The organism is Chitinophaga sp. SVR4-12A (genome assembly GCF_056754765.1).
The window spans coordinates 3,322,501-3,437,843 of sequence record NZ_JBPGWP010000001.1; the positions used below are offsets into that span (position 1 = coordinate 3,322,501).

At 49.1% G+C, this 115,343-nt stretch carries 97 protein-coding genes, 3 tRNA genes and 1 pseudogene (2 of these 101 only partly in view); 42 read left to right on the forward strand and 59 right to left on the reverse strand.

Translation table 11 applies throughout. The annotated features are described in order from the left end of the window. The 3 genes in view from truA to ACR9Y8_RS13510 are tightly spaced (at most 45 nt apart) and all read right to left on the reverse strand, a layout consistent with a single transcriptional unit that may run on beyond the window. Positions 1–735: the 5' portion of a tRNA pseudouridine(38-40) synthase TruA gene (gene truA, locus ACR9Y8_RS13500; RefSeq protein WP_481213768.1), read on the reverse strand. Its footprint begins 24 nt before the window's first position; the window shows 735 of its 759 coding nt (coding positions 1–735); its start codon is at positions 733–735; the stop codon falls past the left edge of the window. After that, positions 735–2,411 carry a DUF4476 domain-containing protein gene (locus ACR9Y8_RS13505; protein WP_481213769.1) on the reverse strand — a complete coding sequence of 559 codons (1,677 nt, stop codon included), beginning with the start codon at positions 2,409–2,411 and terminating at the stop codon, positions 735–737. The genes truA and ACR9Y8_RS13505 overlap by 1 nt, the downstream gene beginning before the upstream one ends. A 45-nt stretch (positions 2,412–2,456) precedes the next feature. Beyond that, a complete protein-coding gene (locus tag ACR9Y8_RS13510) occupies positions 2,457–2,954 on the reverse strand; it encodes an acyl-CoA carboxylase biotin carboxyl carrier protein subunit (protein WP_481213770.1) in 498 nt (165 codons plus the stop codon). Positions 2,955–3,076: 122 nt separating this feature from the next. On the opposite strand from ACR9Y8_RS13510, the gene ACR9Y8_RS13515 reads away from it, so the two are divergent. Continuing rightward, positions 3,077–5,632: a M1 family aminopeptidase gene (locus tag ACR9Y8_RS13515; RefSeq protein ID WP_481213771.1), complete on the forward strand. Its 2,556-nt coding sequence runs from the start codon at positions 3,077–3,079 to the stop codon at positions 5,630–5,632. Positions 5,633–5,748: 116 nt separating this feature from the next. Here the strand turns inward: ACR9Y8_RS13515 and ACR9Y8_RS13520 are convergent, their stop codons facing one another. From ACR9Y8_RS13520 to ACR9Y8_RS13540, 5 genes are read right to left on the reverse strand one after another with little or no spacing between them, the layout of a single operon-like run. Next, on the reverse strand, positions 5,749–7,161 hold the full coding sequence (locus tag ACR9Y8_RS13520; protein WP_481213772.1) for an MBL fold metallo-hydrolase RNA specificity domain-containing protein: 1,413 nt from the start codon (positions 7,159–7,161) through the stop codon (positions 5,749–5,751). Positions 7,162–7,176: 15 nt separating this feature from the next. Beyond that, positions 7,177–7,647 carry a DUF4442 domain-containing protein gene (locus ACR9Y8_RS13525; protein ID WP_481213773.1) on the reverse strand — a complete coding sequence of 157 codons (471 nt, stop codon included), beginning with the start codon at positions 7,645–7,647 and terminating at the stop codon, positions 7,177–7,179. Positions 7,648–7,654: 7 nt separating this feature from the next. Continuing rightward, entirely contained in the window at positions 7,655–8,167 is a 513-nt protein-coding gene (locus ACR9Y8_RS13530) for a thioredoxin family protein (protein WP_481213774.1), read from the reverse strand. 51 nt (positions 8,168–8,218) lie between these two features. After that, positions 8,219–10,288, reverse strand: a complete 2,070-nt coding sequence (gene ppk1 / locus ACR9Y8_RS13535; protein ID WP_481213775.1) for a polyphosphate kinase 1 — start codon at positions 10,286–10,288, stop codon at positions 8,219–8,221. Positions 10,289–10,294: 6 nt separating this feature from the next. Next, on the reverse strand, positions 10,295–11,581 hold the full coding sequence (locus tag ACR9Y8_RS13540; RefSeq protein ID WP_481213776.1) for a Pycsar system effector family protein: 1,287 nt from the start codon (positions 11,579–11,581) through the stop codon (positions 10,295–10,297). Between the two features lie 81 nt (positions 11,582–11,662). Here ACR9Y8_RS13540 and ACR9Y8_RS13545 point away from each other — a divergent pair, with 81 nt between their 5' ends. Beyond that, positions 11,663–12,505, forward strand: a complete 843-nt coding sequence (locus ACR9Y8_RS13545) for a hypothetical protein (protein WP_481213777.1) — start codon at positions 11,663–11,665, stop codon at positions 12,503–12,505. 100 nt (positions 12,506–12,605) lie between these two features. Next, on the forward strand, positions 12,606–16,241 hold the full coding sequence (locus ACR9Y8_RS13550; RefSeq protein WP_481213778.1) for a BamA/TamA family outer membrane protein: 3,636 nt from the start codon (positions 12,606–12,608) through the stop codon (positions 16,239–16,241). A gap of 96 nt (positions 16,242–16,337) precedes the next feature. Here ACR9Y8_RS13550 and ACR9Y8_RS13555 read toward each other — a convergent pair whose 3' ends face one another. From ACR9Y8_RS13555 to ACR9Y8_RS13575, 5 genes are all read right to left on the reverse strand, one after another. Further along, a complete protein-coding gene (locus tag ACR9Y8_RS13555; protein WP_481213779.1) occupies positions 16,338–18,677 on the reverse strand; it encodes a hypothetical protein in 2,340 nt (779 codons plus the stop codon). A gap of 388 nt (positions 18,678–19,065) precedes the next feature. After that, positions 19,066–20,295 carry a diaminopimelate decarboxylase gene (lysA, locus tag ACR9Y8_RS13560; protein WP_481213780.1) on the reverse strand — a complete coding sequence of 410 codons (1,230 nt, stop codon included), beginning with the start codon at positions 20,293–20,295 and terminating at the stop codon, positions 19,066–19,068. Positions 20,296–20,464: 169 nt separating this feature from the next. Further along, on the reverse strand, positions 20,465–20,854 hold the full coding sequence (locus tag ACR9Y8_RS13565; protein ID WP_481213781.1) for an RNA-binding S4 domain-containing protein: 390 nt from the start codon (positions 20,852–20,854) through the stop codon (positions 20,465–20,467). A 7-nt stretch (positions 20,855–20,861) separates the two neighbouring features. Next, entirely contained in the window at positions 20,862–22,235 is a 1,374-nt protein-coding gene (locus ACR9Y8_RS13570; RefSeq protein WP_481213782.1) for a dipeptidase, read from the reverse strand. Positions 22,236–22,419: 184 nt separating this feature from the next. Next, a complete protein-coding gene (locus tag ACR9Y8_RS13575) occupies positions 22,420–22,647 on the reverse strand; it encodes a hypothetical protein (RefSeq protein ID WP_481213783.1) in 228 nt (75 codons plus the stop codon). A gap of 341 nt (positions 22,648–22,988) precedes the next feature. On the opposite strand from ACR9Y8_RS13575, the gene ACR9Y8_RS13580 reads away from it, so the two are divergent. Further along, positions 22,989–23,414, forward strand: coding sequence for a sigma-70 family RNA polymerase sigma factor (locus tag ACR9Y8_RS13580; RefSeq protein ID WP_481213784.1), 426 nt, complete (start codon positions 22,989–22,991; stop codon positions 23,412–23,414). Between the two features lie 30 nt (positions 23,415–23,444). Next, complete coding sequence (locus tag ACR9Y8_RS13585; RefSeq protein ID WP_481213785.1) at positions 23,445–24,644, forward strand: FecR family protein; 1,200 nt, start codon at positions 23,445–23,447, stop codon at positions 24,642–24,644. A 29-nt stretch (positions 24,645–24,673) separates the two neighbouring features. Here ACR9Y8_RS13585 and ACR9Y8_RS13590 read toward each other — a convergent pair whose 3' ends face one another. Further along, positions 24,674–25,138, reverse strand: coding sequence for a response regulator (locus tag ACR9Y8_RS13590; RefSeq protein ID WP_481213786.1), 465 nt, complete (start codon positions 25,136–25,138; stop codon positions 24,674–24,676). Positions 25,139–25,454: 316 nt separating this feature from the next. Between ACR9Y8_RS13590 and ACR9Y8_RS13595 the strand changes: the two genes are divergently transcribed. The 4 genes from ACR9Y8_RS13595 to ACR9Y8_RS13610 all read left to right on the forward strand — a co-directional run bounded on the left by ACR9Y8_RS13595 (position 25,455) and on the right by ACR9Y8_RS13610 (position 28,400). Then, a complete protein-coding gene (locus ACR9Y8_RS13595; RefSeq protein ID WP_481213787.1) occupies positions 25,455–26,033 on the forward strand; it encodes a LemA family protein in 579 nt (192 codons plus the stop codon). A 131-nt stretch (positions 26,034–26,164) separates the two neighbouring features. Next, a complete protein-coding gene (locus tag ACR9Y8_RS13600) occupies positions 26,165–26,623 on the forward strand; it encodes a TPM domain-containing protein (protein ID WP_481213788.1) in 459 nt (152 codons plus the stop codon). Positions 26,624–26,650: 27 nt separating this feature from the next. Beyond that, the gene (locus ACR9Y8_RS13605; protein WP_481213789.1) at positions 26,651–27,415 is read left to right on the forward strand and encodes a TPM domain-containing protein; all 765 of its coding nucleotides are present in this window, start codon (positions 26,651–26,653) and stop codon (positions 27,413–27,415) included. Between the two features lie 40 nt (positions 27,416–27,455). Continuing rightward, on the forward strand, positions 27,456–28,400 hold the full coding sequence (locus ACR9Y8_RS13610) for a DUF1835 domain-containing protein (RefSeq protein WP_481213790.1): 945 nt from the start codon (positions 27,456–27,458) through the stop codon (positions 28,398–28,400). On the opposite strand, the gene ACR9Y8_RS13615 is transcribed toward ACR9Y8_RS13610, so the two are convergent. The 5 genes from ACR9Y8_RS13615 to gap all read right to left on the reverse strand — a co-directional run bounded on the left by ACR9Y8_RS13615 (position 28,397) and on the right by gap (position 36,129). Next, on the reverse strand, positions 28,397–31,567 hold the full coding sequence (locus tag ACR9Y8_RS13615; protein ID WP_481213791.1) for a histidine kinase: 3,171 nt from the start codon (positions 31,565–31,567) through the stop codon (positions 28,397–28,399). The genes ACR9Y8_RS13610 and ACR9Y8_RS13615 overlap by 4 nt on opposite strands. Positions 31,568–31,601: 34 nt before the next feature. After that, a complete protein-coding gene (locus ACR9Y8_RS13620; RefSeq protein WP_481213792.1) occupies positions 31,602–32,444 on the reverse strand; it encodes an SMP-30/gluconolactonase/LRE family protein in 843 nt (280 codons plus the stop codon). A gap of 30 nt (positions 32,445–32,474) precedes the next feature. Beyond that, the gene (dctA, locus tag ACR9Y8_RS13625; protein ID WP_481213793.1) at positions 32,475–33,725 is read right to left on the reverse strand and encodes a C4-dicarboxylate transporter DctA; all 1,251 of its coding nucleotides are present in this window, start codon (positions 33,723–33,725) and stop codon (positions 32,475–32,477) included. A 79-nt stretch (positions 33,726–33,804) separates the two neighbouring features. Then, the gene (locus ACR9Y8_RS13630) at positions 33,805–35,001 is read right to left on the reverse strand and encodes a phosphoglycerate kinase (protein ID WP_481213794.1); all 1,197 of its coding nucleotides are present in this window, start codon (positions 34,999–35,001) and stop codon (positions 33,805–33,807) included. Between the two features lie 111 nt (positions 35,002–35,112). Then, entirely contained in the window at positions 35,113–36,129 is a 1,017-nt protein-coding gene (gene gap, locus ACR9Y8_RS13635) for a type I glyceraldehyde-3-phosphate dehydrogenase (protein WP_481213795.1), read from the reverse strand. A gap of 140 nt (positions 36,130–36,269) precedes the next feature. Between gap and ACR9Y8_RS13640 the strand changes: the two genes are divergently transcribed. After that, positions 36,270–36,341, forward strand: a tRNA-Glu gene (locus tag ACR9Y8_RS13640). A gap of 85 nt (positions 36,342–36,426) precedes the next feature. On the opposite strand, the gene ACR9Y8_RS13645 is transcribed toward ACR9Y8_RS13640, so the two are convergent. Together ACR9Y8_RS13645 and ACR9Y8_RS13650 are read right to left on the reverse strand one after the other, a co-directional pair. Then, a complete protein-coding gene (locus ACR9Y8_RS13645; protein ID WP_481213796.1) occupies positions 36,427–36,978 on the reverse strand; it encodes a dihydrofolate reductase family protein in 552 nt (183 codons plus the stop codon). Positions 36,979–37,080: 102 nt separating this feature from the next. After that, complete coding sequence (locus ACR9Y8_RS13650) at positions 37,081–37,665, reverse strand: Crp/Fnr family transcriptional regulator (RefSeq protein WP_481213797.1); 585 nt, start codon at positions 37,663–37,665, stop codon at positions 37,081–37,083. Positions 37,666–37,746: 81 nt separating this feature from the next. On the opposite strand from ACR9Y8_RS13650, the gene ACR9Y8_RS13655 reads away from it, so the two are divergent. From ACR9Y8_RS13655 to ACR9Y8_RS13670, 4 genes are all read left to right on the forward strand, one after another. Further along, entirely contained in the window at positions 37,747–38,568 is an 822-nt protein-coding gene (locus tag ACR9Y8_RS13655) for an alpha/beta hydrolase (protein WP_481213798.1), read from the forward strand. A 43-nt stretch (positions 38,569–38,611) separates the two neighbouring features. After that, on the forward strand, positions 38,612–39,469 hold the full coding sequence (locus ACR9Y8_RS13660; protein ID WP_481213799.1) for a helix-turn-helix domain-containing protein: 858 nt from the start codon (positions 38,612–38,614) through the stop codon (positions 39,467–39,469). 67 nt (positions 39,470–39,536) lie between these two features. Continuing rightward, positions 39,537–40,109: a DUF417 family protein gene (locus tag ACR9Y8_RS13665; RefSeq protein ID WP_481213800.1), complete on the forward strand. Its 573-nt coding sequence runs from the start codon at positions 39,537–39,539 to the stop codon at positions 40,107–40,109. Between the two features lie 30 nt (positions 40,110–40,139). Continuing rightward, positions 40,140–41,009: an MBL fold metallo-hydrolase gene (locus ACR9Y8_RS13670; protein WP_481213801.1), complete on the forward strand. Its 870-nt coding sequence runs from the start codon at positions 40,140–40,142 to the stop codon at positions 41,007–41,009. A gap of 117 nt (positions 41,010–41,126) precedes the next feature. On the opposite strand, the gene ACR9Y8_RS13675 is transcribed toward ACR9Y8_RS13670, so the two are convergent. Together ACR9Y8_RS13675 and ACR9Y8_RS13680 are read right to left on the reverse strand one after the other, a co-directional pair. Next, a complete protein-coding gene (locus ACR9Y8_RS13675) occupies positions 41,127–42,017 on the reverse strand; it encodes a ChbG/HpnK family deacetylase (protein WP_481213802.1) in 891 nt (296 codons plus the stop codon). 121 nt (positions 42,018–42,138) lie between these two features. Beyond that, positions 42,139–43,641, reverse strand: coding sequence for a GDSL-type esterase/lipase family protein (locus tag ACR9Y8_RS13680; RefSeq protein ID WP_481213803.1), 1,503 nt, complete (start codon positions 43,639–43,641; stop codon positions 42,139–42,141). Positions 43,642–43,770: 129 nt separating this feature from the next. Between ACR9Y8_RS13680 and ACR9Y8_RS13685 the strand changes: the two genes are divergently transcribed. From ACR9Y8_RS13685 to ACR9Y8_RS13705, 5 genes are all read left to right on the forward strand, one after another. Next, positions 43,771–43,842: transfer RNA gene (locus ACR9Y8_RS13685), tRNA-Glu, on the forward strand. A 128-nt stretch (positions 43,843–43,970) separates the two neighbouring features. Continuing rightward, positions 43,971–44,348: a nuclear transport factor 2 family protein gene (locus ACR9Y8_RS13690; RefSeq protein WP_481213804.1), complete on the forward strand. Its 378-nt coding sequence runs from the start codon at positions 43,971–43,973 to the stop codon at positions 44,346–44,348. Between the two features lie 64 nt (positions 44,349–44,412). Beyond that, a complete protein-coding gene (locus ACR9Y8_RS13695; protein WP_481213805.1) occupies positions 44,413–45,363 on the forward strand; it encodes a helix-turn-helix domain-containing protein in 951 nt (316 codons plus the stop codon). A gap of 62 nt (positions 45,364–45,425) precedes the next feature. Further along, positions 45,426–46,076 (forward strand): hypothetical protein, encoded by a 651-nt coding sequence (locus ACR9Y8_RS13700; protein WP_481213806.1) that lies wholly within the window; start codon positions 45,426–45,428, stop codon positions 46,074–46,076. Positions 46,077–46,101: 25 nt separating this feature from the next. Continuing rightward, complete coding sequence (locus tag ACR9Y8_RS13705) at positions 46,102–47,022, forward strand: mechanosensitive ion channel family protein (protein WP_481213807.1); 921 nt, start codon at positions 46,102–46,104, stop codon at positions 47,020–47,022. Here ACR9Y8_RS13705 and ACR9Y8_RS13710 read toward each other — a convergent pair whose 3' ends face one another. From ACR9Y8_RS13710 to ACR9Y8_RS13730, 5 genes are all read right to left on the reverse strand, one after another. Continuing rightward, entirely contained in the window at positions 47,023–47,469 is a 447-nt protein-coding gene (locus tag ACR9Y8_RS13710; RefSeq protein ID WP_481213808.1) for a GNAT family N-acetyltransferase, read from the reverse strand. An 11-nt stretch (positions 47,470–47,480) separates the two neighbouring features. Further along, entirely contained in the window at positions 47,481–48,242 is a 762-nt protein-coding gene (locus ACR9Y8_RS13715; RefSeq protein ID WP_481213809.1) for a LytR/AlgR family response regulator transcription factor, read from the reverse strand. After that, positions 48,223–49,242, reverse strand: a complete 1,020-nt coding sequence (locus ACR9Y8_RS13720; protein WP_481213810.1) for a sensor histidine kinase — start codon at positions 49,240–49,242, stop codon at positions 48,223–48,225. Before ACR9Y8_RS13720 ends, ACR9Y8_RS13715 begins: the two co-directional genes overlap by 20 nt. Before the next feature lie 61 nt (positions 49,243–49,303). After that, on the reverse strand, positions 49,304–49,738 hold the full coding sequence (locus ACR9Y8_RS13725) for an organic hydroperoxide resistance protein (protein ID WP_481213811.1): 435 nt from the start codon (positions 49,736–49,738) through the stop codon (positions 49,304–49,306). A 119-nt stretch (positions 49,739–49,857) separates the two neighbouring features. After that, positions 49,858–50,640: a DUF1223 domain-containing protein gene (locus tag ACR9Y8_RS13730; protein ID WP_481213812.1), complete on the reverse strand. Its 783-nt coding sequence runs from the start codon at positions 50,638–50,640 to the stop codon at positions 49,858–49,860. Positions 50,641–51,159: 519 nt separating this feature from the next. Between ACR9Y8_RS13730 and ACR9Y8_RS13735 the strand changes: the two genes are divergently transcribed. From ACR9Y8_RS13735 to ACR9Y8_RS13765, 7 genes are all read left to right on the forward strand, one after another. Further along, positions 51,160–52,719 (forward strand): autotransporter outer membrane beta-barrel domain-containing protein, encoded by a 1,560-nt coding sequence (locus ACR9Y8_RS13735; protein WP_481213813.1) that lies wholly within the window; start codon positions 51,160–51,162, stop codon positions 52,717–52,719. A 17-nt stretch (positions 52,720–52,736) separates the two neighbouring features. Continuing rightward, positions 52,737–54,020: a hypothetical protein gene (locus ACR9Y8_RS13740; RefSeq protein WP_481213814.1), complete on the forward strand. Its 1,284-nt coding sequence runs from the start codon at positions 52,737–52,739 to the stop codon at positions 54,018–54,020. Then, positions 54,020–55,627, forward strand: a complete 1,608-nt coding sequence (locus ACR9Y8_RS13745; RefSeq protein WP_481213815.1) for a T9SS type A sorting domain-containing protein — start codon at positions 54,020–54,022, stop codon at positions 55,625–55,627. The genes ACR9Y8_RS13740 and ACR9Y8_RS13745 overlap by 1 nt, the downstream gene beginning before the upstream one ends. A 79-nt stretch (positions 55,628–55,706) precedes the next feature. Further along, positions 55,707–56,903 (forward strand): helix-turn-helix domain-containing protein, encoded by a 1,197-nt coding sequence (locus ACR9Y8_RS13750; RefSeq protein ID WP_481213816.1) that lies wholly within the window; start codon positions 55,707–55,709, stop codon positions 56,901–56,903. A gap of 237 nt (positions 56,904–57,140) precedes the next feature. Next, a complete protein-coding gene (locus ACR9Y8_RS13755) occupies positions 57,141–58,514 on the forward strand; it encodes a TolC family protein (RefSeq protein ID WP_481213817.1) in 1,374 nt (457 codons plus the stop codon). A gap of 30 nt (positions 58,515–58,544) precedes the next feature. Next, positions 58,545–59,597, forward strand: coding sequence for an efflux RND transporter periplasmic adaptor subunit (locus tag ACR9Y8_RS13760; RefSeq protein ID WP_481213818.1), 1,053 nt, complete (start codon positions 58,545–58,547; stop codon positions 59,595–59,597). An 11-nt stretch (positions 59,598–59,608) separates the two neighbouring features. Beyond that, positions 59,609–62,728 (forward strand): efflux RND transporter permease subunit, encoded by a 3,120-nt coding sequence (locus ACR9Y8_RS13765; protein ID WP_481213819.1) that lies wholly within the window; start codon positions 59,609–59,611, stop codon positions 62,726–62,728. Between the two features lie 175 nt (positions 62,729–62,903). Here ACR9Y8_RS13765 and ACR9Y8_RS13770 read toward each other — a convergent pair whose 3' ends face one another. From ACR9Y8_RS13770 to map, 15 genes are all read right to left on the reverse strand, one after another. Continuing rightward, on the reverse strand, positions 62,904–65,306 hold the full coding sequence (locus tag ACR9Y8_RS13770; protein ID WP_481213820.1) for a TonB-dependent receptor domain-containing protein: 2,403 nt from the start codon (positions 65,304–65,306) through the stop codon (positions 62,904–62,906). Further along, a complete protein-coding gene (locus ACR9Y8_RS13775; RefSeq protein WP_481213821.1) occupies positions 65,299–66,633 on the reverse strand; it encodes an HTTM domain-containing protein in 1,335 nt (444 codons plus the stop codon). The genes ACR9Y8_RS13770 and ACR9Y8_RS13775 overlap by 8 nt, the downstream gene beginning before the upstream one ends. Continuing rightward, a complete protein-coding gene (locus ACR9Y8_RS13780) occupies positions 66,623–67,705 on the reverse strand; it encodes an imelysin family protein (protein ID WP_481213822.1) in 1,083 nt (360 codons plus the stop codon). Before ACR9Y8_RS13780 ends, ACR9Y8_RS13775 begins: the two co-directional genes overlap by 11 nt. 115 nt (positions 67,706–67,820) lie before the next feature. Continuing rightward, positions 67,821–68,915 carry a DUF4856 domain-containing protein gene (locus ACR9Y8_RS13785; protein ID WP_481213823.1) on the reverse strand — a complete coding sequence of 365 codons (1,095 nt, stop codon included), beginning with the start codon at positions 68,913–68,915 and terminating at the stop codon, positions 67,821–67,823. Between the two features lie 163 nt (positions 68,916–69,078). Further along, positions 69,079–72,423 (reverse strand): VCBS repeat-containing protein, encoded by a 3,345-nt coding sequence (locus ACR9Y8_RS13790; protein WP_481213824.1) that lies wholly within the window; start codon positions 72,421–72,423, stop codon positions 69,079–69,081. Positions 72,424–72,426: 3 nt separating this feature from the next. After that, positions 72,427–74,085, reverse strand: coding sequence for a RagB/SusD family nutrient uptake outer membrane protein (locus ACR9Y8_RS13795; RefSeq protein WP_481213825.1), 1,659 nt, complete (start codon positions 74,083–74,085; stop codon positions 72,427–72,429). An 11-nt stretch (positions 74,086–74,096) separates the two neighbouring features. Beyond that, the gene (locus ACR9Y8_RS13800) at positions 74,097–77,465 is read right to left on the reverse strand and encodes a TonB-dependent receptor (RefSeq protein WP_481213826.1); all 3,369 of its coding nucleotides are present in this window, start codon (positions 77,463–77,465) and stop codon (positions 74,097–74,099) included. 239 nt (positions 77,466–77,704) lie between these two features. Continuing rightward, positions 77,705–78,730: a FecR family protein gene (locus ACR9Y8_RS13805; protein WP_481213827.1), complete on the reverse strand. Its 1,026-nt coding sequence runs from the start codon at positions 78,728–78,730 to the stop codon at positions 77,705–77,707. Between the two features lie 30 nt (positions 78,731–78,760). Continuing rightward, a complete protein-coding gene (locus ACR9Y8_RS13810; protein ID WP_481213828.1) occupies positions 78,761–79,363 on the reverse strand; it encodes an RNA polymerase sigma factor in 603 nt (200 codons plus the stop codon). Between the two features lie 56 nt (positions 79,364–79,419). Next, complete coding sequence (locus ACR9Y8_RS13815; RefSeq protein WP_481213829.1) at positions 79,420–80,781, reverse strand: M28 family metallopeptidase; 1,362 nt, start codon at positions 80,779–80,781, stop codon at positions 79,420–79,422. Between the two features lie 89 nt (positions 80,782–80,870). Next, positions 80,871–81,266, reverse strand: a complete 396-nt coding sequence (locus tag ACR9Y8_RS13820; RefSeq protein ID WP_481213830.1) for a nuclear transport factor 2-like protein — start codon at positions 81,264–81,266, stop codon at positions 80,871–80,873. Then, positions 81,263–81,622 (reverse strand): hypothetical protein, encoded by a 360-nt coding sequence (locus ACR9Y8_RS13825; RefSeq protein WP_481213831.1) that lies wholly within the window; start codon positions 81,620–81,622, stop codon positions 81,263–81,265. The genes ACR9Y8_RS13820 and ACR9Y8_RS13825 overlap by 4 nt, the downstream gene beginning before the upstream one ends. A 41-nt stretch (positions 81,623–81,663) precedes the next feature. Further along, entirely contained in the window at positions 81,664–82,416 is a 753-nt protein-coding gene (locus ACR9Y8_RS13830) for an SDR family oxidoreductase (RefSeq protein WP_481213832.1), read from the reverse strand. Positions 82,417–82,451: 35 nt separating this feature from the next. Next, the gene (locus ACR9Y8_RS13835; protein WP_481213833.1) at positions 82,452–83,192 is read right to left on the reverse strand and encodes an SDR family oxidoreductase; all 741 of its coding nucleotides are present in this window, start codon (positions 83,190–83,192) and stop codon (positions 82,452–82,454) included. A 150-nt stretch (positions 83,193–83,342) separates the two neighbouring features. Next, entirely contained in the window at positions 83,343–84,098 is a 756-nt protein-coding gene (gene map / locus ACR9Y8_RS13840) for a type I methionyl aminopeptidase (protein ID WP_481213834.1), read from the reverse strand. Positions 84,099–84,193: 95 nt separating this feature from the next. Here map and ACR9Y8_RS13845 point away from each other — a divergent pair, with 95 nt between their 5' ends. The 3 genes from ACR9Y8_RS13845 (at position 84,194) to ACR9Y8_RS13855 (ending at position 85,473) form a co-directional block, all read left to right on the forward strand. Next, on the forward strand, positions 84,194–84,481 hold the full coding sequence (locus ACR9Y8_RS13845) for a hypothetical protein (protein WP_481213835.1): 288 nt from the start codon (positions 84,194–84,196) through the stop codon (positions 84,479–84,481). A gap of 166 nt (positions 84,482–84,647) precedes the next feature. After that, a complete protein-coding gene (locus ACR9Y8_RS13850; protein WP_481213836.1) occupies positions 84,648–85,049 on the forward strand; it encodes a VOC family protein in 402 nt (133 codons plus the stop codon). Between the two features lie 157 nt (positions 85,050–85,206). Continuing rightward, entirely contained in the window at positions 85,207–85,473 is a 267-nt protein-coding gene (locus ACR9Y8_RS13855) for a hypothetical protein (RefSeq protein WP_481213837.1), read from the forward strand. Positions 85,474–85,476: 3 nt separating this feature from the next. Here ACR9Y8_RS13855 and ACR9Y8_RS13860 read toward each other — a convergent pair whose 3' ends face one another. From ACR9Y8_RS13860 to ACR9Y8_RS13870, 3 genes are read right to left on the reverse strand one after another with little or no spacing between them, the layout of a single operon-like run. Beyond that, positions 85,477–86,244 carry a LytR/AlgR family response regulator transcription factor gene (locus ACR9Y8_RS13860; RefSeq protein ID WP_481213838.1) on the reverse strand — a complete coding sequence of 256 codons (768 nt, stop codon included), beginning with the start codon at positions 86,242–86,244 and terminating at the stop codon, positions 85,477–85,479. Continuing rightward, entirely contained in the window at positions 86,241–87,287 is a 1,047-nt protein-coding gene (locus tag ACR9Y8_RS13865; RefSeq protein WP_481213839.1) for a sensor histidine kinase, read from the reverse strand. The genes ACR9Y8_RS13860 and ACR9Y8_RS13865 overlap by 4 nt, the downstream gene beginning before the upstream one ends. Positions 87,288–87,296: 9 nt before the next feature. After that, positions 87,297–89,477 carry an outer membrane beta-barrel protein gene (locus tag ACR9Y8_RS13870; RefSeq protein WP_481213840.1) on the reverse strand — a complete coding sequence of 727 codons (2,181 nt, stop codon included), beginning with the start codon at positions 89,475–89,477 and terminating at the stop codon, positions 87,297–87,299. A gap of 143 nt (positions 89,478–89,620) precedes the next feature. Between ACR9Y8_RS13870 and ACR9Y8_RS13875 the strand changes: the two genes are divergently transcribed. After that, on the forward strand, positions 89,621–91,051 hold the full coding sequence (locus ACR9Y8_RS13875; protein WP_481213841.1) for a cation:proton antiporter domain-containing protein: 1,431 nt from the start codon (positions 89,621–89,623) through the stop codon (positions 91,049–91,051). Between the two features lie 83 nt (positions 91,052–91,134). On the opposite strand, the gene ACR9Y8_RS13880 is transcribed toward ACR9Y8_RS13875, so the two are convergent. The 10 genes from ACR9Y8_RS13880 to ACR9Y8_RS13925 all read right to left on the reverse strand — a co-directional run bounded on the left by ACR9Y8_RS13880 (position 91,135) and on the right by ACR9Y8_RS13925 (position 99,465). After that, positions 91,135–92,472, reverse strand: a complete 1,338-nt coding sequence (locus ACR9Y8_RS13880; RefSeq protein ID WP_481213842.1) for a lytic transglycosylase domain-containing protein — start codon at positions 92,470–92,472, stop codon at positions 91,135–91,137. A 59-nt stretch (positions 92,473–92,531) separates the two neighbouring features. Further along, a complete protein-coding gene (gene gatA / locus ACR9Y8_RS13885) occupies positions 92,532–93,986 on the reverse strand; it encodes an Asp-tRNA(Asn)/Glu-tRNA(Gln) amidotransferase subunit GatA (protein ID WP_481213843.1) in 1,455 nt (484 codons plus the stop codon). A gap of 125 nt (positions 93,987–94,111) precedes the next feature. Beyond that, a complete protein-coding gene (locus ACR9Y8_RS13890; RefSeq protein ID WP_481213844.1) occupies positions 94,112–94,345 on the reverse strand; it encodes a Sec-independent protein translocase subunit TatA/TatB in 234 nt (77 codons plus the stop codon). 168 nt (positions 94,346–94,513) lie between these two features. Continuing rightward, entirely contained in the window at positions 94,514–94,861 is a 348-nt protein-coding gene (rplS, locus tag ACR9Y8_RS13895; RefSeq protein ID WP_298740679.1) for a 50S ribosomal protein L19, read from the reverse strand. Positions 94,862–95,061: 200 nt separating this feature from the next. Next, on the reverse strand, positions 95,062–95,736 hold the full coding sequence (gene trmD, locus ACR9Y8_RS13900; protein WP_481213845.1) for a tRNA (guanosine(37)-N1)-methyltransferase TrmD: 675 nt from the start codon (positions 95,734–95,736) through the stop codon (positions 95,062–95,064). Between the two features lie 151 nt (positions 95,737–95,887). Continuing rightward, positions 95,888–96,406, reverse strand: coding sequence for a ribosome maturation factor RimM (gene rimM / locus ACR9Y8_RS13905; protein WP_481213846.1), 519 nt, complete (start codon positions 96,404–96,406; stop codon positions 95,888–95,890). Between the two features lie 97 nt (positions 96,407–96,503). Beyond that, complete coding sequence (gene rpsP, locus ACR9Y8_RS13910) at positions 96,504–96,944, reverse strand: 30S ribosomal protein S16 (RefSeq protein ID WP_481213847.1); 441 nt, start codon at positions 96,942–96,944, stop codon at positions 96,504–96,506. Positions 96,945–97,110: 166 nt separating this feature from the next. Continuing rightward, the gene (locus ACR9Y8_RS13915; protein WP_481216226.1) at positions 97,111–97,656 is read right to left on the reverse strand and encodes a hypothetical protein; all 546 of its coding nucleotides are present in this window, start codon (positions 97,654–97,656) and stop codon (positions 97,111–97,113) included. Then, on the reverse strand, positions 97,544–98,437 hold the full coding sequence (locus tag ACR9Y8_RS13920) for a signal recognition particle protein (RefSeq protein ID WP_481213848.1): 894 nt from the start codon (positions 98,435–98,437) through the stop codon (positions 97,544–97,546). Before ACR9Y8_RS13920 ends, ACR9Y8_RS13915 begins: the two co-directional genes overlap by 113 nt. 152 nt (positions 98,438–98,589) lie before the next feature. Beyond that, the gene (locus tag ACR9Y8_RS13925) at positions 98,590–99,465 is read right to left on the reverse strand and encodes a sigma-70 family RNA polymerase sigma factor (protein ID WP_213086907.1); all 876 of its coding nucleotides are present in this window, start codon (positions 99,463–99,465) and stop codon (positions 98,590–98,592) included. A 364-nt stretch (positions 99,466–99,829) separates the two neighbouring features. On the opposite strand from ACR9Y8_RS13925, the gene ACR9Y8_RS13930 reads away from it, so the two are divergent. After that, complete coding sequence (locus ACR9Y8_RS13930; protein WP_481213849.1) at positions 99,830–100,210, forward strand: START-like domain-containing protein; 381 nt, start codon at positions 99,830–99,832, stop codon at positions 100,208–100,210. A gap of 404 nt (positions 100,211–100,614) precedes the next feature. Here ACR9Y8_RS13930 and ACR9Y8_RS13935 read toward each other — a convergent pair whose 3' ends face one another. After that, a complete protein-coding gene (locus tag ACR9Y8_RS13935) occupies positions 100,615–101,220 on the reverse strand; it encodes a hypothetical protein (RefSeq protein ID WP_481213850.1) in 606 nt (201 codons plus the stop codon). 103 nt (positions 101,221–101,323) lie between these two features. Here ACR9Y8_RS13935 and ACR9Y8_RS13940 point away from each other — a divergent pair, with 103 nt between their 5' ends. The 3 genes from ACR9Y8_RS13940 (at position 101,324) to ACR9Y8_RS13950 (ending at position 104,906) form a co-directional block, all read left to right on the forward strand. After that, entirely contained in the window at positions 101,324–102,772 is a 1,449-nt protein-coding gene (locus ACR9Y8_RS13940) for an LptF/LptG family permease (RefSeq protein ID WP_481213851.1), read from the forward strand. An 8-nt stretch (positions 102,773–102,780) separates the two neighbouring features. Beyond that, positions 102,781–103,458, forward strand: coding sequence for a phosphatase PAP2 family protein (locus ACR9Y8_RS13945; RefSeq protein WP_481213852.1), 678 nt, complete (start codon positions 102,781–102,783; stop codon positions 103,456–103,458). A gap of 80 nt (positions 103,459–103,538) precedes the next feature. Further along, positions 103,539–104,906 (forward strand): ArnT family glycosyltransferase, encoded by a 1,368-nt coding sequence (locus ACR9Y8_RS13950; protein WP_481213853.1) that lies wholly within the window; start codon positions 103,539–103,541, stop codon positions 104,904–104,906. Between the two features lie 44 nt (positions 104,907–104,950). On the opposite strand, the gene ACR9Y8_RS13955 is transcribed toward ACR9Y8_RS13950, so the two are convergent. Next, complete coding sequence (locus tag ACR9Y8_RS13955) at positions 104,951–105,685, reverse strand: superoxide dismutase (RefSeq protein WP_481213854.1); 735 nt, start codon at positions 105,683–105,685, stop codon at positions 104,951–104,953. 537 nt (positions 105,686–106,222) lie between these two features. Here ACR9Y8_RS13955 and ACR9Y8_RS13960 point away from each other — a divergent pair. The 8 genes and pseudogenes from ACR9Y8_RS13960 to ACR9Y8_RS13995 all read left to right on the forward strand — a co-directional run bounded on the left by ACR9Y8_RS13960 (position 106,223) and on the right by ACR9Y8_RS13995 (position 115,052). Then, positions 106,223–106,948 carry a hypothetical protein gene (locus tag ACR9Y8_RS13960; protein WP_481213855.1) on the forward strand — a complete coding sequence of 242 codons (726 nt, stop codon included), beginning with the start codon at positions 106,223–106,225 and terminating at the stop codon, positions 106,946–106,948. Positions 106,949–107,264: 316 nt separating this feature from the next. Further along, positions 107,265–107,606: pseudogene (locus ACR9Y8_RS13965) on the forward strand (methyltransferase family protein); the annotation flags it as partial. A gap of 83 nt (positions 107,607–107,689) precedes the next feature. After that, positions 107,690–109,819, forward strand: a complete 2,130-nt coding sequence (locus ACR9Y8_RS13970; RefSeq protein ID WP_481213856.1) for a sensor histidine kinase — start codon at positions 107,690–107,692, stop codon at positions 109,817–109,819. A gap of 12 nt (positions 109,820–109,831) precedes the next feature. Beyond that, complete coding sequence (locus ACR9Y8_RS13975; RefSeq protein WP_481213857.1) at positions 109,832–110,929, forward strand: ATP-binding response regulator; 1,098 nt, start codon at positions 109,832–109,834, stop codon at positions 110,927–110,929. Continuing rightward, entirely contained in the window at positions 110,913–111,329 is a 417-nt protein-coding gene (locus ACR9Y8_RS13980) for a response regulator (protein WP_481213858.1), read from the forward strand. The genes ACR9Y8_RS13975 and ACR9Y8_RS13980 overlap by 17 nt, the downstream gene beginning before the upstream one ends. Before the next feature lie 81 nt (positions 111,330–111,410). Then, positions 111,411–111,483 (forward strand) — tRNA-Ala (locus ACR9Y8_RS13985). A gap of 311 nt (positions 111,484–111,794) precedes the next feature. Next, entirely contained in the window at positions 111,795–113,210 is a 1,416-nt protein-coding gene (locus tag ACR9Y8_RS13990) for a right-handed parallel beta-helix repeat-containing protein (RefSeq protein WP_481213859.1), read from the forward strand. 525 nt (positions 113,211–113,735) lie between these two features. Continuing rightward, the gene (locus ACR9Y8_RS13995; RefSeq protein ID WP_481213860.1) at positions 113,736–115,052 is read left to right on the forward strand and encodes a right-handed parallel beta-helix repeat-containing protein; all 1,317 of its coding nucleotides are present in this window, start codon (positions 113,736–113,738) and stop codon (positions 115,050–115,052) included. A gap of 91 nt (positions 115,053–115,143) precedes the next feature. Here ACR9Y8_RS13995 and ACR9Y8_RS14000 read toward each other — a convergent pair whose 3' ends face one another. Further along, positions 115,144–115,343 carry the final stretch of an SIP domain-containing protein gene (locus ACR9Y8_RS14000; RefSeq protein WP_481213861.1) on the reverse strand. 514 nt of this gene lie beyond the right edge of the window, so the window shows 200 of its 714 coding nt (coding positions 515–714); the start codon falls outside the window, past its right edge; it ends in the stop codon at positions 115,144–115,146.

Genomic DNA, 115,343 nt, shown 5'->3' on the forward strand with positions numbered 1-115,343 from the left:
GGATACTTTTACCAGGAACAACCCCTGGGGAGGCACCGCAAAATCAGCCCTGGTACAATCCCGGCTTTCTATTGCCTCCCGGAACTCCCGGATGGACAGCTTACCCCGGCCCACCCGCAGCATGGTGCCTACCAGGCCACGCACCATGCCCCGCAGAAAACGGTTGGCAGAGACGTTGTACACCATCTGTGCATCATTGATCGTCCAGTAAGATTCGCGGATACTGCAAAGGTAGGTCTTTACCTGGGTGTTGCGCTTGGAAAAAGTGGTAAAATCCTGGTATTCCCTGAGGATACCAGCCGCCTCCTGCAAGAGGCCCGTGTCCACCTTGTAGGGGAAATAATAGCCCCTGTCTTTCATGAAGGGGTCTTTATGCGTATACAGGTAGTACTCGTAAGACCGGCCGGTAGCAGTAAAGCGGGAATGCGCATCAGGCGCCACCTCGTAGATAGCCTTTAGCACGATATCTTCCGGCAGGATGGCATTGACCTTATAGAGGAACTGCGGATGCAACGGCAGCTCCGTATCAAAATGCAGGAAGTTCTGCAGGGCATGCACCCCCGCATCTGTACGGCTGGAGCCCGTAGTAGCGATAGGCGCACGGAACAGCAGGCTCAAAGCCCTGTCCAGCTCTGCCTGCACGGTATGGGCATTTTCCTGAACCTGGAAACCGGCGTATTTCGCGCCTTTATAGGATACTTCTATGAAATAACGGCGTAGTGCAGACCCGGTCATTATTTGTGCAGCATTGCTTTAAAACGGCCCTGGTAATAGCTGTCCGCCAGGAGGTCGGCCAGGCTGGCATACTTTTCAGAGTCATACGCCTTAGGATAGGCCATGTCCAACAGCTGATAACGGTATTCATCCGTGTTCACCAGCTGGGCCAGCCTTTTGATCTGGGCCGTTTCCAGGCAATAACCACGGGTGTTGCGACGGAAGGTTTCCACCATGCCTGCATCGTCTTTGGCGGCTACGAATTTGCGCAGCAGTTTGCGGAAGCCATCGTCATCCAGCTGTTTTTCACAGTCGGAATTCACCATTTTCAGCCCGGAATTGTCTGCTTCCTGCTTATCCTTACGGCGCGGCGCATCGTAGTCAACGCTGTCTTTTACAATATTGTTGGGATTTTCGGTGATCTCTATTGCCTCAGCCAATTTGCGCTTTTTGCGTTTCTCGCGCTTGGATTCATTAGCGGTAGTGTCGGTTACAGCCGCCATGTCAGGATTTTCAACAGCCGGCGCAGCGGTAGCTTGCTCTGCGGCCACCCTTTGCTGTTGCTGGGTGCTGTCGTCCATAAACTCTATGAACTGCGGGTCTGTATCTTTCTTCTTCTTTGACTTTTTAGGTTTTTTGTCTGTTGCTTCCTCCGTGGCAGGCAGTACGGCAGGCGCAGTTGCATCTGCAGCTACGGTAGGAGCCGGATCTGTTGCCGGCTGGTCTGCAGGAGGCGCTACCGGCTGTTCTTTGGGCGCCTCTTCCTTAGGCTTTGCTGCCGTGTCAGTGCTTACTGCGGCCGTGCTATCCAGCGCTTCACCTTTACGCTCTTCGGCCAGTACTTCAGTGGCCAGCGCCTGTTCGTCTTCTGTAAGCGGTTCCCGCTCCTTATTACGTTTTTTACGGTTCCTTCTGCCTTCGCCGCTGGTCAGGGTCACCGCGCTCAGGTCAACCGCTACAGGAGCAGCTGCAGGAGCCGCAGCGGGCGCTTTCGGCTCTTCCAGGGGAATATCTTCCGGGCGGTCGTCATTTACCACCTTATCGAGGGTTTCGGCAAATTTGCTGCTCTTTTTTGCTGGCTTTGCAGCCGCCGTAGTATTGGCTGCCGCGGTGGTGACAGACACTTCGGCCTTACCTGCCATGGCAGAGTCCAGGTCTTTTTTCAGCGCAGCCATCATAGCCTGGCCATTGGTATCCGCTGCCGGAGGGGCGGGCGTTGCCGTTTCCGCAGCTGTTTCAGGGGCGGCCTGCGGAGTACTCTCCGGCTGAGCCGCGGCTTCGGTGGGGGCAGCGGTACCCTGATCCACGGCCTGCATACGGCCGTTCTCTCCCCCTTCACTGCCTGCCATGGTCACTGCAAAGGTCTGCAGGTTATAGAGGGCATAGGTCTTTTCATCGGTACGTTTCAGCAGAAAGCCCTGATCGTCTTTACCCAGCTTTATTTTAAACTGCTGCTCGGGCGCTTCGCTCTTCGGGAAGCCGATGGCAATAGGCAGCGTGCCGGCCGGCAGTTCAGACAATATAATGTATCCCCGGTCTGAAGAACTGAGGATCTTACCTTTATATTTTACGTAGAAAGGTTGCTGTTTCTCATGCTGGATGTATATGAAATACTGCGGGTCCTGGGCTATCAGCCTTCCCGCGGCCAACAGGCAAAACAGCAGGGTATATATACCCTTTTTAAAATATCGGATCATATCAGGATTGCTAAAACGCGTTAATGCGTGTTGATTATGCAAATATTATTCCAGCACTATTAAAACCTCCCCCTTTTCCACCGCAGTGCCGGGGCTTACTTTGATGGCCTTTACAATTGCGTCGGCTGCTGATTTAAATACATTCTCCATTTTCATGGCTTCCAGTACCAATACCGGATCGCCTTTACGGATGGTTTGTCCCGGCTCCACCAGTACCTTCAATACGAGGCCTGGCATGGGCGCCTTAATATCATTCACTTTATGCGCCAGGGCGTCTTTGATCCCCATGGCAGCCAACAGCTGATCGATCGGCTCCTCGATAGCCACCTCATACAGCTGATGGTCTATTTCCAGGGTCACCATCTTGGCTTCCCGGTCTATTTTCAGCAGCTGTGCGGTATAGCTGCGCCCATCCATCAGAATGCTGTAATTGCCTGCGGGCAGCCTTTCTGCCGACCAGTCTACAGTGGTTTCATTACAGTTGACCTTTGCGCCGGTCTGGATGGATAAGGGGCTTCCCCCGTTTACAGTTGCCTTTATCATTATCATGCTGTCTTGGGGCAAAAATAGGAATTTTAACCACTTGCCTTGTATTTAGGCCATTTGTTTAAATTTGGGCTTTATCGATTTAAAGACCTGCTACTTTTGTTTAAAACCGACATTACATGAATCTATTGACGAAAACATTGCTGAGCCTTTTGTTAGGAGCCACCGCCGGACTAGCCTGGAATGCCCCTGCCAGCGCTCAATCCGGAGCCGATGACAACCAGGATGATCCCCGCCTGAAGATCTACCGGGCCTCTCCTACCAAGGTGAATGACCTGGTGCACACAAAGCTGGACGTTCGTTTTGACTACGCTAAAAAATATCTGTACGGTAAGGCGTGGATCACGCTGAAACCACACTTCTACCCTACTGATTCCCTTACCCTGGACGCCAAAGGAATGGACATCAAGCAGGTGGCAGTAGTAAAAGGCGGTAAGAACAGCCCCCTGAAATATGACTACGACGGATGGGAACTGAAAATACAGCTGGATAAAAGCTACCGGAACAGCGAATCCTATATTGTATATATCGATTATACCGCTAAACCGGATGAGCTGAAAGTACAGGGCAGCGCCGCCATCAACGACGCCAAAGGCCTGTATTTCATCAACCCGGACGGAAAAGACCCGAACAAGCCTATCCAGATCTGGACACAGGGCGAAACTGAGGCTTCTTCTGCCTGGTTCCCTACTATCGACAAGAACAACCAGAAAACCACGGACGAGATCAGCATGACCGTAGAGAAGAAATATGTGACCCTCTCCAACGGTAAGCTGGTAAGCCAGAAGAACAATGCCGACGGCACCCGCACCGATACCTGGAAAATGGACCTGCCGCATGCGCCCTACCTGTTCATGATGGCAGTGGGCGATTTTGCCATCGTAAAGGATACCTGGAAAGGCAAAGAGGTGAACTACTACGTAGAACATGCCTATGCGCCCTATGCGAAAGCGATCTTCGGCAATACGCCTGAAATGCTGAGCTTCTATTCCAAAGTATTGGGATATGAGTACGCCTGGCCTAAATACTCCCAGATCGTTGTAAGGGATTATGTTTCCGGCGCGATGGAAAATACCTCGGCTACCCTGCATGGCGACTTCCTGCAGAAAACCAGCCGCGAGCTGCTGGACGATAACAAATCCGGTGAGTCAGTGATCGCGCACGAACTGTTCCACCAATGGTTTGGCGACCTGGCCACCTGCGAATCCTGGAGCAATCTTACACTGAACGAATCTTTTGCCGACTACAGCGAATACCTCTGGTTTGAGCACAAGTACGGTAAAGACATGGCGGATGATCACAGCTACAAATCCATGAACAGCTACATGCAGTTCACCCAATACGCCGGCGATCGTGACCTGGTACGTTTTCACTACCGCGATAAAGAAGATATGTTTGATGCCGTGAGCTACCAGAAAGGCGGCCGTATTCTGAACATGCTGCGCAACTATGTTGGCGACTCTGCTTTCTTCAAATCACTGAACCTGTACCTGAAAACGAACGCCTTTAAGGCAACAGAATCCCATCACCTGCGCCTGGCCTTCGAAGAAGTGACAGGTAAAGACCTGAACTGGTTCTGGAACCAATGGTATTTCGGACAGGGATATCCACAGCTGGACATCAGCTACAACTATGACGACGCCGGAAAAAAAGTGAGCGTGATCCTGCAGCAAACCCAGAAGACCGGTAAGATCTTCCAGCTGCCCATGGCGATCGATATTTACAGCGGCGGCAAAAAAGAGCGTCACCAGGTAACGATGAACGATGCGGTAGATACTTTTACCTTCTCTTATACTACCAAACCTGAGTTCGTGAACGTGGACGGCGATAAAGTGCTGCTGGCGAAGAAAACCGACCACCGCGATATCAGCACCTACGTGTACCAGTTCTATCACGCGCCTTTATACCTGGACCGCCGCGAAGCGATCGAGGCTTGTCTGAAACAACAGACCAGCAACGAAGATGCGCGTAAAGTAGTGGCCGCCGCCCTGAAAGATAAATTTCACGGCCTGCGCATACTGGACATCCGCGGGTTGAAACTGGACGATGCTGCCGTGAAAGAAGCTACTGCCGCTACACTGGCTACCCTGGCCAAGAGCGATGAGAACGCACTGGTGCGTGCTGCCGCCCTGGATCAACTGGGTAACCTGAAAGATGCAAAATATAATGCCCTGTTTGAAGCTGGTATCAAAGACAGCTCTTATACTGCTGCAGGCGCCGCGCTGACAGGCCTGTATGAACTGAACCCTGAAAAGGCTTACAGCCTGGCCAAACAGCTGGAGCCCACTGCCAAAGGCGGGCTTTCTGCCGCTATCGGAGAAGTATATGCCAAGAAAGGTAACAGCGGCGATGTGGCTTTCTTTGCGAAGAACTTTGAGGAAGCCGGCGGCGGACAAGCGAAGTTTGATGCAGCGATACAGTACCTGAATGTGCTGGCGAATGTAGACAATACAGATGCCGTGATCAAAGGTATTGGCCAGATCAAGGAGATGGCGGACCAGTTTAAGAATAATATGGTGAATAATTACCTGATTAACCTGATGCAGCCGATGGTGCAGAAGAAGCAGGCGAAAGCTGCAGGTGGTAATGGAGCGGATAAGGAAGGGTTGACAAAGCAGAGTGATTATATTCAGAAAGTGATACAGGAGCTGAAGAGCTCAGGGAATGGGGAGTAAGAAAGTTGAAAGTTGACAGTCGTCAGTGGGTAACCGGCGACAAACAACTGACAACTGTCAACTGATAACTGTCAACTAAAAGCAAAGGGCTGATCGGATTGATCAGCCCTTTGCTTTTAATGTCCGTTACCGAGGCCAATCTCGTAGTGGCGTTCCGGTATTTCGATGTCGCGGAAACCTTTTTTCAGGAGCCATTCACGGAAGACGGTCTGCACTTCGTATTCGCCGTGTACCAGGAAAAGTTTTCTTACTTCGCGGGGATCCTGGCTGCCCAGCCATTGGCGGAGATCTTCATAATCACCGTGGGCGCTCATGGAGCGGATGATCTCTACATCAGCCTTTACTTCAAAGTGGGTGCCGAAGATAGATACTTCTTTGGCTCCTCTCATGAGGCGGCCACCCAATGATTGCGGCTCGCAATAGCCTACTATCAGGATGGTATTGCGGGAATCGTCGATGTTATTGGCGATATGATGCTTTACACGGCCAGCTTCCGCCATGCCGCTGGCAGAGATGATCACACAAGGCTCGCGGCGGAAGTTGAGCTGTTTGGATTCATCTACTGACCTGATGTAGCGAAGGCCGGGGAAATCAAAAGGATCACTGTCTGTTTCAAGCAGCCTGGATACGGTCTTGTTAAAGCATTCGGGGTGGCTTTTGACTACCTGGGTAGCTTCCATAGACAGCGGACTGTCTACAAAAATATCCACCTTAGGCAGCTTGCCATTGAGCTGCGCGCGGTTCAGGGCATACAGCAGCTCCTGGGTACGGCCTACACTGAAGGCAGGAATAATGAGCTTACCTTTCTTTAGCTGGCAGGTGTTATGGATATGCCCTATCAATGCATCGTCTGAAGGAGCAGCATCTGCATGGAGGGTACTGCCGTAAGTGGATTCCATGAGAATATAATCTGCCTGCGGGAAGGGCGCGGGAGAACGGAGAATATCATCGCCATAACGGCCGATATCACCGCTGAAAGTTATTTGTACCGGTTTGCCATTCTCTTTGATGCGCAGGTGCACCGCAGCGCTGCCGATGATATGGCCTGCGTCTGTGAACATGGCCTCCACTTCATCGCATACGCGGAACCATTCCTGGTATCTTACCGGCTTTAAATGGGTGAGGGCGCGTTTGGCATCCTCTATCGTATAGAGCGGCTCAATATAAGGCAGACCTTCCTTTGCACGTTTCTTGTTGGAGAACTTCACATCATCTTCCTGGATCTCTGCAGAGTCCATCAGCAGGATCTCCGTCATGTCTTTGGTGGCGTCTGTACACCAGATAGTACCTTTATAGCCCAGCTTTACCAGGCGGGGGATCAGGCCACTGTGATCTATATGTGCGTGCGACAGCAGCATATAATCTACTCCGGCGGCATCAAAGCCAAAGTCGCGGTTCAGGGAGTCTGTTTCCTTCCCCATTCCCTGGAACATGCCGCAATCAAGTAATATCTTCTTTCCGCTCTTTAGTGTGATCAAATGTTTGGAGCCCGTTACGGTGCGTGCTGCTCCATGGAATGCGATCTTCATATCTCTTGTGGTGTTTTATTTCTTAACGGCCTTAAAGGACCATGTGACAGCAAAACTTGCAATTAACGTGCCGTCCCTGCTTTCGCCATTGCTTTGTACGGTGATGGTAACCGGTTCTCCGGTGGTAGCGGCATGGGCGATCGCATCTTTAATGGCCCTGCCCTCGCGGCAGGTGAACCAGGTACGCTCTTTTGCTTTTTTAACGAAAGAAGCCTGCAGGCCGGTCACCAACATGGAAACACGATAGGGCGATTCACTGGAATGCGCCATGGCGAGCAGACCGGTGCTCATTTCAGCGGCCATACCGAGGCAGGCAAAATAGGTGGACTTAAAAGGGTTCTGGGATAACCAGCGGAAAGGCACCACCGTTGTGCAGCTGTCCGCCGCAATGTGGCTGACCCTTACGCCCGAGAGCCAGGCAATGGGCAGCTTACGCAGCAGGTACAATGAGAATAAAGGGTGCTTTACCCTATCTATGAATGCCATAACAACATTATTGCGTAGTGTAATGGGCAGGGCTCAGCGCAGCGGGCGCCCATTGGCGGAGCATGTCCTGCAGCTTCTTCTTATCATAGGTATCTGCTGATTCGAGCAGGCCGGTATCCTGGGTATGGAGGCGGGCGCCTTTTGCGTCGAGGATCACCAGTACGGGAAAACCAAAACGTTGCGGGTATCCCAGCTTTTGCAGCAGGGGCAGGTTCCGGTTCTCTTTGCTGTAGTTAAGGTGATAGACCACGTAGTTCCTGCGTACCGTGCTATCCAGCTGTGCATCGTCGTGCATGAACTTATAGAGCCTGCGGCACCAGATACACCAGTTGCCGCCTACCTGTAATAATACGTGCTTGCCTTCACGTGCCGCCTGCTGGGTAGCGCGTTCAAGATCTGCAGCAGCGTTAGCGGAAGGATCGTAAATATGCTCCAGGTCGTAAGGCGCCTGGGCCTGTGCCTGTACGGCAGGCGCCGCCAGCAATAAGAACAATCCGATAAAGAGAGTCGTCAGTCGCAAGTCGTTAGTCGTTAGTGATCGGAGCGGATACGTTTATTAAATATAAGAAAATTATTCTGATGGGTATAAAGACTGTACGTAGGCGTGTATGGCCGTTTGCGCGTTCACTTCCGTTCCCGGGGCCGGGGCAGGCGGCGCTACATTCCTGATATGTTCATCCAGCAGCATGGCATTGGTGTTGTCTGCCAGCTGCAGACGGATGATCTCCTTCATCTGCTGCTGCAGCTGCGGATCATATAAGGGAAAGCAAACCTCGATACGGCGGTGCAGGTTACGGTTCATCCAGTCTGCAGAGCCCAGGTACACTTCTTCCTGTCCATCGTTGTGAAAGATGAACACCCTGGCATGTTCGAGGAAGCGATCTACTATACGCGTTACCGTTATACCGGCGCTTTCGGGCTGGTTGGGTTGCAAACAGCAAATGCTGCGAACGATCAGCTTTACCTCTACCCCTGCCTGTGCAGCTTCATAGAGCTTGCCGATCATCTGCTTTTCCTGCAGGTTGTTCAGCTTGATAGTAATGGCAGCTTTTTTGCCAGCTTTGGCATTGGCGATCTCGCGGTCTATCAGCTCCGTAAAACGGGCTACCAGGTTAAACTGCGCCACCAGCAGGTGACGGAAATTGATGAAACGGTATTCTGCAGGCTGTTCCCTTGTTTGCAGGTAAAGGAACAGCAGTTCCAGCTCTTGTGTAATGCCCGGGTGGGCCGTGATCAGCACATGGTCTGTATAAAAACGGGCGGTGCTCTCGTTAAAGTTACCGGTAGACATGAGACCGATATAGTCCCACCTGTAGCCGCGCTTGCGCTTTACCAGCGCTGTTTTGGCGTGCACTTTCAGTCCGGGGATGCTATACACGATCTTTACACCGGCCTCTTTCATCTTCTTGGACCAGCGGATATTGTTCTCCTCGTCAAAGCGGGCCTTCAACTCTACAAACACGGTTACCTGTTTGCCGTTGCGGGCGGCACTGATCAGCGCATTGGCGATCAGGGAGCCGGAAGCGATACGGTAAAGGGTGATGAAGATCTCCTTCACATCTGGATCGGCGGCCGCTTCATTGAAGAAGCGCAGGATGGGATCATAACGCTGATAGGGTACATGCAGCAGGAGATCCTGTTGCATAACGATGTCCCATATACGCTCCGCTTTCTCCACCATGGGCAAACGGCCTGCAGGCAGTTTGCCGTAAGTAAGCGCGGGCGCCTTAAGCGGCATGGGCAGATCAGCCAGGTCTTTAAGATTATGATAGCGGCCTCCCTGTACGGGCTCGCCGGGTTGTATGTTGAAATAAGCCAGCAGGTATTGCAGGGTAGGCTGCGGCATCGAGGCGTCATAGAGAAAACGGGTAGGTATGCCCAATTCCCTTTTACGGATCATGGTCTCTACCTGCTCCAGCACATCGCCTTTCAGTTCGTTGAGGTCGGCTTCAGCATCTCTTGTTATTTTGATGCTGTGACAACCGGTGATGGTATGGTTAGGGAAGAGGAAGGCGATGTTCTGCCCGATCACATCATCCAGCATAGCGATATAATACATGCCCTCTACCGGCTCCAGTTCAATGAAGCGGGGCAATTGCTGACTGGGAATATTCACCACAGCATATTCTTCCTTTTCAGGCGCATCGTTCGGTGTGAGCGTGATCACCAGGTACAGCGTGTTGTTTTCCAGGAAGAAATGCCGTTTACGGCGCAGCCATACGGGCTGCAGGTAGGCCAGCACCCTGTTCAGGAAGTACTCTCTTATAAAGGCATGATGTACGGGCGGGATGATTTCCTTATAATACAGGTGTACCTTTTGCCTGTTCAGTTCGGGCAGTAAGGTGCCGGTGAGGATCTGTCCGAATTCCTGCTGCTGGCGGTCTATCTCCTGCTGAACAGCAGGCAGGGTGCCGGGTGATACGGGCTCCTCTCCTGCTGCACCGGGATCCTGCTGCAGCAGCCTGTTCACCGCCAGTACGGCGGGCATGCGCACACGGAAGAATTCATCGAGGTTGGAAGAGAAGATGGAGAGGAAGCGGATCCTTTCGTATAAGGGTACCCGTTCGTCCTTCGCCATACATAATACACGATAGTTAAAGGTAAGCCAGCTCAGATCACGATCATATAATGGAATGTCCATGCACTATTAGTCTTTTACCGGAAAGAAAACCACAGCAATCACGAAGGCCAGAACGGATATGATGAGGCCCCACATAAAGATATTATAAGCAATGCGCAGCAGGCGGTATTTCTGGCCCAGCACTACGCCCAGGTGGTAGATGTCCTGGATCAGGCTTCCATACAGGAAATTGGCATCTTTCATCATTTCGGTCATGCCCCAGCCATATTCTTCCAGGCTCATGCCGTGGAAATTACCAAAGAAGAGCAGGTTGGTCCTTTTCTTCTCGATATCGTCGCGGGTAAAACGGCCGTTGGTAATATTGGGCCTGGTAGCCAGCACAGAGTAAATAATAGTGATCACGCTGGTAGCCAGGAGTATAAAAGAAGGGATGATCAGGTTCGGGTTATCCTCCAGTTTGCGCAGCAGCACAGATAAGAGGATGGATATGATGATCGCGTTGGTAGAGATCATGATATGCGCCTTACTATCTGCCATAGAGCTCAGGCGTATATGGTTGGTAGAGGTAGTGCGGAACATGGTTTCAACGCCTCTGCCGAATTTATCCGCTTTCTTCGCTTCCTTATCCTTCTCTTTTCTATCTTCTTTTTTCTTTTCTTCTTTGGTCAGATGCTGTTCTGCCAGCGCCGATACCCGGCTTGCGTTCAGCTGCTTAGGACTGGCTGCTGTTGCTGCTTCGTCTTCGTCCTTATGTTTTTTATTCATCTTCTTTTTGAGCCAGCGGATATTATCCTCTTTCTGTTCTTTCTGCAGAACACGGGCGTAATCGGTAAAGTACTGGTGATTTTCCAGGAAAAGGAGGCTGGTCCCCGCCCAGGCAGCGCCGGGAATATCCTTGCCCAGAGTAGCTTCTGCCTCCTGGCGCATGGCCTTGCTGCGCTCTTTATAGTGCTTGGAGCCCAGGTGGAAGAGGTCTGCATCGCATACGATCTCTTCGAGCAGGTTATGCGGGTTTTGCGGCATTTTGGTAGCCATGATACAGCCGCTCACCTGCTGTTGTATGGATTCGGGCACATGCTGTTCCTGGAGGAAGGTACGGGCCAGTTCGGCGCCTTTTTCCTCGTGGCCCTTGGCGTTGCCCAGCAAATACCCGGCATCATGGAACCAGGCTGCGACCATTACCACCAGCTGATCCTGCTCCTGGAGCCGGTAATGGGCAGCAATCTGCTCCGCAGCATCCACCACCTGTTGTGTGTGGGTTAAGTCGTGATAAACCAGGTTTGGATTCGGATGTTGCTGATACTGTGCCTTTACATACTGCCCTGCAGCTTCGATAATGGACGCTATTTGCATAAATAACAATTCAGAAGAACAGCAAGTTACTGCATTTTTGATTTAAATTTACCACGTAAATCGGCCTTACAATCTTTAACTATGGATATACGCTTACCCGCCTTGCTTGTACTGTTGTTCGTTTCCTGTAATGCTTTCAGCGATCAGCAGAAAAAACACAGCTCTCCCAAAGGATATAAACTTACGGAACCTCAAAAGTTCCGGGTAAGGGAGTCTATGCAGGAGATATCCGGTATCCAGCTGTTCCCGGATGAGCACCATATTTACGCTATCAATGATGAACAAGGCAAGATCTTCATGATAGACGTGAACACGAACAAGCCCTACCCTACTTCCAAATTTGACCGCAGCGGGGATTACGAGGACCTGGTTTATACCCCGAAGGGCTGGATCGTGCTGAGGAGCAACGGCACTTTATACCTGGTACATGACATCTTTACCGACAGCGTGACCTCTACCGAGTACTCTTTTCATAAAAAGGGCAAGCAGGAGTTTGAGAGCATTTACCCCGAGCCCGGCAACAACAGCCTGATCGTCATCTGCAAGCAATGCGAGGAGGACAAAGGACAACGCGCCAGCAGCGCTTACCGCTTCAACCTGGGCACCATGCAGTATGATCCGGACCCGGCTTACCGGATCGATGTAAGAGAGATCGGTAAGATCCTGGGCATTGATATGAAGAATTTCAGGCCATCAGCGGCGGCCATTCACCCCATTGAAAAACGCTTATACATCATAGACGCTATCAACAACCTCCTGGTTATAACAGACATGAGCGGCAAGGTGCAGGAGGCGCACTACCTCAAAAGCAAGCTATACGAGCAGCCGGAGGGCATCTCTTTTGCGCCCAACGGGGATATGTATATCTCGAATGAAGCAGGAGACGGGATTGCAGACATTCTGAAATTCACTTACAAACCATAAAATATACATCGAAATACGTAATTCAGACATCAGAAGGTCGGATCCCATTACGATATTAGATATTGATTGCCATCAACCGTATCGACTAAATTAACGTACTATGCTGCGGAGACTTTTCCCATTGCTTATCACTGTTGCCTGCTGCGGCGCTGCGCACGCGCAGACAGATAATGTTGTTCAAAGAATTATCCTGATAGGCGACGCAGGCGAACTGCACCAGGATGGCCGTAACCCGGTCATAGACGCTGTACGGCAGCGTTATAACATGCAGGACGCACGCAATACCGTGATCTATCTTGGCGATAACGTATATCCTTACGGGTTACCCGACGAGGCAGACAAACGCTACCCGCATGCCAAAGAGATCCTGGACTATGAGGTGGGCCTGGTAAAGAACACCTCCGCCAATGCCATCTTCGTTCCCGGCAATCATGATTGGAACAAGATGAAGCCCAACGGCTGGTCTATTGTCCGCAACCAGCAGCAGTACGTAGACTCCCTCTCATTGCCCAATGTGCGCTACCTGCCGCAGGACGGATGTCCCGGCCCGGTGGAGGTGCCCATCAATAACAATGTGACCCTGATCGTAATGGACAGCGAGTGGTGGCTGTTTCCCTACTTAAAGCCAGGGGCCGGCTCTTCCTGCGACTGCAAGGACAAAGAAGAGGTGATCACATCACTCTCAGATATGGTGGCCCGCAACCGGGGTAAGCTGATCCTGTTTGCCACCCACCACCCTTTCCGCAGCCATGGCATTCACGGCGGATATTATACTATCAAGCAGCATATCTTTCCTTTTACTGACCTGAAGCCGGGCCTGTACATCCCTCTGCCGATCCTGGGCTCTATCTATCCTATTGCCCGCGGGGTATTCGGCGCCAGGGAAGACATTCCCCACCCGGAATACCAGCAGATGATCAGGCGGGTAGAGGAAACGTTTAAAGCACATGGCCCTACCGTGTTTGTAGCCGGACATGACCATGCACTGCAACTGCTGAAAGACGGACAAAACTATTATATCGTAAGTGGCAGCGCCGCCAAGCATGACCGTGTGAAGAAAGGGAAAAACACCCTGTTCGCCACCTACGGCAATGGCTTCAGCGCACTGGAGCTGCTGCAGGACGGCACCTTGCGCGTTCAGTATTACCTGGCCGCTGACCCTCAAAAGCCGGTATACGAAAATAACCTGCTGAAGCTGTCGGATATTAAAGCAGCGGCTGTCGCCACCATTACGCCGGCTGCTGAACTGCCGGCTGTTGTAAGGATGCCTGCGGATCCGCAGTACAATAAAGCCAGCGGCTTTCACCGCTGGTGGCTGGGCGACAACTACCGCGCCGTTTGGGCGGCGCCCCTCAACTTCCCGGTGCTGGACCTGCGCAAAGAAAAAGGCGGCCTGCGGATCAACCAACGCGGCGGCGGTATGCAAACCCGCTCCCTGCGACTGGAAGATGCACAGGGTGAAGAGTGGGCACTGCGCTCTCTCAAGAAAGACCCGCGCAATGCGCTGCCTGAAGAGTTCAGGGAAACCTTTGCCAAGGATGTAGTGCAGGACCAGATCTCTTCCTCCAATCCCTATGCACCGCCGGTGGTGGCCTCCATGGCCGAAGCAGCTGGCGTGCCGCATAGCAATCCCACTTTTGTATACCTGCCCAAAGACACTTCGCTGGGCATCTACGAAGCTTTTGGCGGAGATGTATACCTGCTGGAAGAAAGGGAACCGGTAAAAGACAAAACCTATAATACCGAAAAAACGCTGGGACAGCTGCAGGGCGACAACGATAATTCTGTAGACCAGGAAAAAGTGCTGCACGCCCGCCTGCTGGACATGCTGGTTGGCGACTGGGATCGCCATGACGATCAGTGGCGCTGGGGCGTTAGTAAAAATAAAGAAGGCAAAGGCAAAACCTTCTACCCCATCCCCAGAGACCGTGACCAGGCCTTTTTTGTGAGTCAGGGGATACTTCCCTGGATCGCCTCCCGCAAATGGGCATTGCCCAAGTTCCAGGGATTCAGGGACCACTACCGGGATATCAACGGCTTCAATTTCAACGCGCGTTATTTTGACCGTTCTTTCCTGAACCAGCTCAATGAGCAGCAATGGCAGGACCACATTCACCAGTTTGTACAGCAAATGACAGACACCGTAATGCTGACGGCTGTAAAACGCTTCCCGGATACCGTGCGCGCCATGGTGGGCGACGAGACCTTCAACAAACTGAAGGCCCGCAGGGAAGTATTGGAACCGGCCGCTATGCAATATTACCGCTTCCTGGCCAAGGCAGTGGACATACCCGGCACACAAAAGAATGAGCTCTTCACCATCCAGAAACTCCCGGAAGGAAAGCTGGCGGTGAATGCCTATAAGATCAGCAAGGACGGGGAAAGGGAACAGGCGATCTACTCCCGCACCTTTGACCCGGATGATACCCGTGAGATCCGCCTGTACGGTCTTGGCGGCAACGACCGTTTCATTGTAAGCGGTGATCATGGCAGCCCGATCAAGGTGAGGCTGATCGGCGGTAAGGACAGCGATACGTATATAGACAGCTCTAATGGCGGTGGTAAACCGGTACGTATATACGATCTGAAACAGGGTAAAGACAGCTTTGCCCTGGATCATGGCAGGCTGCGGCTTTCATCCAGTCCGGCAGTGATCCGTTATGATCGTATGGCTTTCAAATATGACCGGTTGATGCCCCTGATCTTTGCAGGCTATAACCTGGATGACGGCCTCTCGCTGGGAGTGGGCTTCCAGTATACCAAACAGGGCTGGCGTAAAGAGCCGTTTGCCGCCAGGCATACTTTCATCGCCGGGCACTCTATCGCCACACAGGCTTACCAGTTCCGTTACATGGGTGAATTCACCGACGTGATCGGCACTACCGACCTGTCATTATTAGCCAGCGCTAAAGCGCCGCATAATACCATCAACTTTTTTGGACTGGGTAATGAAAGCGTGTATGACCGCTCACTGGACATCTGGTACTACCGTTCCCGTTATAACCTGTACAATGCCGAAGCCCTGCTGAAAAGCAAGCTAAGCTCCAAGGTAAGGTTCTTCTACGGCCCGTCTTTCACGCACTACGCGCTTGACAAGGACGAAAATTTTGATCGTTTTGTAACCAAGTTCTCACAGAACGGGCTGGACTCGCAGAGCGTTTATACAAGTAAAGACTATGCAGGGTTGCGGCTGGGCATTACCATCGATACCCGCGACAATGAGATCCTGCCTTTGCGTGGGCTGCTGTGGACTACCAGCCTATTGGGCAACCAGGGCCTGAACCAGGAGAAGCATCATTACCTGCAGGCCACTTCAGATATGAGCTTGTACACCAACTTCCGCATTCCAGCCAATGTAGTGCTGGTAACCCGTTTAGGCGGCGGACATATCTGGGGCCATTATGAATTCTTCCAGGCGCTGATGCTGGGCGGTGTGCAGAACCTGCGCGGATACCGCAACAACCGCTTTGCGGGCAGCAGTATGGTATATAATAATATAGAGCTGCGGGTGAAGCTGTTCCAGTTCAAGTCTTACCTGTTCCCTGCATCTGTAGGATTGTTAGCGTATAATGATGTGGGCCGTGTTTGGCTGGAGGGAGAAAAATCAGGTATATGGCATGATGGGTATGGCGGAGGATTATTCCTGGTGCCGGTGAATATGTTTGTGCTGCAGGCTACGGTGGGTAAGTCAAAGGAGGGCACGCTGCCGTATATTACGTTAGGGTTTAGATTTTAAGGAAAAGTCGTAAGTCGTAAGTTGTTAGTCGTTAGTGATGGAAGCGAAGATTGTATCCGCTCACTAACGACTAACAACTTACGACTTACGACTTTTTTAATCTTCCAGGTTCACCTCCACTCTCATTGCTTTCAGGCCGCTGATGCCTTGCAGCTCTTCCAGTTCCAGCATTTCAATATTAGGTTTTAAGATGTTCTTGCTTTGCAGGAACTGGATGTATTTGCGGTATTCTTCCATCTCTTTGGCATAAGCATATACCACGGCGATGGTGTTGGGCTGTGTGAGGCGTTGTCCGCCGGGCTCCACATGCACTTTATCGATCCGCTTTTTCATGATCTCGTAACGGATATTGTAAGCGCCTTCCACATCGAAACGCCTTTCGTCGTGACGGAAGCTAATGTCGATGGCATTGCTATGCGCCAGGATCAGCTGGGTGGTTTGCAGGGGCACTTTCAGTTCTCCTTTGAGCTTATGGGTCAGCCTTGCTATTTCTGCCATGGACGACAGCTGCCACAGGCGCAGGTTGCGCAGGTACAGCATATCGAATTTGCGGGACTGGGCAATGGATTGCCCGATATAGATATTATACTCTATCCCGTCTGTACGGTATTTCTCGAAATAGCAGGGGAATGAGAGCTGGATATTTTCCTTTTCCTTATCGAGGTACTGGCTGATGGCCATGTTGATGGCGGCCAGGCTGGCTTCGTATTCCTGCCGGTTGCGCAGAATGTGCCCTTCGGACTTGTCGATGGTCTGGAAATATTTATTCAGCAGCGGGTGCAGCGTTGCATGGCTGTCGTACAGGTGGCGGAACAGCGGGGCGATCTCGTGGTCGAGGAACTCGGTGATCTGCTGTTCTTCTTCAGACAGCATGGAGCTGTCTATACCGCTCAGCAAACTGCTGTTCCTGACACGCATCTCTTCCAGCAGCGGCAGATAAATGCTGCCGTCTATCTGTTCGAGCGTATCCTGTGTGAGCAGCAGCTGTTCGCGCAGATCTTCATGTATGGCGTTGCTGCGCTCTATAGAAGAGTTGCGGATATCGATAGCGCCGTACAGCGGGTATACATCGTTGAAGGTAATATTACCGATATAGTTGCGCTCACCCGGAGGTGTGTGCAGGTAGTTCCAGGCGGCATCAATGAATTTCCATTCCACAGCGGGCTGCAGCGCGGTGAACTCTTCTTTTATGACGCCGGTGATGCGGTTGTTCAGGATACTGAGGCTCCTGCTAACAAACATCTGCGCCATGGGATACAGCACTTCCATATGACCAAGGGATTCGAGGGTAATGGCGTTCTCCTGGGTGGAGGCCATTTCGATGATGCCCAGCAGTCCGTCTTCATGCATAACAGGGGCCATGATGAAGCTTTTGATACCTTTCAGTGGCAGGTATTTCAGGAAAGGATAAGGCTGTACGGTGGTTTCATTCACGGTTGGCAGCACCAGGGGGTCCTGGTTTTCGAGCACATGCTCCAGCATCAGCTGAAACAGGTGTTGCTGCGTTTTCTCGCTTCCCTTCATGCCCAGCACGATGTCTGTTTCGGTGAAGCGGGATTCGAGCAGGTAACGGCCGTTGATCTTGGGCACGGGCAGCAGGTGCACGCTCGCGTCTTTGATCTGGGCGGCAGCCAGTACGTTCTCTTCAAACCTGCGGTAGCTTTTCAGCTCGTTCTTCTCTGTCATGTTCATGACCAGGTCTTTCACGCGGTTGAGCACCTGTTCCTGGGTAACATCTTTCACGGTCCAGATCACAAAGCCTTCCAGGGCGAAGAGGCTGAGGGGCAGCACTTCTTCCAGCCATTCCAGGGAGGCCTGTTTAAGGCATACCTTGTCGTAACAAAGCTCGGGCAGCTGGCCTTTTACCCTTACGTCTACAAAGCGGGGATCCACCTTCACCTTTACATATCCCTTGATGCCGGTATTGTTCTCCGGGGTGGCAACGGTGTGGATGATCTCTGTATCATAGCTGACCGGGAAATCATATACTTTCTGGAGGATGAGCTTATACAGCCATTCTTTTTTATCGCGCTCCACTTTTTCGGTGGCGATGCCATGGGGGGCGGTGGCCAGGTGCTCGCCGTCTTTGGTGAATACCTTTTTGAACTGCTCGGAGTAATAGAAGATGGCAAACTTGTATGGCATGCCGATGCCATAGATATCTTTATCCATATCAGCGGTTACGGGGAAAACGTTGGCCGCTACGATGTCCAGTAATTCCTGGTGGGCCGCCACTTCTTCCGGCCCTTTGAAGGGCACGAGGGCGGTGGGTGTTTGTTCAAACTTATCTACCAGCTTCTGGTAATATGCAGCGCGCGTATCTTCTCCCCGGGCTGCCTTTTCTTTCAGGTACCTTACAAAAGGAGCGAATGATATACGGCTTTCAATCACCCCTTCTTCTTTAAATACACCCGTCTGTGCGGTTAAGACTCTCATAATCAACTAGAGTATAAATTAATTCATTCGCAATATTTCTGTCATAGAAAGGTAACGTACTACAGTGTGACTGTTTGTGCAGGAATAAGCAGTGGAAGGAAGTTTTGCAAATTTATAACATTTTTTAGGATTAAAATTTCATAAGAGGACAAGGATGACATGCAGCAGACATAACTAGCCTGTAGGAACGAAGACTTAATGTACCGTCATGGCGGGGAGGCAGTGGAGGGTTAGCGCGTGGAAACGACGAAGCAATCTTTTAATGACAAATGCAGGACTACCGTTTGTCGTTAAAAGATTGCTTCGGCCCGGCCACCCACGATGGCTATATGCGCCTGGCAATGACGTAGGCTGAAGACCCACGCCTGCAATGACGGAGAGGGCGTATTTAGATCTCGATCTCTATCTGGTTCTTCAGCAGATCGTCGATAGTGTCTCTTTTCCGGATCAGCTGCGGCTTACCGTCTTTCACCATTACTTCCGCAGGTTTGAGGCGGGAGTTGAAGTTGGAAGACATTTCGAAGCCGTAGGCGCCTGCGTTATAGAATACGAGGTAGTCGCCTTCCCGTACTTCGTTGATCTTGCGGTCCCAGCCGAAGGTATCTGTTTCGCAGATATTTCCTACCACGGTATAGATCCGTTCTGTGCCTTTGGGATTGGAGATATTCTTAATAAGATGGAAGGCATCGTAGAACATGGGGCGGATCAGGTGGTTAAAGCCTGAATTAACGCCCACGAATACGGTAGCGGTGGTTTGTTTGATCACGTTGGTCTTCACCACGAAGTAGCCGCTCTGGCTTACGAGGAACTTTCCGGGCTCGAACCACAGCTGCAGCGGGCGGCTGTAATTCTTGTTAAAGCCGTTGAAGGCGTCGGAGAGCTTTTTGCCCAGCAGGTCGATGTCTGTTTCCGGATCGCCTTGCTGGTAGGCTACTTTAAAGCCACTGCCCAGGTCAATGAACTCCAGGTCAGGGAAGTGCTCGGCCATTTCGAACATGATCTCCACGCCGCGCAGGAACACGTCCACATCCTTTATTTCGGAGCCGGTATGCATGTGCAGACCGGTTACCTTCAGGCGGGTGCTTTTCACGATACGCTCGATATGGCGCAGCTGGTGGATGGAGATCCCGAACTTGCTGTCCACATGCCCGGTGGAGATCTTGAAGTTACCGCCGGCCATGATGTGAGGGTTCAGGCGAATGCAGATGGGATAGCTGCCGCCAAAGGTATTGCCAAACTGTTCAAGTATGGAAATATTGTCAATATTGATATTCACGCCCAGGTCTTTAGCAGCGATGATCTCCTGGAGATCCACGCAATTGGGCGTAAAAATGATATTCTTGGGATCGAAGCCTGCTTTGAGGCCCAGCTGCACTTCCTGGATGGATACGGTATCCAGACCGCAGCCCAGGGAGTTGATGTACTTCAGCACATTGATGTTGGTCAGGGCCTTACAGGCGTAGAAGAAACGGGCGTCCGTCTTCGAAAAAGCCTTTTGCAGCTTTTCGTACTGGGTTTTGATCTTTTCTGCGTGGTACACGTAAACGGGGGTACCGAATTCTTCTGCTATCTTCACCAGGTAATCGGCGGAGAGAACGTCGCTTTGTTTAGTAGGCATCTATTTTATAATAAGTGTGCGAATTTACAACAACAAATCTGAAAGTTTAAGGAGTTTGAGGTTTGAAGTTTGAGGTTTGAAGTTCGTTGGAGGTTAGAGGTTCAGGAAAAGTAACCAGGAAGGCATCCTTCTTCTGAACCTCAAACCTCAAACTTCAAACCTCAAACTATTATTCCCCTTCCATGAAGTCGTCGAGATCGCGGCGTTCACGTTTGGTAGGACGGCCTATTTTGCTGGGCCGTTTACCGGTATAGAAGCTGGCGGTTACCCGCTGGTTGAATTGCTGGTCTTCTTCGGGTGTGATGTCTACATAATATTTGATGGCTTCCGTATACTGGAGCCTGTTATGCAGCAGGCCGGTAACTTCAATTTTCCAGCGGCGGGCTTCCGTCTTCACTTCGTACTGATCGCCGAGGCTTACGGTACGGGCGGCTTTTACGGCTGCGCCATTGAGTTTGACCTTGCCTGCGTCGCAGGCGGCAGCGGCCTGGGTGCGGGTTTTAAATATACGGATCGCCCAGAGGTATTTATCCACCCGGAGCTTTTCAGTTGCTGGCATATTGTTCTCACTTTTTGCTCATCTCCGCAAAGTACTGGTGGAAGTAAGGGATGGTCTCAATTCCTTTGTAGAAGTTCTCCAGCCCGTACTTCTCGTTGGGAGAGTGCAGGTTATCACTATCCAGGCCAAAGCCCATGAGGATGGTCTTTAAGCCCAGTTCTTTCTCAAACAGCGCCACGATGGGAATGCTGCCGCCGCCACGCACGGGAATAGGCGATTTGCCGAAAGTGCTTTCTATGGCTTTGCTGGCCGCTTTGAAAGCAATATGGTCCGTAGGCGTAACATAGGGGCTGCCACCATGGTGGGCAGTTACCTTTACTTTTACTGTTTTGGGCGCAATCTTTTCGAAATGCGCTTTGAACAGTTCGGATATTTCGATCCAATCCTGGTTGGGCACCAGGCGCATGGATATTTTGGCAGATGCTTTGGAAGGCAGTACCGTTTTGGAGCCTTCGCCGGTGTAGCCGCCCCAGATACCGTTCACTTCGAGGGTAGGACGGATGCCGGTGCGCTCGATGCTGGAGTATCCTTTCTCACCCCAGAGCTCATCTACGCCCAGGTCCTGCTTGTACTCCGCTTCGTCGAAAGGCGCTTTGTTGAGGGCTGCCCTTTCTTCTTTGGAGAGCTCGATCACTTTATCGTAGAAACCGGGGATGGTAATATGATTGTTCTCATCGTGCATGGAGGCGATGAGCTGGCAGAGGATGGTAGCCGGGTTGGCCACTGCGCCGCCGTATACGCCGGAGTGAAGATCGCGGTTGGGGCCGGTGACTTCCACTTCCATGTAGGCCAGTCCGCGGAGACCGGTATCCAGGGAAGGATTTTCGAGACTGATCATGGCGGTATCGGAGATCAGCACTACGTCGGCCTTCAGGCGTTCTTTGTTCTCTTTGATAAAGATGCCCAGGTTGGCGGAGCCTACTTCCTCCTCCCCTTCTATCATGAATTTGATATTGCAGGGCAGGCTGTTGGTTTTGACCATGATCTCGAAGGCTTTCACGTGCATGTAGAACTGGCCTTTATCGTCGGCGCTGCCACGTGCGAAGATCTTACCGTCCTTAATAACGGGCTCGAAGGGGCCGCTGTGCCAGAGCTCCAGCGGATCGGCCGGCTGCACGTCATAGTGGCCGTATACGAGCACGGTGGGTAGTTTCGGATCTATTATTTTTTCGCCGTAGACGATGGGGTGGCCGGCGGTAGGGCACACTTCCACGTTATCTGCGCCGGCTTCCTGCAGGCGCTGCTTTACGGCTTCGGCGCAATTTTTCACATCCTGGCTAAAGCGGGAATCTGCGCTGACAGAGGGAATGCGCAGCAGTGCTAACAATTCGTCCAGGAAGCGGTCTTTATGATTTGCCTGGTAATCTTTCCAAACTTGCATATTCAGGAAAATTAAGTCTACAATGGGGTGCAATTTAAGGGAAAGTTTCAAAGTTTGAGGGTTGAGGGTCTTCCGCCGTCGTCATTGCGAGGGTTGAGGGTCTTCCGCTGCCGTCATTGCGAGGAGCACTGAGGGGGCTAGCGCCTGGGGCGACGAAGCAATCTTTTAGCCTCCCCAAGATTAACTAAAAGATTGCTTCGTCGCCCCACGCACAAGGCTTTACTGCTCCTCGCAATGACGCGAAGGAAGAGCGGGATACATCGGCGCAATGACGGCGGCTGAAGAGCGGATGCAGCCAGCGCAATGACGCGAAGGAAGAGCGGATACATCCGGCGCAATGACGGCGGCTGAAGAGCGGATGCACCCAGCGCAATGACGCGAAGGAAGAGCCGGATGCAGCCAGCGCAATCACGGCGGCTGAAGAGCGGATGCACCCAGCGCAATGACGGCGGCTAATGAGCGGTATGCAGCCAGCGCAATGACGTCACGCGAAACCGGAATTGCTTCCCGCATAAACGGCAATCTTACACATTTAAACTATTAAACTATGAAACTTTCGGGCATACCTAAACGGCAGACTATAAATATCATTCTGACACTGCTCCAATTATTTAAGTTTATTAACCAATAGTTAACTTTTTGTTGTAACTTTTAATAGGAAATTATGGGCGCCAAGAAACGAACACCTAAACAGAGAGCGGGTTTCGACCAAAAAACAGCTCATAATTTACTATTATCGCAAAAAGCAACGATATGACTAGTATTGATGATATGGCTGTATTATCAGAGTTAAAACTGGGTAATATAAAGGCGTACCAATATTTCTTCCTGAAATATTACAAGCCTTTATGCCTAAAAGCCTTTACTATGGTGGGCAATATGAAGCGGGCGCAAGACGTGGTACAGCATACATTCATACGTATATGGGAAGAAAAACTATATCTTGACATACAGCAGTCAGTAGGGGGGTTTCTCTATCAACAGGTCCATTTAGATTGTCTGGACCAGGCCCGGGAACCTCAAAATGAAAATGGTGAAGAACAATACCAGTCACACCCAAACGAGAATGCAACAGAACACCAGGAACTCCGTAAGCAGGTTTTAAGTTCCATTGATAATATGCCTGCGGAAAAACTAAAACTGGCCCTGGAGGACATACGTCGTATACGGTATAGCTAAAACGTCGAAATTTCTTATGTGCTTTTCTATATGAAATTTAATGAAGAACACATTTATCAACTTTTGCTGGAAAAGCAATTAGGCGAGATCAGTAAGGAGAATGACAGATACCTGCAGCAGGTGATACAACAAGACGAGCACGTACGCAATTGCTGGTTTGAACTCGAGAATGCCAAAATTGCCACCAACAACGATATCCTGGAAGACCTCCGGGCCGACCTTGCCTGGTGTAAGATAGAGGCCCTGCTAAGGCCCGCGCCTTCTTTCCATGTGAGGGCGCTCAGATTCCTGAAAAAATACCGTGTAGCAGCTATCATTGCCGGTGTATTGATCACCGTCTCGGGCTTTGCCTATTATTACGGTTGGTTGGGCTCCAAATCCCAACTGGTAGCAGCAATAAAGGCCGAACAACAACCAGCTGCAGCAAAGGCCCGGTTGATACCGGCTACCCGCGCGACAGCATTGAACGCGGCGGATGTTCCGGCTGCATCCACCCAGATAGCGCAACAGGACCAGAAGACACCCGCAGCAGATAGCGCGCTTAAAACGGCGCCTGCCGAAGCAGCGGATGATAATAACCTTACGGTAGAATGGAATACGCTGACCGTTCCCCCTAAAACAGATTACAGGATCGAGCTGGCGGATGGAACGGAAGTTCATCTGAATGCCAGTTCTACCCTGCGTTTTCCCTTCATTTTCCCGGGCAAGACAAGAGAAGTTTACCTGGAAGGGGAAGCCTATTTTATTGTAGCGAAGAATTCCAAACAGCCTTTTATCGTGCATACTCCCGGCACTTCTGTGAAGGCGCTGGGCACTGCTTTCAATATCAACTCCTACGATTCGGGTATGATCATTACATCGCTGGTACAGGGCGCTGCAGTAACGGATGTAGGCGATACGCTGGACGTAACGCTTAAACCCGGGTATGAGGCTATTTACCGGACCGGCGAACGGTTCAAGGTAAAACGCTTTGATGAAGCTGTTACGCTTGGATGGCGGGAAGGCATTTACCGCTTCCGCAACAAGAACCTGCAGGAGCTCGAACCTGTTATTCAGCGCTGGTTTGGACTTAAATTAGCTTTCGACAGACAATCGATGGCAGCTATGCAGTATTCCGGTTGTCTTGAAAAAGACAAGCCTCTGCAGGATTTCCTGGAGCAATTGTCTTCCTCGCTGAACATCGAATATCGTATCTACGACAATACGATCCATTTTCATGCACGGACATAGTAAACGAAAAATAAACGATAGGTAAAGTATCAGGAGATCAGCTTTTGCCTGAGCAGGAATTCCAGCTTTTCATTCACATCCAGCAATTTGGCCGTCAGTTCCTTGTTCTCTTTACGGAGTGCGTACACTTCATAGGCTTTTTCAATGTTATGCCGGAGCTCTTCTTCATTCCAGGGTTTGGAAAAGTATTTATATACCTGGCCTTTGTTGATCGCGTCGATCACCGCGTTGATATCTGCATAACCGGTGAGCAGGATGCGGATAGGTTCAGGAAATCTTTCCAGTATGGATTCGAAGAATTCGATGCCTGTCATTCTAGGCATGCGCTGGTCTGAAATAATGATGTGAATATCGTTTTCTGACAGGATCCTGACTGCATCTTCTGCCGATTCGGCGGTAAATACCGTATACAGCCTGCGAAAAGAAGCTTTGAAGGCGTTCAGATTGTGTATCTCGTCATCGATATAGAGAATATGGATGTGTTGCACACTCATTCAGGAGTCTTAGCTCTAAGTTAATAAAAATAAATGAGTTACAAACAATAAAACCGCATCTGAGTTAAAAGCAGGATTTGCATTTAGATGAGGATGATGAATATTCCCGCAAAATTATATATAAAGAAAAAGATTTTGGCCCTATTTTTTCAGTAAGCTGTACAGTAATCGTGGAAGGAGATAGTTTTTGTGGTTTGACGAATTTCGTGTAGGTTTGGTACATCCCAACCCATTATGCTGTTAAACCGCACTAAACCAGCATCCTATTAGGGGCAATATATCTTAATGTGAAAATCATAAAATCAAATATTGACAGATGAAAAAAGGTATCATCGTTATTGTAGTCCTGGTATTATTAGGCATGTTCGGCTGTAACAAATATAACGGCCTGGTAAAACTGGATGAGAATGTTAAAAATAAATGGGGCGCCGTGCAAAGCCAGTACCAACGCAGGGCTGACCTCATCCCTAACCTGGTGAGCACGGTAAAGGGCGCCGCCAACTTTGAGCAAACTACCCTGACACAGGTGATAGAAGCGCGTGCCAAAGCGACACAGATCACTGTTAATCCTAACGATCTTTCACCAGAGAAGATCCAGCAGTTCCAGCAGGCGCAAGGTCAATTAAGCACTGCGCTGGGCCGTTTGCTGGCTGTGGCAGAAAGCTATCCGCAGCTGAAGGCTAACCAGAACTTCCTGGATCTGCAGGCGCAGCTGGAAGGTACTGAGAACCGTATTACCGTTGCCCGCAATGATTTCAACGATGCGGTGAACGGCTACAACAGTTCTGTGCGCAGTTTCCCCAATAACGTGATTGCGGGTGTTGCAGGATTCCAGCAGAAAGGTTATTTCCAGGCACAGCCCGGATCTGAAAGTGCACCGAAAGTTCAGTTTTAAATTCCAACACCCAAATTCCAAATTCCAAACTGAACGCAGGCGCCTGACCTAAGGTGTACAGCTTTTGACATTGATACCAGTCCCGGTTTGGAATTTGGGATCTGGAATCTGGGATTTTAATACATTGCATTATGCGCATATTTCCATTTGGCAAAAAAGAGCTTGTAGAGGAGGCTGACAAAGTCAGGCTTGTACAGGCGGTCCGTTCAGCGGAAAGACTTACCAGCGGAGAGATAAGGCTGTTTATTGAAAGCCGGTGCGCTTATGTAGACCCGATGGACAGGGCTCAGGAGATCTTCCTGTCGCTCGACATGACAAAGACCCGCCAGCGTAACGGTGTGCTGTTGTACATCGCCCTGCGGGACCACCAGTTTGCGATCCTCGGAGACCAGGGGATCCATGAAAAAGTAGGTGATACCTTTTGGCAGAATGAAGCCCTGTTGCTGAAACAACATTTTTCACAGAACAGGGTAATAGAAGGTATAGAAGCCTGTATCAAAGAGATCGGCGAATCACTGCAACTGCATTTCCCTTATAGCGCCGGCGACGATCAGAATGAACTGCCGGACGATATTGTATTCGGGAAATGAACATTTACTGACCTATAGTTTTAGACAATGAGGATATTCTGCTGGTTATGGCTTTGTTTATTATTGATAACAGGCTTACAGACGTTTGCACAGGAAGTACCGCCCAGACCTACGCCGCCGAGACTGGTGAATGATATGGCTGGTGTGCTGCTGCGACAGGAGGCAGATGACCTGGAACGGAAACTGGTAGCTTATAATGACAGCACCTCCACGCAGATCGCTATCGTTACTGTCAAAACTACCGGCGACTATGACATCAGCGAAACAGCGTTGAAAATATTACGCGACTGGGGTGTTGGTTCCAAAGAAAAGAACAACGGCCTGGTGATACTGGCGGCCATTGACGATCGGAAAGTGCGCATAGAAACCGGTTATGGACTGGAAGGAGCTGTACCGGATGCTATCGCCAACCGTATTATAGATGAGATCATTGTACCCAATTTCAGAGAGGGGCATTATTACCAGGGACTTGACGAGGCGGTGAACGCCATTGAGAAAGCCGCAGCCGGAGAATACAAGGCAATCCCAAAGAAAAGGCGCGGTAAAGGAGGCGGCTCTATTTTTGTGCTGGTTATTGTAGCCATCATCCTGCTCTCAATCATCAACAACCGTCGTGGAGGCGGTACCACGATCAGCCGGAGAGGCTGGGGTGGATGGGGTGGCTTCCCGATGGGCGGAGGCGGTTGGAGCAGCGGCTCCGGCGGAGGCTGGGGCGGCGGAGGTGGTGGCGGAGGCTTCGGTGGATTTGGAGGAGGCTCCGGCGGTGGAGGCGGCGCAAGCGGAAGCTGGTAGAGATACGTTGATTTGATATAACCTCTATAAAGCGTAAACCATGTCGTACCTGCATGTTCTTAACGGCGATGCTACCCTTACCTCATTCCGGGAGAGTGGGGTACCAGGAGCAATAGTGGTGTGCCGGGAAATGATGTGTGAAGGCAAAGTGAAGTGCACAGACGACATGAACGCATTTTTTGAAACCCGGTCAAAACACCTGGAATACCATTACGGTATAGATAAACAAACTTATTACGCCCATGTGGTCAGCGAGCTGGAAAAACTAAAGCTTGCAGCAGAAGCAGACGAAGTAGTACTGTGGTTCGAATTTGACCTTTTCTGCCAGATCAACCTGTTGTTTGTACTTCATTACCTGCGCACACAAATGATCCGGCTTCCCCGGATAAGCCTGGTATCTATTGACCGCCACCCGGAAGTGGCAGAATTCAGAGGCCTCGGTACGCTGCTTCCTGAACATTTCCCTCCTTTATTTGAACAACGCGTTCTCCTGGATGATGCAGACCTGGAGCTGGCGGCCAAAGTCTGGCAAGCCTATTGTGAAGGCGAGCCGCTGACCCTGGAAGCTATGAGTAAAGCGCCCAGCGGTCATCTTACTTACCTTGGACAAGCCCTCACAGCACACCTGCAAAGGCTTCCCTCTGTTGAGAACGGATTGAACGCCATCCAAAGCTATTTTCTTCATAAAGTGTCTATGTGCCCCATGCGCTGGTACGATCTGTACGCCCAGTTCTGGGAAGATATGAAGATCTATGGCTTCGGCGATTTTCAGCTGGACATTTATATACAGCGCATGCGCGCTGCGGGGATCATTGAACAGCAGGAGAACATGCTGACGATTACCACCCTTGGCAAAGAGGTGTTGAACAATGAAGAAAATTATACTGATTATGTATCCCTGCAGCATCGCTGGCTGGGAGGCTTACGGCTTTTGAACAGCCCATGGCGCTGGGACACGAAGCAAAAAAAAGTAGTGAAGGTTTAATCTTCCACCAGGGGAAACCAGAGATTTATACGGGTACCGGTGGCCTGTCCGTTTTCGTCGTAGAGATCTTCTATATCAAAACAGGCATCCACATTAAAGCGGCTGTTGTACAGCGAGAGCCTGTCGCGCGTGATCTGCAGGCCTCTTGAAGCGTGCGTATAGCCGCTGGCCTGCTTAAGCGCGGCTGATCTTTCACGGCCAATACCATTGTCCTCTATTACACATAATATACGGTCCTGCATTTTGGTGAAGGACAGCAGCAGGCGGCCCTGTTCTTTTTTATGCAGCAGCCCGTGCCAGATCGCATTCTCTATAAAAGGCTGAATGATCATGGTCAGGATCTCGGTAAAGTCAGGATCCAGCGAGGGATCGATTGTGATCTTATAATCAAACTGGTCTGCAAAGCGCAGCTTTTCCAATTCAATATAGTTTTCCAGCATGCTTACCTCTTTGGAGATGGGAATGGTATTCTGCTGTGAGTTATCCAGTACGCTGCGAATGAGGCGTGCAAAGCGGTTCAGGTAAGAGAGCGCCTGTTCTGTTTCGCTTTTCATCATAAAGGTCTGGATGGAATTGAGCGCATTGAAGATGAAGTGTGGGTTCATCTGCGCCCGCAGCGCCTTCATTTCAAGCTGCGCCATTTTCTGCTGCACCAGCGTGCGGCGCCGGGCCTCTTTCTTAATATAGTGTATGCGCGCCCTGAAATAGATGTAGATCAGGGCTGCGGTTACCATCAATACCAGCATCCTGAACCAGTTGGTTTGCCAGAAAGCGGGCTTGATGTTAATACGGAGTGTGGTAGTATTGGTAGAAAAGGTACCTGCAGCATTTACGCTGCGTACCTTGAACGTATACACGCCGGGAGACAGGTTGGTGTACTTGGCTATCAGCAGGCCTTCCGCATTTACCCAGTCTTCATCCACGCCTTCCAGCTGATAATAATAACGGATCTTTTCAGGGTGATAGAGCAGGCTTTTAAACTCAATGGAGATAAAGTTCTGCCGGTGCGTCAGTGCTACTGCCTGTTGCGGATCTATCTGTATGGCGCTGTCCAGCGCTTTAACGCTGAGGATCGTCACATCCGGCGGAGGCGGCGCCACCTTTAATGCCCTGGGATCAAAGGACAGGAAGTGGTCTGAGGCGCCGATCAGCAGTTTACCATCCTGCAGCCTGATGATACGGCGCCTTACTTTACGGTTATTGTCTACAATATTATCGCCCTGCACAAAGGTTTCCAACGCAAACTGTTTGGGATTGAAGCGGTAGAAGCTATAGGGCGTGACAAACCATATGCCTCCGGTACCATCGTCTGCCCGCATGCTTAGTACCCATTCGTCGAACAGGATGCCGTTGGTGGTAAGCGGCTTTGCGGTGTGGCTGCTGGTATTGAACATCCAGAGCCCGTGATCGGTACCAGCCAGCAGGGTGGTATCATCCGCTTTATACAGACAGGTAATGTTATTGACCAGCAGGGAACCCTGCCGGAAGTTATCCCGGGTCACCACGTGGCCGCTGTGCTTATTGAACAATATCAGACCAGCCGTGCTGGTGGCCAGCCATAGCAGGGAATCGTTATGAGGCACCACATCCATCACCGATGTTTGGCGTTGTATGTTATTTTGCAGCTGCGGATAGGAATAGGCAGTACGCTGTTGCGGGTTCCAGCGGGCCAGCCCTTTTTTATAGAGGCCTATCCATACGGAGGTATCGCTTTCTACATAAAGGCTCATCAGGGTCTGGTCCTGGAAGGCGGCCGGCTGATGATGGGCAATGAATTTTCCCTGCCGGGGATCAAAGACAGAGAGGAAACCGTTCTCCTGCCCTACCAGCACATTGCCGTTCTTCATTTCTGCGAAGCTCCATACCAGGCTGCGGCTTTCGGGCAGGGTATACGCCGGGTCTGTACCGTTATGAGAGAAATTCTGCCTCAGGTCCAGCTGGCTGTTCAACCAGCTGAATCCTTTACCCCAGTACCCGGCGTATACGTCTCCGTTACTGGCCTGGAAAAGATCTGTTACCTCCGCTCTTGGAAGATGTTTACCATCCCCATTGAACACGATGCGCTGATCCATTATATGCAGGGAAGGATTATGGAGGCTCAGTATATTCACGCCCCTGTCTGTTCCTACCCAGAGGTGGCCTTCGCGGTCTGTCAGGAAGCAATTGGATTCGAAGTCGTAGTGCAATCCGAGGTCATCTTCATTATTGCCGTGGATGCGAACGCTAAACTCCTGGCGGTTATCATCAAAGCGGGCAATGTCTCCGCCTTCAAGGGCCACCCAGATGTTATGCTCCAGGTCGGTGGTAATATCGAACACTTCTCCTATTGAAAATGACTGCAGCTTTTTAGTGCCGGGATCATAGCAAAGCAAGCCTTTGGTGCGAGCGGCGATCCAGATGCGGCGGCGATAGTCTATGTAGAATTTCCGAACGCTTTTATCGATGGAGAAGATGGGCAGGTGAGCAGGATTGTTGGCAGCACTGTAGAGATGTTTGCGCTGGCGGTCCAGCATATTGATACCGTTATGGCCACTGATCCATAGCTGGCCTTCCTCGTCTTCTACGATGGCGCTGTTCATCTCCCGGCGCTCAGCTTCGGGGATCACGGTGGCTTTTTCAAAACTGCCGGTGCTGTCGTTGAAACGTAATAGCCCTTCCTGTGTGGTGGCCCAGACAACACCTGCATAGTCTTCCACTATCTGGCTGCATTGGATGTTTCCCTGCAGGGAGGGGCGAATGTCCACCTTCATAGCCCTGGTAACGCCTGCAGCGGGATCGTAAATGTGAATGTTGTCAGGCGCGCCCATCCAGATGCGGCCTTTGCGGTCTTCACAGAGGCAGATATCGTCATAATAGATGGAGCCGGGCACTTTGTCGAAACTGGCTACGGTGAGCAGGTTACTGCCGTCGTAGCGCTGAAGGGCTGTACTGGCGATCCATATAAAACCTTTCCTATCCTGCAGGATGGCTGACACGTGGTTGCTGGCCAGGCCATTCTGCAGGTTAATATGGGAGAAGGAATAGGAAACATGCGGTTCCTGTGCCTTTGTCTGAAAAGGGAAAATGAAAAGAGATAAAAGAAAGATGATAAAGCAGGAAAGTGCTGCGGCAAGTAATTTCGGTACTTGGGCAGGGATATTGGATATCTTCCATTGGATCACTTTCACTACCTGTTACATTTTATATTTATTGTTTGCCCCTTTATAAGCCCCTGATCCGGTATGCCGTTACAGTATTGCCGTTAAAGGTAGGTATATATACCATCTTCTTTTGGGGGTTGTAGCCGAAGTCGGCGGTGTTTAGTTTCTGCTCCCGGGTATCCAGCAGCTTAACGGCGGAGCCGGATGCTGCATTGACATAGAATACCTCGCCTGGCCAGCAAGATACGATGAATTCGCCAGCTTTTATTTGGGCGATGCCATCTACGCTCTGGCTTATATTCGCGATCTTCTTCAAGGTATTATCGGCTTGCAGGCGGAAGAATGCGCCGTCTGCCAATACCTGCAGGCCGCCGGGCAGCCACAACAGGCCATTGGGAGCTTTTACTTCGAGCAGGGTGCTTACTTTGCCATCTTTGATCCGGTGCACTTTTCCTACGCGGGTATCGGAAACATAGATCACCCCTTTATTGTCAATGGTGATATCATTGAGGAACACGCTGCCTTCCACAGGTATATGCTGTACAATGGCGCCTTTGCTGACGTCTATCACCACCACTTCCGTAAGATCAGCCACATAGAGACTGCCTTTATAGAGGCCCAGGCCTTTGGGGGCGTTGAGCCCTTCTACCCAGCGGAGATCCAGGATCTTCCCTTCCGGCGACAGGCGGGAGATGAAGCCTTTCCCGTCTTTTTCGTTACCGTTGCCCTCTATGTTCGATACATACAGGATGTTCTTCGGCGCATCGAAATATACGGATTCGGGTACGCGCAGGGAGGTATCTGTTACCCATACCTTTTCAAGCGCGATTTGCTGCTGGGAGAAGGCGCTTGCAGATAACAACAGGCAGCCGGCCACCAATAGATGTTTTGAGCTCAGTTTCATAACGGACAGTATTATTAAGTGTTGGATAAGCTATGCCACCTGGCGTTTGATAGCGGCCCGGTACTTCTCTTCATCAAATTCCTTCTCACTTTTAGCCACTACGATGGTAGCTACGCCATTCCCGATCAGGTTAGTAATGGCGCGGGCTTCAGACATGAAGCGGTCTACCCCGATCAGAACTGCCAGGGACTCTACCGGTATCACCTTGATCACCGTTAGTGTGGAAGCCAGTACAATAAAGCCGCTGCCAGTGATACCTGCGGCTCCTTTGGAAGTGATCACCAGGATGCCGATGATGGTCAGTTCCTGCGCCAGGGTCAGATCTATATGATTTACCTGGGCCAGGAAGATGACGGCCATAGAGAGGTAGATGCTGGTCCCATCCAGGTTGAAGGAGTAGCCTGTAGGTATCACCAATCCTACCACAGAGCGGGAGCAGCCCAGCTGTTCGAGGCGTTCCATCATACCCGGCAGGGCGGATTCTGAAGAGGAGGTGCCCAGCACCAGTAATATTTCGTTGCGGACAAACTTCAGGTATTGCCACAGGCTGAAGCGGTAAGTGCGGGCGATGATACCCAGCACACCGAAAATAAATACGATCATGGTAAGGTAAACACAGATCATCAGCTTTACCAGCGGCATGAGCGCCGCAGCCCCGAAGGTGCCGATGGTATAGGCCATACCGCCGAAAGCGCCCAGGGGAGCCAGTCGCATGATCAGTTTAAGGATATTGAAGAACACCTGGGAGATGCGGTCAAACGTATGCAGCAAGCCGCTCCCGGCTTCCTTCATTTTACTGAGGGCATAGCCAAAGAGGACGGCAAACACCAGTACCTGTATAATATCGCCTTTAGCAAAGGCATCCACTACGTTGGAGGGTATGATATGCAGGAGAAAGTCTGTCCAGTTCATATCGCCGGCGGCCTTCTCTATTTTATGCACAGCGGTAGTATTTCCATTTACCAGGGGTACGCCCTGTCCGGGTTTCAGCCAGTTGGCCACTATCAGGCCGATCACAATAGCCATGGTAGTTACGATCTCGAAGTACAGCAGGGCTTTGCCGCCTACCCTGCCTACCTTGTTCATGTCGCCCATGCGTGCGATGCCTAACACGATAGTAAAGAAGATAATGGGGGCGATCAGCATGCGGATGAGGTTAATGAACATTTCGCTGATCAGCTTACCGGTACCGGCTATACCGGGAAAAAGCCATCCGGCCAGGATACCCAGGAAGATAGCAACCAATACCTGGAAATAGAGATGACTAAGGAGTTTTTTCATAGATATCCAAAATACAAAAATAAAAATCCCAAATTCCACTCTCGGGAATTTGGGATTTGAATATTGGGAATTTTAAGCTTTATGCTTTTACAGCTGCGATGCCGGGTAATTCTTTGCCTTCAAAGAATTCCAGCATGGCGCCGCCGCCGGTGGATACATAGCTCACTTTTTCTGCCAGGCCGAACTGGTTAACGGCAGCTACGGAGTCGCCACCACCTACCAGGGAGAAGGCGCCTTTTTCAGTAGCTTTCACGATAGCGTCGGCAACGGCTTTGGTGCCGCCCTGGAAGGCTTTCATTTCGAAAACGCCCATGGGACCGTTCCACAGGATGGTTTTTGACTGGCTGATCACGTCACTGAACAGCTGTACGGATTTTGCCCCGATGTCGAGGCCCATCCAGCCTGCGGGGATATTATCGTTGGATACTACCTGTGTATTGGCATCTGCAGCGAACTTGTCGGCTGCAACAGAGTCAACGGGCAGCAGCAGGTTAACACCTTTTGCCCTGGCCTTGGCCAGCAGCTCGAGGGCCAGGTCCAGCTTATCATTTTCTACAAGAGAGTTACCAATCTCTTTGCCCTGTGCTTTGAGGAAGGTGTAGGCCATACCACCACCGATGATGATGTTGTTGGCTTTTTCCATCAGGTTCTCGATGATCAGGATCTTGTCGCTCACCTTCGCGCCACCCAGGATGGCGGTGAAGGGATTCTCCGCCTGGTTCAGCACTTTTTCGGCGTTACTTACTTCTGCTTCCATCAGGAAGCCGAAGGTGCGGCGCTCAGCGGGGAAGAATTTGGCGATAACAGCAGTAGAGGCATGTGCACGGTGAGCGGTACCAAAGGCGTCATTCACGTAAACGTCGCCCAGTTTGGCCAGCTGCTGTGCAAAGGCGTCATCACCTTTTTCCTCCTGTTTGTGGAAGCGCAGGTTCTCCAGCAGGAGCACTTCGCCCATCTGGAGGTTAGCAGCTGCCTGTTCTGCCACGGGACCTACACAGTCTTCTGCAAACTTAACGGTGGTGCCGTTCAGGAGTTTTACCAGGTGATATACGAGGTGTTTTAAAGAATATTTTTCGGTGGGGCCATCTTTGGGGCGGCCCAGGTGTGACATCAGTATAACCGCGCCACCGTCGTTCAGGATCTTTTTGATGGTAGGCACAGCCGCACGCATGCGGTTATCATCGGTTATCTCGTATTGCTCATTCAAGGGAACGTTGAAATCTACACGTACCAGCGCTTTGCGCCCATTGAAATTATAATCGGAGAATGCACTCATAACAATTGATTGAGGTGGTGAGGAAGGAGAAAAGTAAAAGGTGAAAGGTGAAGAGTGAACCATACAATTCACTTTCACTTTTCACCTTCCACTATAATAATATGGCTTGTGTTACTTGCTGATCAGTCCTGCAAAGTACTTCACAGTACGTACGAGCTGAGAAACATAGCTCATTTCGTTATCGTACCAGGATACGGTCTTTACCAGCTGTGTATCGCCTACAGTAACGATCTTGGTCTGTGTAGCATCGAACAGGGAACCGAAGGTCATGCCGATGATATCTGAGCTCACGATCTCATCTTCAGTGTAGCCGTAAGATTCGTTCGCAGCTGCCTTCATGGTAGCGTTCACTTCTTCTACAGTTACTTTTTTACCGAGGATGGTGGTCAGTTCAGTGAGAGAACCGGTGATAGTGGGTACACGTTGTGCGCCACCGTCCAGTTTACCTTTCAGTTCGGGCAGTACCAGGCCGATCGCTTTAGCGGCGCCAGTGCTGTTAGGAACGATGTTGGCGGCAGCTGCACGTGCACGGCGCAGATCACCTTTAGCATGCGGAGCATCCAGGGTGTTCTGGTCGTTGGTATAAGCGTGGATGGTGGTCATCTGACCAGCCACGATACCGTATTTATCGTTCAGGACCTTTGCCATAGGAGCCAGGCAGTTGGTAGTGCAGGAAGCGCAGGAGATTACGGTTTCGCTACCGTCCAGTGTTTCATGGTTTACATTGAACACGATGGTTTTCAGGTCGCCTGTTGCGGGGGCAGAGATCACTACCCTTTTAGCGCCGGCGGTAAGGTGAGCTTCTGCTTTAGCTTTATCAGTAAAGAAGCCGGTGCATTCGATCACTACGTCGATACCATGCTCTTTCCAGGGGATCTGAGCAGGATCTTTCTGAGCATATATTTTTACTTCATCGCCATTAACGGAGATAGCGCTTTCGCTGGAGCCTACTTCAGCGTCAAATCTACCTTGCGCGGAATCATACTTCAACAGATGTGCCAGCACTTTGGGGCTGGTCAAATCATTGATAGCTACCACGTCAATACCGGGCATTTTGTAGATCTGGCGGTATACCAAACGGCCTATACGACCGAACCCATTAATACCGATTTTAAGAGTCGTTCCCATTTTAACACTGTTTGAATTGAAAAATAGAGATGCGAATTTACAAGGTATGCAGGTATAAATCAATAGAAATTTGGGTTAACGAAATATTTTTTGGAAATATCAAAAGACGTATTACCTTTGCAATCCCAAAGAAAAGGAATGCCGCGTTGGTCAAGGGGTTAAGACGCATCCCTTTCACGGATGAATCACGGGTTCGATTCCCGTACGCGGTACAAACGAAAGGTCGCCAGAAGGCGGCCTTTTTTGTTGTAAACCAGTTCCTTACAGGGGTAATTCATCTTTCGGCAAGTTCTTCCCTCATTGTTTCAAATAATGCAACGCTACACATCCGGATTCAAAATGTATGGTATTGACCAGCTTTAGATCAAGTCTTTGCTGAAGGCTTCCCGCATCCAGCAATTGTCTTCCTTTTCCCACGATCACCGGATGGACCACCAGGTTAAATTCATCGATAAGGCCTGCTGCAATCAACTCCGGAAGCATACTTACACTGTCCACTGAAATTTTCCTGCCAGGCTGCTGTTTCAGTTCCAGGAGTGCTGCCGCCGGGTTGCTACGGACAATCCGCGTATTTGCGTCATTGCTGTCCAATGACCGTGAAACAACAACGCGATCGATAGCACTAAACTTTTGGGCAAATCTGTTTTCAGCCGGCGAGCCGGATTGATCTCTCGCAACGTCGGTCCAATAGGGAAACATGAGCTGGTACATCACACGACCGAAAAAGAGCAGGTCAACGTCGTCCAGCGTTCCTGTAAAATAATCAAGCAGCTCCTCACTCGGGTTAGCAATAGTGTGATCACAGTAGCCATCTAAGCTGATGTTCATGCCGAATGATACAGTTCTCATTTTATTAGTTTTGTTTTTAAAACACTAAAGCTAAGCGAGGCCATTAAATCATGTGAGGGTATTCAGGACAAAAAAAGGGTGCTTTAAGGCCAATGTTATTTTTTATTTAAGCCGCAGCACCCTGGCATGTATGGTATTAAAGAATTCCGGTGTAAGGCCCAAATAGGTGGCCACATGCTTTTGAGGGATCCGCGCGGCCAGCTTCGGGTATTTTTCCCTGAAGTGCCTATAGCGTTCCTCCCCGCTCATATATAATAGCTGCAGGTTTTTAAGATGCTGGTTCACCAGGGATTCCTGGTACAGGATGCGGAAGAACCGTTCCAATGCAGGTACCTTCAGCATAAACGCTTCTAAGTCCGTATGACTGATCTGCACCACTTCTGAATCTTCCAGGGCAATGATGTTACAGAAGGACGGCATCTGGCGGGTACGGCTGTAGAGGTCTGACACCCACCAATCCTCTATGGCAAAGTACAGGTTATGCTCCAGTCCTTTCTGGTCAACATAGTAGGTCCTGAAGCATCCTTTACTGACATAATATTCATGATTGGATATGCTGCCTTCCCGCACAAGCAATTCCCTTCTTTTAACTTTCCTTATTGTTAGCAATGCTTTGAATGCCTCTTCCTCCCCGGGCGCCAGCGATGTATATCGCCTGATGTTCGCTAAAATATCCTCAAACGGCATAAAGTCTGTTTTAAAAAACTAAGATACCTTAAGTTTTCTTTATCGCCCATCGCAGAGCTTTGCCCTCCATAAATCAATACTATGTATAATCTGGATGAAGGACGCGCGGGCTATGAGCAGCTCGGTAATCAATATGAAATCGCTACAAACATTACCAGGAAAGACAGCAGGATCGCCGGAGTGCCCTGCACCTGGCTAAAACCCGGCAATGCGGCTGAAGATGATATTATTGTTTACATCCATGGCGGGGGCTTTATCCTTGGATCAGTCAATAGTCATATCCCCCTGGTGAGCCATATTGCACAAAAACTGCAGCGGGCCGTACTGATGATTGATTACCGCCTGGCCCCTGAACATCCGTTCCCCGCTGGCTTAAAGGATTGCGTAAGCGTCATTACAAGCTACTGCCAGGAGCATCCCAATGGCCGCTTTGGCATTATTGCCGATAGTGCGGGCGGAAATCTGACCTTTGCTACCCAGCTTACATTAAAGGAGATGAAGGGACATATGCCGCAATACAGCATTACGATCTCACCCTGGGTAGACCTTGAATGTAAAAATGATAGCTTTACCCGCAACAGTGCCAGGGAGAAAACGTTGAGCAGGGAGTATTTAATGATGGCAGCAAAATTTTATGCTGGTGAGCAAGCGCTATCCAATCCTCATTTGTCGCCAGTAAATGCAGACCTGGGAGGATTACCGCCGGCGCTCATTTTATGCGGCACTGCGGAGATACTGGAGGATGATTCGATCATCCTGCATCAGCGGTTCTCAGATGCCGGTGTTAAAGCGGAATTGAAGCTGTTTGAGGGAGAACAGCACGTATGGCCATTCATGGACATTAGCACCCCTGCATCACAGCAGGCATTGAACGAAATGGCAGCGTTTGTAGCAAAAATTTAAATGGCAATCCCGATCTTTGAAAGGCTATTAGCACCATACAGCCATGAAGGAAGTATTTTCAAGAGACGGGGAATATCTACTTGCATTAAAAAAAACAGATACAGATCAACTGCGCACGCCCGCGCAATTTGCTGAATACACCATATTGTTTATACCGGAAGGTGAAGGCATCTACCATGCCGATTTTGGCGCCTTTCATTATAATGGGCCGGTTATATTATTTTCAACCCCTTTACAGGTTATTTATATCGAGCAGGAGCAGGCCGCTCCGGTCACCATGTTGCAGTTCCATGGTGATTTTTATTGTATCGAGTACCATAGCAGCGAGGTGGCCTGTAACGGGCTGTTGTTTAACAATGTTTACCGCCAGCCTTGTGTGGTCTTAACACATAAGGATACCCACGTGTTTGCCAAGCTGCTCAACGATATCGATGAGGAATTCAAACAGGATTCACCCGCGGAGATCGTGCTCCGCGCATATCTGCAGCTCTTCCTGGCTAAGTCAAGCAGTATCAAGATCAAATTGATCGAAGAGCATAAGGAGCCAAAGGAAAGGGACGAACAGATGGAGCAGTTCAGGACGCTTTTGGAGCAGCACTATCTCAGCCTGCATAAGCCCAATGATTACGCGCAACTGCTGAACATGTCGCCCAACAATTTTACTAAACGCTGCAGCCGGTATTTTAAGAAAACACCTTCGCAGTTAATACAGGAAAGGATCGTGCTGGAAGCCAAAAAGCAATTGCATTTAACCCAGCTAAGCATCAAAGAAATTGCCTATGCATTGAAATTTGAGGACGAGTTTTATTTCAGCCGCTTTTTTAAAAAGGTGACGAAAGTATCTCCCCAAACCTTCCGCAATAAAACCGGCATATCCATCGTGGCAGATTTGTCCAAGTAATCGCTTTTATCGTCCATGGCAGGTGGTAGCCCGCTGATGTAGCTTCGTTGTGTCAATTTACTACATCATGAAAACATCCATCATCAAGAGTATTGCAAATCTCGACCAATTTGGCAAGAAAGCTATCCGTTTTGGCATAGTAGTAGTTTTTCTCTGGATAGGCGGGCTCAAATTCTTCACTTACGAGGCCGACGGTATAGTGCCTTTTGTGGCCAACAGCCCTTTTATGTCGTTTTTCTATCATCATCCCCATGATTATAAAACGCATATGAATAAAGAAGGTGAACTGATTGCCGCCAACCATCAATGGCATACCGAGAATAACACTTATGGCTTTTCAAAAGGCCTGGGTATATTCCTGATCACGCTTGCAGTACTTACCGCTTTATATAAGGTAGCGCCACTACCCAGCATGATCGCCAGTTTGCTGATTGCGGTACTTACCCTGGGCACGCTCTCATTTCTGATCACCACGCCGGAGAGCTGGGTGCCTCATTTAGGAGACGCCCAATGGGGATTTCCTTATCTGTCTGGCCGTGGCCGCCTGGTCATTAAAGACCTGGTGATCCTTGGCGGCGCCATTATTACTGCGAGCGAAACTGCCAGGCTTTACCTGAACCGTCAAAAAGGCTCCAAATAAATCTTCCCAAACAGCCTAAAATTCTCAAACATGAAATACCTTAAAATGCTACCAATACTCCTGCTGACCGCAGGTCTGCAGATGGCAAATGCACAAAGCCGCAAAACGATGCAATGGATTGGCGGTCCTACCTATGTATTGCAGCTTGGCAGCTTTAAAATACTCACCGACCCCATGCTCAGCCCGAAAGGCGATTCTGCTTTTATCATTAAGCAACATCCGGGCACCGGGCAGATGAATGCCCCCATTACCAGGCTGATTGCTCCTGCATCATTTGACATGGCCCATATCGACTTATTGCTTGTCAGCCATCCGCATGCCGACCATATAGATAAGTATGCGATAGATAAGCTGGATAAAGGTTTGCATTTAATTGGCCCGGCAGAGAGCCACGATGTTTTCAGCGGCTGGGGATTTAATGATATTAATGGCCTGAGCTGGGGCGACAGCCTGACAATGACGAAAGGAAATGAAAACCTGAAGATCATTGCCGTGAAAACTGTTCACGCGTTGAATGAGCCCTTGCATACCGCTTTAGGAAAGGGGAACGGCTATATTATAGAATATCGCAGCGGTGAAGAACTTTACCGGGTATACTGGACCGGTGATACGGTGTGGTTCAATGAGATGAACAGCTTTACCAGGTATGGAAAGATTGACCTGATGATCCCCGATATGGGCGCAGTAGGCGCTGACGGTGACCTGGGACGGAGAGGCATGAACTGGGTGGATTGCCTGCACCTGGCAAAGGTCCTGAACCCAGCCGCCATCATCCCCGTACATCATTCCACCTTTTCTATGTACGTTGAGCCCATTGCTGTGCTGAAGCTCACCATGTCTTCTACCCCGTTTAGCGATCGCCTGCATATCCTGGAAACAGGTAAAACCGCGAAGCTTTAGTAGTATACTGATGAGAGAAAATACCCTTATGCGGCGGATAGCACAATGGCGCTGGAGCCCTGGGGCATAAAGATCATAGAAGAACAATAAGCAGCGTAAAGCGGTGGCCTGTGTAATTTATTGGGCAGGCGCTTTCATGGCGTCCAGGCCTTGCTGTTGTACCAGGTCTTTATAGGTAAGCAGTTTTACAGCCCCGCTTTTCACCTTTTGCTTAAATTCAGGAGACAGCAGCACGCTTAATTCTGCAGAACGGTGCATAGCCACTAAAGGCTTGGCGGCAGAATGCTGGTCTTTATTATTCATATCTATCAGGGCGTTCATTTCAGGAGTGGCCTCTGCTACGTGCATGACGATGAGGTTCACTTTGTTTGGCTGCAGGCTGCCAAGACGTTTAAAGAATTCCTGCTTCTTTGCTTCATAAGACACATCAAACATTGTTTGATAGTTCTCGCCAAAATATCTTGAAATACCCAGTTGGTATTGCTTTGCCAGCTCTTCTACAACGGCGCGTAGCTCAGGGGTAGAAACTGCAGTGCCCATGTGGTAATCCACATAGTCTATTTTCAGACCGGAATGCAACGCGCGTTCTATCTGTGCGGCCAGCTCTTTCTTTACATCATCGAGTTGATAGTGGCTATCCAGGAATTCTTTGGTGGAAGGCAGGAAATATCCATTGCTGTCAACGAGGCTTGGCACGGCGGTTCTGCCTGATACAGGCCCCCAGCGGTAATATTTCCATTCGCTGTTCAGCGTGAGGTGAACGCCTACTGATACATTGGGGTATTGCTTCAATACTTCTACGGCTTCCTGATACCAGGGACAGGCAAACATGACAGAACTGGAGAAAGGAATGCCTGTTGCAGCCACCTGTTTTATGGCGGTGGTAACGGCATGATTCATCCCGTTATCGTCCAGGCGCAGCAGCACCTGCGGAGCCTGTTGCTGGGCGTTTGATGCATGGTGGAATAAGCAGAGGAAGAACAGGCAAAAGCACAGTTGTTTTTTCATGATGAACGTGTTAGTGGTTTTAAATAGTGCTCGGTAAAACAAAGTAATAAAAATCTACGGCATTATATAACAAAAAAAGCCGCCTTTGCAGGCAGCTTTTCCGCTATTATCATGATCTTCCTTACAAATATTTTTTATCCAGCAACAATTTTTTCCACACCAGGTATCCATCACCGGTAAGGTGCAAACCGTCATTAGTGTATTGTTTATTCAGGCGGCCTTCGCTGTCGAGCAGCGCGTGATAAAGATCCACGTAAGTGCAGCGCTGTTCGCGGGCCAGCTGCTGCAGGTAAGTATTGATTGCATTGATATGTTCCTCTTTACGCTGGTGGCGCGGAAATTCGGGAAATGTGCCGTTAGTGGGCAGAATGCTTTCTATATAGATACCAGCGGTAGGCAAAGCGGTACGCAGCCTTTGGATGATGGTTGTATAGTTTTGAATGATCACACTATCCGGTATATTGGCCGCAATATCATTGATGCCGATCATGATGAAGACTTTTGCGGGCTTCCGGTTGATCACTTCATCCAGGCGGTTCAGGATGCCCCGGGTTCTGTCGCCGCTGATGCCGCGGTTCTTCAGCTTATTATTCTTGAACAGGTCGGCCCATTCCGCAAAGTCAGTAATGCTGTCGCCCAGGAAAATGATCTCGCCTGTTTCGGTATCCGGGATAAGCCTGAATTGGGATACTTTCTGGCGGTAATAGGTAGTGCTGTAAGTTGTATCATATTGCTGCACACCGGCTGTGCTTTCTGCTTTTTCTATAATGTGCAGCGGCACCTGCTCTTTGCCCTGGATGGCGTTCTGCATGAAATTATCCATCTCTTTGAACTTGCGGGCCATGTAACCGCTTACCTCATGTCCCTTGCCTTCATACGTATATAATGTTACCGGCAGGTTCTTTTTCTGCATTTCGGTGAAGAGGGTATAAGAACCGGACATGATCACCCAGCCCGGGGCGGTAGCGTCGCAATAGTGGTGCCCGGCAGTGGCATAAGGCACCAGCTGATCGGCGGTGCCGTGCATCATCAGCAAAGGTAGCGCCGGTTTGGCATATACCCGGTTCATATCGAGCACGGCGCCGGCGAATGACATGACGCCGGCGTAGCGAAAAGTCTTATAAGTAGTATCCGCTGCCTTTACAAAGGGATTAAATACCAGGTTCAGCACGGTTTCAGCACCGGCACTGCTGCCAGCCAGGAAGAGCTTTGTAGTATCTACCTGTAATGTGGAAGCATGTTGGCGTAAGTAATTAGTTGCATCCCAGGTATCTTCTACTGCCAGGCGAATGGCTTTCATCTTTTCGGGCAGGGCCGTTTCGCAGCCAAAGCTTTTGCCTTTGAGATACAGGCGGTATTTGATTACAAAGATGTTGTAGCCCATCTTCGACAAGCCTTCGGCAAAAGGCGCCTGCCCTGCAGGGTCGCCACCGGTAAAGCCTCCGCCATGTACGAAGAGTACGGAGATTCCATTGGAGGCAATACGGGGCTGGTAATGATCAAACCAGAGCGTATCCGTACCTTTTACGGCGTATACCGTACGGGAAGCTTGCTGTGCAAATAAACACAATGGAAATGATAACAACGCCCCTAATGCGAGACCGTGGAACTTTTTACTATTCATGTATTACTGGATTTTCAACTTTGAGTATACTGCTACAGACACTGCAATTATGGAAAAAAAGGGGGAATTTTCTGAAAAATTTGGTATTTGGTTTCTTTTAATTACTTTTGTCATCCCAAAAATGAAAACGCCGCGTTGGTCAAGGGGTTAAGACGCATCCCTTTCACGGATGAATCACGGGTTCGATTCCCGTACGCGGTACACAAGCAACGCCCGCTCTGAGAGCGGGTTTTGTATTTACAACAATTACTTCGGGCATCTTAGCCAAACTCCAATCAAGTATACTTTTGGCGCTTTATAACAATACGATAACCCTTACAACAAAAATTATGGAAGCAAGCAAAATCGGACCGGAAGAGGAAAAGCAATTGATCCAGCTTACCCTTAACGATTATCTTCAAGGACGTCCTGTAAAAGACATCGAAAGGCTTCGGAGCGCCTTTCACCCTGATGCATATATCAGGACCATCATCGACGGAAAGTTGGTTCAGTGGGCGCTGCCGCAATACCTGGACCTGGTTGCACAGGCAGCATTACAGGAATGCCAACCAGCGCTCCTTTCATATACCTGGGACGGAGACACAGGGTCGGCTCACGTGCAATTGACTTTTGCCACCTTTCGGTTCATTGACCGGTTTAACCTGGTAAAGCTGGATGGAAAATGGCTGATCATGGATAAAGTCTCCTATCGCCAGGAATTACCGTGAAAGGCTGTTGGATAAATATTATGAAGGCGGTAACTGCAAAAGCGATTTGTCGTAACTTTCTTCTATGATCTTCCACGAGTTTCCCGATCTCAGCTGGTTGAAGCACCAGATCGCCCAGGGTTTCAGCAACCGCCTGGGATGGGGAAATCTTCCGCTGGATACCGAAGGTTTTCCCAGTGTTATCATTCATACGAAGGTCAGCCAGTGCTTCCGTCCTGATATTAAAGGTCCCTTTTCTTTTTTCCTGAATATACGGGGCAATAGTCTCTGCACTGTGGACCGGCATACTACCCATGTCGGCGAGGACAACTATTTTGTCAGTAACCATTCGCAGTTGTATACGCTCCAGGTGGAAGAGGGTTCCGGCAGCACCGAAACTTTTAATATTCATTTCGGGGAATTCTTCAGCGAATCGGTATTGAATTCGCTTATCACTCCCGCACACAGGATCCTGGATGCAGGCACTGAAAAACAATTATCGCCTGTTTTGTTCTTCAACCAGTTACACCGCAGGGATGCCACCTTTAATGCCCTGATCCGGTCCATCCTCACCTCGCAGCAGGAAGCGGGGCCGAACAAACTCCGGTTTGAGGAACAGCTCACTTCCCTCCTGTCTTATCATTTGCAGCAGCACCATCATATTGCCCGGATCGTTAATAATCTGCCACCTGTACGAAAAGCTACCCGCATCGAGCTTTACAAACGCCTTTCCCGTGCCATGGATGTGCTCCGTGCCGACTGTTGCGGAACAGTAAGCCTGGATGAACTGGCAGCGGAAGCCTGTCTTTCCAAATATCATTTTTTAAGATTATTCCGTCAGGCCTATGGCCTGTCACCTTATCAATATATCCAGGAGCTCCGGATTGAAAAAGCCAGGGGCTTGCTCGCAAATCCCCTTATCTCCATAGCAGACATCGCCGACCTGATTGGATTTGATAATAGCCAGTCATTCAGCCGTCTCTTTTTTCAAAAAACGGGACTGTATCCCACCCAATACCGGCTCGGGTCAAAATAGCAATTTTGGTTATCCGGCGGATCGCCAGTCTTCAGAACTTTGTATCCACATACCATTTAATTATGTCCAGATCCACTTTTCGAAAGATTGCCGTCGTGCTTATTGCCTGGCTACTACTGCTTGGCCTATTATCCATACGTGGCTTTTTTGCCGACTTTTCCCGTCTGCCTCCGCGCCTGGCCCTGGCCTTGCTGCCACCTTTACCTGCAGTGCTGCTCTTCCTTCGCTCACGAGCGGGTAAGCAGCTGTTGCAGCATATTCAACCGCATTGGCTGATCTACCTGCAATCATTCCGTATCCTGGTAGAAATAGCATTGTGGTTACTTGTACGCAATGGATCATTGCCTGTACAGATGAGCTTTGAGGGGCGCAATTTCGACATTATCAGCGGCTTGCTGGCATTCCCGGTTGGTTACTATTGTTTTGTGAGAAAGTCCTGGCCTCCGGTGATAGCGTTATTATACAACATTACAGGCCTCGTGCTGCTGATCAATATTGTCGGTATTTCCGCACTGTCTATGCCAGGCCCGCTGCGTGCTTTTCATAACCAACCCGACAGTTCTTTGCTGACAAGATTCCCTTTAATTTATTTGCCTGGTTTGCTGGTTCCACTCGCTTATACACTGCATATTCTTTCCCTGCGGCAGTTAAAATACCTGACAACTACAATGAGCGCCTACCCACCAACGGAAGAACTAGTAAACAGGGAGTGAGCCCTTTTTTTGTAATTTTAATATCATGCTTATCGACCAGGCCACTTATAACCGGAAGAAGCTCAGAAACCAGGTGCTTATTTTTATTATCAAGCTGCTGGTCTATCTCGGGCTTACGTACTTCAGCTTCACTGAACAGGACTTGTTTAACAAGTACCATTGGCTGGAGCGGACCACCAGGGCCGTTTCGATGTTCCTGGCTGCTAACCTGCTTATATCGGTAGGCTGGATCGTAACCATCTTCTGGTACCTGCAAAAGCATCGCCTGCAGAAACTGACACGCGATAATTTTGTGCTGGGCATCAACCGCATCACCTCCGTGTTAAATACCGTTTTCTTCCTGGTAGCGCTGCTGATCTTTTTTGGACAAAAGCTATCCGAGCTGTTCTTCAGCCTTAGCATAGCTGCGGCAGCATTTGCGCTCCTATCCAAAGACTATATTACTAATATGATCAATGGCCTGATCATTATGTTCTCCGATCAATTGTCGCTGGGCGATCAGATCAAAGTGAATGAATACCGCGGAAAAGTGCTGGATATTACACTGGTCAATGTTGTGCTCCAGAATGAGGACGACGATATCGTGCTTATCCCCAATTCAGTGATCTTTTCTTCTATGGTGATCAACCAGAGCAAACAGAACATTAAAAAGCTGACCATAGAATTTGAACTGGACCTCAAACACCACGCCTCTCCTGAAATGATCGAGAAAGAGCTGAAAGCGGTACTGCTTCCTTTCTCCAGTAATATAACAGACAGCAGCTTCTCGCTAAAGATCCTGGAAATAAAGAAAGACGCCGTGCATTACAAGGTACAGTTCCTGATGCCGCGGCCGGATAAAGAAACGGAGCGCAAAATAAGACGCCTGCTGAACAGCAGTATCCTGTCATTTTCGGGTAGAGAGGTGAACGCCAATGAAGATGCAGTACAAAACACACGGGAGTAATTACAAATCTTTCCTGAAACAAACACTATTAGCACTGTCCACATACCTTCCAAACTTTGGAATTTGCCGATAGTGATGCTTTTGATAGAGCGCAATGGCCTCCGGCTGATTGCTGCCCGTTTCCAGGAGGCAGGCGCTATATCCCAGTTCCCGCGCCCATTTTTCCAGCTCCTGCAGTATCGCAGTAGCGATGCCTTTACCTCTGGCGGCTAGTTGCACATACATCCGTTTGACCTCCACCGCAGCATCATCATAAGCCCGGATGGCGCCACATCCCACCGGCTTTCCTGCTTCATATACAAGCAGCACTTGCGGGATGTCGCTGATCTGGTTGAGCTGCGCGTAGTATTCATGCTCATCGCCGTCTCTGATGCTCAGCTCCTGTTCCAGCTGGCCGGCAAGCAGTTGAAAGTCTTCATGGCCTGATGATGTGCGGATGATCTGCATGTGATAACTGATTACCTGTTCTCCAGCCAGCTTAAAAAAGTAGTGGTCTTTTCCTTGCCGATCAATAGCTTCTCAGGACTGGGGATCACCAGCTTTACCAGCAATTTCCTCGCAAAGTAATGCTCCACTTCTTTTACGGCGCTGAAGTTGATCAGGTATTGACGGTTCAACCTGAAGAATTGTTTGGGGGATACCAGGGCCTGCACCTGGTCCAGCGACTGGCTGATGAAATAGGATTGCTCATCAAAGGTCTTAATGGTAGCAGAGTCATAGCTGATATAGAAAAACGCTATCTGGTCTGTTTGTATCGTCGTGTACTTATTGTCTTTAAATACCAGGAAGCTCTTCTTTCCTTCGTCCAGGCCTATCTTTTTTAATAATCCGTCCAGGTCCGGCTGTGTATTTTGCTGGAAGAAATTTTTAAAGTTCTCCACCTTTTCGAAGGCCTGCTCGAGGTCTTCTTTGGAAAAAGGCTTTAACAGGTAGTCTACACCGTTGGCTTTGATCGCGTCCATGGAGTATTCTCCATAGGCGGTACAAAATACCACCGGGCATTGGATCTTTACGGCCTTGAAAATTTCAAAGCTCAATCCGTCTGAAAGCTGTATATCCATAAAGATAAGGTCGGGCGCTTCATTGCGGGAAAGGTAGTCCACCGCACTTTCGATGCTCTGCAGTTGTGCAAGGATCACCGCATTGGGCCGTGTTTTTTCGATCAGGGCCGCCAGCGACTTAGCGGCTTTCAATTCGTCTTCAATGATGATGACCTTCATGAATGACAGGAAGTTTTACGGTGAACAATGTTTCAGCAGGCTGGATGATTACTTTCTTATCCAACAGATGGGTGTAACGCTGATTGATATTTTCGAGCCCCAATCCGGTGGAAGCTTCCGGCGTTTTTTTCAGTTGCAGCGTATTCTCAACAACAATAAAACCATTCTCTGAATACAGGTTGATCTGCAAAGGTCGATCAAGCGATACGATATTATGCTTAATGGCATTTTCGATCAGCAGCTGGAGTGTAAAGGGCGGAATCAATGAGTTATAATACTCTTTACTGATGTTAACAGAAAGATTGATGCCCTCCTCAAAACGTGCCTTTAACAGGAACATATACGCATTCAGGATATCCAGCTCTTCTGACAGCCTGATAAGGTCTTGCTTACGGCTTTCCAGCGTGAAACGGTAGAAGTCTGAAAGTTTTAGAATAAACGGTACTGTTTGCGCATCCCCGCTTTCCACCATGTATTTGAGCGTATTCAAACTGTTAAAAAGGAAGTGCGGGTTTACCTGTTGTTTCAGCAACTCATACTGTGCACTCAGGTTATCTCCTTTGGAGCGTTCCAGCTCTATACCCACCTGCTGGTTAAGATAGGCCTGGTACAAAAGATGAAGGAACAGGTAGAACATTAAATTGATCAGGATGCCCCTCACTTCTACCATGAGCATTACAGGGCCAAAGTCCAGATGCGTCAGCAGGTACTGCTGAATGAGGGCCAGGATGAACATCACTATTAATCCCACCAGCAGGCTTTTGATCATCCGCATTACAGAGAATCCTCCTGCAACATTCCGCGAAGAATAAGCGGGAAATATGATGATATTGTAATACCATACAAAAAGCGCGAACAGGAATGTAACGGCAGAATTAACTATTGCTTCGTAAAGATTAAAGTGATGTTCAGCAATCTTAGGTACAGAAGCCAGGACGCCCAGAAAAATTGAGCTAAGCCAAATTAACCTGCCTGAAACTTTAAATGTTTTCTTTTTCATATAGTTAGCTCAAAACTAAGAATCACCAGCATATTATACCTAAAAATCTTGTTGGGCCTGTTTATACCAGGTTAATGGTAACATCAATATTACCCCTGGTAGATTTGGAATACGGACATGTTTGGTGTGCGAGATCCACCAGCTTACGGCTCACTTCAGCATCCAGACCAGGCAGGCTGACGTTAAGACGGGCGCGAAGGGAATAACCATCCTCACCTGAAACCAGATCGATCTCAGTATCAACAGCCAGATCAGCAGGCAGCTTCACTTTGTTCTGGGCAGCAGCAATACCTATCGCACCGATGAAACAAGCTGACCAGCCGGCGGCGAAAAGCTGTTCAGGGTTGGTGCCGTCGCCATGCGCGCCGGGAGATGTTAATTTAATATCCAGGCGACCGTCTGAACTTTTGGATTGACCATCCCGTCCACCTGTGGTATGTGTTTTACCTGTGTAAATTACTTTGGTTGCTTTGGTTGCACTAATTGCTTGTGACATATACTTTTATTTTTTTTGTTTTTAAATGATGGTGTAAAATTAGGGCTGCTGTGGGCCGGAAGGCAAGCGCCAGACGGGCAGCCGGACGAAGTAAGCGCTGAAGCAGACATTTTCAGGGCTCAATCAGCAGACTGGAAATCAGACCTGGCGGCAGCGGTAATATGGCCGTTGCTATTATCCTGTACAAGGCCGATCAGTTCCCAGCCGTTCTCAGTAAAGTCATCCGGTAGCTGGATACTGGCGTTGTTCTTAGCGGTGCTGAGCGGGAAACGCAGCATACGGCGTACTACCTGTGCATGCGATAATTTTCTGCCTGAGTTCTCACCTGCTTTTACATTGCTTTGCGCAGCGCGCTGTACCAGGGCCAACACCAGCTCCGCATCTTTTGCATTGCCCGTTTGCTGAAAATCAACATTCAGTTTATTACCATCTTTCCGGGCATTCAACGTCAATGTGCCGGTTGCCTGCTCCTCCAGCCCGGCAGAGATGGCCTGCAGGATAGCCCCTGTATTGGAACCTACATACTCTGAGGCGCCGTTCACTACGATCTGCGGTGTGTAGATGGTTCTAAGGTTCATCCATTGTGCATACTGGCCCTGCCTGTTTGAATACGCCGCATCGCTGAAGCGGTCTTTCCACCCCTGGTGATCCCAGTAGTCTACGTGAAAAGCCAGGAGATAGATCTCTTTGTTTGCGTTGTCTGCCTGGAGCTCTTCCAGGAACTTGTCTGCAGGCGGGCAGCTGGAGCAACCTTCTGAAGTGAAGAGCTCTACTACTGCGAAGCCTTTACCGTTTTTTGCTGTTTTCAAATCTTTAAGTGCTTTTTCATTACGCATATTGACAAATGCTGCCGATACGACCAGCACAGCGGCCAGGCCGGCGATAATCATTAGTGTTCTCATATCTGCTGTTTTTGATTTCATGATACAAATCTATGTACAGCATGCACCGTAGATTAAGCACTACCTGCCTGAATGGACAAAGTGGCGCCTGAACCCGGCATATCGCTACTCCGAAAAAATTAAGGGACTTTGCAGACAGATAGGGTCTGAGACAGCGTGCATTTACATATGAGTACTTTTCAGGTATTATAAATTTATTTTTTTATGTCAAGTGGGCTACGTATATTAGTATTCATGTTGTCATATACCGATAGTCTACCTACTGAAAGTAATATGACTTCCCTATAGCCACCTCTTATGAACTTCCACCTTTAATTTATTGACGTTGTATGACCGATCAACCGGAGATCCGGTGACGCAACAGTCATGTGCACAATGACGGGCGAGCTCGTACTGCCTGCAAGAAAACGGCCGTTTACCATTCCAAACCTGCTCTTATGATCCCACCAAACATGGTTGCCTGATCTGTTCAGCGACTGATGCCGTTTCGACTTTATTCATTTTATCAAACAAAAAGCTATGAAGTGTAGAATTATTGTCGTGATGTTGTGCTTACTTAGCTCGGCTACTGCTTTTGCCCAGCTAAAAGTAGGTTCCAACCCCAGCCAGATCAACAAATCTTCCATCCTGGAACTGGAGAGCACGCGCCAGGGCCTTTTGCTGCCCCGCATACCAGGCGTAAATCTGACTGCAGCCCCGTTAAATGCAGCTCCCGACGGTATGATCATTTATGTTTCAGATTCTGCCAGCCTCTTTATCCGCAAGAATGGCTTATGGCAAAGAATGTCTGTAGACAGTGTGGCCAATAATGGCAACTGGAACACTATCGGTAATGCCGGCCTTGATTCCAGCAAAAACTTCCTGGGCACCACCGATCAGCAGGCATTGATCTTTAAGACCAACAATGCTGAAAGAATGCGTTTTATGGCCAATGGAAATATTACAGTGGCTGCAGGTACCATTCCAACAGGCAGCGATCAGCTGCAGGTGATCGTAATAGACCCTGCAACAGGAGAACTGTTACAACGTACCATGGCGGCATCTGCATTCAATAATGCCATCGTCTCGCTAAACGGGCTGCGGGATACCGTACAAACCTTTGCGATAGACAGTGCCGTTACAAAAGACTTTACCATCAACTCGGCAACGGGCGTACATACTTTCAATCTTCCAACACAGAATGGGAATGGCACTACGTCGCGCGGTCTGTTATCTTATGCAGACTGGCTGCGCTTCGATTCATCCGCCAGGTTCCAGATATTACAAACTTTGTTCTCTGCCACACCGAATGCAAATGGTGTCAGCATTAACAACGGCACCCTCACCCTGCATGCTGCCGATGCAACCAATCCAGGCGGCGTTTCTGCGGGCAACCAAACCTTTGGCGGTAACAAAACTTTCCAGAACAATGTACAGGTGGGAGGTAATACCACGCTGGACGGGAAACTGATCATCAGCACCATCGGGGCTGCAGCGCCAACAGACAGTAATAATGTACTGATACGGCAAACCGATGGTACCATCGTAAAAAAACTACTGGATGCAAATGCTTTTAAGACACTTGTTACCGGTAAAGATCCCGGTGCTGTAAATGATATCAATATTGACAGCAGCTCTTCTTCACAGACCGTTATCAACATACCGGATGCTTCTACCACCGTAAGAGGCGTAATGAACCTGACCAGCGGCCAGACCTTCGCCGGTTACAAAAGCTTTCGGGACTCGCTTGCAGTCGGTGTTGCGGAGGGCACCAAAGCGAATTCCACCTTTCAGGTTACCGGTTCCGTCGCTACCAACCTTACCAAGGTAAGCACCAGCTACACGGTGAATGCAGGCGATAATACCGTATTGGCAGACGCCAGCGGCGGCGCCCTCACCATTACACTGCCCAGCCCCGGCGCCATTGCAGGCCGCATGTACACCATCAAGAAAATAGGCAGCGGCGGTATAGATAAAGAAGTAACGATCACCACATCCGGTGGAACCATCGATGGCAACAGCAACTACATCATCTATAACGACTGGACTTTTGTAACGCTCCAGACTGATGGAACCGACTGGTACGTGATCAAGAAGTAGCCTTTCAAGCAGCTGCTATGAGCAAAATACTAAGAACAATCCTGCCAGCAGTTTTACTGCTGTTACTACCCCCCTTGCTGCTTGCCCAACAGCTGAAGCTTGGGAGTAACCCGGCAACTATCAACAAGGCAGCGGTACTGGAACTGGAAAGCGGCGTACAGGGACTGTTATTGACGAGAATAACAGATACGACGAAAGCACCGCTCACTACTGCGCCAGACGGCACTATCCTTTTCTTTAAAGGGGATAGCAGCCTGCGTGTGCGCAGTGGCGGTGCATGGAAGAAACAACTCTTCGCGATAGACACTACCGACATCGCCAATTTTTACCTGAAGGCGCGGTCCCTGATCAATACGGGCAGCGGTCTGGCTTACAACAATGTTACCGGCACCATCACCTTGTCTCCTTCTGCCTCCACAGGTGGCGCCTGGCTGCTGGGTGGCAATGCAGTCAGCGCGCTACAAACCCTGGGCACCACCACTGCTTTTGACCTGCCGTTCATTACCAATAACACGGAAAAGATGCGTATCAGCAGCAGCGGCAGCGTGGGCATAGGAAGCAGCACATTCAACGGAACGAATCCTGAACGTTTGCTGGTAGATAATGGTACTTCCACCTCTTTGAACGTGATCCGCGCAACGGGCAGCATCAACAACAACCTGCAGTTTAGCATTACTAATGTTCATGGGGGACAGAGCGCAAGAACGGATATTATTGCCTACGCCAATAACGGCAGCAGCACTAAAAACTTTACTGCGATGGGTGTTACTTCCGGCGGTTACAGCCAGGCCGTGATATATGGAGGCACCAATACCGCCTACCTGTATGCTACAGCAAATGACTTTACCATTGGTAATGCCAGCAGCGCCAGGAACCTGATATTTTTTACCGGGGGTACTGCCACTACCAATGAAGCCATGCGGATAGACGGTACAGGAGATGTGGGCATTGCCAACACCAACCCCACTGCTAAACTGGACGTAGGCGGCACTTTCAAATTGGGCGCGGCGGGTACCGTGATGAGCAGCATGATCAAATCAAATTTTGCGCTTTCTGATAATGCAACGAATATCACAACAACAGTAAGCCTTACAAAAACAGCTACAGTTACAGGCGCCAATTTGAACGCGTCTGTAATTGTAAACCCGAGAACGGCACTTCCACAAGGACTGGCAATAGCATATGCTTTTATAAGCGCCGCCAATACCATTACCATCAATTTTATCAATACGGGAGCTGGCACCGGAGGCAATCAGCGACTTGGAAGCGTAACATTTGATGTAACCATTATCAATCCGTGATGAAGGCTTTATTATTCCATATTGCCTGCTGGCTCATACTGGGAAGCCCGCTTTGTCTTGCGCAAACAGGGGTGTACATCCCTGCGGGAGGAAGTATTGCCGTTCACAGGAAAGACACGGTGGCTATTTTCAGCAACGTAAAGAATGATGGCCACTTTGGTTCACTGAACGGCAGTGTGATCAATTTTTATGGCACTAAATGGGAGAATGGTAATGAGGCGGCGCTGCCGGATGACAATGATTATAACAACAGCACACTGCAGGATATGGGCGGGGTGTTCCGCTTTCTGCAGCCAAAGGGTACTAACCCCGGAGCGCAGTACATATATGGCGGTTACAATGTAAGCGCAAAAACAGGCGCCAGTTTTCCCAAGCTGAGCGTGGGCAACAAAGACGGGATCTACCTGGAAGATCTCAGCGATCTTAAAGTAAGATATACACTACACTTTGAAACAGGACATATTTTATTGAACGGATGGAACCTGGTTATAGGAGAAAGGTACCCCGGAAATATCACCGGCTATTCTGATCAACGTTTTGTGGTTACCGGCTCAACGCCGGGTGGAGGCTCCCTGTACAGGGAGCATATCGGTACGGCAGACAGCATGGTGATATTTCCACTGGGGACCAGCACCAACAGTTATTCGCCACTGGCACTGAGAAGCAACAGCGGCGACCCGGCGGATATCCATGTAAGGGTGTTTGACAGTGTTTACCAATATGCCGTATCCGGCAATACCAATTCAATGGACTATGTGCGGAAAACCTGGAATGTGGAACAGGATGCAGCCACCCGGAATGATGTTACCGTATGGATACAGCACCAGGTGGAAGATGAAGGCGCCGCTTTTGCCGCCAACCGCGACAGCAGCTATGTAAGCCGTTATGTGGATGGCGTGGGCTGGGATACTTTACCACCAGCCGGGCTTTCCGGTCCGGGCGTGTTTACCAACGGCACGCCGGTGCGCAGTACTTATATCAACCGCCGAACCTTTCATGACGGACTGGAAAAGAGCACCTATCTCACTGCCGCTGCCTACAACGCGCCTTATTCTGATGTATCGCTCTTCTTTGAAGCTTACCGTGAAACGATCCGCTGGGTAGGTACCCGCTGGCGCACCAGCAAAGAGCTCAACCTGCTGCGCTATGAATTGCAGCGGCGGCGGGAAACAGAAGACAGCTTCTACACCGTGGCCCGGATAGCGCCCTATACCCTGAGCGGCACCAGCAATACGCCACAGTCTTACTCTTACAGGGATGACGACCTCTATGATAACTGGACCTATTACCGCCTGAAAATATTCGGTAAAGACGGCAAGATCCATTACAGTATTATCCGGAAAGTGCCCTGGCTCATCCAGATCACCGTATCGCCCAATCCCAACGATGGCCGCTTCCGCGTAACAACTTTCGGCGTACATCACAAGCTGCGCATGGTCATGTATGATATGCTGGGCAGGAAACAGGACGAGCGGATGCTGGACGGTACAGATACGTATGTATCAAAAACCAATCTCCCTGCGGGTATGTACATCCTTACTTTCTATGATACGGAGGATAATAACCAGGTGGTGAATCATACCAAGATCGAGATCATTGCCAACTAAAGGCCTGCAAAAAATTCTTGCTCATGCTGTATGATTTTATTAAATTATATCGCGGTATTACCAGCTAAACACCCCTGCCATGCCACTGCTCACCATCCCCGAAAATCTGCTCCTTTTCATTTCAGGCGTTGGAATGTTGCAGGGCTTCCTGCTGGCTAACCTTCTTTACTTTCATCCCAAAAGCGACCGGTCAGTGAACCGCTTCCTCGCTCTCTTTATCTTTTTTCTGTGTATACCGCTGCTTATTCCTATCGGGCAGCAATTGTTCTCCTGGCAGTTCGTCATCTGGATAGAGCCCTTTACGGTCGTTTCCGCCCCCTTACTGTACCTGTATGTTCGCAGCTTTAAGGAAGAAATCAGCTGGCGAAAGGCCTGGCCGCACTTTATACCCTTCCCGGTATTTGTGGGCATTGCTGTCTGGGCTTATATCGTAGTGGGCAACAAATATCCCGTTTCAACAAAGGTACCGGAGGCAGCGCTCAGGGATCCCTTGTCCTATATCCCCATTTGCATCCGCTTTTCACAGCGCCTCTTATATTATTATCTCTCCCTGCGGGCGCTCAACAGCTATCAGCGGTCTATCCAGCACCTGTTCTCAGAGACCAGCCGTATTAACCTGGCCTGGGTAAGGTACCTGATCAACGGCTTCCTGGTGATCGTGCTGACTACTATCTTCTTTTACATCATGATCCAGCGGTACCCTGAAAACTTCAGCCTGTGGCTATTGTCTATAGGAGCAGCCATCACCATTTATATCTACCTGGCAACCATCAGGGGCATGGGCCAGATCACCCTGTGGCAGCTGATGCCCAACAAAAGCAAGGAAACCCTGGAAGCAGCGATCGAGCAGGCGGAGCACCTGGAAGAAGCGCCCTACCAGGATAAGCTGCGGCGTAAAACCGGCCTTAGTGAAAGCCGGATCGAAGAGATCGTTGGCAGGATCATCCATGTAGTAGAGTCGGAGAAATTGTACCAGGAAACGGAGCTTACCCTGCAACAGCTGGCAGACCGGCTGGACCTGCCACCCTATGTATTATCCCAGGCCATTAATGACGGCCTGAAGAAAAACTTCTATGACCTTATTAATAATTACCGTGTAGAAGAAGCCAAACGGCTCCTGGCCGAAGCATCCAGCCAGCAGTATACCATCCTGTCCGTTGGGTTTGAAGCCGGCTTCAATTCCAAAACAACCTTTAATACGGTCTTCAAAAAATTTACCGGGCTGACCCCTACCGCTTACCGTGACCTTCAAAAACAGGCTGCCCTGACCGCCTGAAACCACATTTTCCCTGTTCAAAGTACGGATTTATAAATCCGAACGCCCCTCTTCCGCTTTACGATTCTCACTGAATTTCAATGCCTTAATACGTTCGGATCTATCAATTGAATGATCCGAACCAGTACCCGGCCCTCCGGCAGGTTCGGATTAGCGAAATGGAACAGTAGCGCCTTCCCGCCACCGCAATTTTGTGCTGTCAATCAAATTTTTCAAATCGTTAAAACAACATTTTTTATGCACAAAAGGAGAAGATGGCTGGTGGGTATGCCGATATTTTTAATGATATCTATAGCAAGCATTCGGGCAAGCGCACAGTCACAACCACAGTCAACCACTCTTACTATCAGCAAAGCTATTGAGATGGCGCTGGCCTTTAATCCATCGTTAAAAGCCGACAGCATTAACAAACAAATTGCCGGGCATCAGGTAGGTGTAGCCCGCGCTGATCTGCGCCCCCAGGTAAATTTCAACAGTAAAACAGAGTACAACCCGGCGATTGCATCCCAGATGCTGCCCGGAGAAATTGCGGGGCAACCTTCCAAAGATTTTATACCGGTGCAGTTTGGCACCCGGTATAATATGGGATCAGGTGTGGAAGCTAACCAGGCCCTTTATCGCAGGAGCAGCCGCTACCAGGTGGCATCTGCTGAGCTGAACACCAAAATTACAGATACCAGGTACCAGCTTTCTAAAGAAGACCTGGTTTACAAGGTGGCTACCGCCTGGTATGAGCTGCAGGCCAATATCGCCATGATCCGGACCACTACCAAAGATCATGAGAACATTCGCGAGATCGAGGCGATTGCCAAAGCGCAATACGAGAGCGGAGTACTGAAACGCATTGATTACGAATCCCTGCAGATCAACGCAGCCAACATTCGGTCACAGTTAAACCAGCTGCAATCCCAGTACAAGGAACAACTGGCTTACTTCAAGTACCAGCTGGGATTACCTGCAGACGCGGTGGTGAATATCCGGGAGGACATCAACAGGAGCGCGCCGGAATTGCAAGCCGGTGGGGCGCAGCTGTGGACCAGGGAAGATATTCACCTGTACCGCCAGCTGATCCAGTCAAAAGAGCTGGACATCAAAAAGATCAAGTCTGAAAAAGAACCGGTGGTGAATGCCTACTTCCGCTTCAATTATCAATCACAGTACAATAACGCTGCTGACGCATTTAAAAATGACTACTGGTTTAAAAGTTCAACAATAGGCATCAGCACCACGATCCCACTGTTTGACGGGCATCGCCGGAAGAGCCGTCAGCGCCTGGCAGAATCAGAGCTCAAACAGCTGGAGTTCAGGCACGAGCAGCAACAAGCGCTGGCCACTACAGAATGGACAGCCGCCAGCACTACGCTGAATAATGACCGGCAGCAGGTACAGATCACACAGGATAACCTGGTACTGGCGGAAAACGTGTACAAGTCAAGAAAGGGATTGTATGCTGAAGGCGTAACCACGCTGATCGAGCTGCTGGATGCGGAAAGAGAGCTGAGCCAGTCGCGCAACCTGCACGTACAGGCGCTGATCAATGTGCAAACCAGCCTGGTAAAAGCACACAAGGCCAACGGCACTTTATTAACGGAATTCTTAAACACGCTTTAAACAACATCATCATCTTTAAAAATATTTGATATGAAAAAGAAAATAATACGCATTGCAACAGGCATATTACTTACAGGCAGTATTGTAGTTGTACTGGCAAATAACAAAGCCAAGATCGATAAAGCGGCCAGCCCGGTAAAGGACGTCGCGGTGGTTCCCGTGAAAGTGCATGAAGTGAAACTGGAAGCCTTCAACACCGCTTTCAGTATTAACGGCACCACTTCGCCCGCCAGGGAAGTAAAGATCGCTTCTGAAGTACAGGGCAAACTGACGGGCCTCTATATAAATAACGGGGATCTTGTCAGAAGCGGACAGGTGATCGCACAGCTGGATGCCAGCGTATACAATGCACAACTGGCCAGCATCGCCTCATCCATTGCAAAAGCCCAACTCGATATAGACCGCTACACCCACCTGATGACCATGGGCGGAGCCAGCCAGATGCAGCTGGAAAGCGTGAAACTGCAATACACTTCGCTGCTGGCGCAACAAAAGGAAATACTGCAGCAGATCGCCCATATGCAGATCCGCTCTCCCTTTAATGGTAAGATAGAGAACGTGACCGCTGAATTAGGGTCTTATGTATCATTCGGTACCACCCTGGCGCAGCTGATCGATAACTCTTCCTTAAAGATCAATGTATTCCTTTCGGAGCAGGAAGCATTCAAGGTGAAAACAGGTGATACTGTCAGCATCAGCACGGTAGTGCTTGCCCATCCTAAGAAAGGATATGTAAGCATGATCAGCGATAAAGCAGATGCATCGGGCAAGTTCCTGGCAGAGATCAGCTTCACGAACACAGATGAGGAAAAGCTGAAAGCAGGTATACTGGCCAGTGTAAGCTTCTTCTCAGGTGCAACAGCGCAGGGACTTAGCATCCCGGTAAGTGCCCTGGTAGCCAGCGCTAAAGGTGCCAAAGTATATGTGGTCAATGGAAATAAAGCGGCGCTGCGCAGTATTAAAACAGGTATTGTTACCACCCGGCAGGTACAGGTATTGGAAGGACTACAGGCGGGAGACCGCGTAGTGAGCTCCGGACAGCTGAACCTGGAAGATGGTAGCGCTATTTCAATCAACCAATAAAACACATTTGTATGTCATTAACAGCATTATCAATAAAACGGCCAACCCTGGTAGTGGTGATCTTCACCGTACTGGCGCTGGTAGGCATTGTAAGTTATTTTTCCATCGGCTATGAACTGCTGCCTAAGATGTCCAGGCAGGTGATCACCGTGAGCACTTCATATCCTGGCGCTGCGCCTTCGGAGGTAGAGAACTCCGTTACAAAGGAAGTAGAGGATGCCATCTCATCACTGGAAAAGCTGGATAATATCAAGTCTAAATCCATGGAAGGACAATCCACCGTGATCATAGAATTCAAGGCAGACGTGGATATAGACCAGGCCATGCAGGACGCGCAACGGAAGGTGAACGCTATTGCTTCCAAACTGCCTGAAGACGCGAAAGAACCGGTGATCTCAAAGTTCTCCGTAGATGAGGCCCCGATCATGAAAATGTCGGTAGCCGCCAAAACAGATAACCGGGCTTTGTATGATGTAGTGAAGCAACGTATTGTACCGCTGCTCTCCAAACTGGGTGGCGTGGCCAATGTGGGTATCATGGGCGGCGAAGAAAGACAGATCAGGGTGAATATAGACAGGAGGAAGATTGAATCATTCGGCTTGGATGCCAACCAGGTGCTGAAAGCCATTGAGAGTTCTAACCTGGATTTCCCGGCGGGCGCTGTAAAGAACAACAGCAATGAAACCACCATTCGCCTGGCAGGTAAATTCAAGAGCCCCGGTGACATTGAAGATGTGGTGATCAGTCACCAGGGCGACCGCAGCATTTACCTGAAAGATGTAGCAGTAGTCATTGATGGTATCAGGGAAACTGAAACCGTGAGCCGTTACAATGCCAATACTGCGATAGGCCTGTTGATATATAAACAAACGGATGCCAACGCCGTAGAGGTGAGCAAACAGGTGAGAGCAGAAGCTAAGCAGCTGGAAAAAGAATATGCCGCCAGCGGATTGAAATTCGCCATTGCACAAGACTCTTCAGAGTTCACCCTGAAAGCCGCAGAAGCGGTGAACCATGACCTGGTACTGGCTATTGTGCTCGTGGCCCTGGTAATGCTGGTGTTCCTCCACAGCCTGCGTAATGCGGTGATTGTGATGATCGCCATCCCCGCCTCGCTGGTGACTACCTTTATCGGCATTCATTTGTTTGGTTTCACTTTTAACCTGATGACCTTACTGGCCCTCTCGCTGGTAGTAGGCATCCTGGTAGATGATAGTATAGTAGTACTGGAGAATATACAAAGGCACATGGAAATGGGGAAGGATAAACGGCGGGCCGCACTGGAAGGAAGGCAGGAGATCGGCTTTACGGCCGTGTCCATCACGCTGGTAGACGTGGTGGTTTTCCTTCCCATTACCATGGTGGATGGATTGATAGCAGGCATCTTACAGCAGTTTTCCCTGGTGGTGGTAGTATCTACCCTGATGAGCCTCTTTGTGTGTTTCACATTGACGCCGCTGCTGGTATCCCGTTTCGGGAAGCTTACGCACCCCAGCCCCAAAAGGCTTGGTGGCCGTATCATCCTCTACGTGGAAAAGAAGATCAATGAGCTGACGGAAAATTACAGTCAGCTGCTGAAATGGAGCCTGGGTCATAAACGCTGGATACTGCTGATTACTGTCACATTATTGGCAGGATCATTAAGCCTGGTAGGTTTTGGCTTTATTGGCAACGAGTTTGTAAACATGGGCGACCGCGGTGAGCTGGTAGTAAATGTGGAGCTACCCAAAGATGCCACCATTGAGCAAACCAACCGTAAAACACAGGAAGTGGAAAGATATATTCTAACCAAACCGGAAGTGGTAAGCGTATTTTCTTCCATGGGTAAAAGCGACAACCAGTTTGCCGCGCAGGGAGAAAAACATAAGTCGGAGATCAGCGTCAACCTCGTAGATAAAAGCAAACGGCCCATCACTACAGAAGAGTTCTCCCAGCACATCAGGAAAGAATTGCAGGAACATATCCAGGGCGCCAAGATAGAGATCAGCAACGTAGATATTATGGGCAGCACCAGTGAAGCGCCGATACAGGTAGTGTTAAGCGGTGGCGATAATGTTGCACAGCTGCTGAGTTTCGCCGATACCGTATTGCAAAAGATCAAAGCGGTACCCGGCACCTCCGACCCCAAAATATCTATTGAAAATGATAAGCCGGAAGTAAGCGTACGAATAGATAAGGAAAAGATGATGGCATTGGGCCTTCGTATGGACCAGGTAGGCAATGTTATTAAAATAGCGTTTAGTGGTAATAGTGATTCCGAGCTTTCAGAAGGACAATATGATTATGACATCACTGTAAGACTGGATGCATTTGACCGTGAATCTGTGAATGACCTGGAGCAATTGTCTTTTGTGAATGCTACAGGGCAAACCATCCGGCTAAACCAGTTTGCCAGCATTGAAAGAACCATCGGTCCTGCCAGGCTGGAACGTAAAGACAGGATCAGTGCTGTGACGGTGTCCAGCCAGGTGGTAGGCCGTCCGCATGGTACTGTGGGTGAAGAGATCCAGCAGGCGATTGAGAAAGATCCTTTACCTGCAGGTATTTCCGTAGAGTATGAAGGCGATATGAAAACACAGAAGGAAGCATTCGGCAGTATGGGTTATGCATTGATAGCGTCTATCGTTTTTGTTTACCTGATCATGGTGGCGCTGTACAATTCCTACATTTATCCTTTTGTGGTACTGTTCTCCATCCCGGTGGCCATTGTGGGCGCGTTACTGGCACTGGCCATGACGATGCAGTCGCTCAATATCTTCTCCCTGCTGGGTATTATCATGCTGATAGGCCTGGTGGCCAAGAATGCGATACTGCTGGTAGATTATACCAACCAGCTGAAAGAGCAGGGATACCCGGTACTGGACGCGCTGATAGCATCAGGAAGAACAAGGTTACGGCCTATATTAATGACCACCATCGCCATGGTGATAGGCATGCTGCCATTAGCATTGGCAAGTGGAGCAGGCGCAGAATGGAAGAACGGGATGGCCTGGGCACTGATAGGCGGCTTAACCAGCTCTATGTTATTGACACTGGTAGTGGTACCCGTAATGTACGTGATCATTGATAAAATTAAGGGAAGGTTTGATAGCAGGAAGGTGATAGCAGTGCCGGAAACAGCACTGGGATAAAAACCCTTTTGAATTAAAAGGGCTGACCAAAAAAGTGACGACTGATACTATTTTAACAATATCGCCCGAAGCATACTGAAAGCATAGAGAAAGCATGGAGAAAGCATATAGGAAGCTTGGAGAAGACTGTTAAAATAGTATGAGCATTGTTTACTTTTGGTCAGCCCTTAAATTTTTATATCTTCACCTGTAGCGTCAGATAATATCCCCTTCTATCAGAAGGTATAATACCGGGGCCTGGATAGCCGTCGGCCCTTCTGGTGAAATACTTACTATTAGCCACATTGTTGATGCTGCCAAAAATACCGAAGCACCTCCATTGATAGCTGAGGCTCAAATCCATCACCTGGTAGGCTGGCACCACCCCATCTACCGCAGTAGGCGTAAACTCCGCATTGGTAGCATCTGAATATTGTTTACCTACATACGAGTACTGGTAAGTGATGTTATACCTTTTATTGCCGAATGATACACCGGTCCTGATCAATACCGGCGGCACGTATTCTACCAGCTTATCTTTAATAGCAGTTTCTTCTGTGTTAATGTAGCGGGCGTCGATCAGGGCAAAGTTCGTATAAACCGATAACCTGTGTTGCGACCTGCCTTCAGACAACAGCTTCAGCAGATCAGCTTCTATCATGCTTTCAAAACCGATGTTGCGGCTATCGGCCACATTGGTACGCAGGCGATACACCAGGTTGTCCTGGTCTTTGGTGTAGATAGAACCGATACGGTCATTATAGCGGAGTAAGAAAACACTGGCATCAAAATATAACCAGTCATTGAGCTTACCGCGTACACCACCGTCTGCAGTAAAGCCTGTTTCATCTTTCAGCAGGGAATCTACTTTGGCGTTATCGTTCAATACGCGCAGATCGTTGAAGTTGATAGAACGATAGTTCTGCGAGATGTTTGCATAGAGCTCTATCCCATTCTTAAACTGGTAAGAGGTACCAATACCAAATAGCACGAATGAACGGTTATTCTCTTTTTGTTCAGGCACTTTTATGTTTGGCACAAAGCGCATGATCTGGTAATAATAGCCGTCTGACTTGGTAGAAATATATTCAAAGCGTACGCCAGGCGTAATACTCCACCTGTCTGTTAGCTGGAAGATATTCTCAGTAAAGGCGGCAATGTTGGTACCTGGAAATTTATAGGAAGAAGCATCCGGCTCTTTAGGATTGAAAACAAAATCAGCCCCCGAACCTGCATCCGCATTTCCCTGGTCGCGGTAGGTGAGCCCCTTATATACCCTTACACCGGAAAGCAAAGAACTGGTTTGCCCTTTGAACAGCGTATACTGGTGCAGCAATCTTAATTCTGAACCGTAGTTCCTGTACTTGTCTGCCAGCAGATCGCGCGCACCTCCGGGGTCAGGGCGGTTAATATAATTCAGGATACCCAGTGCTTCCCTGCCAGCCCTGAGGGCATAGCTGCGCCAGTTTAGTTTTGTGCTGGCATTGATCTGGTAATCGAGCGTTATGTTATAGAGATTCCAGTCCACCTTAAACCAGTTACGGCTTCTGACGGAGATGGAAGGATCCTTTTCAAAATCATCATCCGTCAGGCCGCCCGGCTGCTGCGCCAGGTAGTGCATGAAGGTGTATTCTCCTGTTATCTTCAGTTTGCTGGTAATTGGATAGTCCAGGTGGATGTAAGCGGTTTGCTGGTTGAAATGGCTGTTGGGCCGCCAGCTGTCTGCTCTTTTATACTGGAAGTAGGTGTAGTAATTGAGCTTACCAACCGTACCGCCTATGCTATTGAATGAGTTAAAAAAACCAAATGAACCGCCTGTCTGGCGGCTGATCAGCTCAAAGGGTTTATTAGCGGGCCCTTTCTTTAACTGGAAATTCACCAATCCTCCGAACTGTGTGCCGTATTGCAGGCTGGCGGCGCCACGCACAACTTCTATGCGCTCAATAGCTTCCGTGGGAGGCGTATAATAGCTTTCAGGATAGCCCAATGCATCCGCACTGATGTCATATCCATTCTGGCGGGTATTAAAATTAGATACGCGGCTGGGATTTAATCCGCGGCCGCCAATACCTAGTTGCAGTCCACCGCCATCGTATTCCCAGATGTTCAGTCCTACGATACGGCCATACACCTGCCGGGGATTGTTAGTGGCCAGGTTGGCATTGATATTGGCGATGTTCACCACTTCGGTTTTCTTACCGGCGTAAATGGCGGTGCCTTCTACCTGTCTTAACTTACCGGCGCCCTGCTCATTTGCAGAATATACTACTATATCATCCAGCTGGGTGTTTTTTGCAGGCGTGAGGCTGATCACCAATTGCAGGTTCTCGCCCTTCAGCGTTACACGCTGTTTGTATTCTTCCGCTCCTACCCTTTGTATGGTCAGCTCATAGCTACCGGGCGCAATGCCGGGGAAACTGAAGTTGCCTTTTTCATCACTGCTGGTTCTGAGGCCGCCTGGCATAAGCTTAACGGCGGCGCCTTCTACGGCAGATCCATTCAATTGAATGCTGCCACCCAGGGATAATTGTTGTGCATAACCAACGACAGAAAACAACAGCATGCCCGCCAGGCATACCCACATGCTCATTTTACTCATGTTGCTCTTTATAAGGTAAAATCCATTGATAATGGCGCCAGCTAAAGGGCTGCGCCGCAAGGTTCACTGTAGAATCGATATATAATCCGGACCTTCTGCCATTCAGGGCCACATAGCTTTCTACATACACTTCCGGTTGACGTATCCCGCGTGCCGCATATACGGCTGCCAGGTGATGTGCGTATTGCAAGATCATATCCGGCTGGGTGCTCATCATTTTATCCTGCAGGGGCGTAAGGAACTCCCTGTTATTGACCTCGTATGTTTTACCTGTAGCCGGCTCTTTTACATAGAAGAATGTATTCCCCGATTTTTCCATCAGCATCACCCGCCAGGAAAAGCGGAAGCCCTCTTCTGTCCAGAACAGGCGACCGGGATACAAGAGGTACCTGAAAGGCAGCAGCAGCTGTATAACAAAATGGATGCAAAGGATCGCCATCAGCAGCTTACCCGCATAAGGCGGATAAGCATAAGTGCCCGCTTCTTTCTTTTTAAAGAACGGCAGATAACCCAATAGGCGCAGATGGAAATCACTGCTGAAAAAGATAAGGCTGCATACGATCATCACATAAGGAAACATGCCTATTCCCGGGAAGAACATAGCGGTTGCCAGGTGAAAAGCCAACACGAAAAAGTAGGCTACCGGTCTGGTTTTGCGGAACAACAAAAAGAATGCGATAAAAAGATCGTAGCAGGCGCCGAACCAGCTGAAAAAATAAGCCACCCATTCTTTGTACATCAAAGGGCCTATCAGCGGCAAGTGACTTTTTGCAGGCAGCCAGATCTTCATGGGCTGAGCTTCAAACAGCCAGTCATGATCCAGCTTTGCAAGTCCTGCAAAGAAATACACCATAAAGAGCTGCAAGCGGAAGATCCCTATCGTCCAGGCGGGTACCTGAGTTTTTTCGGTGGCGAGACCCAACCTTGTGTCCAGCGAATAGTAAGCATTAGCAGGCACCCATATTAAGAGGAAGCTGATAATGCTGATGAAATAATAGTGATTGAGATAGTTGGTAATATCTATCAGCTCCACATAGGTGAATGCCAGGAAGAAAATCACGGCAGCCACGCGGTAGCAAAGGCCCAGCATGATCAGCAAGGCGGCTAATGCCATTAGCGCAAACAGCGCATGCATACCCGCTGATCCCAGTGGTTGTATCCAGCCCAGCCCCTGGAGCGGAAAATAGAAGCCCGGTGTTACATACAATGAAGTGATCCATCCATTTGACCAGAAACGGATAATGCTCAACAACATCATTGCGCCGAAGGCAACCCGGAAGGTGACCAGCGGCGCAATATGTACCGGACGTTGTATATTAATCCCCATCACTATCCTGGTAGGTGATCCGTACCCCGGTAGCAGAAGCTACGTCTGTTTTGAGCAGGGTAAGGAGGAGCTGTATTTCTTTGTATGCGGCATCTACCAGGTCTTTATTTGCCGTGAAAGCGGCAGACATGGGATCGGGTATTGCTTTTAATTTGGTAAGCGTTACATCGAACTGTTTCAGCACATCGGTATTGAGCTGGTCTTTTTTCAGGGATACCAGGTAATCGTCTAAACCTTTACCATCCCCTCCAGTGTAGCTGTTACGCAGGCTGGTCAGGTTCTCTACCGCCAATGCTGCGCTGAAACCGGAATAGTAGGCCTCGCATTTATCAGCAAACACGGTACCGCCGGATTGTTTACCAAAGGGCCAGCCAATACGGGGCCCTTTCAGCTGGTCCATTTCATAGGCGAACTGGTTTACCAGGTAGCCTATAGGACTGCCCACATCTGTGCGGGTATTGCTGACAAATTGGGCGCGGTAAGTATTCTTCCAATCGGTCAGGGTTTTATCCACCAGGTTTTTGATACGGGCCATTACATCCTGCACGTATTTCTTGCGGGCGGCGGCGCTGCCATTAGTGAATTTTTTCAGGGCGCCGCTTTCCGCCAGGAGGTAGTCCAGCGCAGATAGTCCCTGCTGATCAACAGTGCCAGCGCTGGTAAAATCGTAGGTTCCGGATTGTATATTGGCGTTGATCTTAGTGGTATCGGCGGGAAAAGTATTGATGAAATTACCCAGGAGGTAGGTTTCTGCGGGGCCATACTGGTTCACAGACACCCTTTCAAACTGCAGGTAGGCATTTTTAAGGGCGGCCTTCGCCTGCTGCAGGTTCGCATCTGTAGGCGCTGCCAGGAATGTTGTAAGCGCAGCATCCAGGTCCTGCACTTTTGATTGCATGGCGGTGTACCCGGGAATGATCAGGTTATCCGCGTAATTGGTCAGCATAGCCGCCTTATCAAAACCGTTATCCGGCTTGGGATCCGATGCACCGCCACCTTTACTGCAGGCGTAGCATATGATCGACATCACCCCTGCGATCAACACTGCTAATAGTATATTCTTCCTTATCATGGTAAAAATTATTCCGGTTTAAATACGTTCAACAGCATGCTTCCGGTGGCTTACCAGGAGCATGCTGTTAAACCCTCCGGGGGTTTCAAACCCTTGGAGGGTTGGCTATTAGTCTTTAGAGACTATAGGTTTTTGTAAGAATGTCTTTTGCTTCGTTCAGGCTTTTGAATCCGGATTCATTTACCAGCGTATAGAAGCTGGTATTCATGATCGTAACCAATTTCTGATAGTCTGCATCTGATAATTTACTGCCGGCGGCCCTGTATTTGAGCGAGGCAATAAAGCCATAACCTTCAGACAACGCATGGAACTGGGCGCCCAGGTTGCCAATATTGGCGGAGCTCTGCGGCTGCGTTACATAAGCCAGCGCCGCTGCTGCTGCCAGCCTTTCCCAGGTAGTCTGAATAGCTTTGATCGCCTCGTCGCGTACGGTGTAATCTTTAGCGCCGATAGCTGCACGTCCTTTACGGAATGCTTCGAAAAGGATGCCACCGGCCTGGATAGACTTACCTCTTTCTGCGAGGTAACCACCCCATAACAAGGGCCTGTTGGCATCTGCGGATGTATATGTTTTGGATGAATCGTAATCGGTAGGGATAGCGAGATAACCAAAGGCCTCATCCCAATGATGCTGCATGGCAGTGCCCTGTCCGGGAACAACGGTATTGTTGTCGTCCTGGGAGATCTTGCTTAAAATCGTCATGGCTTCTTTAAAGAACAGGCCACCCATCATTCCTTTCAACGCAGCCTGGCCATATTCAACGCCATTAGCGCCTACCAGGATCTTACCGGTACCACGGGGGATATAGCCGTTTGCACCTTCTGAAGCCTGTACATCATTCCGCTGGCTGGCAGACACCACGCTGTCCATAAAGCTCTTGAAGAGCACCGGATCGGCAGTCTTCTCCGCCAGGGTTAAACCGGAAGCATCCAGTTTGGCATCGCCAAAGGGATTACCGGTGTTATTGAACATATTGTTAACGGTATCCTGTTTCAGTTTTACTGTGGTGCCTTTCTTCATGTAGGCATCCAGCTTAACCATCATGTTAACCCGGTTAGTAGAGGTGCTGTAATCCACATTATCGAATGAATAGGTGGACGGTACGTTGTACTGTGGTGTTCCTTTGTTGTCATCCTTAGAGCAGGAGGACATAAAAATAGCAGCAGATACTGCCAGTGCCGCGACATTTGCAGGGAGTAAATTTTTCACTGTTACTGAAATATTTAGATAATGGTAATTTTTAACCAGAACGGGATCCCGTTTAACTCGGATGCAAAGGAAGAGAGATTTCGGCTTAAGTATCGATCAAATCCGGAAATTTATCGATCAAAAACGGAAAAAGCTGGGGTTAACAAATTCAATGTATTGAAGATTAATGATTTAAAAGGGATATTACCTGGGCAGCGCCATTACTTTTAGCCGCAATGATCAGTTTTTGTTTGCCGGAATTGCTCACTGTAAGCAGATCCCGCACATCCCCATCTACCAGCAGACCGGTAGCCTGGTAATCCAGTGGCGTGAAGCCTCCTTTTCCATCCCCTTTGAGGAACAGCCCTTTGGAAGCGTCTTCCCTGCCCAATTGCACGCGGAAGGGGTAAAAGTTGCCCGCCAGCACCAGGTCTTTCTTTCCATCGTTGTCAAAATCACCGGAGACAATACCGAATACGGCCGAGAACTGCGCCTGTACGGGTAGCTCACGCATGCTGAAACGCTCCCTGCCTTCATTGATCAATACCACATTGCGCAGCTGCTGTACCTGCAGCACCTTGCTTTTCTTCAGTACCTCAGGCGGAAAAATATCTTCGATAGTGGTGTTGGCATAGTCGCTGTAATGCACATATTTTTTACGCAGCATCACGATCTGGTCCAGGAGCTCATCGCGGGAGGGATAAGGATAGCTCTTGCCTTGTATGTAATAACAGATGATAGGGTCTGTTACGCCGTCCATGTTAAAATCATTTATGTACATGCACATCGGCTCCTGCACACTTGCTTTAAACTGGGTATTGGGCGCCAGGTTGCCGAGGATGAAATCCGTATCCCCATCACCATCTATATCATCTGCAACGATCTTCTGCCACAGGCCGCCTGTTGCCGCGAGACCAGCGGCTTGGGAAACATCTGACAAGTGGCCCTGTTTATTCAGGAATAATTTAACGGGCATCCACTCTCCTACGATCATGAGATCGGGCCAGCTGTCTTTATTGACATCAGTCCATACGGCGTTGGTAACCATCCCCGGATCACGCAATGCTGGCGCCACCTGTTCTGTAACATCCGTGAATTTCAGTTGGCCGTTCCTGGTATCATTCCGGAGAATATAACTGCGGGACGCCAGCGGGAATGACTGTGGCTGCAGGCGGCCACCAATGAAAAGATCAGCATCGCCATCCTTGTCAAAATCGGCGGCTATTACACAGGAGCGACTGTCTGTAAACTTAGGCAATACGCCTGTGGCTTTTTCAAAATTGCCTTTACCATCGTTCAGGTATAGGCGGTCTTCCAGCTGAAGCGGACTGGTATAAACTTCATTGCCACCGCTTACGGCATAAAGGTCCAGGTCACCATCCTTATCCGCATCAAAGAAACAAGAGCCGATCGTTTCACATAAAGAGTCTTGTACCCAGGCTTGTGAAGGGCTTTTTATAAAAGCGCCGTTAGCCGTTTGCAGGAACAATGCAGATGCCTCTCCCCGCGGCCCACCGATAAATACATCTTCGAGACCATCGCCATTTACGTCGCCTTTGCTAAGCTGAGGGCCCTGGCAGGACAACTGGTAAGGTAATAAGGGTTGGTATTTGAAGTCTACCACCTGGTTCTCTTTCTGCGTAAAATTCAATCCTGCTTCCCGGGTGATGTCTTTAAAATAGGGCGTGAAAGCAAGGGCCGGAGCCGTTGCGGTATCAGGCCCGGGTTGTGTTTCATCTATAGTAAAAATACGGTCAGGTTTAATGTGATGAAAGGAAGCGCTACGGCCATCCGCCCATTGCACCGTCAGCTGATCCACTATGGTATCTTTACCAAGGCCGAAATGCAGGCGGGGATCTACAGTAGACTGGAAGCCCCTGGCCGGGTATAGTTCCTGGCACTGAACACCTGCTCCGCTTTTTACGCTCACTTTTGCGCCGATGGCATACGTGTTGGGCTGCCTGCCATTCAGTGCAATGGTAATGTAGTGTTGTTCTTTTGAAGCGCTGGTATGATTCTCCCAGACAGCAGCGGCTTCGTTCATGGCATTCACTACCAAATCTACATCTCCGTCATTATCCAGGTCTGCATAGGCGGCCCCGCTGTTAACAGAGGGAACCTGCATTCCCCATTCTTTTGTAACGTCAGCAAAAGTGAGGTCGCCTTTGTTGCGGAATATGTAATTGCTCGTTTTCAGAGAGGGCATCTGCTTTACCAGTTCTGCCAGCTGCATGTTATTGCCCTGTTGCCTTCTTGCATCGGGCACCTTGTACTTCATAAAATCCATGTCGGTAAAATCATGGAGGATGCCGTTGGTAATGAACAGGTCTTTCAGCCCGTCGTTATCATAGTCAGCCATTAAAGGCGCCCAGCTCCAGTCTGTGTTGGATACACCGGCCAGCTGCCCTATTTCACTATACAGCGGAATGCCAGCGGGAGTAATGCCATTATTCAGCTGTAAGGTATTGCGCATGTTCTGGTGATAATAGCCGTTGTCTACCAGCAGGTGGTATTTATCATAGTCGTCAGGACCTCGCAGCATTTTCTGACGATAGTTATCCTCGGGCAGCATGTCCAGCACGATAATATCCTGCAGGCCGTCGTTGTTATAGTCGGCAATATCTACGCCCATACCATTCCTGGAGATATGTGCAATGGATTCCTTTATGGCTTCGCCGTTAAAGGTGCCATCGTGGTTGTTCAGGTACAGGAAATCCTGTTCTTCGTAGTCGTTTGTAACATAGATATCAGGCCAGCCGTCGTTATTCACGTCACTGATGGCGATGCCTAAGCCAAAATTGATCCCCCCTCCTTTGATGCCGGCGGCTTCGCTTACATCTGTAAAATGCATGCTGTCATTGCGGTACAGCTTATTGCCAAAATAGGGATGCCGGAGCGTGCGCAGTTTTTCGGTGTTATAAAAGGGGTTGTAGAACATGGTGGCGTGATTGAGCAGGAACATATCCAGGTCTCCATCACGGTCATAATCAAAGAAGGCGGCTTGTGTGCTGTTGGAGCCTTTACCATCCAGTCCGTAGGCAGCGGCCATCTCTTTAAAGACAGGCACGCCCTGCTTCTGCCCCTGGTTAATGAACAGCTGGTTGCCCCGCTCTTCCAGCGGGGTGTTACCGGAATAGCAAACGTAAATGTCCAGCAGGCCGTCTGCATTTACGTCTGCCATGGTTACGCCGGTTTTCCAGCCTTTGTGGTTTTGAATGCCTGCGGCATCGGTGATATCTTTGAAGGAGAGCTTGCCCTGGTTGAGATAAAGTTTATCGGGCACCATGTTACCGGTGAGATAGATGTCGGGAAGGCTGTCGCCGTTCAGGTCGCCTATGGCCACGCCGCCGCCATTGTACATGTACTCGTATTTCATAACGTTCAGCTGCTCCGTTTCCTGTATCGTATTTTCGAAAGTAATGGCTGATTGTGCCGCTGGCACGACGGAGAACCGTATTTCTTTTTTACCCTCTTTACAGGAGCAGGCGAAGCAGCCGAACAATATGAGATACCAGTAATGTTTAGTCATGTATCAGTAACCGGGATTTTGTTTAAGCAGGCCACCCGAGGCGCGTATCTCGTCTTGCGGGATAGGTACCCAATAGTTGCGCTGCTGGAATTTTCTATCTGAAAGGGAAATAATGCTTTTGTATACGATGCTGCCGTTGGCCTGTTTCTCAGGTAATATACCATAAGCAGGCACATTATCTGTTACGTTGGCGATCTTCCAGCGGCGGACATCGAAATAGCGATGTTCTTCAAAGGCCAGTTCGATACGGCGCTCCGCCCTGATCCTGTCCCGCATTTGAGACTGCGTAAGACCGGCAGGAATATCGGGCATACCAGCCCTTTGTCTCACCTGGTTCAGGTAAGTGTATACCGACTGATCCGGTCCTACGGCTTCATTCTGCGCTTCTGCATAATTGAGCAGCACTTCGGCATAGCGGAGATACTTCCAGGGCTGGAAAGCGGTCTGGTTGGCATTTCTGATAGGGTGGCTCTCGTCAATGAACTTCAGCACATAGTAGCCGGTTTTGGAGGTATTCCAGTTCTCTGATCCATCTTTACTATCCTGTCCGCCCGGCACAAACGTTTCTACCGCCCTGCCCCTGTAAGGCGCGCCATTATACAATATAGAGGCATAGAAACGCGGGTCCCTGTTCACGTAGGGATCCTGTGGATTGTAGCCGGATGCAGGATCTTTTATGGATTTTCCATTGTTCATTTCATAGTCGTCTACCAGGTTTTGCAGGGGCGTATTGCCTGCCCAGCCGCCATAACCATTAGGCCCGTTCACCAGTTCAAGGTTTGTATGCTCGTTAGTGGGAGAATACAGTCTTTCAAAAATAGCCTCGCCAGTATTATTGGTGATAAATAAGTTCCTGTAATTGGGATACAGTGAATACCTGTTCAGATCGATCACTGCTTTGGCCGCGTTAGCAGCTGCCTGCCATTTGGCAACATCGTTCACATCGTTATTATACAAGGGACTGGCGGCATACAACAGCAACCTTGCCTTGAGGGCCAGTGCTGCGCCTTCTGAACCGCGGCCCGGGATCACCGGCTTGCCTTTCAGTCCTGCAGCTGCTGCATCCAGTTCCTGTATGGTATAAGCTATGCATTCCTGGATACTCTTTCTTTCATAGAGTGGCGTGAAATCCCTGTCTTCCAGCGTATATACCTTATCTCCTACCAGCGGCACGCCGCCATAGATGCGGATCAGGTCATGATAGCGGTAAGCCCTGATAAAACGGATCTCCGCCTTCATCCTTTCTATATTCCCCGCACTGGCGGGTACATGATCCAGGTTCTCCAGTGCATAATTGCATTCCCGGATACTGCGGTAGCTCCTTGTCCAGATATTGCTGATCCAGCCTGTTCTGTCTGAGGCCAGGTTGCCCTGCTGTACAAACCAGGTGTCGTTATCAAAATTACACATGGACTCGTCAGACACAGAGCTCATCCAGGCATCTTCAAACCCGCGGCCAAAGCCTGGTTTCCCACCTTCTGTTGTAAGGCCCACTCCAATGTATCTGCCCACCACATAGGCATCGGCCAGTATCGAATCCTGCCAGATGGCCTGGTCTGAAACCAGGTCGGTAGGCTTGGTATCGAGAAAATCTTTCTGGCAGCCTCCTGTTATTACAGTAAATATAATTAATAGGATGATTAATATTCCTTGATTTTTCATTGGTGTAGAATTTAGAAGCTCACGTTAATACCCAGGTTATAGATCTTTTGCTGCGGATAGAAGTAGGCGTTGGAATTATCCCCTTCCGGATCAATGTCTTTTACTTTAGTGAAAGTGAGTAAGTTAAAGCCATTGGCATAGATGCGTACCGCTGATAATTTCAGCCTGGAAATAAGGGCCTGCGGCATGGTATATCCCAGCTCCAGGTTCTTCAGGCGGAGAAAGGAAGTATTCTGCAGCCAGAAAGTGTTACGGTAGGCGCCGTTCACACTGGTGCCTGCCCGTGAATCGGCCCGGGGAAAGCTGCCCTGGGGATTGTCAGGGCTCCAGCGGTTATCGGCCCAGGTACGTATAAAGCTGCTGAACTCTCCTGATTCGATCATTACATACTGTACGGAACGGGCCTGTCCCTGGAACAGGATGCTCAGATCAAAATCTTTCCAGCCAGCGCCCAGGTTAAGGCCGTAAACGATCTGCGGCACGTTGGAAAGCGGCGTTCTTACGCGGTCTGCAGCAGTGATCTGGCCGTCCTTGTCATAATCTTCATAGATCAGATCTCCCAGCTGCGCGCCGGATACTTTGGGATAAGCATCCAGGTCGTGCTGTGTTCTGAAGATGCCAATAGCCCTGTACATAAGATCAGAGCCGATGGGCAGGCCGGTATACTTCTGATAGGGCAGTGTGTTGGGCGCTTCATCGGCAAAGATGATCTTGTTCCTTGCATAGGTAATGTTACCGCCTATGTTATAGGTAAAGCCATTGATTTTTCCAACATACTGCAAACTGCCTTCAATGCCTTTGTTCTCTACCTCGCCGATATTCTCATTCGGGATCTGGCTGCTGCTGATACCACTTACCGCGGGGATGCTGATGCTGCGGGAAGAAAGGATATTCGTGCGTTTGTCCATAAACACATCTACGCTGCCGGAGAGCCCTTCAAACACGGTAGCGTCAATACCGAGGTTATATTTTTTGGCCTTCTCCCAGGTAATGTTGGGATTGGCCAGCCTGCTATACTGAATGGCAGGTGCATTCACCGCCGGGTCTCCCGTAGAGATCACCGTGTTCTGGATCTGGAAGTTCTCCAGGAATTGGTTGGCAGATACACGGTCATTACCCACTTCTCCGTAGGAAGCCCTTAGCTTCAGATCATTGATGACGCGGTTATGTTTCAGCCAGGGCTCCTGTGAAAGGCGCCAGCCTAATGAAATACCAGGAAAAAAGCCATATCGTTCGCCTGCAGGGAAGATAGAAGAACCATCATACCTGGCCTGCACTTCGGCTAAATATTTATCGCGAAAACTATAAGCAACCCTGCCAAAATAATTTCTGCGGGCAATGCGTGAGCTGCTGCCGCTGTTGCCGTAGTCCGTTGGCTGTGCGCCACCCTGGCTCAATTCCGGCAATTGATAGGAAATAAAATTGAGCCTGCTGGCGCCGAAGCTTTCATATTTAGTTTCGCTTTGCTCGTAGGCGATAAAAGAGTTGATGCTGTGATCGCCGAACTGGCGTGTATAATTCAGCTTGATATTCGCAGTGATCAGCGTGGTGTTATCATTGTTCTCGTACAGCTGCGGTTTATCCGGACCGCCTTTTACAGGATCATATTGCTGTGTGTTCTTGTTATACTGGTATACGATCCAGTTCTGACGGAAGTCTTTTGAAAAGGATTGTGTTTTATCTACCGACAGAAATCCATCTAATGATAGTCCCTTTAATGGTAACTGGTAGCTGCCCCTGAGGATACCATTGAACACCGTAGTGGGCGCCCTGTTCTCTCCTGCCAGGGAAGCCATGGCCAATGGATTCTTACCCTGTTCCACACCAGCGCCCAGCAGTCCGTTGGGATAGCGGGCAGGAATGGTAGGATAAGTTCTGTACAGGAACTCAAAGATATTGGCGGCAGTAAAGCTGGCGGTATACACCCTGTCTTCCTGGCGACCGGCTACCTGCAGGCCAACGGTGAGGCGATCATTCACCTTTGCTTCCAGGTTGGTGCGGAAATTATACTGGTTGTATTTATTAACGCCATCACGGTACAGGCCATCCTGGCTGCGTATACCAACAGAAGCATAGTAGCTGATACTTTCCGTACCACCGGAAACAGACAGGTTATGCTGGCTTTGTAATGCAGAAGATTTGATCAGCTCACGCACCCAATCCGTATTGGGATAGAGAATAGGATCAGATCCGTTCCTGAACTTTTCTATCTCATCAGCGCTGTAGCGCTGGTTCATACCGCCGGAAGGATTCCGGTAATAATCTATTTCATTCAGGATAGTGGCAAAAGTAGGCGCATCTGCAAATTTAGGCAGGCGGGTAGGCTGCACAAAACCCTGGTTGAAAGAGTAATTGAATTTCGGTTTACCTGACTTCCCTTTTTTTGTAGTGATAAGAATGACCCCATTTGCTGCCTGTGCGCCATAGATAGCGGCAGATGCATCTTTCAGCACAGAGATGCTTTCGATATCATTTGGGTCCAGGCGGCTCAGTCCTCCAAGCGCATTGGCAATACCATCTACTACGATCAGCGGGCTGTTATTACCCGTGGTGGCCATGCCCCTGATGAGAATAGAAGATTCGTCAGAGCCCGGTTCACCGGAGCGGTTGTTGGCGATCACGCCCGGCATGCGGCCTGCAAAGGAGTTAGACAGGTTAGGCTGCGGGCTCTTTACAAATTCAGCTCCTTTCACAGAAGAAATAGCGCCTGTTAAGGTAGCCCTCTTTTGTGTGCCATAACCTACAACGATCACTTCATTCAGGGGATTGGGCGCTTCCTGCAGGGTAATGTCCAGATTCGTGTTGCCATTCCATGGCAGCTCCTGTGTTTTATAGCCGATGGCGGAAATCACCAGGATGGCATCTCCATTGCCGGGCACCGTTAAGCGGAAACGGCCGTCTGCATCTGTTACCGTTCCTACAGTGGTGCCTTTTACCAGCACGGTGGCGCCGATCACCGGCTCCTTTGCAGCATTGAGCACTATGCCCCTTACCCCAACATCGGCGGGAGCCATCTGCAGCTGCATACTGCTGCCCGGTGGCCCTTCAAAGGAAGGACGCTGCGTACGGAACAATACGATGCGGCCCTTGATGATCTTATACTGGATATCCAGTGGCCGGAAGAGTGATTCCAGCACCTCTCCCAGGCGCTTCTCACGCTGGGTGATAGACACCTTTCTTTCAGGTTGTATTGTACTGGAGCTGTATACAAACCGGGCTCCTGTCATGTTCTTCAGCTCCGTCAACACTTCTTTGAATGCAGCGCTGTCGCGTGATATGGATACTACTTTATCTAATACGCCCTGAGCGTCCACGTTCAAGGCATAGGTAAAAGAAGTAAAGACAAGTGCGAGGAAAGTTTGAATGGCCGTTATTCTCATTGCATGACTGATTAAAGCAACAAGTCGCTGTTTTTTCATAACTTCAGGATGTTATTGTTCGTTATTGAATAGGCGTGCAATAATAACCCGTGATTTCACGGGGACATATCAAGCTGGCAATGCCCCCCATTGCCAGCTTTTCTATTTAGCTGTTGTGTTACGTTTTCATTGTTTCAGATCCGTTGATGACATGGTTTTTTACATTGATGACGTGGTTTTGAAAAAGGTATACCCCTTTGTTAATTGTTCCCTGTTGGTTTTATAAATATGCTGGCATCCTTTACTTCATAGGTAGCCTGTATGGATTGGCAGATGATCTCCAGCTGGTCATACAGATTCTGGCCTTTTATATCGCCGGAGAAAAGGCTGGCTGCCAGACTTTTATTCTCCAGTACGATCTTAACGTGATATGCATTCTCCAGGCGTGCAATTACTTCCGGCATAGGTGTTTCATCAAAAACAAAGTTTGGTTCCGGAGCGCTGTTCTCTGTTGGCACAGGCAGCGGATCATCCACCAGCGTAGTGGTAAAATGACGATCACCGCTGTTGTAGATCGCTTTCTGGTTGGGCTCCAGGATCACGGCGGAAGGTGTTCCTGTAGCTTCTTCATATACAGCTACTTTACCGGAACGGACAGATACTTCAATATGATCTGTAGCAGCATTTGTTCTGATCAGGAAGCTGGTGCCCAATACATGTGTTACTATTTTTTTACTGAACACGTAAAAGGGTTGCCCAGGACGGCCGGCGATGCTGAAGAAAGCATTCCCTTCCAGGTACACCTCTCTTCTAGGACCATCGAAGCGTTCCGGGTAATACAGTCTGGCCTTCGGTTCCAGCACTACCATGCTCTTATCGTCCAGGTAAATGGTATCTGCTTTTGCGCTAAGGTTCTCCGCATGGTGCAGCGCTGCCATCAGCTTTTGCCGTGCAGGCGCGTTCTGCTCACCGCCCTGGTTCCACCACCAGCCTGCGCCCAGCGCCAGCCCTGCGATCAGTGCCGCAACGCCTGACCAGCGCAGCCAGACGGGGATCACCCTTGCCCGGGCAGGAGGATCGATCATGATCTCTTCGGGCTCGCTGACCTCCGCTTTTATCTTAGGCCAGAGGGCCTGCATCCGCCGTTTGGCCTCCTCGGAAGATACGTCCGGCGCCTGATCATCATCCAGTAATTCATACCATTGCTCTACCAGCTTCCTTTCCTCTTCGGTGCAGGTATCGTTCAGATAGCGTTCCAGCAAATGATAAAAAGCCTTCCGGTTCATGATAGTAAGTCAACTGAAAAAAGCGAATCCCTAAATGGAACGGAAAAAAATATAAGAAAGGGTAATGAGAAGGGGCAGCAAGAGGGTAATATAGTCTTTCAGCCGCAGGCGAATAAACTTAAGCGATTGGGTTACATGATATTCGACGGCTTTCTCAGAAAGGTTCATGAAGCGGGCTATTTCCTTAACCGGCCACTTTTCATAGCGGCTCAGGCGAAAGATCTCCTGCGTTTTCTGCGGCAGTTTGCTGATCGCATCATCAATGGCGATAGACAGCTCCCTTAACAGCAGGCGGGATTCGCTTGAATCCTCGCCTTCTGTTAATTGTTGTTTAGTGTGCTGCAGGTATTTCTCCCGTATGATAGTAGACTTGATGTAATTAATAACCTGGTAACGGATGGCGGATTGAAGATAAGCTTCCAGGCGTTGTATATCGAGGGCCGCCCTTTTTTCCCAGAGCTGCACAAACAGCTTCTGTACCAGCTCTTCCGCTATTTCCTTAGAGCGCACCTTTTTTACTGCGGCGAAGAACAGCTTTTCACTATAGCGGCGGTAAATTTCTTCCAAGGCACTACCATCGCCCGCCTGAAGCGATCTTACCAGCGTCTCATCATCATATGCTTTGTATCTCATTTACCGTGGAATCGAATCCTGCCAAAGTTACAATGTTATCTGAAAAATAAAAGAGCTTAGCGGCGTGCAGACACTTTAGGCACTACCGGCAGACTTTCATTACCGTCTGCGCTGACTGCCTGCACGGCAAAGAAATAGTTATCCTTTGAATACGGCAGCTTCATCGAGTCCGCTGTTGTAAAGAATTTCTTCTGCCAGAACGCACTGGTAGATTCGCGGAGCAGAACGTAATAACCTTTTGTTTTTCCGTGCAGGGGCGCTTCCCAGTGAAGGGTGGTGGAGTTGCCTAGTCCTGCTACATCTACCGTCACTTCCTCAGGCACGGAAGGGGCCTTAGCCAGGTTGGCGAGATTTGCCAGGTTCATGGCGGTGTTCTTACGCAGGTATTCAAAATCCATAAATTTAACCAGGTCTCCATATTCAATACCGTTCTCTGTTCTCAGGTCCTGGTGCTGGTGGTAGAAGTTCTCGTTCATTTCTGTCAAGCGTACTGCTGCAAAACCATTCTCTACGAAGGGCGTATGATCACCGCCACGCAGGAAGCGATCGTTCCGGTAGATCATGACCACTTCCAGGTTGTCTACATAGCGTTCGCCTGTTTCCTTTACGTAGCGGGCCAGCTGCCTGGCCTTACCGTCGTTCTCCAGGCCCTGCTGCCGGATCATAGTGGCCAGGGAATCCAGCCTGTAGGCGGGCAGGCCTTCGCTGAATACCCGGATCTGTGTATTATTAATAATATTGGTCTCGTTGCTGTTATTGCTGCCTACAATATCATTGTTAAGCACTGCCTCGAGTTCCCAGTGCTGTGCGCGGGCTTTGTTGGCGAGGAAGCGTGCGCCCAGCAAGCCCTGCTCTTCTCCGCTTACGTTTACAAAGATCACGGTGGCCGGGAAGGCGTGGCTGCTCATAACCCTGGCACATTCAATAACGGCCGCACAACCGCTGGCATCGTCATTAGCGCCGGGTGCGGTGGAAGTTCTGTTGGCAACATCGGTCACCCGGCTGTCGAGATGACCTGTGATGAGAAAGATCCTTTTATCATTAGGGTCGGTGCCTTTCAGGATGGCCATGGCATTCCCCAGGTTTACCGGTACATCTACCCTTTTGCCATCCGGCTGATAGGTGATGGTGTCTACAAATGCCGTCATACGTCCGTTGGATCTGAGGGCGAACTGCCTGAACCTGGCGGCTACCCATTCGCGGGCGGCGCCGATGCCTTTCTTAGGGTCTTTTTGTGTGCTGAGGGTGTGGCGCGTATCAAAGGCTACCAGGGTTTCAATATAAGCTTTCAAAGAGTCGGCGGATACCTCCTGCACCATAGCAGCAATCTCCGGGTCACGTTGAATAACGGTTGGCGACTGGGCATGGGCAAGAGTATCGCCGATCATGAGCAGTACAATAGCAAGGCATTTCTTCATAAGATCCTCTTATTTTGAGATTGAAGTATGCAAAATATTGAACTGGCCTTAATTTTTTCAGATTAATACATGTATGGAGGTAAAGGTTCTTAGTAACTGGCCTGGCCGATGTCCAGGCGGCTGATCTTTCCGGCTTCATCCAGGTGGAACCTGAAATAGGTCTTAAAATCGCCCCATTGGTCACTATGGAACCTGCCGTAAACGGAGAGCCCATTGTCTTCCACCTTATCAATACTGGTAAAGCGTTCATGACCTAAGGCCTTTTCAAAGAAGGTACGGAAGTTCATTTTATTGCCATCGTCATACAGGGCTGCATCATTGCTGAACAGGGAGAACCAGGTTTCCCTGTCGGCAGCCTGCAGAGCATCTACTGCTTTTTTTACAAGCGGGTTGCTAAGCTTATCTGTATTCATTGTTTTGGATGTTTGTGCGTACATGGTTGATGAGAGCAGGCAAAATGTGAAGATGCAGATCAAACGTTTCATTTCAGTCTGGTTTGTGCCAGTGGATGTTGCAGATAAATGATGAGCAGGTTCAATAACAGGAAAGGCAGTTCTATTACCGCGCCTTTGATATGATGCTCCTGCAGTTGAAAACAGATGATCAGCAGGATGGACGCAGCCATTAAAAAGTTGCCCCAGAGAAAGGTAGCAGGAAACAGGATGAGCGCTGCACTTAAAAGGGTAAGCCCGCCGAAAGCAATTATGGCTGTTCTGCCAAAATTCCATCTCCCAAACATCTCCAACATCGCAGGCTTACCGCTGATCATGGCCCATCCCTGTTTCAGGCCCATGTATACCGCAAATAATATCAGTAGCGTATTGAGTATTTTGATCCCCATTTTAAATAGTGCTGTTATTGATCACTAAACACAGCTGTTGCTTAGTTTGTTGCGGCGCCATTCACCAGGAGGTGCTGACCAGACACAAAGGAAGACAGATCGCTGGCAAAGAATTCAGCTATATTGGCCACATCTTCTACTTCTGCCAATCGTCCCATGGGACAGCTGTCGAGCAGCTGCTTTCTCAGTTCAGGATACGCTGCCGGATCTACGAAGATACCGGAGTGATCTACCGCGAAAGGAATGATAGAGTTAACGGTAACACCCCTGTGACCGATCTCTTTAGCCAGGATATCCACCATGTAACGGGGAGTGGTCTTGCTACCGCCGTAAACCGCCATACCCGGAACAGGGAATGAAGTGGTGCTGGAAGCGATATAGATGATACGGCCTTTGTCTGTTACATGTTTAGCCGCCTGCTGCATGGTGAAATAGGCGCCTTTGGTATTGATAGAGAACAAGCGGTCAAACTGTTCTTCTGTGAATGCGGTCACCGGTGTTTCTACCATTTCGATACCAGCGTTGGCCACTACGATATCTATCTTGCCAAAGGCTTTGAGGGCTTCTGCAAATAACCTTTCAATATCGGCTACCTTGCTTACATCTGCCTGTACGGCGATAACCTTTACGCCCATGGCGGTAATGTTGCTCAGCACTTCATCTGCAGAGGCTTTATCTCTTGAATAATTGATGACGATGTCTGCACCCAGTGCGGCATAACGTTCTGCGATTGCTTTTCCAAGACCTCTTGCGGATCCGGTGATCAGTGCTACTTTATTTTTTAAGGAGTTCATGATGACAAGTTTTTTAATGTTTGATGATTATATACTCACGCCATTCCGCCGTTAACACCGATGTTTTGTGCGGAGATCCATTTGGCATCGTCGCTGGCCAGGAAAACAACCAGCTTTGCAATGTCTTCCGGTTTACCGATACGGTTGAAGGCAGACATAGCAGCCAGGCGGTCTATCACTTCCTGTGATTTACCATTGTAGAACAGCTCTGTGCCAGTGGGGCCGGGAGATACGGAGTTCACGTTGATGTTCCTGCTGCCCATTTCTTTGGCAAATACGCGGGTTAATTGTTCTACCGCTGCTTTGGTGGCTACATAAGTGGCGTAGGTAGGGATCATCACACGCAGTACGGTGGTAGAGAAATTGATCACGGTACCGTTATCAGCCAGGCGGGTAGCGGCTTCACGCATTGTATTGAAGGTGCCTTTTACGTTAATGTCGAAGCTGCGGTCAAAATCTTCGTCGGTCGTATCTTTGATGGGTTTGAGGATCATGATACCGGCATTGTTCACCAGTACATCTATCCTGCCATAGTGAGCGATGGCTGCATCGAACATGGCTTTTACTTCAGCAGCTTTGCTTACATCAGCCTGCACGGCCAGGGCATCGCCGCCTTTTGCCTTGATCTCATTTACTACCTGGTCGGCGGCATCTTTACCACCGGCATAGTTTACTATTACTTTAGCGCCTGCAGCAGATAATTCGCGGGCCATTTCAGCGCCGATGCCTCTGGAGGCGCCAGTTACGAGGATTACTTTTTCTTTTAAGGTGCTCATGATTTTTTGTTTTGTTTGTTGATACAAAGTTGCTGTATCTGCACCTTGAAAAATTGTAAGTATTATAGGATGTGTTGCAAATTTCAAAGGTTACCCCTGGGGGAGGTACCGGGAAGGGAAAAAATATGGGGGTTAACAGTCTGAAAAAGCTTAAATGGCATTGGCAGCAGTAAGAATAACAGGAGCGCCGTCTGTTACAATGATGGTATGTTCATGCTGGGCTACAAAGCTGCCGTCAGTTGTTACCAGTGTCCATCCGTCTCCTTTGTTATAGGCATAGGAAGCCCGGGTAGAGATAAATGTTTCTATGGCTACCACGGAATTCTTCCTGAACCTGGCGCGGTTATATTTATCGTAAAAATTAGGGATCTCTTTGGGCTCTTCATGGAGGCTTCTGCCTACGCCATGACCTACCAGGTTCCTGATCACCCGGTAGCCGGAGCGTTTTGCTTCTGTTTCTATCAGTTTACCTATGTCGGCGATCCTTACGCCCCCCCTGATCTGGCTGATGGCCTTATGCAGTATCTGGCGGGAGGTAGCTACCAGGGGCTCATGGGCATGAATATCCTCTCCCAGCACAAAAGACCCGCCATTATCTGCCCAGAATCCGTTCAGCTCGCCGGAAACATCAATATTTACCAGGTCTCCTTCCTGGAGGATCCTGCTGCCGGGAATACCATGGGCCACTTCATTATTGACACTGATACAGGTGTAACCGGGGAAACCATAGGTTAGCTTAGGGGCAGAACGCAGTCCGGTTGTTTCCATCAGCTGCCCGCCGTATTCGTCCAGTTCAGCGGTAGTGATGCCAGGTTTTGCATATTCACGCATATCCTTCAGGATCCTTCCTACCGCTTCGGCAACCTGCTGCATTCCCAGCAATTCTGTATTTGATGTAATTGACATAGTGGTCAAATTTACTAATAAATTTTTTGATGCCCTGTTAAACTATCCCTTTACTTATATGTCTATTACACATCTATTAAAAATCCTATTTATCTATGAAACGTATCTTTTTTGCCCTTTCTTTTCTGGCGATAGTAACAACAGGCCAGACTGTCAATGCACAAGATTCAACCAGGGCCGCTAAAAAGCAAATGAAAGAGCAAAAGCACAATGACAAGGCAGCTGCCCGTCTTGAAAAGAAGGAGGCTAAACCTGAAAAAGAAAAGAAAAACCCTCAACCGGATGGCGTTGTGAGCGGTAAAGACAAAACCGGCACCCTGCACGAGCAGAACAAAGCTAACCGGGAGATCCGCAAGGAAAAACACGAAGCTAAAAAACAATAAGGCCAGCTTCCCTTATTGTTCATTTAGCACTGCCGGTTATTATAAATAACCGGCAGTTTCTATTTACCCGGAAGAAACCTTTTTAAATACCTGGAAAACCTGTTTACATACCTCCTGTTAACTGCTCCCTGCCTGTAACTTTATAGAACACAAAATGATCAGCAAAATGCAAGTAAAAGAATTAAGGATCATTCTGACAGTTGACAACCTGGACGAAGTGATCAGGTTTTACCGGGAGGTAGCCGGACTGGACACCTCTAAAGAGTGGCATGAAACTACGGGCAACGGGATCATCCTGGATGCGGGCAGGGCTTCCCTGGAGCTGGTAGATAGTAAACACGCCGCGCTTATCGACGAGATCGAGGTGGGCAAAAGAACTGCCGGGCCCGTTCGCCTGGCCTTGAATGTAGGAAAGGATATTGAGCTGGCAGCCGGTAAATTGAAAGCGGGCGGCGCCAAACAACTGGCGGCAATAAAACAGGCGCCCTGGAGCAAAGTGGTCAGGATGGAAGATCCGGGAGGCATGCAATTCACTGTTTTTGAGAATTCTACATTGTTCGGAAAGTAAGGCCCCTCGCTTAAAAGCAACAGCGCCGGCAACAAATTGATAACATATTTGTGCTAGCGCTGTTGCTTTTTGTTTGCGATCTTCCTACATTGGTACTGCTAACTGTTAGAGCTATTCCTGAAACTAAGACCAGAATCCAAAAAGTCCGTGCTATTCTATGAACATTGATACTGATCGTTTTAAAACATTTATTAATAATTCATTCCCTGCCTATAAAATAGAGATCAAGGAGTTTAGGTCAGGTGTGATTGTGATCGACATCTTCCGGGCAAAGGACTTTATCGCGATCCAATATGACGGCGAATCCTATATTGGCGTTTCCGTTATTCCCAATAATGGTAAGGCAGCGAGCTATGGTTTGCTGGATAAGGTGTTCGATAAAATTGAGGACTTTGAGGGATACATTACCGAAATGATTAAATGACCCCTACCTGCTTTCCAGCCAGCGCTTAAATGTTGCGTTGCGGTTAGCACTGGTATATACGGCAGCTGCCCTGTTCTTTAAAAATATCTCTGTTCTTTCGCCTTCAATACTGCGCATGTGATCAATTTCCTCAACATTGATAATATCGCTGCGGTTAATACGGAAAAAAACATCCGGGTCAAGCTCCTGTTCTAACTCCTGCAGGGTCTGTTCCTGTAAGGGATGCTTTTTGCCTGAACGGTCATGGGCATAGATAATACCATTGGTAATGGAGAAGAGGCTCACATGGGCAGTTTCCACGAGCAGGATCTTGTCCTTCAGCTTGTAAGTGAACCTTTGCCTGTACCGTTTGCGGTCTTTCTGCTGCAAAGCCTGCCATAGCGCTTCCATGGAAGGAGTAAGCGCCGGGGATGGTGTGCGCAGCAACAGGAACTTCTGCAGTGCGCGGGCAATATCGGGATAGGCATAGGGCTTCAGTATGTAGTCGATGCCTGTACGCTGTAAAGCCTCCATCCAATACTGATCATAGGCAGTTACAAATATCACCGGCTGCCGGATCTCCAAATCTTTCCAGGCGGCAATGATATTACCATCGCTCAGCTCAATATCGCTGAATATAAGGTCTACCTGCGGTGCGGTGCTGAAATAGGCGGCCGTTTCGCGGATGCTGCCCAGTTGCTGTACAATGGTATGGCCCGGGTCAAACTGGCGGATATGCTCCACCAGCTGAGCCCGGGCCGTTAATTCGTCTTCTATCACTACTATGTTCATGCTGCTGACTGTATTAAAGGTAGCGTTACACTGAAGATGCCATGCTCCTGGCGGATGTTCAGCTGCTTGCTCCAGCGTAAGGTATAAAAATCAGAGAGGTGCCTCAATCCCAGCCCCAGGCTTTCATGGCGGTAAGCTTTAGGTTGTATGGCATTAGCCACGGTAAGTACATCATCATTAATATATACCTCGATGGAAAGAGAAGTGTTTTGCGGCACTTCATTATGCTTGATCACGTTTTCCACCAGCAGCTGCAAAGCGCCGGGTAATACATACAGCGTGGTTAAAGGCCTTTCTGTTTGACGATGCAGTGTTAAATGGAACTGCCCGGGAAAGCGGTACTCCATGATGTCCAGGTAGTCGCGGGCAAATTGCAGCTCTTCCTGCAGGCTCACCACTTCCTCCTTTGCATACTTCGTTACATAACGGTAGAGCATGGCCATTTTGCGGGTAAAGGCTACTGTTCGCTCGTCCCGCTGTTCTGCCAGGTTGGAAAGGAAATGGAAATTATTGAACAGGAAATGATGGTCCAGCTGACGGTTCAGGAACTGCAGCTCTTTCTGCTGGCCCGCTTTTTCTTTCTCCACCAGCGCCAGCTGAAGATCATTAATGTGCTGCTGATGCAGCAATAAAAGACTGAAGATGGCAATCGGCACATACATGGATACCAGGATATAGAATCCATTTCGCCAGAAGAAGAGGGTGCCCCAACGCTCATTCCAGAAAGGTACGCCTTGTGTTACCACTGCAAAAGCACTATGATAAAATGGATAAGAGACATAGAAGACCACCCCTCCGGTGAAAAATGCCGCGATACTGGCGATGGTATTGCCGTACCGCTTCAAATACCTGCGACAGAACCGGTAACTGAACGTTGTAACAATATAAGCGAAACATGACAGCAGCAGCAGGAAGATATATTCTGAGAAGCTGTAAGGATCTGTATGCCCGGTATTGGCGGCATACGTGTTCCATTCAGCGATCTCTGTGAATATGATCAACAATAATGCTATCCAGATATATTTCCTTATCTGCGGCTTCATAAGATGCGTTTAGTTCTTCAAGCGGCTTTCCACGTCCCTGGTGCCGGTGGTTCTTTCGCCGGCTTTCTCTACGGTGGTTTTACCAAACTTCCATATAAAGGTTAGCCCTACTCTCCTGCTATCACCCAGGCTGGAATAGTTCATATGCACGTTACCGTAGTCCGTTTCCATACGGTAACGGGGCCTGGTAATATCATTAACCGACAACTGTATTTTGGCCTTGTTGTCCCATATACCTTTAGCAATACCAAGATTAAGCCCTAAGATGGGTTGTGCAAGGCTCAGGAACTCGTTCAGGTAACGGCCATTGTAAATAGCGCTTACTTCTGCAGACCATCCGCGCTGCCATTGAAAGCTGTTGCTGATGTTGGCATTAAAGGTGGTGTTATGCAAGGAAACATCAGCGTCCCCGGCCTTGCCTTTATAGCTGGTACGGATCAACGCAGCATAGTAGCTGGCCTGCCACCAGGGTGTAATAGCGGCGCTATAGGTAACAGATGCTGTAGCAGTACGCAAGCGGCTGATGTTTTGAAACATAAAGATAGTGATTTTCTCCCCCGGCACTTGTTGTACCAACTTAGACAGTACATCGTTTGTAGCGCTGTAATCCAGGGAGAACTGCAGCGACCTGTTATAAGTGTAATTGAAGCCAAAGTTGTTTACGTACTGCGGACGTAATGCCGGGTTACCCTGTTCAGCCGTAAGCGTATCCAGCATCACAATAAAAGGATTGAGCAGCTCATACTGCGGACGCTCAATACGCCTGCCGTAATTGACGCCTATACTGTGGCGATCAGATAGTTTATAGGTAAGGAACAATGTCGGGAAAAAATTCAATGTGTCACGCGTAAACTGTATGCCGCCTTTCTGCTGTGTGCCTTTGCCCTTCGTTTGTTCTGCACGCAGGCCTGCCTGGAGGCTGAAACTGCCAAAGGTAGCGGCATAGTTGAGGTAGGCGGCATTAATACGCTCGGTATATTTGAAATCGTTGGTGCGTGCATCTTCTATCCACTTGCCATCTTGCATGCGCAGATAGCTGAGCCGGTTATTATTGGAGACATAGTTGCTTTTAACACCTGCTTCTATCCGCATGTTTTCATTAAGAGGATGTGTATAATCCAGCTTGCCTGACCATACATGGATATCTACCGGTGCAGCAGATTGCAGTTGCAGCGGCACTCCATTTTCTTCATTACCTGCATTATAAAAACGCGTCAGGATCTGCTGGTTGAGCGTAGAACGGTAATACAGGTAATCCAGGTCGGCGCTTAGTTCCTGCCCGAGTTTGCTGAACTGCCGGCGGAAGTTAAGGTTGCCGCTAAGCTGTTTTCTGTTCAGGTCACCAGAAGTATTGGTGTGCAGCAGGTCTGTCAGGGAATCGCCGGATAAGAGCTGTGTTGTGGTGGCAGACCTGAACCTTGCATCCAGCAGGCTGGCATTGATCAATACGCCCAGGGTGGTCTTTTTGCCCAGGTAATGATCTGCTCCGAATTTTACAGATTCGCTCCGCGCATATTGGCTGATATTATCATGTCCGTTCACATACTGATCCTTTGTGCTGCCATCTCCCGGGAAGAGACGATCAGTATGCTGATCATTACTGTTCCGGCGCTCCAGCGCAGTAAGGCTGCCAAAGACATTCCATTTTTCGTTGCGATGGTTCAGGCTGAGCGCCGCACTCTCCCGGGTACGTTGCCCCTGGCTGGCGGAAAGGGTAAGGGTACCATTGGTACCTCTTCTCAATCCTTTCTTTGTTTTAATGTTGAGGATCCCGGCATTACCAGCAGCATCATAACGGGCCGGCGGGTTAGGAATGATCTCTACGCTTTCTATTTCATTGGCAGACATATTTTGCAGGAGGTTCACCAGGTCTGTACCGGAAAGATAAGTAGGCTTGTTATCTATTAATACCAGTACGCCAGGTTTATTATTATAGCGGATCAGGCCTTCAAGGTCAACGGATACCCCCGGCAATTTACTGAACACGTCCATTGCGGTACCTCCGGATGCAGTGATCATCCTGTCTACATTCACAATGATACGGTCCTGCTTTTTCTCGACCAGGGGTTTGGCGGCAGTAACGGTCACCCCGGAAAGGTTACGGCTAAAGCTGGCCCTTTGCAGGCTGTCCTGTGCAAACACATGGCCGGTTGTCAGCATAAACATCAAAAAAACAAAAGTCGTTCTCATGGGAGCTAATAGTTTATAGCCGTAAAACTGCAGCGAAAAGAAAGGGCTATAGGGAGGCTTCTGTTAAAGGAGGGGATTTCGCGGTTAAATAACCGGTTTTAGCCATCGGATTTTTCTATTTTGGCAGTACAAAAAAGAACGGCATGCGGAAACAAACCTTACTGTACCCGGTAATCATTGGCATATTCGGTTGCCTGATATGGTTCATTATCAATAAGGGAGCTCATTTACCTGTAAAAGGCGGCCAACTTTCTGCCACCACGGCCAGCCCCGCCATCGCGGCGCCAGCTGCCGAAGCAGGCGCATGGGATCAATGGCTGCATGCGCTGCAACATCCCTTAGCCCTCTTATTGTTACAGATCATCGTGATCGTACTTGTTGCAAGGGCCTTCGGCCGGCTGGCACAGTTTATAAAACAACCCGCGGTAGTGGGAGAAATGATCGCAGGTATTTGCCTGGGGCCCTCCCTGCTGGGATGGTTATGGCCGGGCAGCAGCCAGTTCCTGTTTCCAGTGGAAAGCCTAAAAAGCCTTCAGTTCCTGAGCCAGATAGGCCTCGCCTTTTTTATGTTCATAGTAGGCATGGAACTGGACGCCAGCAATGTTAAACATAAAGCGCACGACGCCATCATGATCAGTCATGCCAGCATTGTCTTACCTTTTTTCCTGGGCGTTTTGCTGGCCTATTATATGTTCCCCTCTTTTGGTCCCGCGCATGTAAGCTTCCTTTCCTTTGCCCTGTTCATGGGCATTGCCATGAGCATTACCGCCTTCCCGGTACTGGCGCGTATAGTACAGGAACGAAAGTTAACGGGCACTCCGCTGGGTACCTTAGCCATTACCTGCGCCGCAGCCGATGATATTACCGCCTGGTGCCTGTTGGCAGCCGTGGTAGCCATTGCTAAAGCAGGCAGCCTGGTAGGCACCCTGGTCACCCTTGGTGCTGCCCTTCTTTTTGTAGCGCTTATGATCTACCTGGTGAAGCCCTGGTTAAATAAAAAACTTCAGCAGTTCACTGCGGCCAATAAGCCGAAGGCTGCTGTAGCATTGGTATTCCTGCTTGTATTGATGTCTGCCTGGATAGCAGAGGTGATTGGTATACATGCCCTGTTCGGCGCTTTCATGGCAGGTGTGGTCATGCCTGCAGACCGGAATATTAAGGAGTTGCTCACAGATAAAGTGGAAGATATGAGCGTGCTATTATTACTGCCTATCTTTTTTGCCTTCACAGGTTTACGTACACAAATAGGGCTCCTTGGCCAGGGACAGCTCTGGGCTGTATTCGGACTGATCATGCTGGTAGCGGTTGGCGGGAAATTGGGCGGCAGTACCCTGACGGCGAAACTGATGGGACAAAGCTGGACGGATGCTGTGGCTATAGGTGCTTTGATGAATACCCGCGGGCTGATGGAGCTGATCGTGCTAAACCTGGGCTATGACCTGGGTATACTTTCTCCTGAGATCTTTGCGATGCTGGTACTGATGGCCTTAGCCACCACCTTCATGACAGGCCCTTTACTGGATCTTATAAAGCGGGCTGAGTACAGGAAAGCCTGGCATGCAGGGATCAGTTAATATTAATATTATTCCTTTACAACTACTTACAAAAAAGGACCGCCGTGATGGCGGTCCTTTTATCGTTATATCTTTTCAGTAATTTAATTCTTTGCAACCGGGGCTACTTTTGCTTTTGCCTTACCGCTGCTGGTCTTTTTTGACTTAGCATATTTTGAATACTTCGCGGTGCTGCCTTTTTTCCTGGTAGCGCTGTACTTCCGGGTAGTAGAGGTATGCTTACGGGCGGAAGCGGTAGAAGTAGTCTTCTTAACATTCACATTCCGCGCCGGTAATTTAGCCGGAGCCGGGAATTTAGACCTGTCGGAAGCTACTGCCTTATCATCCAGGGTCATTTGAATAGACTCCTTCAGGATCTCATCCTTTTCATTCATGAACAGCTTCATCTTCTCTTTCGGTACGCGCAGGTCGTAGCTGTTATCCGGACCAGCCATCGTTTTGGCAAAGTCAGGGTTCAGGCGGTTCATTTCTGCCAGGTTGATCTCCAGCTTTTTAGCGATCGCTTCCAGGCGGTACTTACCGGAGATGTTGAACTCCACGGTATTGAACATGTCGTCTTCAGTCAGTTCAGTAGACGCTGCCAGAACAGGGGCTGGCTTTTCAGCAGCCACCAGTATACGGTCGTCTCCATCGCCTACACCGAAGAAGTTATTGAACCTGTCAAGGATATAACCGGTGGCAATGAATTTATACACATGATTGCGTGATTCTGATGGCAGGAAGTATTGCATGCCCCAGAAATCTTCGCGGCCGCTGGCCTTCATGGCGCGTTGTACACCACCGGCGCCGCAATTGTAGGCCGCTACTACCAGCAGCCAGTCGCCAAACTGGTCGTACAGCTGGTTCAGGTATTGCGCTGCGGCCAGGGTAGATTTGTAGAAGTCCTTTCTTTCGTCCAGCCGCTTACCCACGTTCAGGCCAAAGAGACGGGCGGTGCCTGACATGAACTGCCAAACTCCCACTGCGCCTACCCTGGAACGGGCATTGGTATTAAAACTGGATTCGATAACAGCGAGGTACTTCATTTCTGCAGGTATACCATGTTCCCTGAATACCTTTTCGATCATCAGGAAATAGGGTTCCCCTTTTTCTAACATAGCTTGCAGATGCTGACTATACCTGGAGGCGTATGTGTTCACATAACCGGCTACCAGGTTATTATTGATCTGCTCATAAACTTTCGGGCTGATGCTGGAAGGCAGGCTTTGAGCGCCGCGCTTCACTGCAGCAGACGAGGTGGCGGTAAACGGTACTGCCGTGGTGGTATCTTTCGGTAACTTCACCTTGTGCATCAAGATGGAAGTGTCCGGAGCTGCCTCCTGGGGAGCAAGCATCTCTTTAGATACCACATTGCCATCCGCCGCATACGCACTCAGTCCACCCATAGCTGGCAACAGCAGTAGTAAAAAGATTTTCCTCATACACATTTTTATTTTAAACAATAGTGACCTGTTTTGTGGCCAGATGAAACTTCGCATCATTAATCCATCATGCTGAGCTTCACTGAATTCATTTGCATAACGTGATCTGCAATGTTCAACAAGTTCGCTTCGTCAAATTGCTTTGTGATGATCTGCACACCAAAGGGCATTCCGTTTGAATGCCGCCTTAAGGGCACCGATATGGCTGGCACACCTGCCAAATTTGCCAGTACCGTATAAATATCTGCAAGGTACATGGCGATAGGGTCTTCGGTTTTCTCCCCGATCTTAAAGGCTGTACAGGGAACTGTTGGCATCAGGATAGCGTCGTAATGGGACAGAATTTCGGATAATTTGTCCACCACCAATCGCCTCACCTGTTGTGCTTTTGTGTAATAAGCGTCATAATAACCGGCACTTAGCACAAAGGTTCCCAGCAATATACGACGTTTTACTTCTTTTCCGAACCCTTCAGAGCGACTTTTTTTGTAAAACTCCGTCAGATCCAGGTTCTTCTCCGCTGTTCTGTGACCATATTTCACCCCGTCATAGCGTGACAGGTTGGAAGAGGCTTCTGCTGTTGTAAGTACATAATAGGCAGGCACCACATAGTCTAGGTAGGCGAAATCGGCTGCTGTTACTGTATTCCCGGCTGTCTCCAACTCTTCAAAGAAGCCAGTGTAGGCTGCCCGCATCTCTGTATCCAGTCCCTCGTGATACAGCGCGTCCTTTAAATACGCAATTTTATAGGATTTATTGTGCGTAAGCCCCAATTGATAATCAGGAACTTCCTGCTGAGCAACTGTACTGTCGAACTCATCCGGTCCGGCGATTACTTGTAAAACCGTTGCCACATCTGCAATATTCCTGCCAAAAATCCCGATCTGGTCGAAAGAAGAGGCATAAGCAATAAGCCCATACCGCGAAATACGGCCATACGTAGGTTTCAGGCCAACAATACCACAGAAATCGGCTGGTTGCCTTACGGAACCACCGGTATCACTGCCCAGGCTTACCTGGCACAGCCCTGCCTGTACGGCTACCGCTGATCCGCCGGAAGAACCTCCCGGTACGCGGGTGTTATCAAGGGCATTAAGCACCGGCCCGAAAGCCGAGTTCTCATTGGTAGAGCCCATAGCGAACTCGTCGCAGTTGAGGCTACCTATAATAATAGCATCCGCTGCCAGCAACCTTTCAATTGCCGTAGCGGAATATAAAGAGGTAAAGCCTTCCAGGATACGGGAGGCTGCGCTTACCTTATGATCTTTGTAACAAATGACATCCTTATTGCCTACTATCACACCGGCCAGCGGTCCCAGGGTTTCTCCCCGGCTGATACGGGCGTCCAGCTCACGGGCCCTTTCCAGAGCTTCCGTCTCGTATACTTCCAGGAAGGCATTTAAATGCCTGGCCCCGGCGATACGTTCCAGGTAATAACGCACCATCTCCGTACAGGTGGTGCTGCCGGCGTATAAGGCTTCATGAAAAGACGATATACTGCTGAATCCAGACAATGCCAAACCAGTTAATTCTTAAATGTTAAATTGTTATATGGTTAAATTGCGCTATAGGTTGATCTATCTCAACAATTTAACATAAAGCCCCTTAACAAATCCAAAAATGAGAGTAGGATCGGGTGTTATTTCTTTGCGTCGGTGGTAGAAGGGTGATCTTTCATGCCATCCTCGATCTCCTGACGTACGTTGTTCTTGGCATCGTTGAACTCACGGATGCCTTTACCCAGACCGCGCATTAATTCGGGAATTTTTCTTCCACCAAACAGTAATAATACAACCAGTGCTATTAGGAGTAATTCAGTCATACCAAGATCCTGGAATAATAAAAGAGGTGATTTTACAAAAACAGCAGTCATTTTCTCAATTTTTAAAGTTCAGCTAACAAAGATAATTGATAAAATCGGTTTTTTTGCTGAGCAGCTACGAGTTTAAGTAGATTTTAACCCCCGTTGCCTTCAGGCAAAAGAAAAACGGGAACCGCTAAAAACGGCTCCCGTTCTCACTAATTTCCCTGTATTTTTATACTAAACCCTTTTTTCCTTGATACGGGCTGCTTTACCGGCGCGCTCACGCAGGTAGAACAGTCTTGCCCTTCTTACTTTACCCACTTTGTTCAATACAATTGAATCAATGTTGGGAGAATATAAGGGGAATACCCTTTCAACACCTACACCGTCAGAGATCTTTCTAACAGTGAAAGAAGCCGTAAAACCGGTGCCCTGCATCTTCAGAACATCTCCTTTGAAGGACTGTATCCTTTCCTTGTTACCTTCAACGATTTTATAGTTAACGGTAACGTTGTCACCGGCTTTAAATTTCGGATACTGTTTTTTTGCTGTCAGTTGCTCGTGAACAAACGAAATAGCGTTCATCTTTCAATTATTTATGGGAGGGCAAAGGTAAGCACAGAATAAAGAAGTTCCAAATAAATGCCCGAAAAATTTAAAATAGCTGCAAGCTGCGAGCCGCAAGCCACAAGGAATGCACGTTATAGTCACCAGAATCTCACTGATTTTCATCATTTTAGCAATGAAGACAACGGCGTGAAGCTTGTGGCTGAAAGCTTGTAGCTTTATTTCAAGAGATCCGGCCGCCGCTGCTTTGTACGCTCCACGGCCTTGTCATGCCGCCACTCCTCGATCTTGCGGTGATCTCCGCTGAGCAGCACATCAGGTACCTTCCAGCCACGGAACTCTTCCGGCCGGGTATACACCGGCGGAGCCAGCAGGTTATCCTGGAAAGAGTCAAAAAGGGCGGACGTCTCATCGTTCAGCACCCCGGGTATCAGGCGGCCAATGGCGTCCACCAGCACGGCCGCAGCCAGCTCCCCGCCAGATAGCACATAATCCCCGATAGAGATCTCCCGGGTAACAAAATGCTCCCGGATCCGCTCGTCTATGCCTTTATAGTGCCCACAGAGCAGCATAAGATTGCCTTTCATAGACAGCTGATTGGCAATAGGCTGGCTGAGGGTTTCCCCGTCGGGGGTCAGGTAAATGATCTCGTCGTAAGCTCGTTCCGACTGCAGGTGCTCTATCGCCTTTACCACCGGCTCCAGCATCATTACCATGCCTGCCCCTCCCCCGAACTGGTAGTCGTCTACCTGTTTATGCTTCAGGTCGGAGTAGTCGCGCAGGTTGTGCACCTGTACGTCCAGCAGCCCTTTGGCCTGTGCCCGCTTCAGTATGGAGTGGGAAAAGGGGCTTTCGAGCAGGCCCGGTTGTACGGAAATGATGTCTATGCGCATTAACTAAATTTAAGGTTTAAGGTTTGAGGTTTGAAGTTTGAGGTTTGAAGTTAGTTAAATGTCAGAGGTTCAGGACGAGCTGCCGTACTTAACGCTACTTGCCCTGAACGTTCAACCTTCAACGAACCTCAAACTTCAAACCTCAAACTACCTATAGATAAATATCCAGTAATCCTTCAGGAAGCTGCAGGTATACGATCTGCTTTTTCTTGTCCACCTTTACCAGGGACTGCTCATTAAGCGGTAGCAGGGCTTCCTTTCCGTGAATAGTGACCTTGGCCAATACCTGTAAAGGCATTTCTATCACCTCTTCGATAACACCTAGCTCCCCCTGCTGTTCGTCATGCACGGTAAAGCCCAGCAGGGATAAGGGCGCTGAAGAGGCGGCCTGCTGCTTGAAATCAGCCTCTCCAAGGTACACCGACAGCTGCACCAGCTTTTGTGCGGCTTCCTTGCTGTCAATCCCCTCCAGCTTCACGTAAACATGTTCATGGTCTTTAGCGCCCGCTTTCTGCAGAAAGTAAGGAATAAAGCTGTTTTTCCGCTCTTCCAGGAAAAGCGCTTCCACTCCCTTCAGGGTGCTCCTTTTGCCCAGGCTATGCCGGAGGATCAGCTCACCCTGCAGGCCAAAGGTGGCCACCAGTTTGCCTATGCTGAAATAGTTATTCATTTTTGTAAGCTGTTGGCTTTCAGCCTTTAGCTAAAAAGAAGGGAAATATTTGCGGACAAATATTTCCCTTTCGTGAAGTATCATTAAGCAAAATAGCTTATGCTTCGGCATTACCGCCTTCAGCAGGAGCGTCTTCTACTCTTTTCACTATCGGCGTTGCAATGCGGGCCTTTTTGTGGCTATCGCGACGTGCAGCTACCTTTTGCTCGTGTTCTGCCTGCCATTGCTCAAATTTTTTGTAAGCAGTAGGTTCATCAAACAGACCTAATTTAACCCCTCTCAACAGGTGCTTCAGGTAAAGCACGCCCTTGAAAGACAGGATCCTCCTGACTGTATCAGTGGGCTGAGCGCCTTTTTGTAACCAGCGCAGTGCCTTTTCAGTATCAATGTTAATTGACGCCGGAACAGTCAGCGGGTTGTAAGTACCGATTTTCTGGATGAATTTACCATCTCTGGGTGCGCGCGCATCGGCTACTACAATAAAATAAAAAGGTCTTTTCTTCGCGCCATGACGTTGTAATCTGATCTTTACTGGCATAAATAAATCGAGTTATTTTTTTGCGAGTTTAAAAATATTATGGGGGGCAAATTTAATCCTTTAATTCAGAATCTCAAAATAAATATCAATAATCGATGCTAAAACGCTGAGACCCTAGTGCTAAACACCGGGAACGTTAAGCATATTTATGTGAGTTATACTGAGATTAGCGGCCCAATGCTTTCAGTCCTTTTCCCCCTGCCCCCATCTTATTCATCATCTTCATCATCTGCCGCATCTGGTCAAACTGTTTCATGAACTGGTTTACGTCCTGGATATCTTTACCGGCGCCCTTCGCAATACGTTTGCGGCGGCTGCCGTCTATAAGGTCCGGATTGGCGCGCTCCTGCGGCGTCATAGAGCCGATCATGGCTTCTATACCCTTGAAGGCGTCGTCGCTGATGTCAATATCCTTAATGGCCTTACCTACGCCGGGGATCATGCCCATCAGGTCTTTCAGGTTACCCATTTTCTTGATCTGCTGCAGCTGTTCGCGGAAATCCTCAAAATCGAACTGGTTCTGGCGGATCTTCTTTTCCAGCTTTTTGGCCTGTTCTTCGTCGAACTGCGCCTGGGCCCTTTCTACCAGGGTGGTGATATCACCCATGCCCAGGATACGCTGGGCCATACGCTCGGGGTAGAATACGTCGAGGGTATCCAGCTTTTCGCCCATGCTCACGAACTTGATGGGCTTCTCTACGGTGTACTTGATGGTTAAGGCAGCACCACCGCGGGTATCGCCATCCAGCTTCAGTGAGCACCACGCCGCTGAAGTCCAGCCGGTCGTTAAAGGCCTTGGCGGTGTTCACGGCGTCCTGGCCCGTCATGGAGTCTACCACGAAGAGGATCTCCTGGGGCTGCACGGCCTGGCGGATGTTAGCCACCTCGGTCATCATCACTTCGTCTACCGCCAGGCGGCCGGCCGTATCGATGATGATCACGTTATTCCCATTTTGTTTAGCTTCCCGGATGGCGTTTTCCGCTATCTGCACGGCATTTTTGTTCTCCGGCTCACTGTAAACGGGCACCTCTATCTGGCCGCCGAGTACTTTTAGCTGGTCTATCGCCGCAGGGCGGTAGATATCCGCCGCCACCAGCAGGGGTTTCTTTCCTTTCTTGGTTTTAAGGAAGTTGGCCAGTTTGCCGGAGAAGGTGGTTTTACCCGAACCCTGCAAACCCGCTATCAGGATGATGGTAGGATTGGCTTTCAGCTCCAGCTCCGCCGCAGTACCGCCCATGAGCTCAGCCAGTTCATCCTTCACGATCTTTACCATCAGCTGGCCGGGAGAAATGGCGGTGATCACCTTTTCACCCATCGCCTTTTCCTTTACCCTATCAGTAAATTCCTTGGCAATTTTATAGTTCACGTCGGCATCTACCAATGCACGACGGATCTCTTTCACAGTACTGGCCACATTGATATCGGAGATGCGGCCCTCCCCTTTCAGCTGTTTGAACGCGGATTCAAGCCTTTCTGATAATGATTCAAACATTTATCGTGTGTATTTAAGATCAAAGTTAAGGTATCAGCAAAAAAAATGGTGAATATGCAAGATATTCACCATTTGCGTGTGCAAAATTATGTTATTGACGGCTGATTACAAAGGCTAAAAACAAGCTCTGCGGCTAAAACCTTTTAGCATGCTCAGCTGCCTAAGTAGTTGCGAAGCAGTTTACTACGGGAGGTGGTACGCAGTTTCGTGATGGCTTTATCCTTGATCTGGCGTACACGCTCACGGGTAAGACCAAACTTTTCCCCGATATCTTCCAGTGACATGGGATGTTCTACCGCAATACCGAAGTAAAGCATGATCACATCTTTCTGACGATCCGTAAGGGTGGAGAGGGAACGCTCTATCTCCCTGCGCAGTGAATCGTGGTGATCCAGCTCCTCATCGGCGCTTACTGCATTGGGATTCTCCAGTACATCCAACAGGGAGTTATCCTCTCCGTCGATGAAAGGAGCGTCCATGGAAACGTGGCGGGCAGCAACCCCGAGGGTGGCCTCTACCTCTTCTGTATTGATCTCCAGGATGGTGGCCAGTTCATCGGGGGAGGGCTCCCTTTCGAATTCCTGCTCCAGCTGGGAATATGCTTTACTGATCTTGTTGCTCAGCCCCACTTTGTTAAGGGGCAGGCGCACAATACGTGACTGTTCTGCCAAAGCCTGGAGGATAGACTGACGGATCCACCAAACTGCATAGGAAATAAATTTGAAACCGCGGGTTTCATCAAAACGCTGGGCAGCTTTTATAAGGCCCAGGTTACCTTCATTAATGAGATCACTGAGCGACAGGCCCTGATTCTGGTACTGTTTAGCCACGGACACCACAAAGCGCAGATTGGCTTTGGTCAGCTTTTCCAGTGCGCGCTGATCACCCTGTTTAATACGGATGGCCAGGTTCACCTCTTCCTCAGGCGTAATCAGATCTACCTTTCCAATTTCCTGCAAATACTTCTCCAGGGATTGTGATTCCCTGTTAGTAATCGACTTAGTGATCTTGAGTTGGCGCATTGACATAGAGTCGGAACAGTTACAGGTGATTTAATAAAATGTTAATTTTTGACGAATGCCAGACAAAAATAACTTTTTTTAGACACCACCCAAAAAAAATGTTTAGTTGTTAAACCGTTTTTAAGCAAAATCGATTGATCCTTTGTGGGGCTCTTGCGGGGAGAGTTGATGGGTTTTTCATTAAAAAAAAGTGTCTAATTGACTCTTTATCAAAGCAAATATATTGAAAGTAATTTTAATAGTAGTGATTTTTATAAACCATCAAATAAATACATTAAATGATTAAAAAAAAACAGCAAATTATTTTGACAGAATAAATATTTTTCTATAATTGCAGCCGGATGATATTGATTTACTAATTACTTGAGCGATGTCTAAGAAAGTGCAATATGAGTTGGAATACCCGGTACGGTGCTCACCAAGTATCTTATACGAATTCCTTTCCACGCCTGCAGGTCTGCAGGAATGGTTTGCCGATAAAGTAGATTTCAGGGATAATGTGTTCTCTTTTTCCTGGAATGGCAGTACAGAGGAAGCCGAAGTGCTGGAGCAGGAAGAAGAAGAGTTTATTCGTTTGCGTTGGCTAACCGCCCCCAATGGAGAGTTTTTTGAATTCCGCATACAGATTTCAGAAGTTACCAATGAAACCATACTGGTAGTTAAGGATTTTGCAGAAAAGAAAGAAATAGCAGACCAAAGCCAACTTTGGGATTACCAGGTAAAAGACCTCTTTCACCGTATCGGCAACTAATTACTCGTCAAAGATTTTAATAATTGCTATTTGATAATGGGACAGTGTACACGTAACAGTGACATTGTGCTATTGTAGTTAATTATAGTACTGACAGCGATTCTTTCCTGGTTCTTCCTTGCATTCTCCTTGTACCTTCCTTGTTTTCTCCTAGTCTTCTCCACAGGTGGTCCCTGTCTTTTCCTGGTGCTTTCTTAGTGCTTTCCGTGGGAGTTCCTTGTCTGTTCCTTGTGTTTTCCTGGTCTTTTCGCCGCCAGCGCCTCGTCTTTGCTTAGTGAGACCTTAGTCTTTCCCGGGGGAGAGCTTAGTGAAACTTTAGTGCTACCCATACTAAAAGCGCATGCAAGTTTAAGTTAAAGCGCATCACTGCTTAGTAAAAGCGTATGGCCTCCCTCCTTGCAGGGCTAAACCATCAATATGCTAAGCAGGGTGGCATAACAGTTTACCGCCTCCGGGATCATCTTTTCCCATAGCTCCAGCGGAAAAGGTTTGGCCAGCTTTATAAATTGCCCCTGCTGCACCAGCTCCCGCCACTCCCGGGGTGTAAATGCGCTGATGGCCCTGTAGTTGCCGTTTTCAAAATCATGCTCCCAGGGGTCCTCATTCATATATACATACAGCCCCGCAGCCGACAGCTGCGCATAACCCAGGATCAGCGCATCCGCATGCTGCTCCTTGATACCGCCGGCCAGGTGCAGGGTACAGCTAAAATAATGTCCCCACCAGAACATGCTACGGAAAGCGAATACATCCGTTTGGCCAAAGAGGCGTGGATAATCCAGTATCACCCAGGGTAGCTCCTTGTAGCGCTCACCCTTCGAAATCTTAGCGCCGCGCTGCAGGCAGCCTTCAGGGAAAACAAAAGTCCCGGTCATTATATGCGCTTCCAGCTGGCGCTGCAATTGTCCCATCAGCTCCATCACCTTCTCTATCACGCTGTTCTTACGGTATATCCAGCCGGCGTCAAAAGCCAGCTGTTTTTCTTCCGCTGTAAGTAAAAAATTTTTCATATAATTAACGCTGCCATAACGGTGGCTGTCACTGCTACTACAGGAAATCGTAGTAACTTCGCGGGGCAGCTTGCGCTAAAATCGTAAATAATAATATTAGGTAGTGAAAAAACTCGATAAGCTCATCGTTAAGACATTCCTGGGGCCATTTGTGGCCACTTTTTTCGTTACCTGGTTCGTATTGCTCATGCAGTTCCTCTGGAAGTATATAGATGACCTGGTGGGCAAGGGACTGGACCTTCCTGTGATCCTGGAGCTTATCTCTTATACCAGCGCCAGCCTCATCACCCTGGCCCTGCCCCTGGCAGTACTGCTGTCTTCCATCATGACCTTCGGGAACCTGGGCGAAAGCTTCGAGCTGGTGGCGTTGAAATCATCCGGTATTTCCCTGCTGCGCTTTATACGCCCGCTGCTGTTTGTCTGCATCGGCATTGCCGTACTGGCCTTTCTGTTCGCCAATTACGTGATACCGGTAGCTAACCTGCGCGCCAAATCATTACTATACGATATTACCAACTCCAAACCCGCCTTCAATATCAAGGCAGGGGTATTTTACAGCGACATTCCCGGCTATACCATCAAGGTGGCCCGTAAAGAAAAGGATAACCGCACCATTCACCAGGTGATGATCTTCGATAAATCATCCGGCGGCGGCGGTACAGGCGCCGATAAGCTGATACTGGCGGAGAAGGGCACCATGGAACTGTCCAGCAACAAGCGTTTCCTGATCTTTGTGCTGCGGGATGGATGGCGTTATGAAGAGCGCAACCTCCGCGGCTCTACCGTGCCGGGAGAGCTGATACGCATGGGATTCAAGGAGTATAGAAAAGCTTTTGACCTTAGCTCTTTTACCTTTAGCCGCCTGGATGTGGGCCTCTTTGCCTCCAACCAGCAGATGCTGAATATACGGCAGCTGGACAAGGCCATTGACTCACTCAAAAAGGAAGAAAAGCTTTTTAGCCGTACGGTGAACGCCTATATCACCTCCCGTTATGCCTTCTTTAAATGGAAAGATACCGCCTGGCTCGCTAAAGCGCCTCCCCTGCAGGTGAAGGAGTTCACAGACATTGTGCCCGAAAAGAACCTGAAATATGTGCTGGAACGTACGGAGCAGAATCTGCGCGAAGCACAGAGCAACCTGGATGGCACCGCAAAAGAATTTGAGGATAAACATTCCGTGATGATCCTGCATAAAGTAGAGTGGCAGCGCAAGTTCACCCTCGCCTTTTCCTGCATTGTGATGTTCCTGATAGGAGCGCCGCTGGGGTCTATCATCCGGAAAGGCGGACTGGGAACACCGCTTGTTTTTGCCGTTATATTTTTCGTTATATTTAACATCTGCTTTATGGTGGGAGAAAAGATGGCCCGTAAAGACGTGCTGACCACCTGGAGCGGAATGTGGCTTTCCAACATTGTATTGATGCCCATTGCAGCATTCCTGATCTATAAGGCCATGAATGATTCGCAATTATTCAATAAAGAGTTTTATTTTAGGATCTATCAGATCACCAAGAAGTTCTTAAAAAAGCTTAAGAAACAACCTACAACTTAAAACGTTCTATGAAGACGTTCGTTACACTGTTTAGAAAGAACACCTACTTCTTTCTGGCGCTAGTTATTTGGATACTGGTAGGGGGAATTATGCAAAGCATTTTCACCCGGGAGGAACTATTTATTGGAATTAACCGCATGCATAACCTGGTAACGGATGTGCTGATGACCGGTATCACCTACCTGGGTGATGGCATTACCTTCGTACTGGTGCTGGCCTGCATGCTGGCAACCCGGAAGTTCAAACCCTTCCTGATAGGGCTTACTTCCGTTTTACTGGTGACCCTGGTAGTACAGGTCAGCAAACATATGGCAGATGCGCCGCGGCCTATGCTTTACTTCCAGGGAGCCGCTTTTGTACATACCGTAAAATGGGTATCCGTACATTACCACAACAGCTGGCCGTCCGGCCATTCGGCCTGCGCCTTTGCGCTTTTCAGTTATCTTTCTCTTATTGACAATAATAAAAAACGGGGCCTGCTGTTCATCGGACTGGCCCTGATGGCTGCCTACTCCCGCATTTACCTGGCGCAGCATTTTTTTGCAGATATCTATATTGGCAGCATCATTGGCGCCGTGGCAAGTTTTGTGGTATACGGTTTGTTTGAATTCCGGAACCTCACCAAGACGCCGGTACTTTGCCCCCATGCGGAAGCCGCCCTGCTGGCGGAGGCCAAATTGGGCTGATACCGTACTGTTGGTGGTGGGTTTAACAAAACCCAATAAGCGGTTCAACTGTTTAACCAATAAACCACCGACAAGCGGGCATGAAGTACTTGTTAATCGTCATAGTAGCCGGATGTTTATTTGTGCCATTCCTCGGGGCCATGCCCCTCTTTGCTCCCGGCGAGACGAGCCTGGCAGCCGCTGCCCGTGAAATGCTTGCCAGCGGCCGGTATGCTTTGGCGCGATCTGGCTCGGGGCCTTTGTATGATACATTCCCCCTCTTTGTATGGCTGCAGGCAGGCAGTATGGCCCTCTTTGGCGTAAATGATTTTGCCGCCAGGCTGCCCAATGCCATTATAGGCATCATCACCCTGCTTACTATCTATTCCATCGGAAAAAGGCAGGTAGACAGCAACCTGGGGATCTGGTGGGTCCTGGTTTTTGCAGGCTCCTGGATACCCTGTTTATTGTTTAAATCCGGCCTGGCAGACCCGCTTTACAATTACTTTACTTTCCTGTCTGTTTACTTTGCCTATCGCATTGCCTACACGGCTAAGCCCTTTCGCATGTCTGCTATCAGCGGGCTTTGCCTTGGCCTGGCGGTACTGACCAATGGCCCTGCTGCGATAGTGATCAACCTGCTCACTTTGCTGGCATACTGGGTAGCCAGTAAGGGAAAGACGGGCATCCGGCTTGCCCATGTAGGCATTCTGCTGCTGGTGGCCTGTTTGCCCGCCGCTTTCTGGTTGGTATGTGCAGGATTCAGCGAAGGATGGATATCCACAGGCAATTTTTTCCGTTACCAGGCAGGAATGCTGCCGGCCATCTTTTTCCGCGGCCCCTTTTATTACTGGTCCTTTCTGCCCGGCTGCTTCCCCATGAGCATTTTCCTGTTCAGCTACCTGCAACGGCGCGGCCGGCGCTCTGTGTATGCAACGCCTCCGCCCCTGGATATGAAAGAGCTTAATGTCTGGATGTGGGCCATGTTTTGGGTAGTACTGCTGGCAGCCCCTTCTACATTATACTACCTGCCCCTCTCCTTCCTCGCTGCCCGGCAGGTATACCGGATGGCAGAAGGCAGGCGCTCACTACGGTCTTGGAATATTGTGTTATTACTGCTGACGGGTGTTATACTGGGCATAGGACTGATGCTGTTGCCAGTGGCGGGGGTATACAAACAGGTAATAAGCACTAATATCAGGGAGCCTTTTTTGCGGGCATATTTACAGGCCAATGTACCGTGGAGCTTGTGGGAAATGATCTATGGTCTTATTTATATACTGCTGGTAACAGTGAGCTGTATTGCATTGTTCCGTAGAAAATACCAGGCGGGCCTGGTATGGCTCTTCCTTGGCACCGCTGTTTTTATCGGGGTGGCCTTGCTGCATTTCGGGCCTAAAGTACAAGCACATACGGAGAAAAGAGTTGTCAGTCACCAGTCGTCAGTTGTGAGTAACTCAGGCGGATAAACGCAGACATTCACTGACAACTGACAACTGACAACTAACGACTTTTATTTCATTGCCATATCATACCGTTTCTGCACCTCGTTCCAGTTCACTACATTCCAGAAGGCAGCGATATATTCAGGCCTGCGGTTCTGATGTTTCAGGTAATAGGCATGTTCCCATACATCCAGTCCCAATACAGGGATCCCTCTATCCTTTACAACCTGGTGCATCAGCGGGTTATCCTGATTAGGGGTGGAGCTTACGGCCAGTTTCTTTTCGGGAGTAACGATCAGCCAGGCCCAACCTGAACCAAACACGCCTTTGGCGGCGTCGTTGAATTTCTGCTGGAAGGCTTCCCAGGAACCGAATGCCCCGCTAACAGCAGTCTTCAGCTTATCAGAAGGCGCCGTTTTTTCGGCTGACATCAAAGGCCAGAACAGGGAGTGGTTGTAGTGCCCACCACCGTTATTTCGTATAGCCTTGTCTTTCTCCGTTACCTTGTTCAGTATTTCTTCCAGCGTAAGGCTGGCAAAGGTGGTACCGTTCACTGCATCGTTCAGGTTCTTTACATAAGCGCCATGGTGCTTATCATGATGGATCTCCATCGTCAGTTTATCAATGTTGGGCTCCAGGGCATCAGTGGCATAAGGCAATGCGGGCAGCTCGAAAGGGGCTTTAGGTCCTTCCGCCTTTCCGGTAGCGCTACTTGCGGGCCTAGCGGCCAGCAGGCCAGACGGGTTGCTTAAAGCAGCCACCCCTGCCAGGCCGGCCAGTTTAATAAATTCTCTCTTATCCATATCAATAGTATTGAAATTGATGATATAATGACGCAAAGCTAAAAGGCAGTAGAGAGTAAAGCTACAAATATTACACCACTTATCCGACTAGTAAAGGCGATGGCCGCAGGGCAGCTCTCGCATGAACTTCTGTTTGGCAATGTCTAAAAACTGCGTCTTTCACGGTAAAACAACTGCGTATTTATACAGACATAGGGTATCAGCTTAAAAATCATTCTAGTTTATTGTGTAAATAATACTATTTTAACTGTAACTTCATGTAAGGAAAGTCAATACAAATAACTATTCTGACATACGATGAGACTATTTATCCCGTGCGGTGACTACGGCGTAGTCAGGTTGTTCCTGCCATTAGGACTATTGCGAATGCGGATAAGTAAATCGACTATGTTGTACCGGGTGGATGACGCAGTGCCAACTGTCACCTCTACATACACGGGAAAAGCACGACGCATGTGATTGACTGTTTTGCGAACGTACATTACAAGAATAACCATAATGTTTAGCAGAGTTTAAAAATTTAAAGCATTCCTATACATGCTTAAGGTAAAAATATTCAGAGCAGTGGATTATCCGGAAGAATGTATGCGCTATATCAATGGGCATAGAAAGGTCCTGGAGGCTTATGGTGTAACGAAAGTAACATCTGCTTCCACCAATTGGATGTATGAACCTTACACTTACCTGATCAGCGTGGTGGATGATACAGAAGAAAAGATCTATGGGGGCTGCAGGCTGCAATTAACCGGGGGGAAAACGCCGCTGCCTATCGAGACTGCTATTAACGCTATGGATCCAGGCATCTACCGTTTGGTTCAAACCTTACATGAGCAGGGCGGCACCGGTGAATTCTGCGGCTTGTGGAATTCACGGGAGGTAGCCGGCTGGGGCATTGGCAGCATGATCATCGGCAGAGCTGCCATGGCAGTGCTTAACCAACTACCCATCACTACCCTGCTGGGCTTTTGCGCCCAGGCTACGTTCAAGAACAGCCAGCGCATCGGCTTCAAAATCCTTACCTCTCTGGGCAATAACGGCACTTTTTACTACCCCGAAGAAGACCTGATCGCCACGGCCCTGATCATTGAAGACCCGCTGGAACTAAGCATGGCCCATCCGGAAGAGCGGGGCAAGATCATGGAGCTGCGGGACAAGCCCTACCTGACTATCGTACTGAAAGGTCCTAAAGGGACAATGGACCTGCAGTATTACCTGGAGCTGGCTGATGGCATCCCGTTTCAAAAACCTTATTACATCACCTGATAACCGGACAATTCAATGGTAAAAAAGACAGGCTTTACGCTGGTTACCATCTTCATCTCGATGATTCTTCCGCTGATGGGTAACCTGGAACGGCTTTTAGACTACAGGATCGGTATTATTGTTATTGCGATATTTTTACTTAACTTAACCCAGCCGGCATTCAGCATGAAAGAACAACGGGAGCACCAGCAAAGCGACCGTTCTTCCATCCTGCTGATCCTTGTAATGTCGATTTGCAGTGTAGTATTGCTGATGTTACAATGGGGCTACTGGGCCTCTTCTCTACCCGGAGCAGACCTGGCCTGTCTGGCTCGGGCTTATCATGATCATAGCAGGTCTTTACATCAGGATCAACGCCATCCGTTATCTTGGAAGATACTTTACAGCCAATGTGCAGTCGGTAGAGGCGCATCGCCTGATCACCGACGGCCCTTACGGACTGGTTCGTCATCCCAGCTACCTGGGCGCCCTGCTCATTCTTACAGGGTTTCCGGTGCTGTTGGGATCGCTGCCTTGTTTCCTGCTGGCGCTCTTACTGATGATGATCGCCTACTACAAACGGATCACGGTAGAAGAAGCGCTGCTGCGGCAGCTTTTCCCGGGAGACTATCAACAATATCAGCAGCACACTTACAGGATCATACCCTACGTCTGGTAATTAAAGCGATGAGGCACGTTTATACATTTATTTGTCTTTATCTGAAACGGCTTTCCCTATGGCAGGCGCTTTACGTTTGCTGTTTGACCTGTTTCCCCTTGTTAGCGGCAAAGGCGCAGGATACCATCCCGGTCAGCAATGAAGAACGGGAGACCATGATCGGTGAGCATGTATGGCTGTTAAGCCAGGAGCGTGATACCGCCAACAATGTAAACCAGCTGCTGAACAACCCGGGGTTCCAGCCCAGCAATAAAAGCATCATCAATTTCTCTCCCGGGCCTGCTGTCCACTGGCTAAAGTTCAGGCTAACCAATAAAACAGCGCTGCCCACACTTTATATGGAGCTGCCCTACATGAACATCAGTGACCTGACGCTTTTCATTTTTCATGGTGATCAGCTGGTACGAACGTTCAAAACAGGCAACCGCTATCCTTTCAGCCAGCGGACTTACGCACATCAGCATTTCGTTTTTGACCTTTTACTGTCCAAAGACAGCACGGCCACTTACCTGCTGAAGGTAAAAAGCGATCATCCTATCCTGCTGCCGCTGGGCGTGTGGACCAAACCAAGGCTGGATGCCAATATTAACCAGACCGACCTGATACTCGGGATCTATATGGGCATCTTGCTGGCAATTTTTGCCTATAACCTCTTTATCTATGTATCCACGCGCGATCGTGTGTACCGCACCTATCTGCTTTACCTGGCGGGGCTTGCCCTTGCGCAGATCACGCTGGCAGGCTACTTTTACCGCTTCCTGTGGCCCAACCATCCTGAGCTGAATTACTACGGGGTAACGATCAGCACCATGCTGGCGGGCGTGTTCGGCATCCTCTTCATACAGGACTTTCTGAAGGTAGGAGACTACCTGCCGCGCCTTAACAAGGTATTGAATGTGGTTGCCATCATTTATATCCTGGCAGCAGTACTTAGCCTTGCACGCCAGAACACATATGCCTATACGCTGCTGGACATGGGCAGCGGACTGGCAGCCGTGTTCCTGTTGTTAAGTTCAGTGCTTGTATTGCGCAAAGGCAGCCGCCCGGCCATGTTCTACCTGATCGCCTGGAGCGTTTTCCTGATAGGTCTTATCATTCTTGTATTGCGCAATGTGGGCGTACTGCCTTATAACCATTTCACCACTTATGGCTCTTATGTAGGCTCTGCCCTGGAGACCATCCTGCTGTCCTTTGCACTGGCAGACCGGATCAACGCGCTCAAGAAGGAAAATGAGGCTGCCCAGGCACTTGCCCTGGATGTATCACGGGAAAATGAAAGGCTGGTGCGCGAGCAGAACGTGATACTGGAAACCAAGGTCAGCGAACGGACCGAGGAATTGCTGAAGACCAATACCGAGCTGAACGTGGCGCTCAAAAGCCTGAAGGAAGCCCAGACACAGCTGGTGGAGAAAGAGAAGATGGCTTCGCTGGGTCAGCTGACAGCCGGCATTGCGCATGAGATCAACAACCCCATCAATTTCGTTACCTCCAATATCAAGCCGCTCAAACTGGATATCGACGATATCAAGGCATTGCTGGAAAAGTATAACCAGCTGGAAAAGCAGCCTGAACTGAAGCATGTATTTGAGGATGTAGTGGCCTATAAGAAACAGATCGATATTACGTTTATACATGATGAGATAGCAGACCTGATAAAAGGTATAGAAGACGGCGCAGTACGTACGGCCGAGATCGTGAGAGGGCTGCGCACCTTCAGCCGGCTGGATGAAAGCGATGTAAAATCTGTTGACCTGCATGAAGGCCTTGACTCTACGCTGGTATTGCTGCGCAACAGCGTGCCCCCCAATGTAAAGATCATCAAACAATACGGCGACCTTCCAAAGGTAGAGTGCTATGCCGGTAAGCTGAACCAGGTGTTCATGAACATCATCACGAACTCTTTTAACGCCATTAAAGGCAAGCATAGTAACAAGGAGGAAAGCGTTACCATTACCACCAACCGGGAGCAAAACGGGCAGGTTTCCATCAGCATCAGGGATACCGGAACCGGTATGACGCAGGAGGTAAAAGAGAAAATGTTCGATCCTTTTTTCACGACAAAGGACGTGGGAGAAGGCACGGGTTTGGGATTGTCTATTGTTTTTAGTATTATTGAAAAGCACAACGGGCGGATCGTAGTGAATACGGCCCCCGGTGAAGGTGCTGAATTTATTATATATTTACCATTGAAAATTACCAGTCTGCCGACCTAACAATATCCCTGAATGAAAGAGAACCGAATCAGGATATTGTACATCGATGACGAAGTTCATAACCTCAATGCCTTTAGAGCCAGTTTCAGGAGAAGTTATGAGATATACACTGCCAATTCCGCACAGGAAGGCAAATTGCTCTTAAAGAGCGTCGATGTACATATCATCATTGCAGATCAGAAAATGCCTGTTACTACCGGTGTTGAATTCTTCTATGAGATCAGGGAGGTACTCCCGGACCCCATCCGAATCCTGTTGACCGGCTATACAGACGTGGAAGATATTATCGAGGCTATCAACAAAGGCCATATTTTTTCTTACGTCAAGAAGCCCTGGGACGAATACGAATTGCATAATACCATTAACAATGCGTATGAAATGTACCAGGCGCGGAAGAACCTGAAAGAAAAGATAACCGAGCTGGAGAAGATCAATGATGAGCTTAACAGGTTCATCTATTCCACCTCTCATGATCTGCGCTCACCGCTCATGTCTGTGCTTGGCATCATTAACCTGGCCCGTTTGGATAACTCTGTAAAGGACCCTAACGGTTACGTAGATATGATCGAGTCGTGCATACTGAAGCTGGACGGTTTTATCCAGAAGATCATCGAATACTACCGGAATTCGCGGCTGGATGTAGAGCATGAAAAAATTTACTTTGACAGTCTTTTGCAGGAATGCATCGCCAACTTCAAACCCCAGAACACTGCCATTGAGTTTCACCTGAATATAGACCAGCCGGTGGATTTTAAAGGCGATACTTTCCGTATCAGCGTAATTTTAAACAACCTCATATCCAACGCTGTTAAGTATCAAAAGCCGGATGAAGCCAACCCGAAGGTAAACCTGACGGTAAAGGTGGAACCGCATAAGGCCACTATCTGGATCGAGGATAACGGTATTGGCATTTTAACCGAACACCTGAATAACATCTTTAAAATGTTCTTCCGGTCAAAAAATAACAATAAGCCGGGCAGTGGTATTGGCTTATATATTGTAAAAGAGGCGCTGAGCAAAATTGGCGGTACAATAAACGTAGAGTCTAAATACGGTGAAGGCACCCAGTTTGAAATAACTATTCCTAACAGAAATGATTTCGATTCCTGATCTACGGATCATATTGATTGACGATAATGAGATTGACCTGCTGTTGCATGAAAGGCTTATCACGCTCCAGCAGATCAGCAGGACCGTCCTCTCATTTACAAGCGCCAACAAGGCATTGGAGTTCCTGTCTTCCAATATCAGCCTGCACCGCATTCCTCCTACCATCATCCTGCTGGACATCCAGATGCCGGAAATGGATGGGTTTGAGTTTCTGACGGCATTCGACACTTATCCTGCAAAGATCAAATCACAATGTTATATCGTGATGGTTTCCTCTTCACTGGATTATGGAGATATTAACCGCACAAACGCCAACCCGCTGGTGATCAAATTGCTTAAGAAGCCTTTACTGGCAAAGGATCTCAAGGAAACCGTAGGGGAAATATTCAAAGATTTTTAAAGAAGTGTTTGCTTTTTTGGAAAAAAGTCTAAATTTGCACTCCGCTTCCAGAGATACAGTCTCTGACAAGTGGCCAGGCATGGGGGATTAGCTCATCTGGTAGAGCGCAAGCATGGCATGTTTGAGGTGATCGGTTCGAGTCCGATATCCTCCACCCAACGAACCAAAAAGCCGTTTCCTTCCCGGAGACGGCTTTTTTATTTCCCTTTACCGACACGCCCGAGACATTTGGAAAGATTTGTCATCCCTCATATAAGTAATGGCGGCCCCTTTCCGTTATTATAATGTAACTGAAGTGAAAGAACGTCCCTACCCTTGCACAAGGCCGGCTCTAACTCATTCATTCTGTGGGTAAATAAAAAAATAACAGAAAAAATCTTAATATTTAATGAAAGCTCCGTATTTTTATTATACCCGTGTGAGCGTATCTTTATTTTGTTCTATTCCTATGAAAAGCCTTATACTATGAAATCATCCATACCTTTTAAGCAATCATGTATGTTTCTCATTGCAGCATTAACCTTTCTTTTTGTTGGTTGTCATAAAGGTGAAGTTCCCCAGCCGTCGGATCATAACAATCCCCCGGGCACGGAAACCAACCCACCGCCTGTAGTGGGCAAAACCTATACACTGACGCCCGATGCCAACGGCAGGCTGTCAGTAGATAACAGCAACAAAGTGTATAAGCCAGGGGACGTGCTGAACCTGAAAGGGACTTTCTCCAGCATCTACTTCACTAATATGAGCGGCAGTGCCCAGGCGCCGATCGTTATCAGGAATCCCCCAGGCACAGTGATCTATATAGGCAATCCGTACTGGAACGGCGGTTCATGGGCAGAAGCGCTCAGCTTTACCAACTGCCACTACCTTCAAATAGGGGGCGAGAGCAAGCGTTCAGAATTCGTGATCCAGGGCTCTACCATGTCTTCCAGGGCAGCCTACTTTGATCTTATATTAAGAGGGCACACCGATCATGTAGAGATCAGGAACCTGACCATCAAAGGGGGCGGCACCGGCATCTGGGCGAAAACAGACCCGGTGAAGAGCGACCCAAGCACCTGGTACCCCAACTCAGCGATGGAAGAACTGACTATACATAATGTAGAGATCAGCGGAACAAACAACGAAGCCATGTACATTGGTCACACGGCTACCTATTGGGACCTTACGGCCAATCTCTCCTTTTATGATTCTCCCGAAAAGTTTACACCCGGCCATGAATATGTACAGCCCATCAAGTGGCATAATGTGAAGATCTACGACAACTATGTACATGACATTGGCGCCGACGGTATCCAGACTTCCGCGATAGATGCACTGGAGGTATATAATAATGAAGTAACTAATTGGGCGCTGCAGCATAACGCTGCTCATAACGGTGGTATCCTGATCGGTGGACGAACCACCAACACTAACACGCACGACAACTACGTACATGATGGTTGGGGAGAATTGCTACAGTTTTATGGATCCGGAGAGAACGGATCTGTCCATATTATCCACAATAATCTTTTCCGTGACAACCAGGAAGGCAATGATGGTGTAAGCATCAGAGGCGCCAACAAGGCAATTGTGCAGATCACCAACAATACCGTGGCCAGAACCGGTGGAAACAGCATCCGCTTAAGCGGCTTCACAGGTATGACCTCACAGCAGATAGCCAAAGGCAATGCGCTGATACAGCCCAGGATGGGCGGCGCGCCACTTTATCCTAACGCTTACATTTATACCGAGGGAGGAGCTACTGTATCTGAAGGCAGCGGCGCTGAAGCCAACACAAAATTCAGTACCGTCGAAGCAGCTGATGTAGATGCAAGTAACTTCTATCAGCCACGGCTAAACTCACCAGTTTCTGCTTCCGGATACAGAAAAAAGGGGTAAAACGGTCACCCCTGTATTTTCACTTAAACAATCAAAAGAAAAAATTCTAAAAATTTTTAAGAGTTAGAGTTTTTTATATATTATAACAATAGTCTATTCATTAAGTATTTTTTTTAATCGGGTTAGATATAAAGTATTACTTATTGCCTGAAGGCCGGCCACTGGCATAACTTTCAGCTTACGGGCATCCATCAACGAAGCGCGTATAATTTTTTAAAATAAGTTCCGTTTTTTTGCAAACGCATTTTGAGTACTAAACGCAACAACACAACACCACAACATCCATAAACTGTGTAACCGCAACCACAACATCCATTAGTACCATGGCAACATAGTCAGAAGCGCGATCTGTCATATAATTGTCATGCTGACACCCTGTTGTTTTTACTTTTTTTAACAATTAAACCATACCGAAAAACCATGAGAGTTCTAAGCCAACTTTATGCTGGAAAACTATTTGCTGCTGTTGTTACTGCCGCTTCTATCCTCGCCGTCAGCTGTAGCAAAAACGATTTAGCCGACACTGTGAAACCCGGAGCTGATTCAACTGCAGCCACCTCCGACGTTGAAACAGAAGCTACATCCGGAAGATCCTATACGCTGTATCCCGATGCAAATGGATACCTGAGCGTTAACAACAGTAATGGTTATTACAAACCCGGGGACCAGATTTATCTGAAAGGCACTTTTAAAGCTGTTTATTTTTACAACATGAGTGGCTCATCCACCATGCCTATTTACATCAAGCATCCCGTGGGCGCTGTTACCACTATCGGTAACCCTAACTGGGCAAGTGGTTCCTATGCAGAAGCAGCCCGCTTCTCCAACTGCCATTACATCAAGTTTGGCAGCCCTACCAGCAAAAATTATTTTAAGATTACGGGTTCTACTCAGTCCACTCGTTCGGCATATTTTAACCTGATCTTAACAGAAAAGACCGACAACTTCGAGATCAGGAACCTGACCATCACCAATGGCGGTACAGGTATCTGGGCTAAAACAGACCCGAAAGCCAATGATCAGAGCACCTGGTATCCGAATTCTCAGATGAAGAATCTGAAGATCTACGGCTGCGAAATCGGCGGCACCTGGAACGAGGCTATGTACATCGGACATACCGCCACTTACTGGGACCTGACCTCCAATACGTCTTACTACGGTACATCTTCCGGTTTCACTGCCGGCCACCAGTACGTACAGCCCATCAAATGGTACAATGTTAAGATCTACAACAACTATGTACATGATGGCGGCGCAGATGGCATCCAGACTGCAGCTATGGACATGGTGGAGATCTATAAGAACGAGGTTAAGAACTGGGCACTGCAGCACAACTCTTCTCACAACGGTGGTATCCTGGTTGGAGGCCGCGTTTCAAGATCTAATGTGCATGACAACTATGTACATGATGGTTGGGGAGAATTGCTACAGTTTTACGGTGAAGGCGCCGGACACATTCTGCGCAACAACCTGTTCCGTGATAACCAGGGCGGCCACGATGGTATCAGCTTAAGGGGTACTAACCAGGCTACTATCACCATCAGCAACAACACTGTTGCAAGAACTGGTGGTAACAGCCTTCGTATCAATGGCTACAATGGCCAGATGACTGCTCCGCAGATTATCAATGCCAACGTATTTATCCAGCCCAGAATGGGTGGCGGCCCCCTGTATGCCAACGCCTACATCTACACTGAAGGTGGCGGCACCTACAAAGAAGGTACCGGTACACTGGCTGACAAGAAATATGCAACCGTTACATCGGCACTGGTGAATACAAGCTACTTCTATCAGCCGCTGTCTGGCTCTACTATCGGTACTGCCGGTTACAAGGTTCAATAATTAAAGGCCCAGCGCCATCAACCAATAGACCGCGGCCTGTTGCGAAACGATCATCAGCAATGATCATCTTACGTAACAGGCCGCGGCCTTTTTATTTCCAGAAGCCCTGGGTCTTTATCTGCATCCCGCTGAAGCCCTGGGCTTTCAGCAGGTTTCTCAGCTGTACAACTACGGGTGTTTGCCCCGCCAGGTAGAAGACCGTATTGCTGTAAAAATGCCGGTCGGCCACCCATTGTAATAATGCATTGCTATCGTGGCCTGGTGTTTTGGCTACCGGCTGTACGGTACCAA

Excerpts from the sequence above, each read along its gene's own strand:
- ACR9Y8_RS13505 (WP_481213769.1), bottom strand. The coding sequence starts at position 2,411 with ATGATCCGATATTTTAAAAAGGGTATATATACCCTGCTGTTTTGCCTG.
- ACR9Y8_RS13510 (WP_481213770.1), bottom strand. The coding sequence starts at position 2,954 with ATGATAAAGGCAACTGTAAACGGGGGAAGCCCCTTATCCATCCAGACC.
- ACR9Y8_RS13515 (WP_481213771.1), top strand. The coding sequence starts at position 3,077 with ATGAATCTATTGACGAAAACATTGCTGAGCCTTTTGTTAGGAGCCACC.
- ACR9Y8_RS13520 (WP_481213772.1), bottom strand. The coding sequence starts at position 7,161 with ATGAAGATCGCATTCCATGGAGCAGCACGCACCGTAACGGGCTCCAAA.
- ACR9Y8_RS13525 (WP_481213773.1), bottom strand. The coding sequence starts at position 7,647 with ATGGCATTCATAGATAGGGTAAAGCACCCTTTATTCTCATTGTACCTG.
- ppk1 (WP_481213775.1), bottom strand. The coding sequence starts at position 10,288 with ATGGACATTCCATTATATGATCGTGATCTGAGCTGGCTTACCTTTAAC.
- ACR9Y8_RS13540 (WP_481213776.1), bottom strand. The coding sequence starts at position 11,581 with ATGCAAATAGCGTCCATTATCGAAGCTGCAGGGCAGTATGTAAAGGCA.
- ACR9Y8_RS13545 (WP_481213777.1), top strand. The coding sequence starts at position 11,663 with ATGGATATACGCTTACCCGCCTTGCTTGTACTGTTGTTCGTTTCCTGT.
- ACR9Y8_RS13550 (WP_481213778.1), top strand. The coding sequence starts at position 12,606 with ATGCTGCGGAGACTTTTCCCATTGCTTATCACTGTTGCCTGCTGCGGC.
- ACR9Y8_RS13555 (WP_481213779.1), bottom strand. The coding sequence starts at position 18,677 with ATGAGAGTCTTAACCGCACAGACGGGTGTATTTAAAGAAGAAGGGGTG.
- lysA (WP_481213780.1), bottom strand. The coding sequence starts at position 20,295 with ATGCCTACTAAACAAAGCGACGTTCTCTCCGCCGATTACCTGGTGAAG.
- ACR9Y8_RS13565 (WP_481213781.1), bottom strand. The coding sequence starts at position 20,854 with ATGCCAGCAACTGAAAAGCTCCGGGTGGATAAATACCTCTGGGCGATC.
- ACR9Y8_RS13570 (WP_481213782.1), bottom strand. The coding sequence starts at position 22,235 with ATGCAAGTTTGGAAAGATTACCAGGCAAATCATAAAGACCGCTTCCTG.
- ACR9Y8_RS13580 (WP_481213784.1), top strand. The coding sequence starts at position 22,989 with ATGACTAGTATTGATGATATGGCTGTATTATCAGAGTTAAAACTGGGT.
- ACR9Y8_RS13585 (WP_481213785.1), top strand. The coding sequence starts at position 23,445 with ATGAAATTTAATGAAGAACACATTTATCAACTTTTGCTGGAAAAGCAA.
- ACR9Y8_RS13590 (WP_481213786.1), bottom strand. The coding sequence starts at position 25,138 with ATGAGTGTGCAACACATCCATATTCTCTATATCGATGACGAGATACAC.
- ACR9Y8_RS13595 (WP_481213787.1), top strand. The coding sequence starts at position 25,455 with ATGAAAAAAGGTATCATCGTTATTGTAGTCCTGGTATTATTAGGCATG.
- ACR9Y8_RS13600 (WP_481213788.1), top strand. The coding sequence starts at position 26,165 with ATGCGCATATTTCCATTTGGCAAAAAAGAGCTTGTAGAGGAGGCTGAC.
- ACR9Y8_RS13605 (WP_481213789.1), top strand. The coding sequence starts at position 26,651 with ATGAGGATATTCTGCTGGTTATGGCTTTGTTTATTATTGATAACAGGC.
- ACR9Y8_RS13610 (WP_481213790.1), top strand. The coding sequence starts at position 27,456 with ATGTCGTACCTGCATGTTCTTAACGGCGATGCTACCCTTACCTCATTC.
- ACR9Y8_RS13620 (WP_481213792.1), bottom strand. The coding sequence starts at position 32,444 with ATGAAACTGAGCTCAAAACATCTATTGGTGGCCGGCTGCCTGTTGTTA.
- dctA (WP_481213793.1), bottom strand. The coding sequence starts at position 33,725 with ATGAAAAAACTCCTTAGTCATCTCTATTTCCAGGTATTGGTTGCTATC.
- ACR9Y8_RS13630 (WP_481213794.1), bottom strand. The coding sequence starts at position 35,001 with ATGAGTGCATTCTCCGATTATAATTTCAATGGGCGCAAAGCGCTGGTA.
- gap (WP_481213795.1), bottom strand. The coding sequence starts at position 36,129 with ATGGGAACGACTCTTAAAATCGGTATTAATGGGTTCGGTCGTATAGGC.
- ACR9Y8_RS13645 (WP_481213796.1), bottom strand. The coding sequence starts at position 36,978 with ATGAGAACTGTATCATTCGGCATGAACATCAGCTTAGATGGCTACTGT.
- ACR9Y8_RS13650 (WP_481213797.1), bottom strand. The coding sequence starts at position 37,665 with ATGCCGTTTGAGGATATTTTAGCGAACATCAGGCGATATACATCGCTG.
- ACR9Y8_RS13655 (WP_481213798.1), top strand. The coding sequence starts at position 37,747 with ATGTATAATCTGGATGAAGGACGCGCGGGCTATGAGCAGCTCGGTAAT.
- ACR9Y8_RS13660 (WP_481213799.1), top strand. The coding sequence starts at position 38,612 with ATGAAGGAAGTATTTTCAAGAGACGGGGAATATCTACTTGCATTAAAA.
- ACR9Y8_RS13665 (WP_481213800.1), top strand. The coding sequence starts at position 39,537 with ATGAAAACATCCATCATCAAGAGTATTGCAAATCTCGACCAATTTGGC.
- ACR9Y8_RS13670 (WP_481213801.1), top strand. The coding sequence starts at position 40,140 with ATGAAATACCTTAAAATGCTACCAATACTCCTGCTGACCGCAGGTCTG.
- ACR9Y8_RS13675 (WP_481213802.1), bottom strand. The coding sequence starts at position 42,017 with ATGAAAAAACAACTGTGCTTTTGCCTGTTCTTCCTCTGCTTATTCCAC.
- ACR9Y8_RS13680 (WP_481213803.1), bottom strand. The coding sequence starts at position 43,641 with ATGAATAGTAAAAAGTTCCACGGTCTCGCATTAGGGGCGTTGTTATCA.
- ACR9Y8_RS13690 (WP_481213804.1), top strand. The coding sequence starts at position 43,971 with ATGGAAGCAAGCAAAATCGGACCGGAAGAGGAAAAGCAATTGATCCAG.
- ACR9Y8_RS13695 (WP_481213805.1), top strand. The coding sequence starts at position 44,413 with ATGATCTTCCACGAGTTTCCCGATCTCAGCTGGTTGAAGCACCAGATC.
- ACR9Y8_RS13700 (WP_481213806.1), top strand. The coding sequence starts at position 45,426 with ATGTCCAGATCCACTTTTCGAAAGATTGCCGTCGTGCTTATTGCCTGG.
- ACR9Y8_RS13705 (WP_481213807.1), top strand. The coding sequence starts at position 46,102 with ATGCTTATCGACCAGGCCACTTATAACCGGAAGAAGCTCAGAAACCAG.
- ACR9Y8_RS13710 (WP_481213808.1), bottom strand. The coding sequence starts at position 47,469 with ATGCAGATCATCCGCACATCATCAGGCCATGAAGACTTTCAACTGCTT.
- ACR9Y8_RS13715 (WP_481213809.1), bottom strand. The coding sequence starts at position 48,242 with ATGAAGGTCATCATCATTGAAGACGAATTGAAAGCCGCTAAGTCGCTG.
- ACR9Y8_RS13720 (WP_481213810.1), bottom strand. The coding sequence starts at position 49,242 with ATGAAAAAGAAAACATTTAAAGTTTCAGGCAGGTTAATTTGGCTTAGC.
- ACR9Y8_RS13725 (WP_481213811.1), bottom strand. The coding sequence starts at position 49,738 with ATGTCACAAGCAATTAGTGCAACCAAAGCAACCAAAGTAATTTACACA.
- ACR9Y8_RS13730 (WP_481213812.1), bottom strand. The coding sequence starts at position 50,640 with ATGAGAACACTAATGATTATCGCCGGCCTGGCCGCTGTGCTGGTCGTA.
- ACR9Y8_RS13735 (WP_481213813.1), top strand. The coding sequence starts at position 51,160 with ATGAAGTGTAGAATTATTGTCGTGATGTTGTGCTTACTTAGCTCGGCT.
- ACR9Y8_RS13740 (WP_481213814.1), top strand. The coding sequence starts at position 52,737 with ATGAGCAAAATACTAAGAACAATCCTGCCAGCAGTTTTACTGCTGTTA.
- ACR9Y8_RS13745 (WP_481213815.1), top strand. The coding sequence starts at position 54,020 with ATGAAGGCTTTATTATTCCATATTGCCTGCTGGCTCATACTGGGAAGC.
- ACR9Y8_RS13750 (WP_481213816.1), top strand. The coding sequence starts at position 55,707 with ATGCCACTGCTCACCATCCCCGAAAATCTGCTCCTTTTCATTTCAGGC.
- ACR9Y8_RS13755 (WP_481213817.1), top strand. The coding sequence starts at position 57,141 with ATGCACAAAAGGAGAAGATGGCTGGTGGGTATGCCGATATTTTTAATG.
- ACR9Y8_RS13760 (WP_481213818.1), top strand. The coding sequence starts at position 58,545 with ATGAAAAAGAAAATAATACGCATTGCAACAGGCATATTACTTACAGGC.
- ACR9Y8_RS13765 (WP_481213819.1), top strand. The coding sequence starts at position 59,609 with ATGTCATTAACAGCATTATCAATAAAACGGCCAACCCTGGTAGTGGTG.
- ACR9Y8_RS13770 (WP_481213820.1), bottom strand. The coding sequence starts at position 65,306 with ATGAGTAAAATGAGCATGTGGGTATGCCTGGCGGGCATGCTGTTGTTT.
- ACR9Y8_RS13775 (WP_481213821.1), bottom strand. The coding sequence starts at position 66,633 with ATGGGGATTAATATACAACGTCCGGTACATATTGCGCCGCTGGTCACC.
- ACR9Y8_RS13780 (WP_481213822.1), bottom strand. The coding sequence starts at position 67,705 with ATGATAAGGAAGAATATACTATTAGCAGTGTTGATCGCAGGGGTGATG.
- ACR9Y8_RS13790 (WP_481213824.1), bottom strand. The coding sequence starts at position 72,423 with ATGACTAAACATTACTGGTATCTCATATTGTTCGGCTGCTTCGCCTGC.
- ACR9Y8_RS13795 (WP_481213825.1), bottom strand. The coding sequence starts at position 74,085 with ATGAAAAATCAAGGAATATTAATCATCCTATTAATTATATTTACTGTA.
- ACR9Y8_RS13800 (WP_481213826.1), bottom strand. The coding sequence starts at position 77,465 with ATGAGAATAACGGCCATTCAAACTTTCCTCGCACTTGTCTTTACTTCT.
- ACR9Y8_RS13805 (WP_481213827.1), bottom strand. The coding sequence starts at position 78,730 with ATGAACCGGAAGGCTTTTTATCATTTGCTGGAACGCTATCTGAACGAT.
- ACR9Y8_RS13810 (WP_481213828.1), bottom strand. The coding sequence starts at position 79,363 with ATGAGATACAAAGCATATGATGATGAGACGCTGGTAAGATCGCTTCAG.
- ACR9Y8_RS13815 (WP_481213829.1), bottom strand. The coding sequence starts at position 80,781 with ATGAAGAAATGCCTTGCTATTGTACTGCTCATGATCGGCGATACTCTT.
- ACR9Y8_RS13820 (WP_481213830.1), bottom strand. The coding sequence starts at position 81,266 with ATGAAACGTTTGATCTGCATCTTCACATTTTGCCTGCTCTCATCAACC.
- ACR9Y8_RS13825 (WP_481213831.1), bottom strand. The coding sequence starts at position 81,622 with ATGGGGATCAAAATACTCAATACGCTACTGATATTATTTGCGGTATAC.
- ACR9Y8_RS13830 (WP_481213832.1), bottom strand. The coding sequence starts at position 82,416 with ATGAACTCCTTAAAAAATAAAGTAGCACTGATCACCGGATCCGCAAGA.
- ACR9Y8_RS13835 (WP_481213833.1), bottom strand. The coding sequence starts at position 83,192 with ATGAGCACCTTAAAAGAAAAAGTAATCCTCGTAACTGGCGCCTCCAGA.
- map (WP_481213834.1), bottom strand. The coding sequence starts at position 84,098 with ATGTCAATTACATCAAATACAGAATTGCTGGGAATGCAGCAGGTTGCC.
- ACR9Y8_RS13845 (WP_481213835.1), top strand. The coding sequence starts at position 84,194 with ATGAAACGTATCTTTTTTGCCCTTTCTTTTCTGGCGATAGTAACAACA.
- ACR9Y8_RS13850 (WP_481213836.1), top strand. The coding sequence starts at position 84,648 with ATGCAAGTAAAAGAATTAAGGATCATTCTGACAGTTGACAACCTGGAC.
- ACR9Y8_RS13855 (WP_481213837.1), top strand. The coding sequence starts at position 85,207 with ATGAACATTGATACTGATCGTTTTAAAACATTTATTAATAATTCATTC.
- ACR9Y8_RS13860 (WP_481213838.1), bottom strand. The coding sequence starts at position 86,244 with ATGAACATAGTAGTGATAGAAGACGAATTAACGGCCCGGGCTCAGCTG.
- ACR9Y8_RS13865 (WP_481213839.1), bottom strand. The coding sequence starts at position 87,287 with ATGAAGCCGCAGATAAGGAAATATATCTGGATAGCATTATTGTTGATC.
- ACR9Y8_RS13870 (WP_481213840.1), bottom strand. The coding sequence starts at position 89,477 with ATGAGAACGACTTTTGTTTTTTTGATGTTTATGCTGACAACCGGCCAT.
- ACR9Y8_RS13875 (WP_481213841.1), top strand. The coding sequence starts at position 89,621 with ATGCGGAAACAAACCTTACTGTACCCGGTAATCATTGGCATATTCGGT.
- ACR9Y8_RS13880 (WP_481213842.1), bottom strand. The coding sequence starts at position 92,472 with ATGAGGAAAATCTTTTTACTACTGCTGTTGCCAGCTATGGGTGGACTG.
- ACR9Y8_RS13890 (WP_481213844.1), bottom strand. The coding sequence starts at position 94,345 with ATGACTGCTGTTTTTGTAAAATCACCTCTTTTATTATTCCAGGATCTT.
- rplS (WP_298740679.1), bottom strand. The coding sequence starts at position 94,861 with ATGAACGCTATTTCGTTTGTTCACGAGCAACTGACAGCAAAAAAACAG.
- trmD (WP_481213845.1), bottom strand. The coding sequence starts at position 95,736 with ATGCGCATAGACATCATTTCCGTACAACCGGGCCTGCTCGAAAGCCCC.
- rimM (WP_481213846.1), bottom strand. The coding sequence starts at position 96,406 with ATGAATAACTATTTCAGCATAGGCAAACTGGTGGCCACCTTTGGCCTG.
- rpsP (WP_481213847.1), bottom strand. The coding sequence starts at position 96,944 with ATGCCAGTAAAGATCAGATTACAACGTCATGGCGCGAAGAAAAGACCT.
- ACR9Y8_RS13920 (WP_481213848.1), bottom strand. The coding sequence starts at position 98,437 with ATGTTTGAATCATTATCAGAAAGGCTTGAATCCGCGTTCAAACAGCTG.
- ACR9Y8_RS13925 (WP_213086907.1), bottom strand. The coding sequence starts at position 99,465 with ATGTCAATGCGCCAACTCAAGATCACTAAGTCGATTACTAACAGGGAA.
- ACR9Y8_RS13930 (WP_481213849.1), top strand. The coding sequence starts at position 99,830 with ATGTCTAAGAAAGTGCAATATGAGTTGGAATACCCGGTACGGTGCTCA.
- ACR9Y8_RS13935 (WP_481213850.1), bottom strand. The coding sequence starts at position 101,220 with ATGAAAAATTTTTTACTTACAGCGGAAGAAAAACAGCTGGCTTTTGAC.
- ACR9Y8_RS13945 (WP_481213852.1), top strand. The coding sequence starts at position 102,781 with ATGAAGACGTTCGTTACACTGTTTAGAAAGAACACCTACTTCTTTCTG.
- ACR9Y8_RS13950 (WP_481213853.1), top strand. The coding sequence starts at position 103,539 with ATGAAGTACTTGTTAATCGTCATAGTAGCCGGATGTTTATTTGTGCCA.
- ACR9Y8_RS13955 (WP_481213854.1), bottom strand. The coding sequence starts at position 105,685 with ATGGATAAGAGAGAATTTATTAAACTGGCCGGCCTGGCAGGGGTGGCT.
- ACR9Y8_RS13960 (WP_481213855.1), top strand. The coding sequence starts at position 106,223 with ATGCTTAAGGTAAAAATATTCAGAGCAGTGGATTATCCGGAAGAATGT.
- ACR9Y8_RS13975 (WP_481213857.1), top strand. The coding sequence starts at position 109,832 with ATGAAAGAGAACCGAATCAGGATATTGTACATCGATGACGAAGTTCAT.
- ACR9Y8_RS13980 (WP_481213858.1), top strand. The coding sequence starts at position 110,913 with ATGATTTCGATTCCTGATCTACGGATCATATTGATTGACGATAATGAG.
- ACR9Y8_RS13990 (WP_481213859.1), top strand. The coding sequence starts at position 111,795 with ATGAAATCATCCATACCTTTTAAGCAATCATGTATGTTTCTCATTGCA.